This window comes from Geodermatophilus sp. SYSU D00703, from assembly GCF_054050155.1.
This window is the reverse complement of the sequence record NZ_JBJGYU010000001.1, coordinates 1-112,794: the sequence shown is the minus strand read 5'-3', so window position 1 is coordinate 112,794 and position 112,794 is coordinate 1. Positions and strand designations below refer to the sequence as shown.

General features: G+C 75.9%; 116 protein-coding genes, 1 tRNA gene and 2 riboswitches. Of the genes, 56 read left to right on the top strand and 61 right to left on the bottom strand.

The features are described from left to right. Window positions 1-20 precede the first annotated feature (20 nt). Together ACI782_RS00585 and ACI782_RS00580 are read left to right on the top strand one after the other, a co-directional pair. Complete coding sequence (locus ACI782_RS00585; protein ID WP_456905012.1) at window positions 21-449, top strand: hypothetical protein; 429 nt, start codon at window positions 21-23, stop codon at window positions 447-449. Continuing rightward, window positions 446-787: a winged helix-turn-helix domain-containing protein gene (locus ACI782_RS00580; protein WP_456905010.1), complete on the top strand. Its 342-nt coding sequence runs from the start codon at window positions 446-448 to the stop codon at window positions 785-787. Before ACI782_RS00585 ends, ACI782_RS00580 begins: the two co-directional genes overlap by 4 nt. Window positions 788-844: 57 nt before the next feature. On the opposite strand, the gene ACI782_RS00575 is transcribed toward ACI782_RS00580, so the two are convergent. From ACI782_RS00575 to ACI782_RS00555, 5 genes are all read right to left on the bottom strand, one after another. Continuing rightward, window positions 845-1,615 (bottom strand): class I SAM-dependent methyltransferase, encoded by a 771-nt coding sequence (locus tag ACI782_RS00575; RefSeq protein WP_456905008.1) that lies wholly within the window; start codon window positions 1,613-1,615, stop codon window positions 845-847. Window positions 1,616-1,620: 5 nt separating this feature from the next. Beyond that, on the bottom strand, window positions 1,621-4,491 hold the full coding sequence (gene topA / locus ACI782_RS00570; protein ID WP_456905006.1) for a type I DNA topoisomerase: 2,871 nt from the start codon (window positions 4,489-4,491) through the stop codon (window positions 1,621-1,623). A 197-nt stretch (window positions 4,492-4,688) separates the two neighbouring features. Then, on the bottom strand, window positions 4,689-6,221 hold the full coding sequence (locus tag ACI782_RS00565) for an alpha/beta hydrolase (protein ID WP_456905004.1): 1,533 nt from the start codon (window positions 6,219-6,221) through the stop codon (window positions 4,689-4,691). Beyond that, window positions 6,218-6,535, bottom strand: coding sequence for a hypothetical protein (locus ACI782_RS00560; RefSeq protein WP_456905002.1), 318 nt, complete (start codon window positions 6,533-6,535; stop codon window positions 6,218-6,220). The genes ACI782_RS00565 and ACI782_RS00560 overlap by 4 nt, the downstream gene beginning before the upstream one ends. A gap of 170 nt (window positions 6,536-6,705) precedes the next feature. Beyond that, entirely contained in the window at window positions 6,706-8,964 is a 2,259-nt protein-coding gene (locus ACI782_RS00555; RefSeq protein ID WP_456905000.1) for a sodium-translocating pyrophosphatase, read from the bottom strand. Between the two features lie 206 nt (window positions 8,965-9,170). Between ACI782_RS00555 and ACI782_RS00550 the strand changes: the two genes are divergently transcribed. Beyond that, window positions 9,171-11,732: a DEAD/DEAH box helicase gene (locus tag ACI782_RS00550; RefSeq protein WP_456904998.1), complete on the top strand. Its 2,562-nt coding sequence runs from the start codon at window positions 9,171-9,173 to the stop codon at window positions 11,730-11,732. Between the two features lie 17 nt (window positions 11,733-11,749). On the opposite strand, the gene ACI782_RS00545 is transcribed toward ACI782_RS00550, so the two are convergent. The 7 genes from ACI782_RS00545 to ssd all read right to left on the bottom strand — a co-directional run bounded on the left by ACI782_RS00545 (window position 11,750) and on the right by ssd (window position 16,764). Beyond that, window positions 11,750-12,124, bottom strand: coding sequence for an Rv3654c family TadE-like protein (locus tag ACI782_RS00545; RefSeq protein WP_456904995.1), 375 nt, complete (start codon window positions 12,122-12,124; stop codon window positions 11,750-11,752). After that, window positions 12,121-12,468, bottom strand: coding sequence for a TadE family type IV pilus minor pilin (locus ACI782_RS00540; protein ID WP_456906099.1), 348 nt, complete (start codon window positions 12,466-12,468; stop codon window positions 12,121-12,123). Before ACI782_RS00540 ends, ACI782_RS00545 begins: the two co-directional genes overlap by 4 nt. Window positions 12,469-12,560: 92 nt before the next feature. Continuing rightward, on the bottom strand, window positions 12,561-12,854 hold the full coding sequence (locus tag ACI782_RS00535; protein ID WP_456904993.1) for a DUF4244 domain-containing protein: 294 nt from the start codon (window positions 12,852-12,854) through the stop codon (window positions 12,561-12,563). A gap of 127 nt (window positions 12,855-12,981) precedes the next feature. After that, window positions 12,982-13,704 (bottom strand): type II secretion system F family protein, encoded by a 723-nt coding sequence (locus ACI782_RS00530; protein ID WP_456904991.1) that lies wholly within the window; start codon window positions 13,702-13,704, stop codon window positions 12,982-12,984. Next, window positions 13,701-14,483 (bottom strand): type II secretion system F family protein, encoded by a 783-nt coding sequence (locus ACI782_RS00525; protein ID WP_456904989.1) that lies wholly within the window; start codon window positions 14,481-14,483, stop codon window positions 13,701-13,703. The genes ACI782_RS00530 and ACI782_RS00525 overlap by 4 nt, the downstream gene beginning before the upstream one ends. Continuing rightward, window positions 14,480-15,628, bottom strand: a complete 1,149-nt coding sequence (locus ACI782_RS00520; protein WP_456904987.1) for a TadA family conjugal transfer-associated ATPase — start codon at window positions 15,626-15,628, stop codon at window positions 14,480-14,482. The genes ACI782_RS00525 and ACI782_RS00520 overlap by 4 nt, the downstream gene beginning before the upstream one ends. Then, the gene (gene ssd / locus ACI782_RS00515) at window positions 15,625-16,764 is read right to left on the bottom strand and encodes a septum site-determining protein Ssd (RefSeq protein ID WP_456904985.1); all 1,140 of its coding nucleotides are present in this window, start codon (window positions 16,762-16,764) and stop codon (window positions 15,625-15,627) included. The genes ACI782_RS00520 and ssd overlap by 4 nt, the downstream gene beginning before the upstream one ends. Before the next feature lie 125 nt (window positions 16,765-16,889). Between ssd and ACI782_RS00510 the strand changes: the two genes are divergently transcribed. Next, a complete protein-coding gene (locus ACI782_RS00510) occupies window positions 16,890-17,732 on the top strand; it encodes an HAD-IB family hydrolase (protein ID WP_456904983.1) in 843 nt (280 codons plus the stop codon). A 16-nt stretch (window positions 17,733-17,748) separates the two neighbouring features. Here the strand turns inward: ACI782_RS00510 and ACI782_RS00505 are convergent, their stop codons facing one another. Together ACI782_RS00505 and ACI782_RS00500 are read right to left on the bottom strand one after the other, a co-directional pair. Further along, window positions 17,749-18,717 (bottom strand): aldo/keto reductase, encoded by a 969-nt coding sequence (locus ACI782_RS00505; RefSeq protein ID WP_456904981.1) that lies wholly within the window; start codon window positions 18,715-18,717, stop codon window positions 17,749-17,751. 18 nt (window positions 18,718-18,735) lie between these two features. Continuing rightward, window positions 18,736-19,524, bottom strand: coding sequence for an oxidoreductase (locus ACI782_RS00500; RefSeq protein ID WP_456904979.1), 789 nt, complete (start codon window positions 19,522-19,524; stop codon window positions 18,736-18,738). Between the two features lie 63 nt (window positions 19,525-19,587). Between ACI782_RS00500 and ACI782_RS00495 the strand changes: the two genes are divergently transcribed. The 3 genes from ACI782_RS00495 to ACI782_RS00485 are packed head-to-tail and all read left to right on the top strand — an operon-like array spanning window position 19,588 to window position 21,441. Then, the gene (locus tag ACI782_RS00495; RefSeq protein WP_456904977.1) at window positions 19,588-20,139 is read left to right on the top strand and encodes a histidine phosphatase family protein; all 552 of its coding nucleotides are present in this window, start codon (window positions 19,588-19,590) and stop codon (window positions 20,137-20,139) included. A gap of 28 nt (window positions 20,140-20,167) precedes the next feature. Then, window positions 20,168-20,689: a bifunctional adenosylcobinamide kinase/adenosylcobinamide-phosphate guanylyltransferase gene (gene cobU / locus ACI782_RS00490; protein WP_456904975.1), complete on the top strand. Its 522-nt coding sequence runs from the start codon at window positions 20,168-20,170 to the stop codon at window positions 20,687-20,689. Between the two features lie 14 nt (window positions 20,690-20,703). Further along, window positions 20,704-21,441 (top strand): adenosylcobinamide-GDP ribazoletransferase, encoded by a 738-nt coding sequence (locus ACI782_RS00485; RefSeq protein ID WP_456904973.1) that lies wholly within the window; start codon window positions 20,704-20,706, stop codon window positions 21,439-21,441. A 110-nt stretch (window positions 21,442-21,551) separates the two neighbouring features. On the opposite strand, the gene ACI782_RS00480 is transcribed toward ACI782_RS00485, so the two are convergent. Both ACI782_RS00480 and cobN read right to left on the bottom strand, forming a co-directional pair. Next, window positions 21,552-21,824, bottom strand: a complete 273-nt coding sequence (locus tag ACI782_RS00480) for a hypothetical protein (RefSeq protein WP_456904971.1) — start codon at window positions 21,822-21,824, stop codon at window positions 21,552-21,554. A 124-nt stretch (window positions 21,825-21,948) separates the two neighbouring features. After that, window positions 21,949-25,554 carry a cobaltochelatase subunit CobN gene (gene cobN / locus ACI782_RS00475; RefSeq protein ID WP_456904969.1) on the bottom strand — a complete coding sequence of 1,202 codons (3,606 nt, stop codon included), beginning with the start codon at window positions 25,552-25,554 and terminating at the stop codon, window positions 21,949-21,951. Between the two features lie 54 nt (window positions 25,555-25,608). Further along, window positions 25,609-25,672: riboswitch (cobalamin riboswitch) on the bottom strand. Window positions 25,673-25,797: 125 nt separating this feature from the next. Here cobN and ACI782_RS00470 point away from each other — a divergent pair. Then, the gene (locus ACI782_RS00470) at window positions 25,798-26,505 is read left to right on the top strand and encodes a methyltransferase domain-containing protein (RefSeq protein WP_456904967.1); all 708 of its coding nucleotides are present in this window, start codon (window positions 25,798-25,800) and stop codon (window positions 26,503-26,505) included. Between the two features lie 106 nt (window positions 26,506-26,611). Next, window positions 26,612-27,394 carry a PIG-L deacetylase family protein gene (locus tag ACI782_RS00465; RefSeq protein ID WP_456904965.1) on the top strand — a complete coding sequence of 261 codons (783 nt, stop codon included), beginning with the start codon at window positions 26,612-26,614 and terminating at the stop codon, window positions 27,392-27,394. Here the strand turns inward: ACI782_RS00465 and ACI782_RS00460 are convergent. Both ACI782_RS00460 and ACI782_RS00455 read right to left on the bottom strand, forming a co-directional pair. Further along, complete coding sequence (locus ACI782_RS00460; RefSeq protein ID WP_456904963.1) at window positions 27,333-27,776, bottom strand: YunG family protein; 444 nt, start codon at window positions 27,774-27,776, stop codon at window positions 27,333-27,335. The two genes, ACI782_RS00465 and ACI782_RS00460, sit on opposite strands and share 62 nt — an antisense overlap. Before the next feature lie 74 nt (window positions 27,777-27,850). Continuing rightward, window positions 27,851-28,180, bottom strand: a complete 330-nt coding sequence (locus tag ACI782_RS00455) for a tetratricopeptide repeat protein (protein ID WP_456904961.1) — start codon at window positions 28,178-28,180, stop codon at window positions 27,851-27,853. A 129-nt stretch (window positions 28,181-28,309) separates the two neighbouring features. Between ACI782_RS00455 and ACI782_RS00450 the strand changes: the two genes are divergently transcribed. From ACI782_RS00450 to ACI782_RS00425, 6 genes are all read left to right on the top strand, one after another. Next, complete coding sequence (locus tag ACI782_RS00450) at window positions 28,310-29,011, top strand: DUF4383 domain-containing protein (RefSeq protein WP_456904959.1); 702 nt, start codon at window positions 28,310-28,312, stop codon at window positions 29,009-29,011. 38 nt (window positions 29,012-29,049) lie between these two features. Then, the gene (gene cobG, locus ACI782_RS00445; protein ID WP_456904957.1) at window positions 29,050-30,261 is read left to right on the top strand and encodes a precorrin-3B synthase; all 1,212 of its coding nucleotides are present in this window, start codon (window positions 29,050-29,052) and stop codon (window positions 30,259-30,261) included. Continuing rightward, entirely contained in the window at window positions 30,261-30,881 is a 621-nt protein-coding gene (locus ACI782_RS00440; protein WP_456904954.1) for a precorrin-8X methylmutase, read from the top strand. The genes cobG and ACI782_RS00440 overlap by 1 nt, the downstream gene beginning before the upstream one ends. A 37-nt stretch (window positions 30,882-30,918) precedes the next feature. Beyond that, window positions 30,919-32,424: a precorrin-2 C(20)-methyltransferase gene (locus ACI782_RS00435; protein WP_456904952.1), complete on the top strand. Its 1,506-nt coding sequence runs from the start codon at window positions 30,919-30,921 to the stop codon at window positions 32,422-32,424. Window positions 32,425-32,582: 158 nt separating this feature from the next. After that, window positions 32,583-33,752, top strand: coding sequence for a pre-mycofactocin synthase MftD (gene mftD / locus ACI782_RS00430; RefSeq protein ID WP_456904950.1), 1,170 nt, complete (start codon window positions 32,583-32,585; stop codon window positions 33,750-33,752). Between the two features lie 53 nt (window positions 33,753-33,805). Further along, window positions 33,806-35,038, top strand: coding sequence for an MFS transporter (locus ACI782_RS00425; RefSeq protein ID WP_456904948.1), 1,233 nt, complete (start codon window positions 33,806-33,808; stop codon window positions 35,036-35,038). 84 nt (window positions 35,039-35,122) lie between these two features. Here ACI782_RS00425 and ACI782_RS00420 read toward each other — a convergent pair whose 3' ends face one another. Both ACI782_RS00420 and ACI782_RS00415 read right to left on the bottom strand, forming a co-directional pair. Then, on the bottom strand, window positions 35,123-35,614 hold the full coding sequence (locus tag ACI782_RS00420; RefSeq protein ID WP_456904946.1) for an FBP domain-containing protein: 492 nt from the start codon (window positions 35,612-35,614) through the stop codon (window positions 35,123-35,125). Between the two features lie 66 nt (window positions 35,615-35,680). Further along, window positions 35,681-36,331, bottom strand: coding sequence for an HAD hydrolase-like protein (locus ACI782_RS00415; protein WP_456904944.1), 651 nt, complete (start codon window positions 36,329-36,331; stop codon window positions 35,681-35,683). Window positions 36,332-36,448: 117 nt separating this feature from the next. Here ACI782_RS00415 and ACI782_RS00410 point away from each other — a divergent pair, with 117 nt between their 5' ends. Next, entirely contained in the window at window positions 36,449-36,841 is a 393-nt protein-coding gene (locus ACI782_RS00410) for a hypothetical protein (RefSeq protein WP_456904942.1), read from the top strand. A gap of 3 nt (window positions 36,842-36,844) precedes the next feature. Here ACI782_RS00410 and ACI782_RS00405 read toward each other — a convergent pair whose 3' ends face one another. Then, on the bottom strand, window positions 36,845-37,570 hold the full coding sequence (locus tag ACI782_RS00405) for a cobalt-precorrin-6A reductase (protein WP_456904940.1): 726 nt from the start codon (window positions 37,568-37,570) through the stop codon (window positions 36,845-36,847). Between the two features lie 26 nt (window positions 37,571-37,596). Here ACI782_RS00405 and ACI782_RS00400 point away from each other — a divergent pair, with 26 nt between their 5' ends. After that, the gene (locus ACI782_RS00400; RefSeq protein ID WP_456904938.1) at window positions 37,597-38,691 is read left to right on the top strand and encodes a cobalt-precorrin-5B (C(1))-methyltransferase; all 1,095 of its coding nucleotides are present in this window, start codon (window positions 37,597-37,599) and stop codon (window positions 38,689-38,691) included. Window positions 38,692-38,732: 41 nt separating this feature from the next. Here the strand turns inward: ACI782_RS00400 and cobM are convergent, their stop codons facing one another. The 3 genes from cobM to def are packed head-to-tail and all read right to left on the bottom strand — an operon-like array spanning window position 38,733 to window position 41,247. Beyond that, entirely contained in the window at window positions 38,733-39,473 is a 741-nt protein-coding gene (cobM, locus tag ACI782_RS00395) for a precorrin-4 C(11)-methyltransferase (RefSeq protein ID WP_456904936.1), read from the bottom strand. Beyond that, the gene (gene cbiE, locus ACI782_RS00390) at window positions 39,470-40,693 is read right to left on the bottom strand and encodes a precorrin-6y C5,15-methyltransferase (decarboxylating) subunit CbiE (protein WP_456904934.1); all 1,224 of its coding nucleotides are present in this window, start codon (window positions 40,691-40,693) and stop codon (window positions 39,470-39,472) included. Before cbiE ends, cobM begins: the two co-directional genes overlap by 4 nt. Then, window positions 40,690-41,247, bottom strand: coding sequence for a peptide deformylase (gene def / locus ACI782_RS00385; protein ID WP_456904932.1), 558 nt, complete (start codon window positions 41,245-41,247; stop codon window positions 40,690-40,692). The genes cbiE and def overlap by 4 nt, the downstream gene beginning before the upstream one ends. Before the next feature lie 89 nt (window positions 41,248-41,336). Here def and ACI782_RS00380 point away from each other — a divergent pair, with 89 nt between their 5' ends. Further along, window positions 41,337-42,308 carry a cobalamin biosynthesis protein gene (locus tag ACI782_RS00380; RefSeq protein ID WP_456904930.1) on the top strand — a complete coding sequence of 324 codons (972 nt, stop codon included), beginning with the start codon at window positions 41,337-41,339 and terminating at the stop codon, window positions 42,306-42,308. A 34-nt stretch (window positions 42,309-42,342) separates the two neighbouring features. Here the strand turns inward: ACI782_RS00380 and ACI782_RS00375 are convergent, their stop codons facing one another. The 8 genes from ACI782_RS00375 to ACI782_RS00340 form a co-directional block, all read right to left on the bottom strand. Further along, window positions 42,343-43,032 (bottom strand): PIG-L deacetylase family protein, encoded by a 690-nt coding sequence (locus tag ACI782_RS00375; protein ID WP_456904928.1) that lies wholly within the window; start codon window positions 43,030-43,032, stop codon window positions 42,343-42,345. Then, window positions 43,025-43,594 (bottom strand): hypothetical protein, encoded by a 570-nt coding sequence (locus tag ACI782_RS00370; protein WP_456904926.1) that lies wholly within the window; start codon window positions 43,592-43,594, stop codon window positions 43,025-43,027. The genes ACI782_RS00375 and ACI782_RS00370 overlap by 8 nt, the downstream gene beginning before the upstream one ends. 203 nt (window positions 43,595-43,797) lie before the next feature. Continuing rightward, window positions 43,798-44,535: an HAD family hydrolase gene (locus tag ACI782_RS00365; protein WP_456904923.1), complete on the bottom strand. Its 738-nt coding sequence runs from the start codon at window positions 44,533-44,535 to the stop codon at window positions 43,798-43,800. Continuing rightward, complete coding sequence (gene wecB, locus ACI782_RS00360; protein ID WP_456904921.1) at window positions 44,532-45,692, bottom strand: non-hydrolyzing UDP-N-acetylglucosamine 2-epimerase; 1,161 nt, start codon at window positions 45,690-45,692, stop codon at window positions 44,532-44,534. Before wecB ends, ACI782_RS00365 begins: the two co-directional genes overlap by 4 nt. Continuing rightward, on the bottom strand, window positions 45,689-46,756 hold the full coding sequence (locus ACI782_RS00355; protein WP_456904919.1) for an ATP-grasp domain-containing protein: 1,068 nt from the start codon (window positions 46,754-46,756) through the stop codon (window positions 45,689-45,691). Before ACI782_RS00355 ends, wecB begins: the two co-directional genes overlap by 4 nt. Next, complete coding sequence (locus ACI782_RS00350) at window positions 46,753-47,961, bottom strand: hypothetical protein (RefSeq protein ID WP_456904917.1); 1,209 nt, start codon at window positions 47,959-47,961, stop codon at window positions 46,753-46,755. Before ACI782_RS00350 ends, ACI782_RS00355 begins: the two co-directional genes overlap by 4 nt. Next, window positions 47,958-49,481: a glycosyltransferase gene (locus ACI782_RS00345; protein ID WP_456904915.1), complete on the bottom strand. Its 1,524-nt coding sequence runs from the start codon at window positions 49,479-49,481 to the stop codon at window positions 47,958-47,960. The genes ACI782_RS00350 and ACI782_RS00345 overlap by 4 nt, the downstream gene beginning before the upstream one ends. A gap of 94 nt (window positions 49,482-49,575) precedes the next feature. Next, complete coding sequence (locus ACI782_RS00340; RefSeq protein WP_456904913.1) at window positions 49,576-49,896, bottom strand: hypothetical protein; 321 nt, start codon at window positions 49,894-49,896, stop codon at window positions 49,576-49,578. A gap of 61 nt (window positions 49,897-49,957) precedes the next feature. On the opposite strand from ACI782_RS00340, the gene yczR reads away from it, so the two are divergent. The 4 genes from yczR (at window position 49,958) to ACI782_RS00320 (ending at window position 54,674) form a co-directional block, all read left to right on the top strand. Then, complete coding sequence (yczR, locus tag ACI782_RS00335) at window positions 49,958-51,409, top strand: MocR-like transcription factor YczR (RefSeq protein WP_456904911.1); 1,452 nt, start codon at window positions 49,958-49,960, stop codon at window positions 51,407-51,409. A gap of 405 nt (window positions 51,410-51,814) precedes the next feature. Beyond that, a complete protein-coding gene (locus tag ACI782_RS00330; protein ID WP_456904909.1) occupies window positions 51,815-52,399 on the top strand; it encodes an ANTAR domain-containing protein in 585 nt (194 codons plus the stop codon). Window positions 52,400-52,503: 104 nt separating this feature from the next. Further along, the gene (locus ACI782_RS00325; RefSeq protein ID WP_456904907.1) at window positions 52,504-53,169 is read left to right on the top strand and encodes a lysophospholipid acyltransferase family protein; all 666 of its coding nucleotides are present in this window, start codon (window positions 52,504-52,506) and stop codon (window positions 53,167-53,169) included. Beyond that, the gene (locus ACI782_RS00320) at window positions 53,166-54,674 is read left to right on the top strand and encodes a cobyric acid synthase (RefSeq protein ID WP_456904905.1); all 1,509 of its coding nucleotides are present in this window, start codon (window positions 53,166-53,168) and stop codon (window positions 54,672-54,674) included. The genes ACI782_RS00325 and ACI782_RS00320 overlap by 4 nt, the downstream gene beginning before the upstream one ends. Here the strand turns inward: ACI782_RS00320 and ACI782_RS00315 are convergent. Continuing rightward, the gene (locus ACI782_RS00315; protein ID WP_456904903.1) at window positions 54,671-54,799 is read right to left on the bottom strand and encodes a hypothetical protein; all 129 of its coding nucleotides are present in this window, start codon (window positions 54,797-54,799) and stop codon (window positions 54,671-54,673) included. The two genes, ACI782_RS00320 and ACI782_RS00315, sit on opposite strands and share 4 nt — an antisense overlap. Window positions 54,800-55,001: 202 nt before the next feature. On the opposite strand from ACI782_RS00315, the gene ACI782_RS00310 reads away from it, so the two are divergent. Beyond that, window positions 55,002-55,289 (top strand): antibiotic biosynthesis monooxygenase, encoded by a 288-nt coding sequence (locus ACI782_RS00310; RefSeq protein WP_456904901.1) that lies wholly within the window; start codon window positions 55,002-55,004, stop codon window positions 55,287-55,289. Between the two features lie 12 nt (window positions 55,290-55,301). On the opposite strand, the gene ACI782_RS00305 is transcribed toward ACI782_RS00310, so the two are convergent. After that, on the bottom strand, window positions 55,302-55,691 hold the full coding sequence (locus tag ACI782_RS00305; protein ID WP_456904899.1) for an acyl-CoA thioesterase: 390 nt from the start codon (window positions 55,689-55,691) through the stop codon (window positions 55,302-55,304). Window positions 55,692-55,725: 34 nt separating this feature from the next. Between ACI782_RS00305 and ACI782_RS00300 the strand changes: the two genes are divergently transcribed. Then, window positions 55,726-56,316 (top strand): MSMEG_1061 family FMN-dependent PPOX-type flavoprotein, encoded by a 591-nt coding sequence (locus tag ACI782_RS00300; RefSeq protein WP_456904897.1) that lies wholly within the window; start codon window positions 55,726-55,728, stop codon window positions 56,314-56,316. Between the two features lie 29 nt (window positions 56,317-56,345). Beyond that, the gene (locus ACI782_RS00295; RefSeq protein WP_456904895.1) at window positions 56,346-56,771 is read left to right on the top strand and encodes a VOC family protein; all 426 of its coding nucleotides are present in this window, start codon (window positions 56,346-56,348) and stop codon (window positions 56,769-56,771) included. Window positions 56,772-56,828: 57 nt separating this feature from the next. On the opposite strand, the gene ACI782_RS00290 is transcribed toward ACI782_RS00295, so the two are convergent. After that, on the bottom strand, window positions 56,829-56,981 hold the full coding sequence (locus ACI782_RS00290; protein WP_456904893.1) for a hypothetical protein: 153 nt from the start codon (window positions 56,979-56,981) through the stop codon (window positions 56,829-56,831). Window positions 56,982-57,195: 214 nt separating this feature from the next. On the opposite strand from ACI782_RS00290, the gene ACI782_RS00285 reads away from it, so the two are divergent. Together ACI782_RS00285 and ACI782_RS00280 are read left to right on the top strand one after the other, a co-directional pair. Beyond that, complete coding sequence (locus ACI782_RS00285) at window positions 57,196-57,744, top strand: type II toxin-antitoxin system PemK/MazF family toxin (protein WP_456904891.1); 549 nt, start codon at window positions 57,196-57,198, stop codon at window positions 57,742-57,744. An 11-nt stretch (window positions 57,745-57,755) separates the two neighbouring features. Further along, window positions 57,756-58,487 (top strand): class I SAM-dependent methyltransferase, encoded by a 732-nt coding sequence (locus ACI782_RS00280; RefSeq protein ID WP_456904889.1) that lies wholly within the window; start codon window positions 57,756-57,758, stop codon window positions 58,485-58,487. A 4-nt stretch (window positions 58,488-58,491) separates the two neighbouring features. Here ACI782_RS00280 and ACI782_RS00275 read toward each other — a convergent pair whose 3' ends face one another. The 5 genes from ACI782_RS00275 to ACI782_RS00255 form a co-directional block, all read right to left on the bottom strand. After that, window positions 58,492-58,743: a hypothetical protein gene (locus ACI782_RS00275; protein WP_456904887.1), complete on the bottom strand. Its 252-nt coding sequence runs from the start codon at window positions 58,741-58,743 to the stop codon at window positions 58,492-58,494. A 64-nt stretch (window positions 58,744-58,807) separates the two neighbouring features. After that, window positions 58,808-59,854, bottom strand: a complete 1,047-nt coding sequence (locus ACI782_RS00270) for an LLM class flavin-dependent oxidoreductase (RefSeq protein ID WP_456904885.1) — start codon at window positions 59,852-59,854, stop codon at window positions 58,808-58,810. Between the two features lie 27 nt (window positions 59,855-59,881). Further along, window positions 59,882-60,973 (bottom strand): AbrB family transcriptional regulator, encoded by a 1,092-nt coding sequence (locus ACI782_RS00265; RefSeq protein WP_456904883.1) that lies wholly within the window; start codon window positions 60,971-60,973, stop codon window positions 59,882-59,884. A gap of 62 nt (window positions 60,974-61,035) precedes the next feature. Beyond that, window positions 61,036-61,329, bottom strand: coding sequence for a transcriptional regulator (locus tag ACI782_RS00260; protein ID WP_456904881.1), 294 nt, complete (start codon window positions 61,327-61,329; stop codon window positions 61,036-61,038). Next, window positions 61,326-61,772 (bottom strand): hypothetical protein, encoded by a 447-nt coding sequence (locus ACI782_RS00255; protein WP_456904879.1) that lies wholly within the window; start codon window positions 61,770-61,772, stop codon window positions 61,326-61,328. The genes ACI782_RS00260 and ACI782_RS00255 overlap by 4 nt, the downstream gene beginning before the upstream one ends. Before the next feature lie 105 nt (window positions 61,773-61,877). Beyond that, window positions 61,878-62,004: riboswitch (cobalamin riboswitch) on the top strand. A 56-nt stretch (window positions 62,005-62,060) separates the two neighbouring features. Between ACI782_RS00255 and ACI782_RS00250 the strand changes: the two genes are divergently transcribed. From ACI782_RS00250 to ACI782_RS00210, 9 genes are all read left to right on the top strand, one after another. Next, a complete protein-coding gene (locus ACI782_RS00250; RefSeq protein ID WP_456904877.1) occupies window positions 62,061-64,043 on the top strand; it encodes a putative cobaltochelatase in 1,983 nt (660 codons plus the stop codon). Window position 64,044: 1 nt separating this feature from the next. Further along, window positions 64,045-64,659, top strand: coding sequence for a cob(I)yrinic acid a,c-diamide adenosyltransferase (cobO, locus tag ACI782_RS00245; protein ID WP_456904875.1), 615 nt, complete (start codon window positions 64,045-64,047; stop codon window positions 64,657-64,659). 106 nt (window positions 64,660-64,765) lie between these two features. Beyond that, the gene (locus ACI782_RS00240) at window positions 64,766-66,145 is read left to right on the top strand and encodes a cobyrinate a,c-diamide synthase (protein WP_456904873.1); all 1,380 of its coding nucleotides are present in this window, start codon (window positions 64,766-64,768) and stop codon (window positions 66,143-66,145) included. Continuing rightward, complete coding sequence (locus ACI782_RS00235; protein ID WP_456904872.1) at window positions 66,142-66,489, top strand: cobalamin biosynthesis protein; 348 nt, start codon at window positions 66,142-66,144, stop codon at window positions 66,487-66,489. The genes ACI782_RS00240 and ACI782_RS00235 overlap by 4 nt, the downstream gene beginning before the upstream one ends. Continuing rightward, complete coding sequence (gene cobC / locus ACI782_RS00230) at window positions 66,482-67,561, top strand: Rv2231c family pyridoxal phosphate-dependent protein CobC (protein ID WP_456904871.1); 1,080 nt, start codon at window positions 66,482-66,484, stop codon at window positions 67,559-67,561. Before ACI782_RS00235 ends, cobC begins: the two co-directional genes overlap by 8 nt. Beyond that, window positions 67,558-68,658 carry a nicotinate-nucleotide--dimethylbenzimidazole phosphoribosyltransferase gene (cobT, locus tag ACI782_RS00225; protein WP_456906098.1) on the top strand — a complete coding sequence of 367 codons (1,101 nt, stop codon included), beginning with the start codon at window positions 67,558-67,560 and terminating at the stop codon, window positions 68,656-68,658. Before cobC ends, cobT begins: the two co-directional genes overlap by 4 nt. A 73-nt stretch (window positions 68,659-68,731) precedes the next feature. Beyond that, window positions 68,732-69,991: a uroporphyrinogen-III C-methyltransferase gene (gene cobA, locus ACI782_RS00220; protein ID WP_456904870.1), complete on the top strand. Its 1,260-nt coding sequence runs from the start codon at window positions 68,732-68,734 to the stop codon at window positions 69,989-69,991. Window positions 69,992-70,138: 147 nt separating this feature from the next. Beyond that, window positions 70,139-70,672: an ABC transporter permease gene (locus ACI782_RS00215; protein ID WP_456904869.1), complete on the top strand. Its 534-nt coding sequence runs from the start codon at window positions 70,139-70,141 to the stop codon at window positions 70,670-70,672. Beyond that, window positions 70,669-70,935 (top strand): helix-turn-helix transcriptional regulator, encoded by a 267-nt coding sequence (locus ACI782_RS00210; protein WP_456904868.1) that lies wholly within the window; start codon window positions 70,669-70,671, stop codon window positions 70,933-70,935. The genes ACI782_RS00215 and ACI782_RS00210 overlap by 4 nt, the downstream gene beginning before the upstream one ends. A gap of 2 nt (window positions 70,936-70,937) precedes the next feature. Here ACI782_RS00210 and ygiD read toward each other — a convergent pair whose 3' ends face one another. Both ygiD and soxR read right to left on the bottom strand, forming a co-directional pair. After that, on the bottom strand, window positions 70,938-71,789 hold the full coding sequence (gene ygiD, locus ACI782_RS00205; RefSeq protein WP_456904866.1) for a 4,5-DOPA-extradiol-dioxygenase: 852 nt from the start codon (window positions 71,787-71,789) through the stop codon (window positions 70,938-70,940). A 72-nt stretch (window positions 71,790-71,861) separates the two neighbouring features. After that, window positions 71,862-72,332 carry a redox-sensitive transcriptional activator SoxR gene (gene soxR, locus ACI782_RS00200; protein WP_456904864.1) on the bottom strand — a complete coding sequence of 157 codons (471 nt, stop codon included), beginning with the start codon at window positions 72,330-72,332 and terminating at the stop codon, window positions 71,862-71,864. A gap of 72 nt (window positions 72,333-72,404) precedes the next feature. Between soxR and ACI782_RS00195 the strand changes: the two genes are divergently transcribed. The 5 genes from ACI782_RS00195 (at window position 72,405) to ACI782_RS00175 (ending at window position 77,947) form a co-directional block, all read left to right on the top strand. Then, entirely contained in the window at window positions 72,405-73,157 is a 753-nt protein-coding gene (locus ACI782_RS00195) for an SDR family NAD(P)-dependent oxidoreductase (protein ID WP_456904863.1), read from the top strand. Next, on the top strand, window positions 73,154-74,173 hold the full coding sequence (locus ACI782_RS00190) for an S-adenosylmethionine:tRNA ribosyltransferase-isomerase (RefSeq protein ID WP_456904861.1): 1,020 nt from the start codon (window positions 73,154-73,156) through the stop codon (window positions 74,171-74,173). The genes ACI782_RS00195 and ACI782_RS00190 overlap by 4 nt, the downstream gene beginning before the upstream one ends. A 196-nt stretch (window positions 74,174-74,369) precedes the next feature. After that, window positions 74,370-76,319, top strand: coding sequence for an acetate--CoA ligase (gene acs / locus ACI782_RS00185; RefSeq protein WP_456904859.1), 1,950 nt, complete (start codon window positions 74,370-74,372; stop codon window positions 76,317-76,319). 169 nt (window positions 76,320-76,488) lie between these two features. Then, entirely contained in the window at window positions 76,489-76,992 is a 504-nt protein-coding gene (locus ACI782_RS00180; protein WP_456904857.1) for a phage holin family protein, read from the top strand. Between the two features lie 28 nt (window positions 76,993-77,020). Further along, complete coding sequence (locus ACI782_RS00175) at window positions 77,021-77,947, top strand: alpha/beta fold hydrolase (protein ID WP_456904855.1); 927 nt, start codon at window positions 77,021-77,023, stop codon at window positions 77,945-77,947. A 112-nt stretch (window positions 77,948-78,059) separates the two neighbouring features. Here the strand turns inward: ACI782_RS00175 and ACI782_RS00170 are convergent, their stop codons facing one another. The 5 genes from ACI782_RS00170 to nth form a co-directional block, all read right to left on the bottom strand. Continuing rightward, a complete protein-coding gene (locus ACI782_RS00170) occupies window positions 78,060-79,241 on the bottom strand; it encodes a MarP family serine protease (RefSeq protein ID WP_456904853.1) in 1,182 nt (393 codons plus the stop codon). A gap of 3 nt (window positions 79,242-79,244) precedes the next feature. Beyond that, window positions 79,245-79,667, bottom strand: a complete 423-nt coding sequence (locus tag ACI782_RS00165) for a plastocyanin/azurin family copper-binding protein (RefSeq protein ID WP_456904851.1) — start codon at window positions 79,665-79,667, stop codon at window positions 79,245-79,247. Window positions 79,668-79,735: 68 nt separating this feature from the next. Continuing rightward, window positions 79,736-80,491 carry an NUDIX hydrolase gene (locus ACI782_RS00160; protein ID WP_456904849.1) on the bottom strand — a complete coding sequence of 252 codons (756 nt, stop codon included), beginning with the start codon at window positions 80,489-80,491 and terminating at the stop codon, window positions 79,736-79,738. Beyond that, complete coding sequence (locus ACI782_RS00155; protein ID WP_456904847.1) at window positions 80,488-81,069, bottom strand: TlpA family protein disulfide reductase; 582 nt, start codon at window positions 81,067-81,069, stop codon at window positions 80,488-80,490. Before ACI782_RS00155 ends, ACI782_RS00160 begins: the two co-directional genes overlap by 4 nt. Continuing rightward, window positions 81,066-81,851 carry an endonuclease III gene (gene nth, locus ACI782_RS00150; RefSeq protein WP_456904845.1) on the bottom strand — a complete coding sequence of 262 codons (786 nt, stop codon included), beginning with the start codon at window positions 81,849-81,851 and terminating at the stop codon, window positions 81,066-81,068. Before nth ends, ACI782_RS00155 begins: the two co-directional genes overlap by 4 nt. 149 nt (window positions 81,852-82,000) lie before the next feature. Between nth and ACI782_RS00145 the strand changes: the two genes are divergently transcribed. Together ACI782_RS00145 and ACI782_RS00140 are read left to right on the top strand one after the other, a co-directional pair. Further along, window positions 82,001-82,243 carry a hypothetical protein gene (locus ACI782_RS00145; protein WP_456904843.1) on the top strand — a complete coding sequence of 81 codons (243 nt, stop codon included), beginning with the start codon at window positions 82,001-82,003 and terminating at the stop codon, window positions 82,241-82,243. A 177-nt stretch (window positions 82,244-82,420) separates the two neighbouring features. Then, the gene (locus tag ACI782_RS00140; protein WP_456904841.1) at window positions 82,421-83,095 is read left to right on the top strand and encodes a Crp/Fnr family transcriptional regulator; all 675 of its coding nucleotides are present in this window, start codon (window positions 82,421-82,423) and stop codon (window positions 83,093-83,095) included. A gap of 183 nt (window positions 83,096-83,278) precedes the next feature. On the opposite strand, the gene ACI782_RS00135 is transcribed toward ACI782_RS00140, so the two are convergent. The 3 genes from ACI782_RS00135 to ACI782_RS00125 form a co-directional block, all read right to left on the bottom strand. After that, window positions 83,279-84,070: an NUDIX hydrolase gene (locus tag ACI782_RS00135; protein ID WP_456904839.1), complete on the bottom strand. Its 792-nt coding sequence runs from the start codon at window positions 84,068-84,070 to the stop codon at window positions 83,279-83,281. A gap of 130 nt (window positions 84,071-84,200) precedes the next feature. Next, entirely contained in the window at window positions 84,201-84,674 is a 474-nt protein-coding gene (locus ACI782_RS00130; RefSeq protein ID WP_456904837.1) for a RidA family protein, read from the bottom strand. A gap of 7 nt (window positions 84,675-84,681) precedes the next feature. Further along, entirely contained in the window at window positions 84,682-84,855 is a 174-nt protein-coding gene (locus ACI782_RS00125; RefSeq protein WP_456904835.1) for a hypothetical protein, read from the bottom strand. 155 nt (window positions 84,856-85,010) lie between these two features. Between ACI782_RS00125 and ACI782_RS00120 the strand changes: the two genes are divergently transcribed. From ACI782_RS00120 to ACI782_RS00110, 3 genes are read left to right on the top strand one after another with little or no spacing between them, the layout of a single operon-like run. Then, entirely contained in the window at window positions 85,011-86,003 is a 993-nt protein-coding gene (locus ACI782_RS00120; RefSeq protein ID WP_456904833.1) for an ArsA-related P-loop ATPase, read from the top strand. Beyond that, window positions 86,000-87,268, top strand: a complete 1,269-nt coding sequence (locus tag ACI782_RS00115; RefSeq protein ID WP_456904832.1) for an ArsA family ATPase — start codon at window positions 86,000-86,002, stop codon at window positions 87,266-87,268. Before ACI782_RS00120 ends, ACI782_RS00115 begins: the two co-directional genes overlap by 4 nt. 41 nt (window positions 87,269-87,309) lie before the next feature. Further along, window positions 87,310-89,655: a transglycosylase domain-containing protein gene (locus ACI782_RS00110; protein WP_456904830.1), complete on the top strand. Its 2,346-nt coding sequence runs from the start codon at window positions 87,310-87,312 to the stop codon at window positions 89,653-89,655. A gap of 59 nt (window positions 89,656-89,714) precedes the next feature. On the opposite strand, the gene ACI782_RS00105 is transcribed toward ACI782_RS00110, so the two are convergent. After that, window positions 89,715-90,167: a GatB/YqeY domain-containing protein gene (locus tag ACI782_RS00105; protein ID WP_456904828.1), complete on the bottom strand. Its 453-nt coding sequence runs from the start codon at window positions 90,165-90,167 to the stop codon at window positions 89,715-89,717. A 54-nt stretch (window positions 90,168-90,221) separates the two neighbouring features. Between ACI782_RS00105 and ACI782_RS00100 the strand changes: the two genes are divergently transcribed. The 5 genes from ACI782_RS00100 (at window position 90,222) to ACI782_RS00080 (ending at window position 95,702) form a co-directional block, all read left to right on the top strand. After that, window positions 90,222-91,130, top strand: coding sequence for a metallophosphoesterase (locus ACI782_RS00100; protein ID WP_456904826.1), 909 nt, complete (start codon window positions 90,222-90,224; stop codon window positions 91,128-91,130). Between the two features lie 31 nt (window positions 91,131-91,161). Continuing rightward, a tRNA-Pro gene (locus ACI782_RS00095) sits at window positions 91,162-91,238 on the top strand. Window positions 91,239-91,320: 82 nt separating this feature from the next. Beyond that, window positions 91,321-92,637 (top strand): hemolysin family protein, encoded by a 1,317-nt coding sequence (locus tag ACI782_RS00090; RefSeq protein WP_456904825.1) that lies wholly within the window; start codon window positions 91,321-91,323, stop codon window positions 92,635-92,637. 73 nt (window positions 92,638-92,710) lie between these two features. Next, a complete protein-coding gene (locus ACI782_RS00085; RefSeq protein WP_456904823.1) occupies window positions 92,711-93,790 on the top strand; it encodes a hemolysin family protein in 1,080 nt (359 codons plus the stop codon). A gap of 4 nt (window positions 93,791-93,794) precedes the next feature. Next, window positions 93,795-95,702 (top strand): prolyl oligopeptidase family serine peptidase, encoded by a 1,908-nt coding sequence (locus tag ACI782_RS00080; RefSeq protein ID WP_456904821.1) that lies wholly within the window; start codon window positions 93,795-93,797, stop codon window positions 95,700-95,702. Between the two features lie 42 nt (window positions 95,703-95,744). Here the strand turns inward: ACI782_RS00080 and ACI782_RS00075 are convergent, their stop codons facing one another. Both ACI782_RS00075 and ACI782_RS00070 read right to left on the bottom strand, forming a co-directional pair. After that, window positions 95,745-96,812, bottom strand: coding sequence for an aspartate-semialdehyde dehydrogenase (locus ACI782_RS00075; protein WP_456904819.1), 1,068 nt, complete (start codon window positions 96,810-96,812; stop codon window positions 95,745-95,747). Next, complete coding sequence (locus ACI782_RS00070) at window positions 96,809-98,077, bottom strand: aspartate kinase (RefSeq protein ID WP_456904817.1); 1,269 nt, start codon at window positions 98,075-98,077, stop codon at window positions 96,809-96,811. Before ACI782_RS00070 ends, ACI782_RS00075 begins: the two co-directional genes overlap by 4 nt. 74 nt (window positions 98,078-98,151) lie before the next feature. On the opposite strand from ACI782_RS00070, the gene ACI782_RS00065 reads away from it, so the two are divergent. The 4 genes from ACI782_RS00065 to ACI782_RS00050 all read left to right on the top strand — a co-directional run bounded on the left by ACI782_RS00065 (window position 98,152) and on the right by ACI782_RS00050 (window position 103,367). Then, window positions 98,152-99,744, top strand: a complete 1,593-nt coding sequence (locus ACI782_RS00065) for a phospholipase D family protein (RefSeq protein WP_456904815.1) — start codon at window positions 98,152-98,154, stop codon at window positions 99,742-99,744. 288 nt (window positions 99,745-100,032) lie between these two features. Beyond that, window positions 100,033-100,665: a helix-turn-helix domain-containing protein gene (locus ACI782_RS00060; RefSeq protein ID WP_456904813.1), complete on the top strand. Its 633-nt coding sequence runs from the start codon at window positions 100,033-100,035 to the stop codon at window positions 100,663-100,665. Between the two features lie 163 nt (window positions 100,666-100,828). Then, window positions 100,829-102,568 (top strand): 2-isopropylmalate synthase, encoded by a 1,740-nt coding sequence (leuA, locus tag ACI782_RS00055; protein ID WP_456904811.1) that lies wholly within the window; start codon window positions 100,829-100,831, stop codon window positions 102,566-102,568. 58 nt (window positions 102,569-102,626) lie between these two features. Further along, the gene (locus tag ACI782_RS00050; protein ID WP_456904809.1) at window positions 102,627-103,367 is read left to right on the top strand and encodes a VOC family protein; all 741 of its coding nucleotides are present in this window, start codon (window positions 102,627-102,629) and stop codon (window positions 103,365-103,367) included. Window positions 103,368-103,371: 4 nt separating this feature from the next. On the opposite strand, the gene mnhG is transcribed toward ACI782_RS00050, so the two are convergent. The 8 genes from mnhG to ACI782_RS00010 all read right to left on the bottom strand — a co-directional run bounded on the left by mnhG (window position 103,372) and on the right by ACI782_RS00010 (window position 111,689). Beyond that, entirely contained in the window at window positions 103,372-103,770 is a 399-nt protein-coding gene (mnhG, locus tag ACI782_RS00045; RefSeq protein ID WP_456904807.1) for a monovalent cation/H(+) antiporter subunit G, read from the bottom strand. Next, a complete protein-coding gene (locus ACI782_RS00040; protein ID WP_456904805.1) occupies window positions 103,767-104,102 on the bottom strand; it encodes a monovalent cation/H+ antiporter complex subunit F in 336 nt (111 codons plus the stop codon). Before ACI782_RS00040 ends, mnhG begins: the two co-directional genes overlap by 4 nt. Beyond that, on the bottom strand, window positions 104,099-104,683 hold the full coding sequence (locus ACI782_RS00035; protein ID WP_456904803.1) for a Na+/H+ antiporter subunit E: 585 nt from the start codon (window positions 104,681-104,683) through the stop codon (window positions 104,099-104,101). Before ACI782_RS00035 ends, ACI782_RS00040 begins: the two co-directional genes overlap by 4 nt. Then, window positions 104,680-106,422, bottom strand: coding sequence for a Na+/H+ antiporter subunit D (locus ACI782_RS00030; protein ID WP_456904802.1), 1,743 nt, complete (start codon window positions 106,420-106,422; stop codon window positions 104,680-104,682). The genes ACI782_RS00035 and ACI782_RS00030 overlap by 4 nt, the downstream gene beginning before the upstream one ends. Continuing rightward, complete coding sequence (locus ACI782_RS00025; protein WP_456904800.1) at window positions 106,419-106,907, bottom strand: Na(+)/H(+) antiporter subunit C; 489 nt, start codon at window positions 106,905-106,907, stop codon at window positions 106,419-106,421. Before ACI782_RS00025 ends, ACI782_RS00030 begins: the two co-directional genes overlap by 4 nt. Further along, on the bottom strand, window positions 106,904-109,780 hold the full coding sequence (locus tag ACI782_RS00020) for a Na+/H+ antiporter subunit A (RefSeq protein WP_456904798.1): 2,877 nt from the start codon (window positions 109,778-109,780) through the stop codon (window positions 106,904-106,906). The genes ACI782_RS00025 and ACI782_RS00020 overlap by 4 nt, the downstream gene beginning before the upstream one ends. Window positions 109,781-109,854: 74 nt before the next feature. Continuing rightward, window positions 109,855-110,514 carry a response regulator gene (locus ACI782_RS00015; protein ID WP_456904796.1) on the bottom strand — a complete coding sequence of 220 codons (660 nt, stop codon included), beginning with the start codon at window positions 110,512-110,514 and terminating at the stop codon, window positions 109,855-109,857. Continuing rightward, entirely contained in the window at window positions 110,511-111,689 is a 1,179-nt protein-coding gene (locus tag ACI782_RS00010) for a sensor histidine kinase (protein WP_456904794.1), read from the bottom strand. The genes ACI782_RS00015 and ACI782_RS00010 overlap by 4 nt, the downstream gene beginning before the upstream one ends. Before the next feature lie 186 nt (window positions 111,690-111,875). Here ACI782_RS00010 and ACI782_RS00005 point away from each other — a divergent pair, with 186 nt between their 5' ends. Continuing rightward, window positions 111,876-112,574 (top strand): hypothetical protein, encoded by a 699-nt coding sequence (locus ACI782_RS00005; protein WP_456904792.1) that lies wholly within the window; start codon window positions 111,876-111,878, stop codon window positions 112,572-112,574. Window positions 112,575-112,794 lie beyond the last annotated feature (220 nt).

Genomic DNA, 112,794 nt, shown 5'->3' with positions numbered 1-112,794 from the left:
CCCGGCAGAGAGGGAGACCGATGTCCGTCCCCACGCCCCAGTCCGCTGCCGCCCTGCTCGCCGAGGCCGAGGCCGCCGACGCCCGGGTCGCCCGGGCGGCCGGCGCCGCCCCGTCGGGGTTCCTCACCACGCTCGGCTTCGCCAGCGCCGGCTTCTTCCTGGCCCAGCCGATGGCCGACGGCGACCGCGCGGTCCTCGCGACCGCCGTCGTCTTCGTGCCGGCCGTCCTCGGCGCGGCCCTCGCCCTGCTCACCGGGCTGCAGGCGACCCGGCACGGCTTCTCCCAGCGGTTCGGCCTCGCCATGGGGGCGTGGGGAGCGGTCCTGGCCGTCGGGCTGGCCGTGGGTCTCGCACCGGGAGCCGGACGTAGCTGGGTCTTCTGGGCGCCGCTGGCCGTGCTCGTCGCGGCCCCCTGCCTGGTCGGCGCCTGGCGCGAGTCGCCGCGGTGACCGGGCCTGGCTCCCCCGCGGGCGAGCACCCGCGGCACGGGTTGGACGAGGTCATCCACGCACCCGTGCGCTTCTCGGTGATGGCGACGCTCGCCTCGGCCGAGGAGGCGGAGTTCGGCTTCGTGCGGGACGGCGTCCAGGTGAGCGACTCGCTGCTGTCGAAGACGGTGAGCGCGCTGGAGAAGGCCGGCTACGTCGAGGTGCGCAAGGGATACGTGGGCAAGCGGCCGCGGACCTGGCTCCGGCTGAGCGGGCGGGGGCGGGAGGCCTTCGACGCGCACGTGGCCGCGCTGCGGGCGATCGCCGACGGCGCGCTGCCCCCGGTCGGCCGGACCTGAGCGCGGGCTCCCGGCCGGATGTGGGCCCGGGCTCCCCGCCGGGCGGCGCGGCGAGCGTCAGCGAGCGGCCGGGGTCAGCCGGTAGGCGTCGGTGCGGTACGGCAGCTCGACCGTCTCGCGCCCCCGGGTGTCCGGGTGGGTGTCGAGCACCGCGCGGACCTCCGCCAGGAACGCCGCGCGCCGTGCATCGTCCATCGTCGCGACGTAGCTGCGCGTGGCGACCCCGTCGACGACCTGCTGCGGCACGATGCGCTGCACGATGCCGGACCGGAACGGCTCCACGCGGGCTCCGAGCTCGCGCGCGAACTCCTCGACGACCCGCTGGTCGGCCTCGTGGTCCCGGGACTCCGCGGCCAGCACCGCGCCGAGCGCGCCGACCCAGGGCACCTGCTCGTCCCGCGTGTTCCAGACCAGGCCCACGACCCCGCCGGGACGCAGCACCCGCCGCATCTGTTCGGCCGCGGCCGCGGGCCGGAACCAGTGCGCGGCCTGCCCGGCGACGACGGCGTCCACGTCCGCGTCGGGCAGCGGCACCGCCTCGGCGTCCCCGACCAGCGCCTCGACCTCCGGATGGCGGGTGCGCAGCTCGGCCAGCATCCCCTCGGCCGGGTCGACGGCCACCACCTCGTGGCCGGCGGCGAGCAGGCCGCCGGTCAGCAGCCCCGTGCCCGCACCGAGGTCGAGCACCCGGCGCGGCCGCTCCCCGAGGAGGAAGGCGACCGCGTCGGCCGGATAGGTCGGCCGCAGCGCCGCGTAGCCGGCCGCGACGGAGCCGAAGGAGCTCCGCCGGGCCTGCCAGACCGCCGGGTCGAGGTCTCCGGTGGGCACGGGCCTCAGCCGGCGGGGACCGCGTCGGTGCCGGCGGCCGTCGTCTTCGAGGCGGCCTTCTTCGCCGTCGTCTTCTTCGCCGCGGTGGTCTTCGTACCCGTCGTCTTCTTCGCCGCCGCCTTCTTCTTCGTGGCCTTCTTGGTGGTCGGCCGGGCGCGCCGGTCGGCGAGCAGCTCGGCGGCGCGCTCGAGGGTGATGCTCTCGACGTCGTCGCCCTTGCGCAGGCTCGCGTTGGTCTCGCCGTCGGTCACGTAGGGCCCGAAACGGCCCTCGCGGACGGTGATCGCGCCCTGGCTGACCGGGTCGGGACCCAGCTCCTTCAGCGGGGCCGCGGCGGCCCGGCGCCCGCGCTGCTTGGGCTGCGCGAAGATCGCCAGCGCCTCGTCGAGGGTGACGGTGAACAGCCGCTCCTCGGACTCCAGCGAGCGGGAGTCGCCGCCCTTCTTCAGGTAGGGCCCGTAGCGGCCGTTGAGCGCCTGGATCTCCTCGCCGTCCGGCGCCGAGCCGACCGTGCGCGGCAGGGTCAGCAGCTTCAGCGCGTCGTCGATCGTCACCGTCTCCGGCGACATCGAGTTGAACAGGCTCGCCGTCTGCGGCACCTCCTTGCTGCCCTCCGGGACGACCGTCGTGACGTAGGGCCCGTACCGGCCGGCCTTGACCACGATGGGCAGGCCGGACTCCGGGTCGGTCCCCAGCTCGCGGTCGCCGGAGGGGGCCGCGAGCAGCTCCTCGACCTTGTCCTGAGTGAGCTCGTCCGGCGGGAGGTCCTCGGGCAGGCTCACCCGGGGCCCGTCCTCGCCGCCGACCTGCAGGTAGGGGCCGTAGCGGCCGACGCGGACCACGACCGGTCCCCCGTCCGGCCCGGTGGCGCGCAGCGGGATGGAGTTCACCCCCCGGGCGTCGATCTCCTCCAGCCGCTGGCCGATGACCTGCTTGAGGCCGCCGGACTTCGCGATCGCCCCGGCGTGCCGGCCCTCGCCGCCGAAGTAGAACTCGGTCAGCCAGTCGACCCGGCGCAGGTTGCCACCGGCGATCTCGTCGAGCTCCTCCTCCAGGGAGGCGGTGAAGTCGTAGTCGACGAGCTGGGCGAAGTGCTGCTCGAGCAGGTTGACCACGGCGAAGGCGATGAACGACGGGACGAGGGCGTTGCCCTTCTTCCACACGTACCCGCGGTCCTGGATCGTCTGCATGATCGACGCGTAGGTCGACGGCCGGCCGATGCCGAGCTCCTCCAGCCGGGCGACCAGGCTGGGCTCGGTGTAGCGGGACGGCGGCGAGGTGGTGTGCCCCTTGGCCTCCAGCTCGCGGGTGTCGAGCTGCTGGCCGCGCTCCAGGCGGGGCAGTCGCCGCTCGGCGTCGTCACTGCCGTGGTCGTCGTCACCGGCGGCGCCCTCGTCGCGGGACTCCACGTAGGCGCGGAGGAACCCGGGGAAGGTGATGGTGCGGCCGCTGGCGGTGAACTCGACCGCCTCGTCGGTGCTGCTGCGCCCGGCCAGCCGGATGCTGACGGTCTGGCCCACGGCGTCGGCCATCTGCGAGGCGACGGTGCGCTGCCAGATCAGCTCGTAGAGCCGGAACTCGTCCCGAGCGAGCTGCCCGGCGAGCTGACCGGGGGTGCGGAAACTGTCACCCGCGGGACGGATCGCCTCGTGCGCCTCCTGGGCCCCCTTCGCCTTCTTCGCGTAGCGGCGCGGCTCGGCCGGGACGAAGGCGTCGCCGTAGAGCTGCCGCGCCTGGGTGCGGGCGGCGTTGATCGCCTCGTTGGAGAGGTTGGTCGAGTCGGTCCGCATGTAGGTGATGTGACCGTTCTCGTACAGCCGCTGCGCCACCCGCATGACCTGCGCCGAGGACCAGCCGAGCTTGCGCCCGGCCTCCATCTGCAGCGTCGAGGTGGTGAAGGGCGCGTACGGACGCCGCCGGTACGGCTTCTCGTCGACCCGGCTGACGGTGACCTGGCGGCCCTCGAGCCGGGCGGCCAGGCCGCGGGCGCCGGCCTCGTCGAGGTGGACGACGTCACCGGTGACCCGTCCGGTGGCGGGGTCGAAGTCGCGACCGGTGGCGACCCGGCTGTCGTCGACGCTGACCAGCTTCGCCCGCAGTGTCGTGGGCTCGCCCTCGTCGGCACCGGCCCTGCGGTCGGGAACCGCGAAGGTGCCCTCCAGCGACCAGTAGTCAGCCGCGTGGAAGGCCATCCGCTCCCGCTCGCGCTCGACAACTATCCGTGTGGCGACCGACTGGACGCGGCCGGCCGACAGCTTGGGCAGGACCTTCTTCCACAGCACCGGGCTGACCTCGTAGCCGTAGAGGCGGTCGAGGATCCGGCGGGTCTCCTGGGCGTCGACCAGGGCGGTGTCGAGTTCGCGGGGGTTGGCGACGGCGCGGGCGATCGCCTCCGGGGTGATCTCGTGGAACACCATGCGGCGCACCGGCACCCGCGGCTTGAGCGTGTCGACCAGGTGCCACGCGATGGCCTCGCCCTCGCGGTCCTCATCGGTGGCGAGGTAGACCTCGCTGGCGTCCTTGACCAGCTGCTTGAGCCGGCTGACCTGCTGCCTGCGGTCGGGGCTGACCACGTAGAGTGGCTCGAAGGCGTTGTCGACGTCCACGCCGAGGCGGGCCCAGGAAGCCCCCTTGTGCTCGGCGGGCACGTCGGCGGCGTTCCGCGGGAGGTCCCGGATGTGGCCGACGCTGGCCTCGACGACGTAGCCGTTGCCGAGGTAGCCCGCGATCTTCCCCGCCTTGGTGGGGGACTCCACGATGACCAGCGGCCGTCCGCCGCCGGCCGCCGCGGTCCGCCGGCGGGCAGGCGTGCTCGTGCCACCGGCCGTGCGGCCGGCGGTCTGGCTGCCGTTGTTCGCGGTCTTCGTGGGGGCCACGGTGCTCCTGTCGGTGCTGCTCGGTGCAGGCGCCGACGGTTCGGCGCCGGGCGACGCGGTTGCTGCGCGTACACCCTCGGCGACGCCACGGTAGGCCACGACCCCGACGCGGAGCCGCTCGGCGACCTGCCGTGGGCGTGCCGTCCCCCGCTCCAATGGCCGGGGACCCCTGCGTGTTCCCGGGCCCGCCGTGTCGCTCACCCCGGTTCCCTTGTCCCCGCGACCACCTCGCCGATCGCCGCCACGGTCGGGCGGTCGCCGTTGTAGTACTCGGTGTGCCAGGTGTCCCAGTCGGTGGGCAGCTCCGTGGCGCCGAAGCCGGGGCCGTCGGTCTGCCAGCCGTGGACGTCCATGAGCCAGGGAACGGGATCGAGAGCCGACGATGCCTCGAAGACCTCGCGGACCTCCAGGTCGGCGGCCCGGTTGTCCATGCCGGGGCTGGCGACGAGGACGACTGTGTCGGCGGCGAGCCGGCCCGGCGCGTCGACGGCCCGGTCGATGACGACGTTGCCGTAGCTGTGCCCGATGACCGTGGTGCGCGGCTGGTCACCTCCCGCGTGGGCACGGAAGGCGGCGAGCCCGTCGAGGGTCCGGTCCAGCGCCGGGCCGCCCGTGTTGGCGTAGCTCGTGGACACGGCCGCGCCCAGGTTCGGTGGCGTCCGGTACGCCATCCAGGCGATCGTCGCGACCGACGCCGCGGGGGCAGCGGCCGTAGCGGCGTCAGCGACGGCCTCGGCGTCCTCGGCCAGGCCGTCCAGGTCCTCGGCGGGCTCGTTGCCCGTTCCCGGCACCAGCACGGCCACCGAGTCGGCGGTGTCCACGTCCCCCAGGCCCAGCGCCACCAGCCCCTGCTGCGGCTGGAACTGGAGCAGCTGCACCGTCTCGCCGGCCGCCTCCCGCCCGGCGATCTCGGCGGTAACGGACACCGCGACGTCGCGTCCCGCCGCGGCCGGGTCGGCGAGGACCTCGTCGAGGAATCGGCGGTTGGCCTCGTCGCGTGCCCAGGCCGGCAGGCCGTCGAGCGAGCCGATCAGCACGGGCGTCCGGGCGATGGCCTGCTCGCGCTCGGCCGTCGAGAGCCCTGCCCACCACGCGGCCGCTTCCTGCGGGGAGGCGGACAGCAGGAGCGTCGGGGGCGGCAGCGGGGGCGGCGGCACGGTGGGCGTCTCGACCCGGACCAGCCAGGACAGGTCCTCGAAGGTCGCCGGGGAGAGGCCGCCGCCGATGCCGAGTCCGGCGAGGGCGTCGGCCGCCTCGGCCGCCGAGAGGTCGGCGCGCCGGCCGGCCTCGACGGCGTCGACCCCGAGGGCCTCGGCCCGCCGGGCGGCGGCGGTGACCCCCGCGTCCGTGCCGTGGTCCACGGGCAACGGACCGGTCAGCCGTCCGGCGTCGTCGAGCGTGACCGGGACGGCAGCAGCGGAGGCCAGCGCCTGCTCGGCCAGGTCCTGTGCCGTGTCGGCTGCGGCGAGCAGCAGCCGGGCCTGCGTCCGGGACTCCTCGAGGGCGGTCGTCACCGCGGTGGTGACCGAGGAGACCTCGACCAGCGCACCGGCGGCCGCCTGGGCCGCCGGCCCGTACCAGCAGTCGGCGTCGCCGAGACCACGGCCGACGGCCTCCATGCGGGCCCGCCAGGCCGGCAGCCGTTCGGCCACCGCGTCGAGGGTGAACACCGCGCCACGCAGGAGCGGGAGGTCCCAGCCGGCGAGCGAGGTCAGCGACGGGGCGCTCACCGCGGCGCCGTGCCCTGGCGACGCACGAGCAGCCGGTCGGCCAACGTCGCGTCGGTCAGCCGGTAGGAGTCGACCGCCGCCCGGAGGGTGCCCGCCAGGGCGCCGGTGTGCTGGGCGAGCAGGTCCAGGAGGGTGGCCCAGCCCGTTCCGGCTGCACCCGCCCGTTCACCGGCCTCCCCGCTGAGCGCCGTCCCGAGGGACACGGCGGTGGACCGGCACAGCAGGCCGTCGTCGCCCAGCTCGGTGGCCAGGCCGGCCAGCTCGTCGGCGAGGGCGTCGATGGCGTCGAGTTGGGCGGTGATGGGTGCGGACAACGCGGACCTCCCGGCGGTCGGTCCGGTCCACCTGCGGGACCGGCGCGGCCGCACGTTAGGGAGGACCAGGGACCCGCAGCCGCCGCCTGTCCACAGCCGCCCCGGTGTCCACAGAACGCGCCGGGATCCTCCGGCCGGCGCTCGGTCGGCCGGAGGATCCCGGCGTGCGATCAGGGGGCGGTGGTGGTGAGGGTGCTGTCCGTCGGGGTCTCCGCGGCGCCCCCGACGACCACCGAGCGCCGCTTGGAGACGACGACGGCGCCGACGATGATCGCGGCCGCCACGAGGGCGATCACCACGCGCAGGGCGGTGTTCGCGTCCGGGCCGACCGACATGCCGACCACGGCCGGGGCGATGATCAGCGCCACCAGGTTCATGACCTTGATCAGCGGGTTGATCGCCGGGCCGGCCGTGTCCTTGAACGGGTCGCCGACGGTGTCGCCGATGACCGTCGCGGCGTGTGCCTCGCTGCCCTTCCCGCCGAACGCGCCGTCCTCGACCATCTTCTTGGCGTTGTCCCAAGCGCCGCCGGAGTTGGCGAGGAACACGGCCATGAGCGTGCCCGCGGCGATCGCGCCGACCAGGTACGCCGCCAGCGGACCGAAGCCGAGCCCGAAGCCCACCGCGACCGGCGCGAGCACCGCGAGCAGGCCGGGGGTGGCCAGCTCGCGCAGCGAGTCCTTGGTGCAGATGTCGACGACCGCGCTGTAGTCGGGCCGCTCGGTGTAGTCCATGATCCCGGGGCGCGTCCGGAACTGTTCGCGGACCTCGAAGACCACCCGGCCGGCCGCCCGCGAGACGGCGTTGATCGCCAGCCCGGAGAACAGGAACACGACCGCCGCGCCCAGCACCGCGCCGACGACGTTGTCCGGCTCCACGAGGCTGAACGCCTGCCCGAGGTCGACCCCCTCGAGCGCCGCGCGCACCTGCTCGTTGTACGAACCGAACAGCGCGGTGGCGGCCAGCACGGCCGTCGCGATCGCGATGCCCTTGGTGATCGCCTTGGTGGTGTTGCCGACGGCGTCGAGGTCGGTGAGCACCCGCGCGCCGTCCTCGTCGATGTCGCCGGACATCTCCGCGATCCCCTGGGCGTTGTCGCTGACCGGCCCGAAGGTGTCCATGGAGACGATGACCCCGGCGGTCGTCAGCAGGCCGCAGCCTGCCAGTGCGACCGCGTAGAGGGCGGCGCCGCCACCGACCAGGAACGCGCCGTACACCGCACCGCCGATCAGCAGCGCCGCGTAGACCGCCGACTCCAGGCCCAGCGAGATGCCGGAGAGGACGACGGTCGCCGGCCCGGTCAGCGAGCTTCGGCCGACGTCGCGCACCGGCTTGCGGCTGGTCTCGGTGAAGTAGCCGGTGAGCAACTGGATGGCCGCGGCGAGCACGATGCCCACCAGCACCGCGACGAAGCCGAGGACCTGCGGGCTCACCACCGTGTCCGGGACGTCGGCGACGCTGGGCAGCACGGTGAACGACGCGGCGGCCACGAGCACGAGCGAGACCACCGCGGAGGTGAAGAAGCCGCGGTTGATCGGCGCCAGGCCGCTGGCGTCGCCCTTGCCCGGGTTGCTGGCGAGGATCCCGACGACCGAGGCGATGACCCCGATCGCGGCGACGGTGAGCGGGAAGACCATCCCCACCGCCCCGAAGAAGACCTGGCCGAGGATGAGCGCGGCGACCAGGGTGACCGCGTAGGACTCGAACAGGTCGGCGGCCATGCCCGCGCAGTCACCCACGTTGTCCCCGACGTTGTCGGCGATGGTGGCCGCGTTGCGCGGGTCGTCCTCGGGGATGCCCGCCTCGACCTTGCCGACGAGGTCGGCGCCGACGTCGGCGGCCTTGGTGAAGATGCCGCCGCCGACGCGCATGAACATCGCCAGCAGCGCGCCGCCGAACCCGAAGCCCTCGAGGACGACGGGTGCGGTCTCGTCGAACAGCAGCAGCGCCAGGGCGGCGCCGAAGAGGCCGAGGCCGACGGTGATCATCCCGCAGACACCGCCGGTGCGGTACGCGATGCGGAAGGCCGGCCGGTAGCCCCCGGTGCGCGCGGCCGCGGCCACGCGGACGTTCCCGCGGGTGGCCAGGGTCATCCCGATGAACCCGACCATGGCCGAGAACAACGCCCCGACCAAGAAGAACAGCGCCCGGCCGATGCGGGTCCCCCACCCGCCGTCGTGCACGGGGAGGACGAGGAGCAGCAGGAAGACGATGACGGCGAAGACGCCCAGCGTGCGGAACTGTCTGCGCAGGTACGCCGCCGCACCCTCCTGCACCGCCCTCGCGATGTCGCGCATCGTCGGCGTGCCCTGGTCGGCGGCCATGACGGCGCGCACCAGGTAGGCGGCGAAGGCGAGGGCGGCGATGGCTATGGCGAGGACGATCGTCACGAGGACGATGTCTCCGCCGGAGAGTGCACTGTCCGGCATGTGTTTCCTCCAAGCGGTCGGCTGCCCCCGGGGCCCCCCTGCGCTCCGGTCGGCGGAGGTCCACGTCCAGGCGTACGGAGGTCCGCACGCCTGCGCGCCGCGTGAGTGTAAGGGAGATCACACGCGGTACCGAGGGCTCGACGATCCGTCCGCGATGTCGCTGCCGGAGAGCGGCCGGGGTTGCCGACAGGTGTGACAGTTGAGGGGTGACCACGCTCCACCCGGTCCGGTCGGCTCCCCCTCCCGGCACGGACCCTCTTCCTGGTGGGGTCCTCCCCGGCGCTGACCTGCTGGCCGCCCTGCTGGCCGGGACGCCGGAGGAGGAGCAGCCCGTCACCCACGTCCACCGGGTGCCGGTGCGGGAGAGCAGCACCCGCCCCTGGCCGGACTGGGTGAGCCCGCAGTTGCGCGAACGGCTGGAGGCCCAGGGGCTGCGCGCGCCCTGGCGCCACCAGGTGGAGGCCGCACAGCTCGCCCGCGACGGCCGGCACGTGGTGGTCGCCACCGGCACGGCGTCGGGCAAGTCGCTGGCCTACCAGCTGCCGGCGCTGACCCGGCTGGCCGAGGACCCCCGCGCCTGCGTCCTCTACCTCGCGCCGACCAAGGCGCTGGCCCGTGACCAGCTGTCCTCGGTCGCCGCCCTGGCCGACCCCTCGGTGCGCCCGGCGGCCTACGACGGCGACACGCCGATGGAGGAGCGGGAGTGGGTCCGGCGGCACTCGCGCTGGATCGTCACGAACCCGGACATGCTGCACCGCGGCGTGCTGCCGGCCCACCAGCGGTGGTCGAGCACGCTGCGCCGGCTGGCCTACGTGGTGGTGGACGAGTGCCACTCCTACCGGGGGGTCTTCGGCTCGCACGTCGGTCACGTCCTGCGGCGGCTGCGGCGGATCTGCCGTCGCTACGGCACCGACCCGGTCTTCCTGCTGGCCTCGGCCACCGTCGCCGAGCCGGCCGCGGCCGCCGCCCGGCTGGTCGGCGCCCCGGTCGTCGCCGTCACCGAGGACGGCTCGCCCCGGCCGGGGTCCACGTTCGCGCTGTGGGAGCCGCCGCTGACCGAGCGCACCGGCGAGCACGGCGCCCCGCTGCGCCGGTCAGCTGTGGCGGACGCCGCCACGCTGCTGGGCGACCTCGTCGAGCGGGGCGCGCGGACGCTGGCGTTCGTCCGCTCCCGCCGTAGCGCCGAGTCGGTCGCCGAGCAGGCCAGGCGGGTGCTCGCCGACCGCGGCCGGGGAGACCTGGCCCGCCGCGTGGACTCCTACCGCGGCGGCTACCTGCCCGAGGAGCGGCGGGAGCTGGAGCGGGCGCTGTCGGCCGGGGACCTGCTCGGGGTGGCCACGACCAACGCCCTCGAGCTCGGCATCGACATCGCCGGGCTCGACGCCGTCGTCCTGGCCGGCTACCCCGGGACGCTGGCGTCGCTGTGGCAGCAGGCGGGTCGGGCCGGCCGGGCGCAGCGCGAGTCGCTGGTCGTCTTCGTCGCCCGGGACGACCCGCTGGACCACTACCTGGCCCACCACCCGCGGGCGGTCTTCGGACGGCCGGTGGAGGCGACGGTCACCGACCCCTCCAACCCCTACGTGCTGGGCCCGCAGCTGTGCTGCGCCGCCGCCGAACTCCCCCTCCGCCCGGAGGACCTCGCCGAGTTCGGCGGTGCCGCGGCCCAGGCCCGCGTCGAGGAACTCGTCGCCGAGGGGCTGCTGCGGCGGCGTCCGACCGGCTGGTACTGGGCCGGCCGCGGGCGCCCCGACGTCGACATCCGGGGCAGCGGGCTGGAGCCGGTCACGATCATCGAGGGCGACACGGGACGGCTGCTGGGCACCGTGGACGGCGACGCCGCGCACGCGACCGTGCACACCGGAGCCGTGTACGTGCACCGCGGCGAGAGCTACGTCGTCAACGAGTTCTCCGTCGACGAGGCCGTCGCGGTCGTCCACGCGGAGAGCCCGGAGTGGACGACGGTGGCCCGGGACGTCACCGACCTGTCGATCGTCTCGACCGACCGCTCCCGGCGCCTGGGCACCGTGACGGCACACACCGGCGTGGTCGACGTGGTCAACCAGGTGGTGGCCTACCAGCGGCGGCGGCTGGGCACTGGCGAGGTCCTCGCGGAGTTCCCCCTCGACCTGCCGCCCCGGCAGCTGCGCACCCGCGCCGTCTGGCTGACCCTCGACGAGCAGGCCGTGACGCGCGCCGAGGTCGACGACGCGGCCCTGCCCGGCTCCCTGCACGCCGCCGAGCACGCCGCGATCGGCATCCTGCCGCTGCTGGCGACCTGCGACCGGTGGGACCTCGGGGGAGTCTCCACCGCGCTGCACCCTGACACCGGCGCGGCGACCGTCTTCGTCTACGACGGCCACCCCGGTGGTGCGGGCTTCGCCGAGCGCGGGTTCGGCGCGTTGCGTCGTTGGCTGCAGGCCACGCGGGCCACGGTCGCCAGCTGTGAGTGCGAGAGCGGCTGCCCCTCCTGCGTGCAGTCGCCGAAGTGCGGCAACGGCAACGAGCCACTGGACAAGGACGGCGCGGTCCGGGTGCTCGACGTCGTCCTGGACGAACTGGTCACCGCCGAGGACACCGACGCGGTCGCCGTCGAGGAGGAGGACGCGGCCGTCGCTGGGCCTGGACCCGGCGACGCCGGGGAGGAGGCGACAGACGCCGGGCCCGGACCCGGCGACGCGGGCCGTCCGCCGACGGCCGCGGCGGCCGGCCCGCCTCGCGCGCCCGGTGGGGACACCGGCGAGCTCGACGAGGACGACCTCGTCTTCTGATCGTCCGACGCCCGCGGTCACGGCTGGGGGAGCACCGGGCCGGCCCGGGCGCGGGCGGTGGCCGAGCCGGTACCCAGCGGGCCGAGGCGGACGCGGACCTCGACGGCGACGTCCACGACCGCGCCCGCGGCCACCGTGCAGTCGGTCAGCCGGGCGCCGTTGGCCCCGGCCACCCGCTCCGCCACCACGCAGACGTCGGACCGCCCCCGCACCGCGGACTCGGCGCCGGCCAGCGCGGCGAGGTCGGCGGCGCCCGTCGCCCGGTGGCGACCGACCACCGCCGACCCGACGAGCACCACGGCCATCCCGATGGCGGCGAGCACGCCGGACAGCGCGACGACCCAGACCGTGGCCGACCCGCGCTCCCCGGCGAGCCCCCGTCGGGCGGTCACCCCGTCCCCGCCGGCTCGCCGGTCCCCGGCTCCCGCTGGGCGACTGCGGTGGCCGAGACCCGGAGGCGCAGCGGCAGCGGCCCGAGCGGGGCCACCTCCGCGGTGACGGTCACCGTCACCGCCGTCCCGTCCTCGGCCACCGTCGTGACCGCGCCGTCCGGTGCGGCCCGGCCGGCGAGGTCGACCACCAGCGCGGTCGCCTCGCCACGGGCCGCGGCCCGGGCGCCTTCCCGGGCGGCGTCGACGCAGCGCATCTGGGCCGCCACGACGGTCACCGCCGCCACCGCCCCGGCGAGGACGAGCAGCAGCACGGGCAGCACGACCGCGGTCTCGGCGGTCACCATCCCCGCCTCGCGGCCGGCGGGGGACCGCAGCCCTGCAAGGCGCGGCCGCAGCCCGCCGAGGCGGCACCTCAGCCTCCGCACCGGGGACACGGTCAGGACAGCGTGGCCAGCGCAGAGGCGACCAGCTCCCCGAGCGCGTCGACGACCGAACCGCCGGTGACCACGCGGTAGAGGACCGCCGCGAAGGCGCACGCGGCCACGGTGCCGACCGCGTACTCGGCGGTGCTCATGCCGGCCTCGCCCGTGGCGCGGACCCTCGCCCAGCGCGCCCGCAGCGAGTCTCCGGTCGGACGGACGCCGTCCGTCTGGTCCTGGACGTCGTCGCCGGCGGCCGGGTCGAGCTCCGGCTCCTCGGGGACGAGGTGCGGGGTCGGGGGAACGGTCATGGGTGCTCCTCGGTCTCGGGCCCGCCGTCCGGGCCGCTGCTCCGACCCTGGCGGCGGCCGGGCACGGATCGGTGGGACGCGAGCGATCTGTGGAGGGGGCCGGACCCTGTGGACGGCCACGCCGGCATCAGCCGAAGACGTCGGCGGCGATGCCGAGGACCAGGGGCACGACACCGAGGCAGAGGAAGGCGGGCAGGAAGCAGGCGCCGAGAGGAGCCAGCACCCACACGCCGGCCCTGCGGACGGCGGCGTCCCTGCGTCCCCGCTCCTCGGCACGGGTGTCCCCGGCCAGCGTCTGGAGCGAGAGCACGACCGCCGATCCGGACTCCCCCGCCCGGACCAGCACCCGCCCGAGACCCGCCAGCTCGGGCGGGACGGCGTCCCACGCCCGGCGAGGTGGCGCGCCCAGCCGGTACAGCCCGGCGACCGTGGCCAGCTCCGGACCGAGAGGCGCCGGCAGGGCACCTGCCACGGCGGCGAGGGCACGGCCGACGGGCAGGCCGGCCGAGAGGCACACCGCGAGCAGGTCGCAGGCCACCGGCAGGTCGGCGCTCAGCGGCGGCGCCTGCGACCCAACTCCCCCGTCCCGCCTCCGCAGCAGCCGCTCGCCGACGACGCCGACCAGCACGGCCGTGCAGAGGCCCAGCACGCCGCCGACGAGGAGTCCGCCGGCCAGCCCCGCTGCGCCGGCCAGGAACCACCGCCGACGCGGCCCGGGAGGCGCCGGTGCGCCGGACGCCTCGGCCGGCGACGGTGCGGCCAGGGAGCGCGCGCGGGCGGCGACGACCGAGCGGCCCGGCGACCAGACGACCAGCGCGGCCGCCAGGAGCAGGACCACGGCGGCACTCACCGCACGGCCCGGCGGGCGAGGCGGGACGTCCAGGCCAGTCCCGCGCCCTCGAGCGCCACCCCGACGACGAGCAGCACCTGGCCGGTGGGCGTCGTGGTGAGCACGTGCCACGGATCCGCGCCGATCCCGCTGCCCATCGCGAGGGCGAGGACGGGCAGCGCGGCCAGCAGCAGCGCACTGGCCCGGGACCCCGCCGTGGCCGAACGCAGGTCCGACCGCTGGCGGCGGCGGGCGCGCAGGTCGTCCTCGACGGCCGCGAGGACCGCGGCCAGGGAGCACCCGGTCCGCTGACTCAGCACCGCAGCCGCGGTCACCCGACGCAGCGCCTCCCCCAACTCCCCGGGGACGGCTCCCTCGGCGGCCGCCGGGCTCCGCACAGCCCGGACCAGGGCTCGTCCGCTCTCCTCGTCGGCGCAGGTGCTGGCGGCCGCCGCGGCCGCGGCCTCCAGGGTCCGGCCGGCGCGCAGCTCCGCGGCGAGCGCGGACAGCGCCTCGGCCAGAGCCGACACGCGAGCCTCCTCGCGCACCGCGGCCCGGCGCCGCGCCTCCGAGCGGGCGAGGAGGGCCGCGGCCGCCCCCGCCAGCACTGCCACCAGCCACGTGCTCGCCAGCACCCCGACCCCGACTGCGGCACCACCCCAGACGAGCGGCAGCGGCAGCGGAGGAGATCCCCGGGTCGGCCGCCGTCCGGTCAGCCCGGCCCACCGCGCCCGGCGGACCGCCCGCGCGTCCGGCCACAGCAGCAGGGCGGCGCCGAGCAGCACCAACGGACCGGTCACCGGAGCGGGCTCTCCGGTTCGAGGAGGTCGGCCAGCCGGTCCGCACCCGGGCACGGTCTCCCGTCGGCGCGCCAGCCGGGCTCCACCACCACGAGGTCACCGGCGCGGCGGACCACGCCGATCTCCTCGACCCGGCGCCCGGTCGGGGTGCGCCGCAGGTGCACGACCAGGGCCAGCGCGGCCGCCGCCTGGCTGTGCACCGCGAGCCGGTCCAGCCCCGCGGCCACACCGAGGGCCTCCAGCCGCGCCGGCACCTCGGCCGGCCGGTTGGCGTGCAGCGTGCCGCACCCGCCGTCGTGGCCGGTGTTGAGGGCGGCGAGCAGGTCGGTGACCTCGGCTCCACGCACCTCACCGACCACGAGCCGGTCCGGCCTCATGCGCAGCGCCTGGCGGACGAGGTCGCGCAGGGTCACCTCACCGACCGCCTCCACGTTCGGTGGCCGGGTGGCGAGGCGGACCACGTGCGGGTGTGCCGGCGCCAGCTCCGGAGCGTCCTCGCACAGCACCAACCGCTCCCCGGGCGGGACCAGGCCGAGCAGCGCCGACAGCAGCGTCGTCTTGCCCGACCCGGTGCCGCCGGTGACCAGGAAAGCCAGCCGGCGGGCGACCACGGCCGCGAGCAGGTCCGCCGACCGGCCGGGCAACGCGCCGCGGGCGGCCAGGTCGGCCAGCGGCATCGACGCGCGGCGGAGCACCCGCAGGGACAGGCACGTGCCGCTGCCCGACACCGGCGGGAGCACTGCGTGCAACCGCGTTCCGTCGGGCAGGCCGATGTCCACCCACGGGGCGGCGTCGTCCAGCCGGCGTCCGGCCGCGGCAGCCAGCCGGACGGCGAGCCGGCGGACGGCCTCCTCGTCGGGGAACCGCACCGGCGTGCGCTCCAGGCCCGCGCCCCGGTCGACCCACACCTCGTCGGCGCCGTTGACCAGCACGTCGCTCACGCCGGGCTGCCGCAGCAGCGGCTCGAGCGGCCCCGCGCCGGCCAGCTCGTCCACCGCCTCGCGGACCGCACGCAGCACCTCCTCGTCGGCCAGCAGGCCGCCGGACTCCTCCCGCACCACCGTGGCGACCGCAGCCCGCGTGGGGGCCTCCGGCTCGAGGGCCAGGCGCGCCCGGACCCGGTCGACCAGCGCTCCCCCGCTCACGCCGCGACCCCGGTGACCGGGGGCAGCTCCGCCAGCACGCGCCGGGCCAGCGAGCCCAGCGGGGAGCGGAGGCCGAGCTGCGGGGGCTCACCGCGCTCGCCACGGGCCACCGCGCTGCGGTCGTGCCCCAGCTCGGCGAGCACGGGGCGGCCGACGACGTCGGCGACCTCGTCCGCGGACAGCCCGCCGGGGACCGGCCGCACGACGAGGCGGGCCGCGGCCCAGGCCCCCGGCGACCCGTCGGCGCGCGCCTCGACCAGCGCGCGCGCCGCCGACGCCGCGCGCAGCCGGCCCGGGACGACCAGCACCGCCAGCTCGGCGTCGGCGAGGACCAGGTCGGCCACCTCCGCGCCGGCGGTGCGCGGGAGGTCGACGACGACCGGCCAGCCGCCCGCGCGGGCCGCCTCGACCACCGCGCCGACCGCCGGGGCCGGGATCTCCCCCGGCGACGAGCGGGAGGCGGCCAGCACGGACACCCCGGCCACGTCCGGCAGCGCCGCCATCAGCGCGTCGCCGGCCACGCGGCCGCGCAGGCCGGCCAGTTCCGGCCAGCGCACCCCCTCGGCGCGCTCGGCACCCAGCAACAGGTCCAGGCCACCCCCGAAGCCGTCGGTGTCGACGAGCAGGACGCCGTCGGCCCCGGGCGCCGCGGTGAGGGCGACCGCGGCCGCGAGCGTGCTGGCGCCCGCGCCGCCACAGCTCCCGCCGACCACCAGCAGCCGGCCGCGATCGACCGGCCGGCGCAGCGCCGAGGTCACCCGGGACAGCAGCCACTGCTCGTCGTGGGGCAGCACGACCACGCGTTCCGCGCCGAGCTCCACCGCGGCGGCCCAGGCCGGCGCGGGCAGTTCTGTCGGGGCCACGACCACGACGCCGGGCCTCCGGGGCAGCCCGCGCACGGAGCCGGTGGCGAGCACGTCGGCACCCAGCAGGACCAGGGGCGCCTCGCGGTGGGCCCGGCGCAGCGCCGGGCCGCCCGTGGCCACCTCCGGTTCGGCGCCGGCGGCGGCCAGCACCCGCAGGAGGTCGTCGAGGAGGTCCTCGTCGCTGCTGGCGAGGAGGGGGCGGGCAGGCGTCCGGGGGGCAGGCGTCCGGGGGGCAGGCGTCCGGGGGGCAGGCGTCCGGGGGGCAGGCACGCGTCCAGCCCAGTGCGAGCAGATCCGGGACGGGAGGGGCGCGCGGGATCTGTGGATGACCCGATGGGGTGTGGACACCGCGCGATCCGCGTCACCGTCAGCCGGTCCACTTACAGTCATGAACCGTGACCCGCGCAGCGGCGTTCTTCGACCTGGACAAGACGGTCATCGCCAAGTCGAGCACGCTCGCCTTCGGCCGGCCGTTCTTCCAGGGTGGACTGATCAACCGCCGCGCCGTCCTCAAGGGCGCCTACGCGCAGTTCGTGTTCTCCCTGTCCGGCGCGGACGCGCAGCAGATGGAGCGGATGCGGGCGCAGATCACGCAGATGTGCACGGGCTGGGACGTCGCCACGGTGCACGACATCGTGCGGGAGACGCTGCACGACATCGTGGACCCGCTGGTCTACGCGGAGGCCGCCGACCTCATCGAGGAGCACCGGGCGGCCGGGCGCGAGATCGTGATCGTCTCGAGCAGCGGCGCCGAGATGGTGGAGCCGATCGGCGAGATGCTGGGCGCCGACCGGGTGGTGGCCACCCGCATGGTGACCGTCGACGGCCGCTACACCGGCGAGATCGAGTTCTACGCCTACGGGGAGAACAAGGCGGTCGCGGTCCGCGAGGTGGCCGCCGAGAGCGGCTACGACCTGGCCGACTGCTTCGCCTACAGCGACTCGGTCACCGATCTCCCGATGCTCTCGGTGGTGGGGCACCCCACCGCGGTCAACCCCGACCGGGCACTGCGCCGGGCCGCGGCCGAGCGGGGCTGGCCGGTGCTGGAGTTCAGCCGCCCCGTGTCGATGCGGTCCCGCTTCCCGGTCCCGACCGCCCCGGTGGTGACCGGCGCCGCCATGGGCGTGGGCGCCGCGGTGGTGGGCCTGGCCTGGTACGCCCGCCGGCGGACGCTGCGCGAGGGAGCGCTCGGCCCGTCGGCCCCGTCGAGCGGTCGACGGCGCCGCCGAGGCGCCTGACGGAGATCCCGCCGGCTCAGCCGGGCAGGTGCTCGCGCAGGCGGTCCACCAGGGTGCGCACCGCCGACACGGGCCGGAACGCACGCCCCGCAGCGGTGAGCGCCGCCTGCTCGTCCGGGCGGAGCGGAATCTCCGCGGCGGCGGCGTTGGCCTCGACCTGGGCGACGCTCGACGCCCCCGGGATCACCACCACGCGCGGCAGGGAGACCAGCCAGGCCAGCGCGACCTGGGCCGGGGTGACGTCGTGGGCGGCGGCGACCTCCCGCAGCACGTCGAGCAGCGGCTGCGCCCGTCGGAGGTTCTCCGTGCCGAACAGCGGGTTGGCCGCCCGCACGCCACCGGGCCGGTTGTCCACGCCGTACCGGCCGCCCAGCAGTCCCTGGGCCAGCGGGCTGTAGGCCATGACCATCCGGTTCTCCCGCTCGGCGAAGGGCACCAGGTCCTCCAGCGGCCCGGGCGCGGCGAGCGAGAAGTGCACCTGGTTGCTGACCACCGGCCGGCCCAGCGCGGCGTCGGCGGCCTCCCAGCGGTGGAGGGAGTAGTTCGAGACGCCGACGGCGCCGATGCGACCGGCGTCGAGCAGGTCGCGCATGCCGGGCATGATCACCGAGTCCGGGACCAGCGGGTTGGGCTGGTGGACCTGGTAGAGCGGGATCCGGTGCAGGCCCAGCCGGCGGGCACTGCCGGCCAGGCGGTTGCGCACCACCGGCGGGAACGGGGCGACCGGGAAGACCTTCGTCGCGACCACCACGCCGGCCCGCTCCGGGCCCAGCGCGTCGCCGAGGATCCGCTCGCTGCGACCGAAGCCGTAGACCTCCGCGGTGTCGAAGAGGGTGATGCCCAGGTCCCGCGCCCGGCGGACGATGCGGCCCGCTTCCCCGGAGGCGTAGGCGTCGCCGTACCCCCACTCGCGCGAGCCGAACTGCCAGGTGCCCAGGCCGACCCGGCTGACCGCACCGAGCCCGTCGACGTCGAGAGTGCGCACGTCGCCCAGTCTGCCCGCTCAGCCGCGGAGGACGGCCTCGGCGATCGCCAGTCCCTCCAGCGCCCCGTGCTCGGTGGCCCGGCAGCAGTGCACGAGCCACGCCGCCACGCCCTCGGGCTCGCCGGTGGCGTACCCGGCCAGCGTGCGCGCGTACTCCTCCCGGCCGAGCTCCACGAACCCGACCTCGGGTACCGAGACCGCCTTCGGGTCCAGACCCCGGGCGATGCCGGTCAGCCGGGCGGCCGCCCGCGCCACGACACCGTCCGCCGTCCCGAACGGCGCCAGGGCGGCCAGCTCCCCGTGGACCAGCGCTGCCACCAGCACGGCGGGCACCGTGCTCGCACCGGTCACCACGGCGAACAGCCCGCTCAGCCGGGGGCCGGCGTGCGGTTCGGGGCGGCCCAGGTCGGCCCGGTCGGCGAGGTCGGCCGCAGCCAGCACGTGCAAGCGGGCGAGGACCTGGCCCGGCGCCCGCGACCACGTCTCGACCATCGACCCGAGGGCGACCGACGTGCGCAGTGCTCCCTGCACGACCGGGTCCTCCACCCGACCGGCGCGCAGGTCGGGCAGCGGGAGGTCGACCCCCTCGAGGGCGGCGGACGCGCGGGCGCCGCGCAGCGCCGACTCGGTGCTGACCTCGGCCGACCGGTTCCGCATGAGCCGGTGGCGCAGCAGCCGGTCGATGGCGGCCCGGGCGCCGTCGGCCGCCTCCTGCACGCCGGGCAACCCCAGGAGCGGGGCGAGCGGATCAGGACCGCTCGGGCGGGGAGCGGGCCGGGCGGCGCCGGGTCGCACGGGGATGCTCACGGCGACGACGGTACGAGGGAAGAGTCGGGAGCCGGCGCCGGGCTGGCTACGCTGCCTCCCACCATGGCCCAGCCGCTGACCCTCCTCCTCGTCCGTCACGGGCAGAGCGAGTGGAACGCCGCGGGCCTGATGCAGGGCCAGACCGCCCACGTGCCGCTCACCGGGCTCGGGCACACCCAGGCGGCCGAGGCCGCCGGCGAGCTGGCCGCCCTGCGGCCCGGTGCGTTGGTGTCCAGCGACCTGCGCCGGGCGGTGCAGACCGCCGAGCACTGCGCCGCGGCGACCGGCCTGCCGTTCACCACCACCCCGGCGCTGCGCGAGCAGGGCTACGGCGTGCTCGAGGGGCGCCTGTCACGGGAGCTGTGGGACGTCGTCGACTGGACCGATCCGCACTGGGCGGCCGAGGGCGGCGAGAGCCTGGCCGAGCTGTACGGGCGGGTCGCGGCCTACCTCAAGCACCTGTGCGCCGAACCCCCCGCCGACGTGATCGCCCTGGTCACCCACGGTGACACCATCCGGGCCGCGCAGGCGGTCGCCGCCGGGCTGGGCGCCGACGCGCTGCCGGCCGTCACGCCGCCCAACGGGACCGTCACCCGGCTGGAGCTCGTGCTGTGACAGTCGTCCCGTGACCGGGGGTGCTCCTGTGAGCAAGGTGCTCGTACTGGGCGGCTCCCGGTCGGGCAAGTCGGGGTACGCCGAGCACCTGATGGCGGCCGCCGACGCCGTCACCTACCTGGCCACGTCCCCCCCGGCGCCGGGCGACGCCGAGTGGGCCGCCCGCGTGGCGGCGCACCGGGCCCGGCGCCCGGCCTCCTGGACGACGGTGGAGACCACCGCCCCCAGCGACCTGCTGCGCCGGGGCACGGTGCTGGTCGACAGCGTCACCACCTGGGTCGCGGCACTCATGGACGAGACCGGCGTGTGGACCGACGCGCCCGGTGCCGCGGCCCGGCTGGCCGCCCGCTGCGACGCCCTGGTCGACGCCTGGACCACGACCCCCGCGCACGTGGTGGCCGTCTCCGACGAGGTGGGGCTCGGGGTGGTGCCGGAGACGCGGTCGGGCCGGTTGTTCCGGGACACCCTGGGCGCGGTCAACCAGCGGCTGGCCGGCACCGCCGACGAGGTGTGGTTCGTGATCGCCGGGCTCCCCCAGCGGCTGCGATGAGGTGGACCGGCCCGTTGGAGTCCGCCGCGCTGCTCACCGTCCTACGGGTCCCGGCGCGCGCGACGGCCTCCACCAGGGGCGTGCTCCCGTGGGCCCCGCTGGTGGGGCTGGTGCTGGGCGGGGTCGCCGTCGGGGTCGCCGTGGCCGGCGCCCGGCTGGTCTCCCCGCTGGTCGGAGCCGTGCTGGGCATCGCCGTCCTGGCCGTGCTGACCCGCGGGCTGCACCTGGACGGGCTGGCCGACACCGCCGACGGGCTGGGCCCGCTGCGGGGCCGCGAGCGGGCTCTGCAGGTCATGCACCAGGGCGACGTCGGCCCGTTCGGCGTGGTGACGGTGCTGCTGACCGTCCTGCTGCAGGTGGCGTCCGCGGCGACGCTGCTGGCCACGGACACCGGCTGGGCGGCGCTCTGGCTGACCCCCGTCGTCGCCCGGCTGGCGATGGCCCGCACCGGGCTGCCCGGCGTCCCGACGGCCGAGGGCTCGGCGCTGGGCCGGTCCGTCGCGGGCACGGTGTCGGCGTCGTGGCTGGCCGCGTGCCTCCTCGCCACGGCCGCCCTGCTGGTCGCCGCCGCGGGGGGTGACCTCGTACGCGCCGGTCAGCTCGCGGTCAGCGCGGTCGCCGGCCTGGTCGCGGCCGAGGTCCTGCTGCGCCGGGCCCGCGCCCGGCTGGGCGGCGTCACCGGCGACGTCATGGGGGCGATGGGAGAGACCGCGGCGGCGGCCACCCTGCTGGTAGCCGCCGCGCTGGGCTGAGTGCGGCCCCGTCCAGAGGCTCGCCGTGGCCCCGTCCCGGGACCCGCCCCGAGCTCGCGAAGGGTGGGGAGGACGGGGTCCTTCGCCGGTGAGGGGGACGGGGCCCTCCCTCAGTGGCGGTGGAGCAGGCCGCCCACGAGCCCCCTCAGCCCGCCGGAGGCGGCGGTCGTCGGCCGGCCCCTGCCCGTGGCCATCGTCCCCCGGCCCATGCCCCGGCCCGTGGCCGTCGCCTTGCGACCCATGCCGCGGCCGGTGGCCGTCGCCTTGCGCCCGAAGCCGCGGCCGGTGTCCATCGTCTTCCGGCCCATGCCGCGGCCGGTGGCCGTGGCCTTGCGGCCCATGCCGCGGCCGGTCGCCGTCCCGCGGCCGGTGGACCGTGCCATCCCCCGTCCCGTGGCGCGACCGCCGCGGGTCGCGGAGCGCGCAGTGTTCTCTGCCCTGCCCATCAGTCGTCCGAGGATGCTCATGCCGGAGGGGTACCCCGTCGCCACCCGGCGATGCACGCGATCAGCCTCCGGCGCCCTGCTGGGCCGGGGTCTCGCCGCCCTCGAGATCTCCCTCGGTGTCGAGGTAGGCCTGCTGCAGCTCGGCCAGCAGGGCGGGGTCCGGCGCGGCCCACATCCTCCGGTCGACCGCCTCCAGCAGCCGCTCCGCGATGCCGTGCAGGGCCCACGGGTTGGACCGCTCGAGGAACTCCCGGTTCTCCGGGTCCAGCACGTAGGCCTGCGCGAGACCCTCGTACATCCAGTCGGCGACCACGCCGGTGGTGGCGTCGTAGCCGAACAGGTAGTCCACGGTCGCGGCCAGCTCGAAGGCGCCCTTGTAGCCGTGCCGGCGCATCGCCTCCAGCCACCTCGGGTTGACCACCCGGGCGCGGAACACCCGGGCGGTCTCCTCGGTGAGCGACCGGGTGCGCACCGACTCCGGTCGCGTGGAGTCGCCGATGTAGGCCCGGGGCGACGAACCGGTCAGCGCCCGCACCGTGGCCACCATCCCGCCGTGGTACTGGAAGTAGTCGTCGGAGTCGGCGATGTCGTGCTCGCGGGTGTCGACGTTCTTCGCCGCGACCGCGATCCGCCGGTAGGCCGCCTCCATGTCCGGCCGGGCGGCCACGCCGTCGAGCCCGCGCCCGTAGGCGTAGCCGCCCCAGACGGCGTAGACCTCGGCCAGGTCGGCGTCCCCGCGCCAGTCGCGGGAGTCGATCAGCGGCAGCAGACCGGCCCCGTAGGCGCCGGGCTTGGACCCGAACACCCGCGTCGTCGCCCGGCGCCGGTCGCCGTGCTCCGCCACGTCCGCCTCGACGTGCGCCCGCACGAAGTTGTCGGACGGCGGCTCGTCCAACGACGCCGCCAGCGTCACGGCGTCGTCGAGCATGGTCACCACGTGCGGGAAGGCGTCGCGGAAGAAGCCGGAGATCCGCACGGTGACGTCGATCCGCGGCCGCCCCAGCTCGTCGAGGGGCACCGGTTCGAGCCCGGTCACCCGCCGCGACGCGTCGTCCCACACCGGGCGGACGCCGAGCAGCGCGAGCACCTCCGCGACGTCGTCCCCCGAGGTCCGCATGGCCGACGTCCCCCACACGGACAGACCGACGGACGGCGGGTACGTGCCGGTGTCGGCCAGGTAGCGCGACAGCAGCGACTCGGCCATCGCCTGGCCGGTCTCCCACGCCAACCGCGACGGGACCGCGCGCGGGTCGACCGAGTAGAAGTTCCGCCCGGTCGGCAGCACGTTGACCAGCCCGCGCAGCGGCGACCCGGACGGGCCTGCGGGCACGTAGCCGCCGTCGAGGGCGTGCAGGACGGCGTCCACCTCGTCGGTGGTGCGCTCCAGCCGCGGGACCACCTCGTCGACGGCGAACCGGAGCACCGCCTCGACCGGCTCCGACGGCCCACCCAGGACGGCGGCCACCACCGAGGGCACCGCCCCCGGCGCCCAGCCGGCGGCCTCCATGCCCGACACCAGCGCGGCCGCGAGCGACTCCACCGCGTCGGTGTCCGTGCGGGACGCGCCGTCGGCCAGCCCCAGCGCCTCCCGGAGACCGGGCAGCGCCACCGCACCGCCCCAGATCTGCCGCGCGCGGAGCATCGCCAGCACCAGGTCCACGCGGTCGGCACCGGTCGGGGGCACGCCCAGCACGTGCAGGCCGTCGCGGATCTGCGAGTCCTTGATCTCACAGAGCCAGCCGTCGACGTGCAGGATCATCTCGTCGAAGTGCTCGTCCGCCGGGCGCTCGTCCAGCCCGAGGTCGTGGTCCAGCCGGGCCGCCTGCAGCAGCGTCCAGATCTGCGCCCGGACGGCGGGCAGCTTCGCCGGGTCCATCGCCGCGACGTTGGCGTGCTCGTCGAGCAGCTGCTCCAGCCGGGCGATGTCGCCGTAGGAGTCGGCGCGGGCCATCGGCGGCACCATGTGGTCGACCAGCGTGGCGTGCGCCCGGCGCTTGGCCTGCGAGCCCTCCCCCGGGTCGTTGACCAGGAACGGGTAGACCAGCGGCAGGTCGCCGATCGCGGCGTCCGGCGCGCACGAGGCCGACAGCCCGACCGTCTTGCCCGGCAGCCACTCCAGGTTGCCGTGCTTGCCGACGTGCACCAGCGCGTGCGCCCCGAACTCCGACCGCAGCCACCAGTAGGCGGCCAGGTAGTGGTGGGACGGCGGCAGGTCCGGGTCGTGGTAGATCGCGATCGGGTTCTCCCCGAAGCCGCGCGGGGGCTGCACCATCACCACGACGTTGCCCGCCCGCAGCGCGGCGAAGACGATGTCGCCGCCGTCCACGAACAGCGAGCCCGGCGGCTCCCCCCAGTGCTCGACCACCGCCGACCGCAGGTCCTCGGGCAGCGTGTCGAAGAACGCGCGGTAGGACGCGGCCGGGATGCGCACCGGGTTGCCCGACAGCTGCTCGTCGGTCAGCCAGTCGGCGTCCTGCCCGCCGGCGGCGATGAGCGCGTGCACCAGGGCGTCGCCGTCGAGGTCCGCGACGCCCGGCAGCGCGCCGGGCCCGTCGAACGGGCCGATGTCGTAGCCGGCGCCGGACATGGCGGCCAGCAGGCGGACGACGGAGGCCGGGGTGTCCAGCCCGACGGCGTTGCCGATGCGGGCGTGCTTGGTCGGGTAGGCCGAGAGCATGACGACGACCCGGCGGTCGGCGGGGGCCGTGTGCCGCAGCCGGGCGTGCGCGACCGCGGTCCCGGCGACCCGGGCGGCCCGCTCGGGGTCGGCGACGTAGCTGGTCAGCCCGTCGACGTCGGTCTCCTTGAACGAGAACGGCACGCTGACCAGCCGGCCGTCGAACTCCGGGATCGCCACCTGGTTGCCGACGTCCAGCGGCGAGAGCCCGTCGTCGTCGGCCAGCCACTCCTCGCGGGAGCGGGTCAGGCACAGCCCCTGCAGCACCGGCACGTCGAGGGTGGCCAGCGCGCCGACGTCCCACGCGCCGTCGTCCCCACCGGCCTGCGCGGCGGCCGGGCGCGAGCCGCCGGCCGCCAGCACGGTGACCACCAGCGCGTCGGCGGCGCGCAGCGTCTCCAGCAGGGCGGGGTCGACGGCGCGCAGCGTCGAGGTGAACACCGGCAGGGCCCGCCCCCCGGCGTCCTCGATCGCGGCGCACAGCGACTCGACGAACGCGGTGTTCCCCGCCAGGTGGTGCGCCCGGTAGTAGAGGACGGCGACGGTCGGACCGCCCCCGGCGGACGCCCGCTCCAGCACGCCCCAGTCCGGCGCCACCGCCGGCGGCTCGAACCCCTCGCCGGTGAGCAGCACGGTGTCGGACAGGAAGCGGTGCAGCTGGACCAGGTTGCCCGGCCCGCCCTGCGCCAGGTAGCCGTGCGCCTCGGTCGCCACGCCCATCGGCACGGTGGACAGCGCCATCAGCTCGGCGTCGGGGAGCTGCTCCCCGCCGAGGACGACGACCGGCGCCGGCCCGGCCAGCAGCGGCGCGAGCAGCTCCTCGAACTGCCGCCGCACCCCCAGCAGCCGGACGACGACCAGGTGCGCGCCGTCGACGAGGGCGGCGATCCCGTCGGGGTCGAGCCGGGCGGGGTTGCCCAGCCGCCAGTCGGCGCCGCTCGCGCGGGCGGAGAGCAGGTCGGTGTCGCTGGTGGACAGCAGCACGAACACGGGCAGGTCCTCACTCGGGGTCCGCGCCCCGGGTCGTCGGGCACGGCAGCCGGCGTGTCTGGCTTCGCCCGGGAGGGGCTCACAGTGGCGGGACCGCGCCGGGTTCGCACCGGCTTCCGCGCGCACTGCCGTGATGGGCCGGAACGCTACCGCCGGCCGCCGTCCCTCATCGCAGCAGCAGGCGTCCGCCCCCGGCCGGCGGGGGTGGCCGCCGGCGGGGTGGGTCGGGCAGGCTCGGCCGGCGTGGTGGACCCCGCGCTGCGCCCCGGGGCGCGCGACATCGGGGCGTACCTGGTCAGCGCCCGGTCCTTCGCGGAGTACCGGGCGATGTTCGCCCTCTCCGACGCCGACCTCGCCGGTCGCGTCCTGGACTGCCCCGGTGGCGGCGCCGGCTTCAGCGCGGTCGCCCGGGCCCGCGGGATCGACGCGGTCGCCGTCGACCCGGTCTACGCGACCGCACCCGAGGCGCTCGAGGCCCGGCTCGCCGAGGAGCTGGAGCGCGGCCGGGCCTGGGCCGGGGCGCACGCCGACCGCTACGTCTGGGACTTCCACGGCGACCTCGCCGGCCACACCCGGGTCCGGGCGGAGGCGGCGCGGGCCTTCGCCGCCGACCGCGCCGCCGCGCCCGGCCGGTACCTCTGCGCGGCCCTGCCCGCGCTGCCGTTCCGCGACGGCGCGTTCGACCTCGTCCTCTCCTCCCACCTGCTGTTCACCTACGCCGACCGGCTCGACCGCGCGTTCCACCGGGCGGCGCTGCTGGAGCTCGCGCGGGTCAGCCGCGGTCCGGTGCGGGTCTACCCGCTGGTCGACCAGGCCGGCTACCCGCTGCCCGACCTGGTCGCCGGGCTGGTCGCGGACCTCGCCGCGGCCGGGGTCGCGGCGGAGGTCCGGGACGTCGGGTACGAGTTCCAGCGCGGCGCGCGGTCGATGCTGCAGCTCACGCGGGGCTGACGCCGTCCACCCGGGCGGCTCCTCCCGGTGGCGACGCTCCGCCGGTGCCGGCGGTCCTCGCCGCGGACCGGCCGCGGGCGTCCGGCCCGGCCCTACCCTCCCGCGCATGGGTCCGCCCCCGGTGGCGCCGTTCCCCGCGGATGCCTTCTCCCGAGTCCTGTGCGTGGTCGCCCACCCCGACGACGTCGAGTACGGCACGTCCTCGGCCGTCGCCGCCTGGACCGCGCGGGGGATCGACGTCGCCTACCTGCTGCTCACCCGGGGTGAGGCGGGCATGGACGCGCTCCGGCCGGAGGAGACGGCGCGGCTGCGGACGGCGGAGCAGATGGCGGCGGCCGACGTCGTCGGCGTCACCGACGTGCGGTTCCTCGACCACCCCGACGGCGTCCTGGAGTACGGGCTGGACCTGCGCCGCGACATCGCGCGGGTCATCCGTGGGTACCGGCCCGACGCGCTGCTCATCGGGTCGTGGGAGGTCGAGTTCGTCGCCGGCCTCAACCAGGCCGACCACCGGGTGGCCGGGCTGGCGGCAGTGGACGCGCTGCGGGACGCCGGCAACCGCTGGGTCTTCCCCGAGCTGCTGGACGAGGGGCTCGAGCCCTGGCCGGTGCGGTGGCTGCTGGTGGGCGGCTCCGAGCGGCCCACCCACGGCGTCGACGTGACCGGCGAGCCGCTGGCGCGCGGCGTGGCCTCGCTGGAGGCGCACGGCCAGTACCTGGCGGGCATCCCCGGGCACCCGCCGCCGCGGGCGATGATCCCCGGGATCACCGCGCTGCAGGGCCCGGCCCTGGGGGTCCAGCACGCGGTCCTGTTCCGGGCGTTCGACTTCACCGCCCCGCCGCCGATCGCCCTGGAGGCGATGCGGGCGGCTGCCGAGCAGGTCGGCTGACCCACCCCGCGAGCGCGGCGCTGACCCGGGCCCGCAGCCGCAGGTACTGCTCGGCGCAGCGGCGCGGCGGGCCCGGCGGCCGCTCGACGACCAGCGGTGCCTGGACCACCTCGTGCGGCGCGAACTGCTCGCGGGTGAGGTCGACCTCGGTGCCGTCGGGCAGCCGGTTCCACCAGTGGACGCCCTGCCGGGAGCCGTCCGGCCGGAGCACGTCGGCCAGCAGCAGCTCCCCGCCGAGCAGGTCGTGCACCGTCAGCGCGGTGGCACCGCACTGGCCGCGGGCCGGGTTCGCCGGGGTCCAGTCCGCCAGGTCCACGTCGTCGCAGGTCTCGCGGCACCAGGCCGCCCGCACGGCGGCGGTGACGTCGTCCAGGGTGGGCACGCCGGCAGGGTGCCAGCCGCTGCCGACAGGCCGGTCGGCCGGCGCCGAGGGCGGTCACCCGGCGCCGAGGGCGGTCACTCCGCGCCGAGGGCGTCGGCCACCCGGTGGTGCGGAGCGGCCTCGTCGGCCCGGCTCTGCCGCTCCAGCGTGCGGGCCAGGGCGCGTCGCGCCCACCCGTTGGCCGGGGCGAGCTCGACCAGCCGGGTCAGCGTCTCCTCGGCGCGGGCGAGCTGGGCGGAGCCGAAGTAGGCGCGGGCGAGCAGCTCGAGCGCGGCCTGGTTGCCGGGCTCGGCCTCGACGACGACCGCGAGCACCTTCGCCGCCTCGATCGGCTGGCCCATCGCGAGGAACAGGTCCGCACGGAGGAACTCCGAGTGCAGGTCGGTCTCGAACGGCTGGGTCATGTCCCGGTCAACAGCAGCGAGAGCTCCGCCCTTCCCTGCACTCCGGCCGGGAAACCGTTCCCCCGACCGCATCCCGGAGCCCTCCGAGGGCGAAGAATGGGCACCGTCCCACTCCTCAGGGGAGTCGTCATGGCACTTCGACTGCACCTCCCGCACCGCACCACACCGCGCCCCACGGCCGAGGAGAGGCACCTGGGCGCCCGCGTGTTCGCGGTCCAACGCACCGGCGCCATCGCGGTTGCGGTGTTCCTCCTGGTCTTCGGCCTGCTCGGCTTCGCCGGCGGCCTGGACTACTTCTCCACCGACGGCCAGCGCATCCTCGGCCTGTCGTCCAACGGCCTGCTGTCGACCATCTCGGTCGTCGTGGCGGTCGTGCTCCTCGTCGCCGCCGCGCGCAGCCCGCGCACCGCCTCGACGGTGATGATCGTCGTCGGCGTCCTGTTCCTGCTCTCCGCCCTGGTCAACCTGGCGGTGCTGCGGACGTCGTTCAACCTCCTGGCGTTCGAGTTCAGGAACGTCGTCTTCTCCGTCGTCGTCGGCCTGCTCCTGCTCGTGCTCGGCGCCTACGGCCGGATCGGCGGGCACCTGCCCGAGGACAGCCCGTACGCGCACCCGCACGCGGCCGAGGCCGAGGACGACGACGAGTTCCCGTCCACCCCGGCGGAGGTCGCCGCCGAGCGGGCGATGCGCGAGGCCGAGGTCGCCGTGGTCCAGCACCTGGCGACCGAGGACCAGCGACGCCGGGTCGAGGCGATGTCCCGGGTGCACGCGCGGGCCGACCGCCGCCGGGTGTGGATGTCGTTCGACGACAGCGAGCGCGAGCTGCGCTGACGGTCCCGGCGCGGGCGGGACGTACCCTCGCCTGCGCCATGACCGCCACCGCCCGTCTCCGCAGCGACGCCTGCCCCGGCGCGCTGCAGACCCACGCCGCGGCCGACGGGTCGCTGGCCCGGGTGCGGGTGCCCGGCGGCCTGCTGCCCGCCCGGCGGCTACGGGTCCTCGCCGGCGCGGCGCGCGACCTCGGGGACGGCGCGCTGGAACTGACCAGCCGGGGCAACGTGCAGCTGCGCGGCCTGGCGCCCGGGACGGAGGCCGAGCTCGGCGACCGCCTCGCCGCGGCCGGCCTGCTGCCCAGCGCCGCGCACGAGCGGGTGCGCAACGTGCTGGCCAGCGCGCTGACCGGCCGGGCCGGCGGTCGCCTCGACGTCCGCCCCTGGGTGGCCGCGCTCGACGCCGGGCTGTGCGCGGAGCCGGCGTTCGCCGAGCTGCCGGGCCGGTTCCTGGTGACCCTGGACGACGGCCGCGGCGACGTCGCCGGGCTCGGTGGGGACGTCGGGCTGCGCGCGCTGTCCCCGGCCACCGTCGCGCTGACCCTCGCCGGCGCCGACACCGGCCTGCGCGTGGCCCCCGAGGACGCGGTGCCCCTCGCCCTCGCCGCGGCCCGGGCCTTCCTCGACGAGCGCGCCGCGCAGGGGTCGGGCGCCTGGCGGGTCGCCGAGCTCGACGGCGGCCCCGCGCGCGTCGCCGCCCGGCTCCTCACGACCGTGTCGCCCGACGCGCGGGGAACCGGAGGTCTCCCCGAGGAGGGTGGGCAGCGGCTCCGCGGCGCCGGGGAACGGCACCTGGCCGCGGTGTCGTCCGGCGGACGACCGTGTGGCCGCCTCCGCCAGGACGACGGGCGGGTCGCGCTGGTCGCCGTCGTCCCGCTGGGCCGGCTGACCGCCGACCAGGCCGAGCTGCTCGCCGCCACGGCCGACGACCTCCAGCTCACGCCGTGGCGCAGCGTCGTCCTGCCCGACCTGCCCGACGACGCGGCGGCGCCCGCGCTCACCGCGGCCGGTCTCGTGCTCGACGCGGACAGCGCCTGGCTGCGGGTCACCGCCTGCACCGGGCAGCCGGGCTGCGCGAAGAGCCGCGCCGACGTCCGCGCGGACGCCGAGCACGCCGTCACGACCGGCGTCCTGCCCGCGGGCGGCGCCCGCCAGCACTGGGCCGGGTGCGAGCGCCGCTGCGGGCGTCCGCGGGGCGAGGTCGTGGACGTGGTGGCGACGGGGACCGGATACCGGATCGGGAAGGCGTGATGTTCGAGTACGTGAAGGACGGCGCGGAGATCTACCGGCGCTCGTTCGCGACCATCCGCGCCGAGGCCGATCTCGCCGGGCTGCCCGACGACGTCGCCCGCGTGGCGGTGCGGATGATCCACGCCTGCGGGCAGGTCGATCTCGTCGAGGACCTCGCCTTCTCCCCCGGCGTCGTCGCGCGGGCCCGGGAGGCGCTCGACGCCGGCGCCCCGGTGCTCTGCGACGCCCGGATGGTGGCCTCGGGCATCACCCGCCGCCGGCTGCCGGAGGACAACGACGTCGTCTGCACCCTGGACGACCCGCGCACGCCCGGCCTCGCCGCGGAGCTGGGCACGACCCGCACCGCGGCGGCGCTGGAGCTCTGGCGCGACCGGCTCGGCGGCGCGGTCGTGGCCATCGGCAACGCGCCCACCGCGCTGTTCCACCTGCTGGAGATGCTCGCCGCGGGCGCGCCCCGGCCGGCCGCGGTCGTCGGCGTCCCGGTCGGCTTCATCGGCGCGGCGGAGTCCAAGGACGCGCTGGCCGCCGGCGACCTGGAGTTCCTCGTCGTGCGGGGCCGGCGCGGGGGCAGTGCGATGACCGCGGCCGCGGTGAACGCGATCGCGAGCGACGTCGAGTGAGGGCAGAGATGGCCATCTCTGCCCGGGAGGGCGGGCGGTGACGGGGAAGCTGTACGGGGTCGGGCTGGGCCCCGGCGACCCGGAACTGGTCACCGTCAAGGCCGCGCGGCTGATCGGCGCCGCCGACGTCGTCGCCTTCCACGCCGCGCAGCACGGCCGGTCGGTGGCCCGCGCCCTGGCCGCGCCCTACCTGCGCGACGGGCAGGTCGAGGAGCTGCTGGTCTACCCGGTCACCACCGAGACCACCGACCACCCCGGCGGCTACCAGGGCGCCATCGACGCGTTCTACGAGGCGGCCGCCGCCCGGCTGGCCGCCCACCTCGACGCCGGGCGCGACGTCGTCGTCCTGGCCGAGGGGGACCCGTTCTTCTACGGGTCCTACATGCACATGCACAAGCGGCTGGCGCACCGCTACCCCACCGAGGTCGTGCCCGGCGTGACCAGCGTGAGCGGGGCGTCGGCGGCGGTGGGCCGGCCGCTGGTGGCGCGCGACGAGGTGCTCACCGTGCTGCCCGGCACGCTCGGCGCCGACCGCCTGGCCGAGGAGCTGGCCACCACCGACTCGGCCGCGGTGCTCAAGCTGGGCCGCACGTTCCCGCAGGTGCGGGAGGCGTTCGACCGTGCCGGCGTCCTCGACCGCGCGCTGTACGTCGAGCGGGCCACCACCGGCCGCCAGCGCTGCCTGCCGCTGGCCGACGTCGACCCCGCGACCGTCCCCTACTTCTCCCTCGCCCTCCTGCCCAGCCCCCTGACCGGCCCGGTCCCGGTGCCCGAGCAGCACGACGAGCACGCACCGCGCACCGGCGAGGTGGTCGTGGTCGGCCTCGGCCCGGGCCGCCGCTCGTGGACCACGCCGGAGGCCGCCGAGGCGCTCGCCGCCGCCGACGACCTGGTCGGCTACGGCCCCTACCTCGACCGCGTGCCGGTCAACCCGCGGCAGACCCGGTACCCGAGCGACAACCGGGTGGAGGCCGAGCGGGCGGCGCACGCCCTCGAGCTGGCGCGGGGCGGACGCCTGGTCGCGGTGGTCTCCAGCGGCGACCCCGGCGTCTTCGCGATGGCCGCGGCGGTGCTCGAGGTGGCCGCCCGGCCGGAGTTCAGCGGCGTCCCGGTGCGGGTGCTGCCCGGGCTCACCGCCGCCCAGGCCGTCGCCGCGCGCGTGGGCGCCCCGCTGGGGCACGACTTCGCCGTCCTCAGCCTGTCCGACGTCCGCAAGCCGTGGGACGTCGTCGTCGACCGGCTGCGCCACGCCGCCGCGGCCGACCTGGTGATCGCCCTCTACAACCCGCGCTCGACGGCCCGGCCGCACCAGCTGGGCCGGGCGCGGGACGTGCTCCTGGAGGTGCGGGACCCGGGGACCGTCGTCGTGGTCGGCCGGGACGTCGGCGGGCCGGAGGAGCGGGTCACCGTCACCACGCTGGGCGAGCTCGACCCGGAGACGGTCGACATGCGCTGCCTGGTCCTCGTCGGCTCCTCGCAGACCCGGGTCAGCCCGACCGGCGCCGTCTACAGCCCCCGCTCGCACCCGTCCTCCCGAGACTAGAAGGACCCCCTCCTCCCCACCCCTCGCACGCTCGGGGCGGGCCCCGGGAGGGAGCCACGTGACACTCAGTGCCACGGCCTGGCACCATGTCGCCCGACGTGGCAGGCGTCACCCCGGGACGCCGACGCCGGACGACCGCTGAGTGCAGAGGAGCTCTCATGGCGAGCACCAAGGACTGGTTCGAGACCGTCGAGGAGGCCCAGCACCGCGCGAGGAAGCGGCTGCCCCGGTCGGTCTACCTGGCGCTGGTGGCCGGCACCGAGAAGGGGCTGACCGCCAACGACAACGTCGCCGCCTTCGACGAGATCACCTGGCGGCCGCACGTCGCCGACCTCTCGGCCAAGCGCGAGACGGCGACGACGGTCATGGGCCAGCAGGTGTCCATGCCGGTGCTCATCTCCCCCACCGGCGTGCAGGCGGTGCACCCCGACGGCGAGGTCGCCGTCGCCCGCGCCGCCAAGAACGAGGACGTCGCGATGGGGCTGTCCTCCTTCGCCAGCAAGCCGGTCGAGGAGGTCGGCGCCGCCAACGACAAGCTGTTCTTCCAGATGTACTGGGTCGGCTCGCGCGAGACGATCCTCGCCCGCGCCGAGCGCGCCCGAGCCGCCGGCGCCAAGGGCCTGATCATGACCCTGGACTGGTCGTTCGCCTCCCGCCGCGACTGGGGCAGCCCGCCGATCCCCGAGAAGATCGACGTCAAGAACGCGCTCAAGTTCGCCCCCGAGGTGGTGCGCAAGCCGCGCTGGCTGGCCACCTACCTGCGCTCCGGGTCGATCCCCGAGCTCAGCGTGCCCAACCTGGCCCTCGAGGGTCAGCAGCCGCCGAACTTCTTCGGCGCCTACGGCGAGTGGATGGGCACGGCGCTGCCGCGCTGGGAGGACGTCGCGTGGCTCCGCGAGCAGTGGGGCGGGCCGTTCATGCTCAAGGGCGTCACCCGGGTCGACGACGCCCGCCGCGCGGTGGACGCCGGCGTGACCGCCATCTCCGTCTCCACGCACGGCGGCAACAACCTCGACAGCACCCCCGGCGCCGTCCGCTCGCTGCCGGCGATCGTCGACGCCGTCGGCGGTCAGGTCGAGGTCGTCATGGACGGCGGCGTCCGGCGCGGCGCCGACGTGGTGAAGGCGATGGCCCTGGGCGCCAAGGCCGTGATGATCGGCCGCGCCTACCTGTGGGGGATGGCCGCGGGCGGCGAGCGCGGCGTGCAGAACGTGCTGTCGATCATCCGGCAGGGCATCGACGAGGCGCTGCTCGGCCTGGGCAAGTCGTCGGTGCACGACCTCACCCGCGAGGACGTCGTCCTGCCGGCGGACTTCGAGCGGCGCTGACCCGGGGCGATCCGCCGCCCGCGGGAATGCGGTCGCGGCGGGAGGGCTTGCTGGTGGTCGTGCCCTCCCGCCGCCTGCCGCCCAGAGCCGCCTTCTGGTCGGCCGCGACGTTGCTCGTCCTGGTGCTCGCCGCCTCCGGCGTCCCGTCGCCGCTCTACCGCGTCTACCAGGAGCGGTTCGGGTTCTCGGCCGGCGTGCTGACGACGGTCTTCGGCATCTACGCGATCGCGCTGCTCGGCGCCCTGCTGGTGGTGGGCCGGCTCTCCGACCACGTCGGGCGGCGGCCGGTGATCGCCGTCGGCCTGTTGCTGCAGGTCGGCGCGAGCGTGCTGTTCCTCGCGGCGGACGGCGTGGGCTGGCTGCTGGCCGCGCGGGTCGTGCAGGGCCTGTCCGTCGGTGCCCTGACCGGCACGCTCGGGGCGGTGCTGCTGGACCTGCAGCGCCGCGACCGGCCCCTGGCGCCGATGCTCAACAGCGCGTCGCCCACGGTCGGGCTGTCCCTCGGCGCGGTGGGCGCCGGCGTGCTGGTCGAGTACGCCGCCGAGCCGACCCGCTGGGTCTTCGCCCCGCTCGCGGTCGCCTTCCTGCTCGCCACCGCGGTCGTGGCGGCGCTCCCGGAGACCTCGCCGCGGACGCCGGGCGCGCTCGCGTCGCTGCGCCCGCAGTTGCGGGTGCCCCGCGCGCACCGCACGGCCTTCCTCGTCGCACTGCCCTGCATGGTCGCCATGTGGGCGCTGGGCGGGCTCTACCTCTCCCTCGGCCCGTCGCTGGCGGTCGAGGTCTTCGGGGTCGACGACCACCTCGTCGGCAGCCTGCTCATCCTCGCCATGCAGGGCACCGGCGCACTCGCCTCGATCACCATGTGGCAGGTGCGCCCGCACCGGTCGATGCTCTCCGGCGCGCTGCTGTTCGCCGCCGGGGTCAGCGTCGCCATCGCCGCGCTGGTCACCGGCTCGCTGACGCTGTTCTTCATCGCCTCGGTGGTGTCCGGGTTCGGCTTCGGCTCGGCATTCCTGGGCGCGATGGGCACCATCACCGCGGGCGTCGCGCCCGGCGACCGCGCGGGGCTGCTCTCCAGCGTCTACGTGGTCGGGTACCTCGCCTTCAGCGTGCCGGCGATCGTCGCGGGGGTCGTCGTCGGCGCGGTCGGGCTGCGGCCGACCGCCGAGGGCTACGCCGCGGTGCTCGTCGTCCTCACGGCGATCGCGGTGGCCGGCCTGCTGCGCCGCCGCCGCACCCTGCGCCGGGCGGCGCCGGTCGAGCAGGCCGAGCCGGTCGCCGCCTGAAAGAGGACCCCGTCCTCCCCACCCCTCGCAGGCTCGGGGCGGGCCCCGGACGGGGCCGGATCGGGCGCTCGGCCGGCGTCTGGGTCACCGGCGGACGGCGGCGAGGAAGCTGAGCACGCGCCGGCGCAGCTCACCGGCCCGCTCGGTCACGACCTCCGCCGGGTCGCGGTCCTGCAGCCACGGCGGGATCTCCGTCCGGACCCGGTGCGAGCAGGCGAGGTCGGCGCAGATGTAGGAGCCGACGGTGTTGCCGTTGCGCCCGGCCGCGCCCACCCGCCTCGCGGTGAACAGCGAGACGCCGTCCCCGGGCTGCGCCGTCTGGCAGAGCAGGCACATGGCCGCCGTCCGGCTGGACATGCGGCTGTCGGCGGCACGGACGGCGACGCCGACGGGCTGCTCGTCGACCTCCAGGACCAGGTAGCCGCGCAGCGGCGCCTTCGGGTCCCGCCAGCCCAGCACCTCCAGCTCGGCCCAGTCCAGTTCGCCGAAGCCCGCCGGCAGCACCAGGCTGTCGGCCTCCCCCCGGGAGCAGTTGACGAACGAGCGGCGTACCTGCCGTTCCGTCAGCGCGTGCACCGTGCTCGTTCCTCTCCTCGTCCGGCGATGACCGGCGGACATCATGCACGGACGGCCGCCGATCGCTCAGCCGAGTTCCCGGTCCAGCGCCGTCAGGACCTCCGCGGGGGTGGCGGCGACGACCGCCGCACCGGCGTCCTCCAGTTCGCCGTCCGGCGCGGGGCCCCAGCCGGCGCCGATGCAGGGCAGCCCGTGCGCCGCGGCGCCCAGCACGTCGTGGGCCCGGTCACCGACCAGCACCGGGTCACGGCCCCCGGGGTGCGCGGCCAGCGCGGCGGCCACGACCTGGTCCTTGTGCCGGACGGCGCCGTCGAGGGTCGCCCCGTGCACGCCCGCGAACGCGGCGAGCAGCCCGGTGTGCGCCAGCACGCGGACGGCGAAGGTCTCCGGCTTGCTCGTGGCCACCGCGAGCGTGGCGCCGGCGGCGCGCAGGCCGGCCAGGAGTTCCGGGATGCCGTCGTGGACGCTCACGTCGAGCAGCGCGCCCGCGGCGTAGTGCGCCCGGTAGGCGGCCACCGCGCGCGGGACGTCGTCCGGCGGCACCCCGAGCACGAGGGCGAAGCCGTCCTGCAGGGGCGGGCCGACCATCCCCCGCAGCTGCTCCGGGGTGGGCTCGGACCGGCCCAGTGCGGCCGCGGCCACCCGCACCGACGCCCAGATCCCCGGGGTCGAGTCGACGAGGGTGCCGTCGAGGTCGAACAGGACCAGCCTGGTCACCGGGCGGGCACCCCCCGGTTCGGGGATCGACCGATCGGGGGCCCGCACTGGCGTGGCGTCGTCGGATGGTGCTCCAATCTTCAAACACCTCCCCCCGACCCTGCACCGGAGGACCCGATGACCCGGACCCGTGACACCGCCGTCGCCGCGCCCACGTCCACGATCCGGCCGGTGCAGGCCGCGGCCGTGCTGTCGGTGCTGGTGCTGCTCTGGCAGTTCTCCACCGCCGGGCAGGTGATGACCGGCGCGGCCGGCACCGGCGGGCACGGCGCGGGGGCGATCGCCCTGCACGTGGCCACCGGCCTCCTCTTGCTGACCACCGCCCTGCACGGACGGCGCACCCGGGTGTGGTGGCCGGCCGCCCTGAGCGGCGTCACGTTCCTGCTCACCTTCCTCCAGGCCTGGCTCGGCAGCTCCGGCCAGATCGCGGCGCACGTCCCGGTCGCCCTGGTCGTCACCATCGGCGTCGTGTGGGTGACGGCCTGGGCGTTCTGGCCCTCGAACTCGTAGTCCTCACCGGGCGCGCACCCAGGCCAGCGCCTCCTCCACCGTGGCCACGACGGGCACGCCCGGGGGCACCGGCGGCCGGCGGACGACGACCACCGGCAGCCGCAGCTCGCGGGCCGCGGTGAGCTTGGCGGCGGTCATCCCGCCCCCGCTGTCCTTGGTGACCACCACCTCGACGGCGTGCTCGCGCATCAGCGCCCGCTCCTCCTCGACGGTGAACGGACCGCGGGCGAGCACGACGGTCGTCCGCGCGGGCAGGGGCGGGGACGGCGGGTCGACCGCCCGGACCAGGCAGCGGCCGCGCAGGCCGGCGAAGGCGGCCAGCCCCTGCCGGCCGGTGGTGAGGAACACCGATCCCGAGCCGGCCACCGCCGCGGCGGCCGCCTCCAGCGAGTCGACCCAGCACCAGTCGTCGCCGGGTCCGGGGGTCCAGCCCGGCCGCTGCAGCCGCAGCAGCGGCGTGCCCGTGGCGGCGGCGGCCGCGGCCGCGTTCGCCGTCATCGTCGCCGCGAACGGGTGCGTGGCGTCGACCAGGACGGCGACACCATCCAGCGCCGCGGCCAGGCCCGCCACGCCTCCGAACCCGCCCACCCGCACAGCGCCGGGTGGCAGCACCGGGTCGGCGACCCGCCCGGCCAGCGAGCTGAGCACGTCCACGCCCTCGTCGACCAGCCGCTCGGCCAGCCGACGGGCCTCCCCCGTGCCGCCGAGGACCAGCACCCGGCCGGTCACCGCCGCGCCCCGTGCATGCTGATCCCGTGACGGAGGCCGGGCGCGAGCGCACCTCGGGGCTGCGCCACGGCTGGACGACCGGCGCCTGCGCGACTGCCGCGGCCACCGCCGCCTACACCGCCCTGCTCACCGGCGAGTTCCCCGACCCGGTGGGCATCGACCTCCCGCGCGGTCTGCGGCCCACCTTCGCCCTGGCCACCGAGGCGTTGTCGCCGGGGGTCGAGGCCTGCGCCGGCGTGGTGAAGGACGCCGGCGACGACCCCGACGTCACCCACGGCGCCCTGGTGTCGGCCCGGGTCACGCACGGCGAGCCGGGCAGCGGCGTCGTCTTCCGCGCCGGACCCGGTGTCGGCACGGTCACCAAGCCCGGCCTGCCGCTGCCGGTCGGCGAGCCGGCGATCAACCCGATGCCGCGGCAGTTCATCCGCGAGCACGTCGCCGCGGTCGCGGCCCGCCAGGGTGGCAGCGGGGACGTCGTCGTCGAGGTCGCGGTGGCGGGCGGCGAGCAGCTGGCCCGCAGGACGTGGAACCCGCGGCTGGGGATCGTCGGCGGGCTGTCGATCCTGGGCACGACCGGCGTCGTCGTCCCGTACTCGTGCTCGTCGTGGATCGACTCGATCCGGCGCGGCATCGACGTGGCCCGCGCGTCGGGGCGCACGCACGTGGCCGGCTGCACCGGGTCGACCAGCGAGCGGGTGGTCACCCAGCTGTACGGGCTGCCCGAGGACGCGCTGCTCGACATGGGTGACTTCGCCGGCGCCGTCCTCAAGTACCTGCGGCGCCACCCGGTGCCGCGGCTGACCGTCGCCGGGGGCATCGGCAAGCTGTCCAAGCTCGCCGACGGCCACCTCGACCTGCACTCCGGCCGCTCCCAGGTGTCCACCGAGTCGCTGGCGGCGATGGTGCGGGACGCCGGCGGCGCGCCGGGGCTGGTCGAGCGGGTGCGGCGGGCCAACACCGCGCTCGACGCGCTGCAGCAGTGCCAGGCGGCGGGGCTGCCGCTGGGCGACCTGGTGGCCGCCGGCGCCCGCAGGACGGCGGTCGGGGTGCTGCGCGGCGCGCCGGTGGCGGTCGACGTCGTGGTGATCGACCGCGGCGGCGCAGTGGTCGGCCGCGCTTGAGCGGAGTGGGACGGCGCGGGAAGTGCGCCCCTCCCGCTCCACTATCGGGCCCGGGCCGTCGAGTAGAGGTGGCTGTCGGGGAACTGCTCCGCGGTCAGCACCGGGCCGACGACCACGACCGCTGTCCGCGTCACCCCGGCCGCCGCGACCTGGCCGGCGATGTCGGCCAGCGTGCCGCGCAGCACCAGCTCGTCGTCCCGGCTGGCACGGGCCACGACGGCGACCGGGCCGTCGGCGCCGTAGTGCTCGGCCAGCTGCGGCGCCAGCTCGGCGATCCGCTGCACCGCCAGGTGGAGCACCAGGGTCGCGCCCGTGGCGGCGTAGGCGGCCAGCTCCTCCCCGGCCGGCATGGGGGTGGAGCGGGCCGACGTCCGGGTGAGGACGACGGTCTGCCCCACCCCCGGCACGGTGAGCTCCCGCTTGAGCGAGGCGGCCGCCGCGGCGAACGCGGGCACCCCGGGCACGACCTCGTAGGGCACGCCGGCGGCGTCCAGCCGCCGCATCTGCTCGGCCATCGCGCTGTAGACCGACGGGTCGCCCGAGTGCAGCCGGGCGACGTCGAGGCCGGCCTCGTGCGCCGCGACCAGCTCGGCGGTGATCCGGTCGAGGTCGAGGTCGGCGGTGTCGACCAGCCGGGCCCCGGGCGGCGCCGTGTCGAGGAGCTCGCGCGGCACCAGCGCGCCGGCGTAGAGGCACACCGGGCAGGTGGCGATCAGCCGCGCCGCGCGGAGGGTGACCAGGTCGGCTGCTCCGGGCCCCGCCCCGATGAAGTACACCGTCATGGCTTCGCCGTGCTGAAGATCGTCACGGGCATCGCGGGCCTCCAGCCGGTGAACGAGCCCACCGGCTCGGCCCGCTGGACGGCCACCCGCACCAGCTCCCCGCCCGCGCGGGCGTGCCAGCCGGCCAGCACCGCCTCGCTCTCCACCGTGACCGCGTTGGCCACCAGCCGCCCTCCGGGCGCCAGCGCGTCCCAGCAGGTCTCCAGGAGCAGCGGCGTGCTGACGCCGCCGCCGACGAACACCGCGTCGGGCGCGGCCAGCCGGGACAGCACCTCGGGGGCGGTCCCGTGGACGACGCGCAGGTACGGGACGCCGAGCCGGGTGGCGTTGCGGGCGATCCGCTCGGCCCGCTCGGCGGAGGCCTCCACGGCCACGGCGCGGCAGGTGGGGTGCGCCCGCATCCACTCGATGCCGATCGAGCCCGCGCCCGCGCCGACGTCCCAGAGCAGCTGCCCCGGCACCGCGGCGAGGCGGGCCAGCGTGACGGCCCGCACCTCGGACTTGGTGAGCTGGCCGTCGTGCTCGTAGGCGGCGTCGGGCAGCCCCGGGGTGGTGGGCAGCGGCGCGGTCCCGCGGTCGGCCCGGCACTCGACGGCGGTGACCACCAGCGGCGGCGCCGGCTCCGACCACGTGGCCGCGGTACCGGTGCGCACCACCTCCTCCGGTCCGCCGAGCCCGCCGAGCACGGTGACCACGCTCGGCCCGTACCCACGCGCGGTGAGCAGCTCGGCCACCTGCGCCGGCGTGCGCCCGTCGGACCCGAGGACCAGCAGCCGCCGTCCGGGCTGCACGTGCGGGTGCAGCAGCTCGACCGGGCGGCCGACCAGGGTGACCACCTCGGTCTCCTCCACCGCCCAGCCCAGGCGCGCGCAGGCCAGCGACACCGAGGACGGCGCCGGCAGCACCCGCACCCGGTCGGAGCCGAGCAGCCGAGTGAGCGTGGTGCCGATGCCCGACAGCATCGGGTCGCCGCTGGCCAGGACGACGACCGCGCGGCCGGCGTGCTCCTCGAGCACCCCGGGCAGCGCCTCGCTCAGCCGCGAGGGCCAGGGCACCCGCCGCGCCCCCACCGAGGGCGGGACGAGGTCGAGCTGGCGGGCGCTGCCCAGCAGCACCTCGGCGCGCTCGACCTCGGCGCGCGACGCCGGCGCCAGCCCGGCCCAGCCGTCGGCGCCGATGCCGACGACCACCAGCGGCGCCGTCGTCACCGCCCCGCTCACGCCGGCAGCTCCCCGCCCGGCCCGGCCGCCTCCGCCAGCAGCCGCTCGCGCAGCTCCGCGGGGAGCCGGTCGACGTAGACGGTCCCGTCCAGGTGGTCGACCTCGTGCTGCAGGCAGCGCGCGGCCATCCCGGTGGCCTCGATCGACACCGGGTACCCCGCCGCGTCGACGCCGTCCACCCGGGCCCGGAAGGCCCGCGGCAGCTCGGCGTAGGGACCGGGCACCGACAGGCAGCCCTCCTCGGTGACCTCCTCGGCCGGCTCGCCCTCGTGCGGCTCGGGGACGGTCAGCACGGGGTTGACCACGTAGCCGACGACGTCCTCCCCGTCCGCGTCCGGGCAGTCGATGACGAAGACCCGCGCGTCCACGCCGATCTGGTTGGCCGCCAGGCCCACCCCGTCGGCGGCCTCCATCGAGGCGAACATGTCGAGGACGAGGCGGCGCAGGTCCTTGCCGAACTCGGTGACCGGCGCGCAGGGGCGGTGCAGCACCGGGTCGCTGCCGTAGGTGACGATCGGCCGGGCTGTGCCGGAGTACCGGCCGGGCAGGCGCATGGACGCCGATCCTAGGGACCGTCCCGCGCGACGAGCCCCGCACGCGGGCGCCGGCTCCCTCCCGGCATGCTCGTGCCCTGCCCAGCGGAGTGGGCAGAGCTCGAGCACACCCGGAGGAGCACCTGCTGACCACGCCCACCGCCGCCGGCCTGGCCCTGGGCGCCGCCGCCGACCTCCTGCTGGCCGACCCGCGGCGCGGCCACCCGGTCGCGGGCTTCGGCCGGGCCGCCGGGGCGCTGGAGCGCCGGGTCTGGCGGGACTCCCGCGCCGCCGGTGCCGGGTACGCCGCCGTGCTGGTCGCGGCGACGGCGGGTCTGGGCGTCGTCGTCGACCGGGCCACCCGCGGCCGTCCCGTCTCCCGCGCCCTGGCCACGGCCACCGCCACCTGGGCGGTGCTCGGCGGCACCTCCCTGGGCCGGGCCGCGACCGCGATGGCAGCGCAGCTCGACGCCGGGGACCTGCCCGCCGCCCGCGCGCTGCTGCCCACCCTCGCCGGGCGGGACCCGCGCTCCCTCGACGAGGGCGAGCTGGCACGGGCCACCGTCGAGTCGGTCGCCGAGAACACCGCCGACGCCGCCGTCGCCCCGCTGTTCTGGGGCGCGGTCGCCGGCGTGCCCGGTCTCCTGGCGTACCGGGCGGTGAACACCCTCGACGCGATGGTCGGCCACCGGTCCCCGCGGTACGCGCGGTTCGGCTGGGCGGCCGCCCGCGCGGACGACGTCGCCAACTGGCTGCCCGCGCGGATCACCGCGGCGCTCACCGTGGCCGTCGCCCCGTGGGCCGGTGGCTCGGCGCGCGGGGCCTGGACCGCCTGGCGCCGCGACGGGGCCGCCCACCCCAGTCCCAACGCCGGGCGCTGCGAGGCCGCGGCGGCCGGTGCGCTGGGACTGCGGCTGGGCGGCCGCAACGTCTACGGCAGCCGGGTGGAGGACCGGCCGGCGCTGGGCAGCGGGCGCGCGCCGGCGCCCGCGGACGTCCCGCGCGCCGTGCGGCTCTCCCGCGCCGTGTGGATCGCGGCGGCGGCCCTCGCCGCAACGGCGTGCGGCCGCCGCCGCGAGTGACACCCGGACGGCGGCCGCACGCTCGCGAGGCGGGTCAGCCCAGGACGCCCGCCAGCGGGAGCCGGTAGGCGGCCGGGACGTCGTCCAGCGTCCGCCGCGGCGAGGGCACCAGGTCCATGACCACGCGGGTCGGGGCGAAGGCCTCGGCGTAGCCGATCCGGGCCTGGGCGCCCCAGTGCCGGGCCGAGGCCACGACGGCGTCCGGCTCGACCATCGCGGACATCTCGACCTGCGAGGCGTGCGCCTTGAGCGCGGCCAGCTTGCCGGAGATGTACGCGGTGACGTCGACGTAGACCGACGGCGAGAAGCTCAGGGTCGACGGGCTCTGGTAGTGCAGCACCCGCGACAGCCGGCGGGCGGCCGACAGCGTGACGGCGGCGACCGCGCGGTGGTCCTGGTGGCTGTCGTCGGGAGCGTGCACGTAGACGAGGTCGGCCTCGATCTCGTTGACCACGCGCTCGACGATGCCGACGGTGGCCGCGTCCGCGGTCACCAGGCAGTCGGTCAGGCCGCCCCAGCGCAGCTGGGCGCCCAGCGAGCGCGCGGCCCGCTCCTGCTCGGCCCGGCGGCCCACGACCTGGCGGCTGTCCCCCGGCCCGTTCTCCCCGCCGGTCATCACCAGCATGGTGACCGAGTCGCCGGCGGCCGCGTGGGCCAGCAGCGTCGCGCCGCAGCCCAGCTCGATGTCGTCGGGGTGCGCCCCGACGGCGAGGACCTTACGCACCGGTGGCCTCCGCCTCGGTCGGCTCGGTCGTCGCGGCGGCGCGCCGGCGGGAGCGGGCCACAGCGACGGCACCGACGATGCCGGCCGCTGCGAGGGCGATGACCGGCCCGGAGCCGTTGCCGTCGGCCGGCATCTGGGTCGAGGACGGGCAGACGGTGGCGTAGCTGACCATCGAGTTGTACTGCAGGACGGTCCCGTCGAGCTCCCAGCGCGCGTTGGCCCACAGGTCGGCGTTGGTGATCCGGACCGTGAAGGCGGCGTGGTGGGTGCCCGGCTGGAGGACGGTCGGCTGCGCCCCCTGCAGCCGCGTCGGGTACGTCTGGTTCGCGGGACCCAGCGGAAGGGTGACGGGGCTCGCGTAGCTGCTCCTGTACCCCACCACCACGGTGTAGCTGCCGTCGAGGTTGTCCGTGTAGCAGGACACGATGCCGGTCACACCGCCCGCGGCGGAGGCGGTGCCGGGCGCGGCGACCAGCGCCACGGCGGTCACCCCCAGGGCCAGGATTACCCGCGCGGTGCGCGTGGTGGTCCGCGCGCGCGCCTTCCGTGTGGTGCCTTCCATGGCGATGTCCTCGGTCTCCAGGGCGGCGGTCCCGCCCTACCTCCCCTACGTCGGCAGGAGGCGGGCGTCGACGGAGCCCCGGACGGAGCGGGTCACCCGGAGGGGGGAGGGGCCGCGGGCAGACGTCGCGATGCCATCGGTCCCGGGCGACCGGGACTGCAGGCCCGGCCGCGCGGGACCACCCGATCGGGGACCGCCGTCGCTCAGACGGGCGAGGGCACCCCGGCACGGGTGAGCACGGCGAGGGCCAGCGCGGCGGCGGCCGGGAAGTCGTCGGTCACCGCCCACGTCCCGGGCCGGTCGGGCGCCGCGGCGTGCTCGCCCTGCCGGACGCGCACCGCCCGTGCCCCGACGGCCGCGGCGACCGCGACGTCCTTCGCCGGGCGGTCCCCGATCACCAGCAGCCGGTCCGCCGGCACCCGCATCCGGCCGGCCAGCTCGAGCAGCCCACCCGGGGCGGGCTTGCGGGCCGCCCGCCCGCCGTGCGCGTCGGTCACCACCACCGCGGGCAGCAGCCGGTCCAGCCCGGTCGCCGCGAGCTTGGCCACTTGGATGACCGGGTTGCCGTCGGTGAGGCACCCGAGCGGGGCGGCGGCGGCCAGCGCCCGCAGCGCCTCCTCCACCCCCGGGTAGGGCGACAACCGGGCCGGCCGGTGGCCGGTGAAGGCCGCGACCAGCGCGGGCACGTGGTCGCCGACCCGGCCGGCGGGGACGCCGGCCGCCAGCAGGGCCCGGTCGATCGTCCCGCCGGTGTCCGAGCCCGCGGCCAGCTCCGCGGCGAGCGCGGCGTGCACCGCGTCGCCGTCCAGCCCCCGCTCCCCCGCGGCGCGGCCGACGGCCGCCGCGGCGCCGGCGAGGTATCGCGCCTGCGGGAACAGCGTGTCGTCGAGGTCGACCACCACCCCCAGCGGCGGCGGCCCGGACCACGGCGGTGGGGTCACCACGGCAGCCGGCCGTCGGTGTGGTCGGGCTCCTCGAGGGTGAGGAGGGCGTCGGTGTGCGGGTCTGCCAGGACCGCCGCGACCCGCCGCCCGGTGGTCCCGTCGCCGTACGGGCAGGACAGCGACGCGGCCCGCGCCTGGCCCTCGGGGCTGGTGTGCGCCGCGGCCGCGTCGAGGACGGCGGCAGCCGCGCGGTCGTCGGTGAGCCCGGCGAGGGTCGTCGTCCCCGCCTCCACGCCCTCCCAGCGCGGGGTGGAGCGGCGCAGCACCACGACCGGGACGCCGAGGTAGGCGGCCTCCTCCTGGATCCCCCCGGAGTCGGTGACCGCGAGCCGGGCCCGGCCGAGGGCCGCGAGCAGGTCGTCGTAGCCGACGGGGCCGCTCAGCGTGATCGCCGGGTGGTCCAGCTCCCCGGTCAGCCCGGCCGCCTCGAGCCGGGCCGCCGTCCGGGGGTGCACCGGGAAGGTGACCGGCCCGACCCGGTCGGCCAGCGCCCGGACGACGCCCACCAGCCGGGTCAGCCGCACCGGGTCGTCCACGTTGGTCGGCCGGTGCGCGGTCACCAGCACGCCGCGGCGCGCGGCGACCGGCACGCGCGGCACCCCACGGGCGACGAGGGTGTCGACGACCGGGTTGCCGACGACGAACACCCGCTCGGCCGGCACCCCCTCGGCGGCGAGGAAGGCCGCCGCGCGCTCGGTCGGGGCGAAGTGGAGCGCGGCGACCGCCGCTGCGACCCGCCGGTTGACCTCCTCCACGCTGCGCCCGTTGAAGCTGCGCAGCCCGGCCTCCACGTGGGCGAAGGGCACGCCGGCGGCCCGGGCGGCCAGCGCGTACGCCGGCACGGTGTTGGTGTCCCCGAGGGCCAGGACGACGTCCGGGCTGCACTTGGCGACGGCGCGGGCGGCGTCGGCGTGCAGCGCGCCGATGCGCTCCGCCGGGTCGGTGGTGGGCAGCTCGAAGCGCAGCGTGGGCGTCAGTCCCAGCGCCTCCTGCAACTGCGTGCTGAGCGCCGGGTCGGTGTGCTGCCCGGTGTCGACCACGTCCACCCGGTGGCCGGCGGCGGTCAGTGCGGCCACGACCGGCGCGAGCTTGACCACCTCCGGCCGGGTGCCGAAGGGCACCAGCACGCTCCGCTGACGCGGCCCGCCGCTCATGCCCGCACCGCCGCGGGGGCGCAGGGGTCGGCGACCGGGCTGCCGTCGTCGCTGCTGTAGGTCTCCGCGAAGTAGCGGCTCATCCGGACGCCGGGCCGGAACCAGAGCAGCGGCAGCTCCGCGCCCGGGTCGCGGACGCCGGTGAGGTAGGCGCCCACCACGTCGGCGCCGGCGGCGAGGGTCAGCGGCAGCCCCCCCGAGAAGCGCGGGTTGATCTCGACCACGGTGGCCGTCCCGTCGTCGGCCAGGAAACCCTGCACGTTGGCCGGGCCGGTGAGCCCCACGGCGGCGAGCGCGTCGGCGACCACGGTCGTGACGGCCTCGGAGTCGAACGTGCAGCCCTTCACCGAGATGCCGGCCTTGGTCTCCGACCGCCAGCGCGGCACCACCGTCCGCAGCTCGCCGTCGCGGCCGACGAGGGTGTCGGCGGTCCACTCCCGGCCGCTCAGCCGGGTCTGCGCGACCAGGTCCGGGTCGGCGCCGAGTGCGGCCACCACGTCCCGCAGGCCGTCCAGCAGGCGCACGCCGCGGCTGCCCCGGCCGGACCGCGGCTTGACCACCCAGGGGCCCGGGACGCCGGGCAGGTCCTCGAGCCGGTCCGTGGTCACCGGGTGGGGCACCCCGGCGGCGTGCATGCGCTCGGCGAAGCGGGCCTTGTCGCAGCACAGCTCGACGGCGGCGGGCTCGGGCAGCCAGGTGGCCACCCCGGCGGCGGCCAGCCGGTCGGCCCCGGCGGCGAGGGCCGGCAGCTCCTCGGCGACCGTCCCGACGAGCGCGTCCACCCCGTAGGCGCGGGCCACGCCGAGCAGCGCGTCGACGAAGCGGGGGTGGTCGGCGTGCGGGACGGTGACCGCCTCGTGCGCCAGGGCGCGGCCGGCCGCCGTCCAGTCGGCGTCGGCGGCGACCACCCGGTGCCCGAGGGCGACCAGCCGGCGGATCACCGCGATCCCGGCCGGGCCGCCGGCCCCGGTGACGAGCACGGCGGGCGGAGCCCCCGGATCGGCTGCGGGGCGGGCGGCGGGCAGGTCCCCGGCTGGGGTGGGGCGGGGCAGCGAACGGGTCACCGGGCATCCTCGAGGCGGCTGGGCGGGGCGGGGCGGGCGTAGGAGACGGGGCGGGCGGTGCGGTCGCGGTGCCGGCCGGGCGACGGCGCGGGGACCCGGGCCGCGGCGGGCACCACGGGCGGGCGGCCCGGGACGGCGATCAGCGGGGCGGGGAGCGTGGGCAGCACGCCGGTGACCGGCTCCGCGGGGACCGGGGCCGCGCCGGGGCGGGCGAGCAGCCAGCCGCGCGCCCACAGGCGCAGTGCGTCCACCCGCGGCCCGGTGACCGGCTCCCACTGCCGGGCGGCGACCGCCTCGGCCAGGGCGTCGAGGACCACCGGGGCCTCGTCGTGGGCCGCCGCCGCGAGCAGCGTGGCGGTGTGGACGCCGAGGCCGTCGGCGACCAGCTCGCGCAGCCGCTCGGCCCGCTCGTCGGCGGGGAGGTGCCCGATCCGGTAGTCGATCCGGCCGGCCTCGCGCCGCGCGGACAGCTGGCGGGAGGCCCACCGGGGCAGCACGTAGCGGTGCAGGAGCCCGGTGACCGTCGTCCGCCGGCGGCCCGGTCCGCCCCCGACCTCGGAGGTGCGGTAGCCGAGCCCGGGGCTGGCCCAGCTGTCGGGCCGGCGGGCCGTGTGCCGGCCGGCGACGTCCTGCTCGGCCCGCTCCCGGGTCGGCAGCGTCACGTAGACCATGAGCAGGAACCCGCCGAGGGTGGCGGCCATGTTCCAGACGGCGCCGACCCAGTCGTGGAAGAGCAGGAGTGCGCCCTGGCCCCACCACAGCCCCGCGAGGGTCGACAGCACGAGCCGGACATGGTTGAGCAGCACCACCAGGACGACGGACACCAGCAGCCCGGCCAGGGCGTGCAGCTTGCGGCTGCGCAGCACGACCGCGGTCAGCGCGGTGAGTCCGAGGACGGACAGGACCGACGAGCAGGACGCCGTGACGACGGCGTTGATGATCTCGACGTTCGCGCCCTCGCCGCGGAAGACCAGGACGTGCTGCGGCACGACCCCGGACACGTCCTCGATCCCGGCCAGCTGGAGGACGCCGACCACGCCGAGCGCCTCGACGGTCTGCAGGACGGGGGCCAGGTAGCGGAAGCCCAGCACGCAGATGGCCCCGGCCAGCACGAGGTCGAGCGCCACCGGCAGCATGCGGCGGGTGCTGCCGCGGGACCGGCGCCGGCGCAGGGGCAGGGTGGCCCCGGAGGCGGTCGCGGTCACCGCCCGCCGTCCCCAGCGGTCACCGGCCGGACCGAGAACGACCGAGGCCGCCCAGCACCCGGGAACGCCGGCACGGGGACGGACGGCGGGGTCGCCGCGGCGGCCGTAGGGACGACCGGCAGGGCGCTCGGCGGCTCTCTGCGCACGGTCGAGGTGGCTCCGGACCGCGAGGTCTTCACCCAGCTGTACGGCCGGCCGAGCATGCCGTCGAGGTAGGCCCGCGACGTGATCCAGATGGAGAGCGCGAACGCGGGCAGGAAGCCCATCAACCGCCAGGCCGACCGACGCTCGACCCGGCCGATCAGCAGCCCCACGGAGAGCTCGGCGAGCGGGCCGACGAAGAGCAGCATCGAGAGCGGCAGCAGCCCGACGACCGGCAGGTCGCCGATGCCGAAGGCGCGCAGGACGATGAGCACCAGGCCCAGGCCGCTGATCATCGGCATGTGGTAGCCGAGCAGGAACAGCGTCGTCTCGACCTTCTCCACCAGGGACAGGTGCGGCGAGCGCATGAGCGGACGCCAGTAGTCGCGCAGGCACTTCTGGTGTCCGCGCGCCCAGCGGTAGCGCTGCATCCAGAAGCGCCGGGCGCTGAGCACGCCCTCCTCGAAGTCGACGGCGGAGATGTCGTACCGGACGCGCTGGCCGGCCAGCAGGACCCGCAGGGTGAGGTCGGTGTCCTCGGTGACGGTCTCCGTGTTCCAGCCGCCCAGGGCCCGCAGGGTCGACATCCGCACCGCGCAGTTGGCGCCGCCGTAGGCGGGGAGCTCGAACAGCGCCTGCCGGCCGTACTCGTTGACGAGGTAACCGGAGAGGAAGTCGACGAACACGATCCCGGCCATCGCCGAGTCCTTGCCGTTGCGGATGACGCAGCGGCCCATCACCGCACTGACGACCGGGTCCCGGAAGTGCCGCACCAGGCGGCGCAGCGCCATGGGCTCGGGCTCGTGGTCGGCGTCGAACACGAGCACGACCTCGGCGTCGACGAGGTCGAGGGCGTCGTTCAGGGCGCCGGACTTGCCGCCGCCGGCACCCGGCGGTCGGTGGAGGACCCGCAGCCGCGGCTCGACCGCGGCCCAGGCGTCGAGCTTCGGGCCGGTGGCGTCGTCGGACCCGTCGTCGACGACCACCAGGGTCAGCCGGTCGGCCGGGTAGTCCAGCGCCAGGAGCGCGGTGACCATGCCGTCGACGACCAGCTCCTCGTTCTTGCAGCCGACGAGGACGGCCACGCTGGGCGTGAACGACCCGAGCCCGACGTCGGCGGCCAGCAGGTCGCGCTCGGCCCAGCGCGCGGCGGCGACGGCGAAGGCCAGGTGACGGCAGAAGTAGATGCCGAAGACGACGTTCAGCACACCCGCGAGGACGCCGAGGGTCGGGTCGACCCCGAACGCGAGGATCGCCGAGGTGAGGCCGAGGACGTAGACGAGCAGCACCGCCCTCCGGCCATCGGGACGCGAGCCGTGCGCCGGGGCCGAGCCGGCCGCGGGAGGGGACCGGTCGACGACTACCGCTCCTGCGGTCACGCCTCCCCCTCCTGCCGGGCCCGGACGGTGGACCGGGTCCACCGTTCGGGTCATCGGCAGCGGCCGGGCGGACCTACAGCGCAATCCGGCCGCGTCACCAGGAGCGCGTCGCCCCCGAGCCTGCACCGGGCAACGGAGCGGGGGCCCGGCGCGGTCGGGGCCCCCCGCGGAGGGTCGCCGCGAGCCCGGCGCCGCGGCCGGCCGGTCCGCGGGACGGCCGCGGCTGTGCCGGGTGCCGTGGCAGCACCCCCCGCGGCTCGGGCAGGACGGGGAAGCCGGCCGGGTCGGTGCGGGCGTGGCTGGCCGGGGGATCGGCCGGACCGCGCCCGCCGCGGACGGCGACGACGAGGGTGGTCACCGACAGGGCGACCAACCCGATGAGGATGAGCAAGACGACGACACCACCTGAGGTCATGCCCTGAGATTGGCATTGCCAAGACTGGCATGGAGCAGTCCACTCCGGCATGGTGGACCGCATGCCATCCGGGATCGGTCAGTCCACTTCGGCGTCCGAGCTGGCCACGCTCGTCGAGCCGCTGGAGGCCCTCCCCGGCCCCCGGTACGTGGCGCTGGCCCGGCGCGTCCGCGAGCTGGTCACCACCGGGGCACTGCCGGTGGGCACCCGGCTGCCCGCGGAGCGGGAGCTCGCCGCGGCGCTCGGGACCAGCCGGGTCACCATCGCCTCGGCCTACCGGCTGCTGCGCGCGGAGGGGTTCGCGGACACCCGGCACGGCTCGGGCACGGTGACCGAGCTGCCGACGGCCAGCAGCGGCTGGCGGGCGCCGAGCACCGACCCGGAGGTGCTCGACCTGGCCCACGCCGCACCCGAGGCGGTGCCCGAGGTGCTGGCCGCCTACGAGCGGGCGGTCGCGGCGCTGCCGGGGTACACCGCCGGGCACGGCTACGCGCCCAGCGGCCTGCCCGAGCTGCGCGCCGCGATCGCCGACCGGTTCACCGCCCGCGGCCTGCCCACCGACCCCGACCAGGTGGTGGTCACCGCCGGCACCGGGGACGCCACGGCGATCGCCGTCCAGACACTGCTGCAGCCCGGCGACCGGGTGCTGGTCGAGCACCCCACCTACCCCGGCGCCATCGGCATGGTGGGCGCCGCCGGCGGCCGCTGCGTCCCCGCGCCCGTCGACGCCGCCGACCCCGACGCCCTGGTGGGCGGCGCGGCGATCGTCGCCCGGCAGAGCGGCCCGCGGATGGCCTATCTCATGCCCGACTTCTCCAACCCCTCCGGGGCGCGGCTGTCCGCCGCCGGACGGCGCCGGCTGTCGGCGACCCTGTGGCAGCACGGCGTCCTGGCCGTCGTCGACGAGGTGACCGCCGAGCTGTACCTGGACGACGGGCCGCTGCCCCCGTTCGCCGCCGGGCTGCCGGACGCGGCGACGGTCACCGTGGGCGGTCTGGCCAAGGCCGTCTGGGGCGGGCTGCGCATCGGCTGGCTCCGGACCGACGCCGCCCTCGCCGACCAGCTCGGTGCCGCCCTGGGACGTCGGCAGCTCTCGGTCGGCGTCGTGGACCAGCTGGCCGCCACGGCCGTCGTCCGGCAGCTCGACGGGATCCTCGAGCGGCGCCGGGAGGTCCTGCGGGAGCGACGGGACGTGCTGCTCGCCGAGCTGGCCCGGCGGCTGCCCGACTGGTCCGCGCCGCGGCCGGCCGGCGGGCTGTCGGTGTGGTGCCGGCTGCCGGCGGGCACCAGCTCCGCCGCGCTCACCGCGGCCGCGGCGGCGCACGGCCTGCTGCTGGCGGAGGGGCGCGCGTTCGGCACCGGGCACGCCTTCGACGACCACCTGCGGCTGCCGTTCACCCTGTCCCCCGACCGGCTGCGGGCCGCGGTGCGGGTGCTCGCCGAGGTGGTCGCGGGCCTGCCCGCGCGGTCGCCGGGGGACCGCTCGCCCGCCCGCCCGGCCACGGTCGCCTGAAGGAGGACCCCGTCCTCCCCACCGCTCGCAGGGTCCGACTGCGGACAGCCCGTGGCGACGCGGCGCGGCGTGCGATCGGGCGGTCGCTGCGCGTGCGGACCGCTCCGTCCCGTCGTACCGTCCGGGTGCAACGGAGCGGCCGGTGGTCCCCCATCGGCGTACCGCGGTGGTCGAGCCCACGGCCGGCGGCGCCCCGGCACCGGGCTGTGCCCGGTGGCACCCCGTGGAGTCGACATGACAGCGACGCCTTCCCCCACCCTCAGCCGCAGCCGGCCCGTCGCGGAGCACCCCACGCCGGCCGCCCGTCCGGGGACGCCGGCGTCACGGCCGGGGCCGGCGCCCCGCAGGCTCGCGGGGCGGTTCCGTCACGACCGGCGCACCGGCACCTGGGCGTGGTCGCCGGAGATGGCCAGGCTGCTCGGCCTCCCGCGCGGTGGAGCGCACCCCTGCACCGAGCTCCTGGTGCGGTCCCTGCACCCGGGCGACCGGTCGCGCGCGTCGGAGGCGATCACCGCCGCCTGCGCCGACGGGCTGCCCTTCTCGGTGCGCGTCCGGCTCGGCAGCCGCAGCGGGCCCGGGACACCCGCCGTCCTCGTCGGGGAGCCGGTCGTGGACCCGACCGGCACGGTGGAGGCGCTGGAGGGGCTGCTGGTCTGCGTGCCCGAGGCGGCCGACGGCGAGGCGCCGTCGTGCCCCCACGGGTCCGAGGAGGACCGGGTCCAGGCGCTGGAGACCGAGGTGACCCAGCTGCGCACCGCCATGGCCAGCCGGGCGGCGATCGAGCAGGCCAAGGGCATCCTGATGCTGCTCACGAGCTGCGGTGACCAGGTGGCCTTCGACCTGCTGGCGCACATCTCCAGCAACTGCCACCGGAAGGTCCGCGAGGTGGCCGTGGCCATCGCCGAGTCCGCCGCCGGCCGGTCGTCGCTGCCGGAGGACGTGCGGGCCCTGATCCGGGACGTCTGCCCGCCCACGCCGCGCATGCACTGAGCCGTCCTGCGCCCCTGCGACCACCCGGCCCGGGCGGCACGGGAGAATGCCCGCTGTCGCCGGCACCCGCCGGCGGCTCCCCGAGCCGAGAGGGGAAGCGCGGCGTGCTCTACCTCGTCGCCCGGTTCCTGCTGCGTCCGCTGTTCCACGCGGTGTTCCGCATGCGCGTGACCGGGCGGGAGAACGTCCCGCCCACCGGGCCGGTGATCCTGGCCAGCAACCACCTGTCGTTCATCGACAGCATGGTGATCCCGCTGTCCGCACCGCGGCGGGTGCACTACCTGGCCAAGGCGGAGTACTTCACCGGGCCCGGGATCGGCGGGTGGCTGTCCAAGCAGCTGTTCACCGCGCTCGGTGCCATGCCGGTCCAGCGGCAGACCTCCCGCGCCGCGCAGGAGGCGCTGGACACCGCGCTCGGGGTCCTCCGCCGCGACGAGGGCTTCGGCATCTACCCCGAGGGCACCCGCTCGCGCGACGGCCGGCTGGCCCGCGGCAAGACCGGGGTCGCCTGGCTGGCGCTGACCGCCGACTGCCCCGTCGTCCCGGTCGCGGTGGCCGGCACCGACGAGGTGCAGCCGGTGGACTCCCGGTGGCCCCGGCCGCACAAGGTGTCGGTGACCTTCGGCGAGCCGCTCACCTTCCCCGAGTACCGGGGCATGGCCGGCAACGGCCGCGCCCGCCGGGCGGTGACCGACGAGATCATGGAGGCGATCGCCGAGCTGTCGGGCCAGGAGAAGGCCGGGTGGGGCACGCCCCGCGAGGTGGCGTGACCCGCCCACGCCCCGGCGCGCTGCTCGTCGCGGGGACGACGTCGGACGCCGGCAAGTCCGTCGTCACGGCCGGCATCTGCCGCTGGCTGGTGCGCCAGGGGGTCTCGGTGGCCCCGTTCAAGGCGCAGAACATGAGCAACAACTCGATGGTCACCGCCGACGGCGCGGAGATCGGCCGAGCCCAGGTCGTGCAGGCCGCGGCCGCCCGTGTCGAGCCGGAGGCGGCGATGAACCCGGTGCTGCTCAAGCCCGGCGGCGAGGACTCCAGCCAGGTCGTCGTCCTCGGCCGGCCGGTCGCCGAGGTGACCGCGCTGTCCTACCGGCCGATGAAGGCGGCGCTGCTCGAGCAGGTGCTGGCCAGCCTCGCCGACCTGCGCGCCCGGTTCGACGTGGTGGTGTGCGAGGGCGCGGGCTCCCCCACCGAGATCAACCTGCGCGCCGACGACATCGCCAACATGGGCCTGGCCACCGCCGCGGGGCTGCCGGTGGTCGTCGTCGGCGACATCGACCGGGGCGGGGTGTTCCCCGCCCTCTACGGGACGGTCGCGCTCATGCCCCCGGCCGACCAGCGGCTGGTCGCGGGCTTCCTGGTGAACAAGTTCCGTGGCGACGTCCGCCTGCTGCGCCCGGGGCTGGACGCGCTGACCGGGTTGACCGGCCGGCCCTCGCTCGGCGTGCTGCCCTGGCGCGACGGCCTCGACCTCGACGTCGAGGACTCCCTCGGCCTCGGGGCGGCCCGGGCCGCGGCCGGCCCGCCGCACGGGGAGGACGTGCTGCGGGTGGCCGTCGCGCGGCTGCCGCGGCTGTCCAACTCCACCGACGTGGACGCGCTGGCCGCCGAGCCGGGGGTGCTGGTCCGCTACGCCACCACCCCGCAGGAGGTGGCCGACGCCGACCTGGTCGTCCTCCCCGGTACCCGCGCCACCGTCGCCGACCTGGGCTGGCTGCGCGCCACCGGCCTGGCCGACGCCGTGTCGCGGCGGGCCGCGGAGGGCCGGCCGGTGCTCGGCATCTGCGGCGGCCACCAGATGCTGGCGCGGACCATCACCGACGACGTCGAGTCGCGGGCCGGCGCCGTCCCCGGCCTCGGGCTGCTGCCGGCCGACGTCCGCTTCGCCCGCGAGAAGACCCTGGGCCGGCCGGTGGGGACGGCGTTCGGCGAGCCGGTGCGCGGCTACGAGATCCACCACGGCGTGGTCGCCGTCGACGACGACGCCGAGCCGTTCCTCGACGGGGCGCGGGCCGGCGCGGTGTGGGGCACCACCTGGCACGGGGCGCTGGAGAACGACGCCTTCCGCCGCGCCTTCCTCACCGAGGTGGCGCGAGTGGCCGGCCGCCGGTTCGTGCCGGCGCCGGACACCGACTTCGCCGCCGTCCGGGAGCGCCGGCTCGACGCCCTGGGCGACCTGGTCGCCGAGCACGCCGACACCGACGCGCTGTGGCGGCTGGTCGAGGAGGGCGTCCCGGACGGGCTGCCGCTGCTGCCGCCGGGCGCCGGGCGTTAGACGGCCCACCCGGCGGGCGCGCCGAGCCGCGCCGTCCGGCGACCGAGCACCCGGTCGGTCAGTCCGACGGTGAGCAGCGGGAGCAGCGCGATGGTGACGAAGACCGCGGCCCCCGCGGCGGCCACGCCGAGCCACCGGAGGACGCCGAACCGAGGGCCCGGTACGGGCACCCGTCCGGGTCGTGCGTGCGCGACGAGGGACGACGCGCGGGCCGGACCCCGCGGGGGCGGGCCCGTGTCCCCGGGTCCCGTACCGGGTGCACCCCACCGCGGGACCATCGCCCGACCGGCCCGGGCAGGCGCGCCCGGCACCTCGCAGGAGGTCCCGATGACGATCGCGGTCCACGTGGTGAACACGCCGAAGCCCGACGCCCGGCAGGCGTACGAGGCGGCGTGGCGGCGCATCGACGAGCAGGGCCTGCGGCACCCCGCGGGCCGGCAGAGCCACACCGCGTGGATGACCGGCGACGTGCTGCACGTGGTCGACGTCTGGGACTCCCCCGAGGCCATGGAGGAGTGGATGGCCACCCTCGCCCCGATCCTCGAGGAGTTCGGGATGCGCCTCGACGGCCGGCCGGAGGTCGGCGAGGTCCTCCAGGTGGTCCGGCCCGGCTGACCGGCGTGCCGGTCAGCCCGCGGAGAGCCGCTCGCGGACGTCGTCCGGCCAGGCCGCGGCGACGCCGTCGGTCACGCACACGTACGTCGTCCGGACGACGCAGCAGACCCGCTCCCCCACGTGCACGGTGAACCGCGCGGTCACGCTGGTGCGGCCCACCTGCTCGGTCTCGGCGTCCACGGTGACGGTGTCGCCCCAGCGGGCCGGGGACGACCACTCCAGGGTGCTCGCCTTGACCAGCGGGTCGATGCGGCGCTCGGTCAGCTCCGCCCAGGACAGCCCCATCGACGCCCACCACCCGTTCGAGGCCTCGTCGGCCCAGGTCAGGTAGTGGGCGTTGAACACCACACCCTGCTGGTCGCACTCGACGTACCGGACGGGGGCACTCCACTGCGCGGGCACGGGGTCGAACGCTAGCCCCGTACCGTCTGCCCCCATGGACGACGTGCTGGCCCGGTACCGCAGCCCCTCCCAGCTGGTGCACGACAAGGTGATCGACCACCTCGACCGCCACTGCGCGGCCTTCATCGGGCTCGCCCCGTTCGCGACGCTGTCCACGGCGTCGGCCGACGGCTGGCCGGACGTCTCGCCGCGCGGCGGCGACGCCGGGTTCGTCGAGGTGCTCGACGAGCACCGGCTGGCCCTCCCCGACCGGCCGGGCAACAACCGGGTGGACAGCCTGCGCAACGTGGTCGCCAACCCGCGGGTCGCCCTGCTGTTCCTGGTGCCGGGCATCGAGGAGACCCTCCGCGTGTACGGGACCGCCGAGCTGACCGCGCCCGAGGAGCTGGACGTGGACCTCACCGAGTTCGGCCGGGCCCCGCGCTCGGTGCTGGTGGTGACGGTGGCGCGGGCGTACTTCCAGTGCGCCAAGTCGGTGATGCGCTCGGGCCTGTGGGACCCGGAGCGGAAGGTGGAGCGCTCGGCGTTCGCCCCGATGCGCGAGGTCTTCGGCGACCACTGCAGGCTCACCACCCCGCTGCCCGACGACGCTGTGATGCGGGCGGGGCTGGCGCAGGAGCTCTGAGCGTCGGTACCCGCCCCTACGGTGCGGCCATGGCGACCGACGTGCAGATCGTGATCGACAGCGCCGACCCGCACCCGCTGGCCGACTGGTGGGCGGAGGCCCTGGGCTGGCAGGTGGAGGCCCAGGACGAGGCGTTCATCCGGGGGCTGGTGGAGTCCGGCGCGGCGTCGGACGCGGACACCACCACCCACCGCGGCGCGCTGGTGTGGCGGGTCGGGGCGGCGCTGCGGTCGCCGGACCCGGGCCGGCCGCGGGTGCTGTTCCAGCTCGTCCCCGAGGCCAAGACGGTCAAGAACCGCGTGCACCTGGACCTGCACGTGGGCGACGAACGGCGAGAGGGAGAGGTCGCCCGCCTGGTCGGGATGGGGGCGACCGAGCTCTACCGCCGGTCGCAGGGCCCCTTCACGTGGGCGACCCTGGCCGACCCGGAGGGCAACGAGTTCTGCGTCGCCTGAGGGAGGCCCGTCCTCTCCATCCCTGGCAGGCCCGGGGCGGGCCCCCGGACGGAGCCGTCAGCTGGCGGGCAGGTCCCGGGCGAGCTTGCGGTAGGCGACGGTGCGCTCGGCGATCGCGCGGCGGCGGCCCCGTCTGGTGCGGCGGTCGTGGCCACCGAGGTAGCGGGCGTCCTCCACGAGCTGGAAGGCCGCGAGGACGCTGGCCTTCACCTCCCGCGATCGTGGTGCGGCCGGAGGGACCGGCTGGGCCGAGGTCATCGAGGACCCCCCTCTCCCGGAGGGCCACCTCTGACCACCCCGTGCGCTCATGGTGCCCCTGTATCGGCAGGTCCAACCGCGAACGTGACCGATTGGTACCGGAGTGTCACGTGTGACACACGAGGTTCGCGTCACACCGGTCGGCAGGGGTCCGTACGGTGCCGTCATGGCGCGTACCGGGATCGTCCGACGGCTCGCCGGCGTGCTGCGCGCGGTCGCGCAGCCGGCCACCCGAGCGGCACGGGGCACGCGGCGCGCTCGCAGCCGGGTGCCCGCGTCCCCGCGGGCGGGCGGCTCCGGCGTCCGGGACCTCGACGGCGGGCTCACCGGCGTCGACCTGGACTACCGCCCCCGCCCCGACGACCGGCCCGACCCCGGTGAGGTGGTCTGGGCGTGGGTGCCCTTCGACGAGGGCGACGGCCGCGGCAAGGACCGTCCGGTGCTCGTCGTCGGTCGGCGGGGCGCGGACCTCCTGGTCGGGCTGATGCTCTCCAGCCGGGACCACGACGTCGACGCGGCCGACGAGGCCCGCCACGGCCGGTACTGGCTCGACGTCGGCCGGGGCGCCTGGGATCCGCAGGGCCGGCCCAGCGAGGCGCGGCTGGACCGCCTGCTGGAGGTGCCGGCCGCGGCCGCCCGCCGCATGGGCGCCGCGCTGGACCGGGCGCGCTTCGACGCGGTGGTCGCCGCCGTCCGTGAGTTCCACGGCGCCTGAGGAGGCCGGGGGTGGACGCCGCCGAGGTCTTCTGGGCCCTCCACCGGGACCTGCCCCGCGAGGGCGTGGGCTCCGACGCCACCACCCGCACCCTGCTGCACCTCGCCGGGCCGTTGCCGCCCGACCCCCGCGCCCTCGACATCGGCTGCGGGCCCGGCCGGGCGTCGCTCGTGCTCGCGGCGGCCGGGGCCCGGGTGACCGCCGTCGACCTGCACGAGCCGTTCCTCCGCCGGGCTCGGCAGGCCGCCGCGGGTGCGGGGCAGGCCGGCTGGATCGGCGTCGTCCGGGCGTCCATGACCGCCCTCCCGCACGCCGACGGCGCGTTCGACCTGCTCTGGTGCGAGGGCGCGGCCTACCTGATGGGCGTGGACGCGGCGCTGCGCGACTGGCGGCGGCTGCTCCGCCCCGGCGGCGTGCTGGTGCTGACCGACGCCGTCTGGACCACCGGGCACCCCTCGCCCGACACCCGTGCGTTCTGGGCCGCGTACCCGGCGATGCGGGACGCCGCGGGGACGGAGGCCGCGGCACGGTCGGCCGGGTGGGACGTCGTCGCCACCCATCTGCTGCCCGACTCCGACTGGGAGGACGAGTACCACCACCCGCTCGAGGCGGCGATCGCGGCCTGGCCGGACCCCGACGAGGCAACCGCCGCGGCCCTGGCCGAGGCCCGGCGCGAGATCGACCTGCGGCGGGCGCGCGGCGGCGAGTACGGCTACGCGGGGTTCGTGCTGCGGCGCCGGTGAGCGGTCAGTCCGCGACCGACTCGTCGCGCACGGTCTGGCGCGGCCGGACGGTGTAGACCCCCGCGGTGTCGGTGAGCGCGGTCAGGTCGTAGCGGTGCACGACCTTCGGGCCGCCGTGGAGGTGGACGTGGGTGATCGTCGGCAGCGGCTGCCCGTGCCGTGCCTCCCGGATCTCCACCCGCCCGTCGAGCGGGCCACCGACGAACAGCAGCACGGCGTCCTCCGTGCCCGTCGTGTCCTCAGCCAGCGTCCTCACCTCCCGAGCGTCCGGGTCGAGGGTAGGCGCGTCCGGCGGCGCGGGGGCTCCCCGGGAGGGGTGATCAGACCGACGCCGCCGTCCGGGAGGCGAGCTCGGCGCGCACGATCGGGGCGACCTCGGTGCCGAGCAGCTCGATCGAGCGCAGCACCTCGCGGTGCGGCGCGGCGCCCAGCGAGGACTGCACCAGGAAGCGGTCGTGCCCGAAGACCTCGTGCTGGAAGAGGATCTTCTCGGCCACCTGCTGCGGGCTGCCGACGACGACCGCGCCGTGCAGCCCGGCCAGGGCGTCGAAGTCGGGGCGGGTCATCGGACCCCAGCCGCGCTCGCGGCCCAGCCGGGTCATGACCTCGGCGTAGGTGTCGTAGAAGCCGTCGGCCGCCGCCTGGGAGGTGTCGGCCACGAAGCCGTGGGAGTTGATCGAGACCGGCAGCGGCCCGTGCCCGTACCGGGCGGCCGCCCGGCGGTGCAGCTGGGCCAGCGGCGCGAACCTGGCCGGCTCGCCGCCGATGATGGCCAGCGCCAGCGGCAGGCCCAGCGCCCCGGCGCGGACGACGGACTGCGGGTTGCCGCCCACGGCCACCCACACCGGCAGCGGGTCCTGCACCGTGCGCGGGAAGACCGGCTGGTCGACCAGCGCCGCGCGGTGCCGGCCGGACCAGGTGACCCGCGGCGAGTCGCGCAGCTGCAGCAGGAGGTCGAGCTTCTCGGCGAAGAGCTCGTCGTAGTCGTCGAGGTCGTACCCGAACAGCGGGAAGGACTCGATGAACGACCCGCGCCCGGCCATGACCTCCGCCCGGCCGTGCGAGAGCAGGTCGACGGTGGCGAACTGCTGGAACACCCGCACCGGGTCCTCGGAGGAGAGCACGGTGACCGCGCTGGTCAGCCTGATGCGCGTCGTCCGGACGGCGGCCGCGGCGAGCACGGTGGACGGCGAGCTGACTGCGTAGTCCGGGCGGTGGTGCTCGCCGACGCCGAAGACGTCGAGCCCGACCTGGTCGGCGAGCTCGATCTCCTCCAGCAGGTCCGCCAGCCGCTGCTCGGGGCTGGTCGTCGTGCCGGTGCACGGGTCGCGCAGGACGTCGCCGAACGTGTAGACCCCGAGCTCCACTGCCACTCCCTGCCGTCGGTTGAACGGTCAACCACCCGGGACGACCCCGGATTCCCCTCCGCCGGCACGGCGCAGCCACCGGGCGAGCAGCGGCGCGGTCAGCAGCATCACGAACAGCCGGAGCACCTGGACGGCGAGCACGAAGGTGGCGTCGGCGCCGCCGTCCTGGGCCGTGGCCAGCACCGCGTAGAGCCCGCCGGGCGTGGTGGCGAGGTAGGCGTCGAGCGCGCTGGCGCCCGTGGTGACGGTGAGGACCGCACCCAGGCCGGCGCAGGCGGCGATCAGGCCGAGGATGATCGCCAGGGCCAGCGGCAGCGCCCGCCCGATGGTGCGCAGGCTGTCACGGGTGAAGTTGAGCCCCACGGTCAGGCCGATCAGCAGGAACGCCGCCAGCTCCAGGGGCACCGGGACCTCCGCGCCCCGCGACAGGCCGCTCAGGTCCAGGGCGGCCGCCACGAGCATCGGCCCGAGCAGCGCCGGGACGGGGATCCGCAGCACCCGCGCCAGCGGGATGCCTGCCAGCAGGCAGACCGCGGAGAACAGCAGGTCGACCGGCCACCCGGGGCCGGCGTCGTCGACCACCGGGCCGCCGGCGCCGGGGGCGGCGCCGAACACCGCCGTCGCGGCCACCGGCATGAGCACGACGATGATCAGCACCCGCAGGTACTGGAGGACGGCGACCATCCGGTCGTCGGCGCCCAGCTCGCGGGACATCGCGGTGATGCCCGACGCGCCCCCGGCGATCATCGCGAAGGCGCCGGTCACCGGGCTGATGCCGGGCTGCAGCCGCATGAGCAGCCCTGCCAGCAGCGTCAGCACGAGCGTGCCGACCGTGACGGAGAGGACCGGCAGCCAGTCGCGGCCGATCGCGGCGAGGGTCTCCAGGTCGACCAGCGCGCCGATGGAGACCCCGATCAGGCCCTGCGCGGCGACCATCCCCGGGCGCGGGACCACCAGCCGCCGCCGTCCGGCCAGGCCCCGGACCAGGCCGGCGACCAGGCCGCCGAACAGCGAGGGCGAGGGCAGGTCGAGGGCGTCGAACAGGACGGTGGCCACGACCGCGGCGGCGAGCACGAGCGCCGCGTCCGCCAGCCGGGCGATGCGCCCCGTACCCCCCACGGTGCCCACTCTGCCGCCCCGGGGTGGCCCCTCTGCAGGGGCCCGCCGCGGGCCTGCGCGGTTCAGCCGCCGGTGATCCGCCGCAGCTCGGCGACGTGGGCGTCGAAGGCCACGCGGCCGGGCCTGGTGAGCGCGAGGCTGGTGCGCTGGCGCGAGGCGATGGTGGCCTTCTGCACCTTCACGTAGCCGGCCTCCTCCAACTGCTTCACGTGCTTGGAGAGCACCGAGTCGCTGACCCCCACGGCGTCGCGGACGGCGGCGAACTCCATGGTGTCCACCGCGGCGAGCAGGCCGCAGATCTGCAGTCGGGGCGGCGGGTGGATGACGGTGTCGAAGCGCGCAGCGACCGTGGTCACAGCGACTCCCGCATCTCGGCGACGAGCGCTCGGCCCCAGTGCCGGCTGAGCAGTGCCGCGGCGAGGCCGAGCACGGCGCCGGCCACCACCATCGCCCACCGCTGGTCGAGGCCCTCCGCCAGCACGAAGGCGGCGACCAGGACGGGGAGCACGATGGCGCACCACACCGCCATGGCGCGCCGGCCGGCGTTCACCCACACCCCGGTGATGTGCCGGTACGCCGGGACCAGGGCGCCCAGACCGCCCATGAAGACGATCACGGCCGGGAAGGTCACCCACAGCGAGTCGAAGGCGTAGGAGGACAGGAAGCCGAAGAGCAGCAGGCCCAGCGCGACGTCGCACCACCACGGCTGCAGCACCCGGTCGGCCAGCGCGGTCCGGTCCGCCCGGAGCGCGGCGAGCTGGGCGGCGGCGGTGTCCCGGTCGATCGGGTCGCTTTCCATGTCGGAAAGTATGGATCGTGGCTTTCCGATCCGTCAAGAGACGGGCGGGCTGTCGGCGAGCCGTGGCGGCGTGGTTGCATGACCGGGCCACAGCGACGGCAGTGGAGGAAGCCCGGTGCGATTCCGGCGCGGTCCCGCCACTGTGACCGGGGAGTACGCCCCCACGCTCGGCCACTGTCCCTCCGGGGGCGGGAAGGTCGGGGGCGGACGACGATCCGGCAGCCAGGAGACTCCCGCCGTCGTCCCTGCTCCCTCCGGGCGTGGACACCCGGGGAGGAAGGACCCCGGGTGACGTATCCCTTCGGCGCCGTCGTCGGCATGGACGACATGCGCCTGGCCCTGCTGCTCAACGCCGTCTCCCCTGCGGTCGGGGGCGTGCTCGTCCGCGGCGAGAAGGGGACGGCGAAGTCGACGACGGTGCGCGCGCTGGCCGCCGTCCTGCCGCCGGTGGACGTCGTGACCGGCTGCCGCTTCGCCTGCGACCCCGCCGCCCCGGACCCGGCCTGCCCCGACGGCCCGCACGACGCGGACGCCCCCGGGCAGACGCGGCCGGCCCGGCTGGTCGAGCTGCCGGTCGGCGCCTCGGAGGACCGCGTCGTCGGCTCGCTGGACCTCGAGCGGGCGCTCACCGAGGGCGTGAAGGCCTTCGAGCCGGGGCTGCTCGCCGCCGCGCACCGCGGCGTGCTCTACGTCGACGAGGTCAACCTGCTGCACGACCACCTGGTCGACCTGCTGCTGGACGCCGCGGCGCTGGGCACCGCCTACGTCGAGCGCGAGGGCGTCTCGGTGCGGCACGCGGCCCGGTTCCTGCTGGTCGGGACGATGAACCCCGAGGAGGGCGAGCTGCGCCCGCAGCTGCTGGACCGCTTCGGCCTGACCGTCGAGGTGGCCGCCCCGCGGGACCCGGCCGAGCGGGCCGAGGTGGTGCGCCGCCGGTTCGCCCACGACGCCGACCCGGCCGGCTTCACCGCGGCGTGGGCGGCCGAGGAGGCGGTGCTGGCCGCGCGGATCGCCGACGCCCGCGCCCGGCTGCCGCACGTCGTCCTCTCCGACGACGCGCTGCGCCAGGTGACCGCGGTCTGCGCCGCCTTCGACGTCGACGGGCTGCGCGCGGACCTGGTCACCGCCCGGGCCGCGATCGCGCACGCCGCCTGGTGCGGCCGGGACGCGGTGACCGAGGAGGACGTGCGGGTGGCCGCGCGGCTGGCGCTGCCCCACCGCCGCCGGCGCAACCCCTTCGACGCGCCCGGCCTGGACGAGCAGACCCTCGACCAGGCGCTCGAGGACGCCCGGCCCGAGGACGACGGCCCCGACGACGACGGCGGTGGCGGGTCGCCGCCACCCGGTGTCGGAAGCGATCCCGGCGGTTCGGGCGCCGATCCGGCGGTAGAGCCTCCGACACCGCCGCAGGAGGGCGGTGGTCCCGGACCGGCGCCGGAGCGGGCGGCCGTGGCGCCGTCCGAGCCGTTCCGCACCCGCCGGTTGGAGGTCCCAGGCGTCGGCACCGGCGCGGCCGGACGGCGCTCCCGGGCCCGCGCCGAGCGGGGCCGCGTCGTCGGCTCGACCCGCCCGAGCGGCACGGTGACCAGGCTGCACCTGCCCGACACCGTGCTCGCCGCCGCGCCCCACCAGGCGGCCCGCGGCCGCACCGGGCGGGGGCTGCTCCTCGCGCGCGGCGACCTGCGCCAGGCCACGCTGGAGGGCCGCGAGGGCAACCTCGTCCTCTTCGTCGTCGACGCCAGCGGCTCGATGGGGTCGCGGTCGCGGATGGGCGCGGTGAAGGGCGCCGTCCTGTCGCTGCTGCTCGACGCCTACCAGCGACGGGACAAGGTCGGACTGGTCACCTTCCGCGGCACCGGCGCGGACCTCGCACTGCCGCCCACCTGGTCGGTCGAGGCCGCCGCGGCGCGGCTGCGCGACCTGCCGAGCGGCGGACGCACCCCCCTGGCCGCCGGCCTGCTGCGCGCGCACGAGACGCTCCGGGTGGAGCGGGTCCGCGACCCGCAGCGCCGTCCGCTGCTGGTGGTCGTCACCGACGGCCGCGCGACGGGCGCCCGCGGCAGCACCGCGGTGGCCGACGCGCACGCCGCGGCCGGCCTGGTCGCCGCCACCGGCGTCGCGAGCGTCGTCGTCGACTGCGAGTCCGGGCCGGTGCGGCTCGGGTTGGCCGGCGCGCTCGGCGCCGCTCTCGGCGCGCACACGTTGCGCCTGGAGGAGCTGGCCGCCGAGTCGCTGGCGGCGACCGTCCGCAGCGCCCGCGAGGCGGCCTGACGTGCCGAAGGGGCAGGTCCCCTCGGTCCCCGACGACGGGCTGACCACGAGGGCGCGGCGCAACCGGCCGATCCTCGCCGTCCACACCGGGGAGATGAAGGGCAAGTCGACCGCCGCGTTCGGCATGGCGATGCGGGCCTGGAACCAGGGCTGGCCGATCGCGGTCTACCAGTTCGTCAAGAGCGCGAAGTGGCGGGTCGGCGAGGAGAACGCGCTGACCGCGCTGGGCCGGCTGCACGAGCAGACCGGCGAGGGTGCGCCCGTGGTCTGGCACAAGATGGGGTCGGGCTGGAGCTGGTCGCGCCGGCAGGGCACCGAGGTCGACCACGCCGCCGACGCCGCCGAGGGCTGGGCGCAGATCAAGCGCGACCTCGCCGCCGAGGCGTACCGGTTCTACGTGCTCGACGAGTTCACCTACCCGCTCACCTGGGGCTGGGTGGACGTCGACGACGTCGTGCGCACGCTGCTGGACCGCCCCGGCAGCCAGCACGTCGTCGTGACCGGCCGCGACGCCCCGCCGGCGCTGGTCGAGGCCGCCGACCTGGTCGTGGAGATGACCAAGGTCAAGCACCCGATGGACGCCGGCCAGAAGGGCCAGCGGGGGATCGAGTGGTGACCGGCCGGCACGTGTCTGCTCACCCGGCGAGATCGGCGATCTCGCACGGGTTCGTGGCCCAGAGCGTGCGAGATCGCCGATCTCGTCGCGACCCAGGGCGATCGTCGTGACCACCGCAGTCCCGCGCGTGGTGATCGCGGCGCCGGCGAGCAACGCGGGCAAGACGTCGGTCACCACCGGACTGGTCGCCGCCCTCACCGCCCGCGGGCTGACCGTCTCCCCGCACAAGGTCGGCCCCGACTACATCGACCCCGGCTACGCGGGCCTCGCCGCCGGGCGGCCGGGGCGCAACCTCGACCCGGTCCTCGTGGGCGAGGAGCGCGTGGTCCCGCTGTTCCTGCACGGGGCGCGGGACGCCGACGTCGCGGTGGTCGAGGGGGTCATGGGCCTGTTCGACGGCGCCACCTCCCCCGCCGTCGAGCCGGGGTTCGCCTCGACCGCGCACGTCGCCCGGCTGCTTCGCGCGCCGGTGGTGCTCGTCGTCGACGCCTCCGCGCAGGCGCAGAGCGTCGCGGCCCTCGTGCACGGCTTCGCCACGTTCGACCCGACGGTGCGGATGGGCGGCGTCGTCCTCAACCGGGTCGGCAGCGACCGCCACGAGGAGATCCTGCGGCACGCCCTCGGCGGGTCGGGGGTGCCGGTCCTCGGCGCGGTCCAGCGGCTCGACGAGCTGGGCACCCCGTCCCGGCACCTCGGGCTGGTGCCCGCCGCCGAGCGGTCGGCCGAGGCGCTGGCCACGGTGCGGCGGCTCGGCGAGGTGGTCGCCGGCGCGCTCGACCTGGACGCCGTGCTGCGGCTGGCCCGCTCCGCCCCCGGCCTGGACGCCGTCCCGTGGGACCCTGCCGCCGAGGTGCGCAGGGTCGAGGGCCGGCCGCGGATCGCCGTCGCCGGGGGTGCGGCGTTCACCTTCGGCTACGCGGAGAACACCGAGCTGCTCGCGGCCGCGGGCGCCGACGTGGTGACCGTCGACCCGCTGCGCGACGAGCACCTGCCCGCGGGCACGGCCGGGCTGGTGGTCGGCGGCGGGTTCCCCGAGGTGCACGCCGCGGAGCTGTCGGCCAACGCCGTGCTGCGGGCGGACGTCGTCGCGCTGGCCGAGCGCGGGGCCCCGGTCGCCGCCGAGTGCGCCGGACTGCTGTACCTCACCCGCAGCCTGGACGGCGTCCCGATGTGCGGCGTCCTGGACGCCGACGCGGCCATGTCGGCTGGTCTCACGCTCGGCTACCGGGAGGCGGTCGCCCTCGCCGACTCGGCGCTCGCCCCGGCCGGCACCCGGGTGCGCGGGCACGAGTTCCACCGCACCGTCGTGACCCCCGCTGCCGGGACGCGCCCGGCCTGGCGCTGGGCGGGCTCGGCACCCGAGGGCTTCGTCGCCGGGGGGGTCCACGCGAGCTACCTGCACCTGAACTGGGCCGGCTCCCCGGCCCTCGCCGAGCGGTTCGTGGCTGCCTGCGCGGTCCCGGCCGGGGCGGGGGTGGCGCCGTGATCGTCGTCGGCGTGGGCGCGCGCCCCGGGGTCGACGCCGCGGAGGTCCTGGCCGCGGTGGACGCCGTCCTGGCCAGCGGCATTGACGTCGTTCGGCTGGCGACCCTCGACGCCCGCGCCGCGGAACCAGGCCTGCGGGCGGCCGCGGCGGCCCGCGGGTGGGCGTTGTCGGGCCACCCGGCCGCAGCGCTGGCCGCCGTCCCGGTGCCGCAGCCGTCGGCCCGGGTGGCCGCCGCGGTCGGGACGCCCTCGGTCGCCGAGGCGGCCGCGCTGCTCGGCGGCGGCACGCTGCTGGTCGGCCGGACGGTGGTCGGGCGGGTCACCGTGGCGGTGGCCGGTGAGTGAGCCCGATCTCGACCACCACGGGGACGCCGAGCTGGCCCCCGGCCTGGTCGACCTCGCGGTCAACGTCCGCCCCGGGACCCCGCCCCCGTGGCTCCGGGCGGTGCTGCACGAGGCGATCGACGCCAGCGCCGCCTACCCCGACGCCGGGCCGGCCCGCGCCGCGGTCGCCGCCGCGCAGGGCCGCCCAGCGGAGGAGGTGCTGCTCACCGCGGGCGCCGCCGAGGCGTTCACCCTGGTCGCGCGGGCCCTGAGGCCGCGCCGGGCGGTCGTCGTCCACCCGTCGTTCACCGAGCCGGAGGCCGCACTGCGCGCCGCCGGGCACCCGGTCGAGCGGCTCCTGCTGACGGCTCCCGGGTACCGGCTGGACCCGGCCGCCGTGCCCGAGGACGCCGACCTGATCGTCCTCGGCAACCCGACCAACCCGACCTCGGTGCTGCACCCGCAGCGGGACGTCGCCGTGCTGGCTCGGCCGGGCCGGGTGCTCGTGGTCGACGAGGCCTTCGCCGACACCGTGCCCGGCGAGCCGGAGTCCCTCGCCGGCCGCCGCGACCTGCCCGGGCTGCTCGTGGTGCGCAGCCTGACCAAGACGTGGGGCCTGGCCGGGCTGCGGGTCGGCTACTGCCTCGGCCCGGCGGACCTGCTCGCGGCCCTCGGCGCGGCCCAGCCGCACTGGCCGCTGGCCACCCCGGCCCTGGCCGCCCTCGTCGCGTGCACCCGGGACGAGGCCCGCGCCGAGGCCACCGCCGCGGCCCACCACCTCATCGACCACCGGGAGGTGCTGGTCTCGGCCCTGCCGCCGCAGGTCGAGGTCCTCGCCGAGCCCCGCTCGTCGTTCGTGCTGCTGCGGGTGCCGGACGGCGAGCAGGTCCGGGCGGAGCTGCGCGCGCGGGGCTGGGCGGTGCGGCGCGGCGACACGTTCCCCGGCCTCGACAGCGACCACCTGCGGGTCGCCGTCCGCGCTCCCGCGACCTCGCGTGCGTTCGCCGCCGCCCTGACTGCGATCCTGGAGGGGATCCCTCCCGCGCCGCCGACGCCGCGGACCGCGCCCCGCCTGCCCGAGGAGATCCGCTGAGCACCGACCCGGCCCCGTTCACGGGGACCCTGCTGGGCGACACGATCGCCGCGATCGCCCCGCGCGACGAGGCGGCCGAGCGCGCCGCCCGCGACCGGCTGGACCGGATGACCAAGCCGCCGGGCTCCCTCGGCGTCCTGGAGGACGTCGCCGCGCAGCTGGCCGGCACGGCGGGCGCCTGCCCGCCGCCTCTGCCCGCGCCGGCTGCGGTCGCGGTCTTCGCCGGCGACCACGGCGTGCACGCGCAGGGCGTGACGCCCTGGCCGCAGGAGGTCACCGCGCAGATGGTCGCCAATCTCGTCCGCGGCGGCGCGGTGGTGAACGCCTTCGCCGCGCAGCTCGGCGCCGACGTCGTCGTGGTGGACGTCGGGGTGGCGACCCCGTACGCGGTCGAGCCCGGCTCCGCGCTGCTCCCCTGCAAGGTGCGCTCCGGCACCGCCGACCTCGCCGTCGGCCCGGCGATGACCGTCGAGGAGGCCCGGCGGGCGGTCGAGGTGGGCATCGACGTGGCGACGGCTCTGGCCGCCGACCACGGCTGCCTCGTCACCGGCGACATGGGCATCACGAACACCACCGCGTCCGCAGCGCTGGTCTGCGCGTTCACCGGCGCGCTCCCGGCCGAGGCGACCGGCCGCGGCACCGGCGTCGACGACCCCACGCTGGCCCGCAAGGTCCGGGTCGTCGGTCGCGCGGTGGCCCGCGTGCCCGACCGGCCGACGACCCCGCAGGCGGCGCTGGCCGTCCTGGCCGAGGTGGGTGGCCTGGAGCACGCCGCGCTCGCCGGGTTCGTGCTCGGTGCGGCGGCCGCCCGGGTGCCGGTGCTGTTGGACGGCGTCATCGCCGGCTCGGCCGCGCTGGTCGCCGCCGCACTGTGCCCGACCGCGCTGGAGCACGCGCTGGCCGGGCACACGTCCGCCGAGCCCGGGCACGCCCTCGCGCTGCGCGCCCTCGGCCTGCGGCCGCTGCTCGGGCTGGACCTGCGCCTGGGCGAGGGCACCGGCGCCCTCCTGGCGCTGCCGCTCGTCGCGAGCGCGGCGCGGGCGCTGCGCGACGTGGCCACCTTCGACTCCGCCGGCGTGACGGAGAAGGCCCCGTGAGCGGGCTCGCGAGCTCCCGCACGGGCGCAGCGACGCCGGTTCCGCTCGTGGCGGGCGCCGGCGAGGAGCGGGCGTGAACGCGACACCGGTCGACCCCGCCTCGGGGGTGGTCTACCCCGTGGGGCTGCGGTTGCTCGACCGGAAGGTCGTGGTCGTGGGTGGTGGCCAGGTCGCCCACCGCCGGGTCGCCGGCCTGCTCGAGGCGCGGGCCCGGGTCACCGTGGTCAGCCCCGAGGTCACCCCCGCCCTGGAGGCGTTGGTCGGCCCCGGCGAGGTCACCTGGCTGCGGCGCGGCTACCGGCCCGGCGACCTCGACGGCGCCTGGTACGCGGTGGCCGCCACCGACGACCCCGCGGTCAACGCCGCGGTCGCCGAGGAGGCCGAGCGGGCGCGGGTGTTCTGCGCCCGCGCCGACGACCGGTCGGCGTCCAGTGTCTGGACCCCCGCCGTCGGGCGGCAGGGCGACCTCGTCGTGGGCGTCCACGGCGGCGGCGACCCGCAGCGGGCCGTCGGCGTCCGGGACGCGGTCGTCGCCGGGCTCACCGACGGCAGCATCCGCGACCGGGCGGCCCGTGCGACCCCGGAGGGGCGGCCGGGCACCGTCGTCCTCGTGGGCGGCGGCCCCGGCGACCCGGGGCTGATCACCGTGCGCGGGCAGCAGGCGGTGTCGCAGGCCGACGTCGTGATCGCCGACCACCTCGCGCCGCAGTCGGTCCTGGCGTCGCTGCCGCCCGACGTCGAGGTGATCGACGCGTCCAAGCTGCCGCGCGGCCGGTACATGGCCCAGGAGCAGATCAACGCCCTGCTGGTCGAGCACGCCCAGGCCGGCAAGCGGGTGGTGCGGCTCAAGGGCGGCGACCCGTTCGTGTTCGGCCGCGGCATGGAGGAGCTGGCGGCGTGCGCGGCCGCCGGCGTCCCGGTCGAGGTGGTCCCCGGCGTGACCAGCGCGATCGGCGTCCCCGGGCTGGCCGGCATCCCCGTCACCCACCGCGGGCTCACCCACGAGTTCGTCGTCGTCTCCGGGCACGTGCCGCCCGGCCACCCGCAGTCGCTGGTCGACTGGCCGGCCCTGGCGCGGCTGAGGGGCACGCTCGTGGTCCTCATGGGGGTGGACAGCGCTCCGGCGATCGCCGCGGCGCTCGTCGAGCACGGCCGGGACCCGGAGACGCCGGTCGCCGTCGTCGCCGACGGCTCGACGCCCACGCAGCGCACGGTCCGCACGACCCTGGCCGGGCTGGGCAAGACGCTGGCCGAGGAGGGCATCCGGCCACCCGCGGTGTGGGTCGTGGGCGAGGTTGTGCGGCTCGCCGCGGAGCTCGGCCCACCTCGCTGAGCGCACGCCCGGCGTTCCCGCGGAACGTCCCCGGACCGTCTCCTGGCGCGACTCTCACGCCCGCGGCCGCCGGCCGCCCGGTTATCTCGGCTGCGAGCCGTCGTTCAGCGACCACCGGCGTCCCCGCGGGAACGCTCGGGGCCGGCGATGCGGTCGCGCAGCAGCCGGACCGCCCTGCTGCCGATGCTGCTGGTCATCCTCGTGCCCAGCGCCCTGCTCTTCCACGACGCGATGCCGCACGACGCGACCGGGTGGCTGACCGTCGCCTGGGTGCTGGTCCTCGGCCTGCTCGCCACGCTGCCGCTCGGGATGATCCTGGGCGCGGTGGTGCCGGGGACGCAGAAGGTCGGCACGTGGGGGATGTTGCCGGTCACCGTCGTCACGGTGATCTCCGGGATCTTCTTCCCGGTGCAGGCCCTGTGGGGGTGGGTGCAGGCGGTCGCCCAGGTGTTCCCCACCTACTGGATCGGCCTGGGCATGCGCTCGGCGTTCCTGCCCGACGCCGCGGCCGCGGTCGAGCTGGGCGGCTCGTGGCGGACCGGCCAGGTCGTCCTGGAGCTGGCCGCCTGGGCGGTCGCCGGGCTGCTGGTGATCCCGGTGGTGCTGCGGCGGATGGCGCGACGGCAGTCCGGCTCGCAGGTGGCGGCGGCCCGCGACGCGTCGCTGCAGTGGGTGCGGTGAGCGGGGAGCGCACGGGGGACGCCGTCCACAACCGGATCGCGCTGCTGCGGGCCGAGCAGGGCGTCAGCCGGCGGGAGCTGGCCGACGCCCTCGGCGTGCACTACCAGACCGTCGGCTACCTGGAGCGCGGCGAGTACAACCCGAGCCTGCACCTGGCGCTGCGCATCGCGGAGTTCTCCGGCGTCCCGGTGGAGGTCGTCTTCTCCACGCGACCGTTCCCGCGGATCAGCGACACGGCGCGGCCGACGTCGGAGGCCGGCTGACCTCAGATGTTGGCGCCGTCCGGCGGCGGGTCCTCCGGCAGCGGCGCGGCGAACCCGCTGCCCTCCGCGGACAGCGGGGTCATGCCGACCGTGTAGGCGGTCATCGACAGCGAGCCGTAGGCGTAGCCGTCGACCAGGACGTCCGCGGTCGTGCCGGTCGCCCCCGCCACCCCGGCGACGTAGAGCAGCGGCAGGAAGTGATCCGGCGTCGGGACGGCGAGGTCGTAGTCGCGGTGCCCGTCGAGGCGGACGACCTCGGTCGGCTCGAGCTGCATGAGCTCCTGCACCTGCTCGTCGAACCGGCGGGCCCAGTCGAAGCCGGCGTCCGGCATCGCCCGGCTGACCCCGCCGAGGTTGTGGACGACGTTCCCGCTGCCGATCACCAGGACGCCGTCCTCCCGCAGCGGCGCGAGGGAGGCGCCGAGCTGCAGGTGGTAGTCGAACGGCTTGAGCGCGTTGATCGACAGCTGCACGACCGGGATGTCGGCGTCGGGGAAGGCGTGCCGCAGCACCGACCAGGTGCCGTGGTCGATGCCCCAGCTGTCCAGGTCGGCGCCCACCCAGGTCGGGTGGACGATGTCCGCGACCTCCTCGTAGAGCTCCGGCAGGCCCGGCGCGTCGTAGCTGACCTGGAACAGCTCACGAGGAAAGCCGAAGAAGTCGTGGATGGTGCGCGGCTGAGGCATCGCCGTCACGGCCGTGGCGTGCACGTACCAGTGCGCCGAGACGACGAGGATCGCCCGCGGCCGGGGCACCGCATCCCCGAACGCCCGCCAGGCCTCGGTGTAGCGGTTCTTCTCCAGGGCGTTCATCGGGTTGCCGTGGCCGAAGAACGCGGCGGGCATGACGGACATGCGACCTCCCCCTCCCGACGGCGGTCGGTCGATCATCTCCCGCACCCGGCTCCCATGCGAGATCGGCGGCCGTCACCCCGCGTTGGAGGTCGGCGGCACCCGCCGCAGCGCCGGGGACAGCCAGCGCGCCCCCGGGCCCTCGCCCGCGGCGACGTCGCCGGGGTTGGACAGCGCGCACCGCGTCAGGGACAGGCAGCCGCAGCCGATGCACGAGGTCAGCCCGTCGCGCAGCTGCACCAGCGCCGCGATCTGCTCGTCGAGCCGGTCCCGCCAGCCCTGCGACAGCCGCGCCCAGTCCCGTGCGGACGGCGTCCGGCCCTCGGGCAGCGTCGCCAGCGCCGTCCGGATCTCCGGCAGGGTCAGCCCCACGTTCTGCGCGGCCCGGATGAACGCCAGCCGGCGCAGCACGCTGCGCGGGAAGCGGCGGGCGCCCCCGGCCGTCCGGGACGCCGCGATGAGCCCCTGGGCCTCGTAGTACCGCAGCGCGGACGCCGCGATCCCGGCCCGCTCGGCCACCTGCCCGATGGTCAGCTCGTCGGCCACGACGACCTCCTGGCAATTGAAGTCGACTTTCAGTATTGACCTCAAGTCGACTTCAGGTACCACCGTGGCGACATGACTCGCACCGCACTCGTCACCGGAGCGTCCCGCGGCCTCGGCGCCGCCCTCACCCAGGCCCTCGCCCGGCGCGGCTGGCGCCTGGTCGTCGACGGCCGCGACCCCGACCGCCTCGCGACGGCGGTCGCCGCCCTGCCCCGCCCCGACCTGGTCACCGCGGTCCCCGGCGACGTCGCCGACCCCACGCACCGGGCCGCCCTCGCCGCGGCCGTCGGCGACCGCCTGGACCTGCTGGTCAACAACGCCAGCGAGCTCGGCCCCACCCCGCTCCCCCGGCTCGCCGACCTGCCGCCGGCAGCGCTGGAACGCGTGCTCGCCGTGAACACCGTCGCCCCGCTCGCCCTGCTGCAGGCGGTGCTGCCCGCGCTGGAACGGGCCGGCGGCACGGTGCTCGACGTCAGCAGCGACGCCGCGGTCGAGGCCTACGAGGGTTGGGGCGGGTACGGCGCGAGCAAGGCCGCCCTCGACCAGCTGACCGCCGTCCTCGCCGTCGAGCACCCCGCACTGCACGTCTACGCCGTCGATCCCGGCGACATGGCCACCGACATGCACCGCGCCGCCGACCCCGACGCGACCGGGCTGCCGGCCCCGGACACCGTCGTCCCCGCTCTGCTGCGGCTGGTGGATGCGGCCTCCCTGCAGGGTCCCACCGCGAGCCTGCGAGCGGCGGGGGGCAGCGAGGTCCTCCAACTGCCCAGCGGGCGCTACCGGGCCGCCGAGCTGGCCGCGCCCGCGGAGGCCGGCCGGTGAGCGCCGTCGCCATGGGCGCCGAGGCCACCGCGCCGCCCGAGCACCGCGGCCTGGCCCGCGACGAGGTGCGGCTGCTCGTCGTCCGGCCCGGGGACCTTCGCGACGCCGTCTTCCGCGACCTGCCCGAGCACCTCGAGCCCGGCGACCTGGTGGTTGTCAACACCTCGGCGACGCTGCCGGCACGGCTCGACGTCCGCCGGGCCGACGGCACGACCGTCCCGCTGCACGTCTCCACGGAGCTCGACGGCGGTGACTGGGTGGTCGAGGTCCGCCGCCCGGACGGCGACGGGCCCGACCGCGGCGTGGAGCCGGGCACCGCGCTCGACCTCCCCGGCGGGGTGCGGCTCCGACTGCTCGCCGCGTTCCCGGACCCGGCCCGGCCCTCGCGGCTGTGGCGGGCCCGCCCCGAGCCGCACGTCGACCGGGTGGCGCACCTGCGGCGGCACGGGCAGCCGATCCGCTACGGCTACCTCCGCACCGCCCCGACCCTCGCCGAGGCGCAGAACGTCTACGCGACCGAGCCGGGCAGCGCGGAGAACGCCAGCGCCGGGCGGCCGCTCACCGACCGGCTGCTCGTGCGGCTCATGGCCCGCGGCGTGCCGGTCGTCCCGGTCGTGCTGCACGCCGGGGTCTCCAGCCCCGAGCTGCACGAGCCGCCGGCGCCCGAGCGCTTCGGCGTCCCGGGGGTCACCGCGCGGCTGGTCACCGCCACCCGGGCGGCCGGGCGGCGGGTCGTCGCCGTCGGCACGACCGTCACCCGGGCCCTGGAGACCGCGACCGGCGAGGACGGCGTCACCCGGGCCGCGTCCGGCTGGACCGACCTCGTGCTCGGCCCCGACCGCCCCGCCCGCGCGGTCACCGGCCTGGTCACCGGGCTGCACGCGCCCGACGCCAGCCACCTGCTGCTGCTCGAGGCGGTCGCCGGGCGGGGACTCGTCGAGCGGGCCTACGCGCACGCCGCCGCCGGCCGCTACCTGTGGCACGAGTACGGCGACACGATGCTCTTCCTGCCGTGAGCGGAGGGCGGCGACGCAGGAGATCTGCGCCGCCACCCTCCGGTGCGCGTCGGCGCGGCCGCCCGGCTCACGTCCGTGGCGCCCGGCGCCGTGCCGCAGCCACGGTGCACGGGGCAGACGCGGGGCGGCCCCGGACCATACGGTGTGGTGGGGAGCACGTCGCGCCGTCGCGGCGTCGGACACGCAGGAGGTAGTCGTGAGCGAGACGACCGAGGTGGAGGGCCGCCGGTTCCCGGTGCCCGAGCAGCTGGCCGCCCAGGCCAACGTGGGTCCCGACGTCTACGAGGAGGCGTCACGCGACCGGCTGGCGTTCTGGGCGAAGCAGGCCGAGCGGCTGACCTGGGCGCAGAAGTGGGACGAGGTCCTCGACTGGAGCAACCCGCCCTTCGCCAAGTGGTTCGTCGGCGGCAAGCTGAACGTCGCGTACAACTGCGTCGACCGGCACGTCGAGGCCGGCCACGGGGACCAGGTCGCCTACCACTGGGAGGGCGAGCCCGGCGACACCCGGACGATCACCTACGCCCAGCTGAAGGACGAGGTCTGCAAGGCCGCCAACGCGCTGACCGAGCTGGGCGTCCAGGCCGGCGACCGGGTCGCCATCTACATGCCGATGATCCCCGAGACGGTGTTCGCGATGCTCGCCTGCGCCCGCATCGGCGCGGTGCACATGGTCGTCTTCGGCGGGTTCTCCCCCGACGCCCTGGCCAGCCGGATCACCGACGCCGGGGCGCAGGTGGTCGTGACCGCCGACGGCGGTTACCGCCGCGGGGCGCCGAGCGCGCTCAAGCCCAACGTCGACGAGGCGCTGACCAGGACCGAGGGCGTGCGCAGCGTCGTCGTCGTCCGGCGGACCGAGCAGGACGTCGAGATGACCGAGGGCCGCGACGTGTGGTGGCACGACCTCGTCGACCGGCAGTCCACGGAGCACACGCCCGAGGCGTTCGACGCCGAGCACCCGCTCTACATCATGTACACGTCGGGGACGACGGCGAAGCCGAAGGGCATCCTGCACACCAGCGGCGGCTACCTGACCCAGGTCAGCTTCACGCACTGGGCCAGCTTCGACCTCAAGGCCGACACCGACGTGTTCTGGACGGCCGCGGACGTCGGCTGGGTGACCGGCCACAGCTACATCGTCTACGGGCCGCTCTCCAACCGGGCCACGAGCGTCATGTACGAGGGGACGCCGGAGACCCCCCACCGCGGCCGCTGGTTCGAGCTCATCGAGAAGTACCGGGTCTCGATCCTCTACACGGCCCCCACGGTGATCCGGACCTTCATGAAGTGGGGCGAGGACATCCCCGCCGGCTTCGACCTGACCAGCCTGCGGCTGCTGGGCTCGGTCGGTGAGCCGATCAACCCCGAGGCCTGGCTCTGGTACCACCAGAACATCGGCGGCGGCCGCTGCCCGATCGTGGACACCTGGTGGCAGACCGAGACCGGCGCGCACATGGTCAACCCGCTGCCCGGGGTCACGAACCTCAAGCCCGGCTCGGCCCAGACGCCGTTCCCGGGCATCTCGGCCAAGGTCGTCGACGACGAGGGCCACGAGCTCGGCGACGACACCACCGGCCTGCTCGTGCTCACCGAGCCGTGGCCGTCGATGCTGCGCACCATCTGGGGCGACGACGACCGCTACGTCGACACCTACTGGTCGCGGTTCGGCAAGGACGTCTACTTCGCCGGGGACGGCGCCAAGAAGGACGCCGACGGCGACATCTGGCTGCTGGGCCGGGTGGACGACGTCATGAACGTCTCCGGCCACCGCATCTCCACCACCGAGGTCGAGTCCTCCCTGGTCGCCCACCCGGCGGTGGCCGAGGCCGCGGTCGTGGGCGCCAGCGACCCGACCACCGGGCAGGGCATCGTCGCCTTCGTGATCCTCCGCGGCAGCGCGGAGGACTCCGGTGAGGACCTGGTGAAGGAGCTGCGCCTGCACGTGCGCAAGGACATCGGCCCGATCGCCAGCCCGCGCCAGATCATGGTCGTGCAGGAGCTGCCCAAGACCCGGTCGGGCAAGATCATGCGCCGCCTGCTGCGCGACGTCGCCGAGAACCGGGAGCTGGGTGACGTCACCACGCTCACCGACTCGTCGGTGATGAACCTGATCAAGGAGAAGCTGCCGGCCTCGTCCTCCGACGACTGAGATCGGCGGGGGCCCTGCAGGGGGCCGCGCCGGGGAGGGTCTCCCCCTCCCCGGCGCCCCGGTCGGGGGACTCGGGGACGCGCGCCCGGTGATCATGGGGCACCATTCCCCCAGGTGGACTGCCCGCCGGGCGGCCCCACAGTCGCCATCGACCCCAGGAGGTGCCCCCGTGGCCCACAGCGCACCGTCGACCCCGTCCCTGGGCCGGCCCGCCGGCGCGGAGGAGCCCTCCATCGGCGTGCTGGTGCAGAGCGCCATGGCGGACGTGTCGACGCTGATCCGCAGCGAGATCGAGCTGGCCAAGGCCGAGGTCGGGCGGTCGGCGAAGAAGGCCGGCGTCGGCGCGGGCGCGTTCGGCGCCGCCGGCGTCCTGCTGGGCGTCTCGACGGTCTTCCTCTTCATCACGATCGCCGAGTTCCTCACCTGGCTGGGCCTCCAGCGCTGGATCTCCTACCTGATCGTCTGGGCGTTCTTCGTCCTGCTGGCCGCGATCGCCGCCGTGGTCGGCCGCGGGCAGATGAAGAAGATCGAGAAGCCGGAGCGGACGATCGAGACGCTGCGCGAGCTGCCGGCGGTCGTGCACCGCGAGGCCCCCGGCGAGCGCCGCCGCGACGTGCCCACGGTGAGCAACGGCCGCGTGCAGCTGCGCGGCAGCGACAACTACCGCGTCTGACCGGGGCCCGCGCCCGGCGCACCCATCGGTGAGCGCCCCGGAGGAGGAGCCGCCCGACGCCACCAGCGTCCTGCTGCCCGGTCCCTGGACGCACCGCGACCTGTCGGCCAACGGCGTCCGGCTGCACGTCGCCGAGGCCGGCGAGGGGCCGCTGGTCCTGCTGCTGCACGGCTTCCCCGAGTTCTGGTGGTCCTGGCGGGCCCAGCTGCCCGCGCTGGCCGCGGCCGGTTTCCGCGCCGTCGCCCCGGACCTGCGCGGCTACGGGGGCAGCGACAAGCCGCCCCGCGGCTACGACCTGCCGACCGCGGCCGCCGACGTCGCCGCCCTGGTGCGCGCCCTCGGTGAGCGGGACGCCGTCGTCGTGGGGCACGACTGGGGCGGCCTGGTGGCCTGGACGGTGGCCGCCCTGCACCCGCGCAGCGTCCGCCGGCTGGCCGTGCTGTCCATGGCCCACCCGCGGATGCTGCGTGCCGCGCTGCGCGACCGCACCCAGCGCCGGGCGCTGCGGCACATCGTGGGCTTCCAGCTGCCCCGGCTGCCCGAGCGGCGGCTGACCCGCGCCGACGACGACCCCGTGGCCGAGCTGATGCGCCGCTGGGCCGGGCCGGGCTGGACGTCGACCGCCGACTTCGCTGAGGCGGTGACCCGCTACCGGTCGGCGGCGCGCATCCCGCAGGCCGCGTACGGCTCGATGGAGTACTTCCGCTGGGCCGGCCGCTCCCAGGTGCGCCCCGACGGGCTGCGCTACGCCCGCCGGATGGCCGCGCCGGTGACCGCCCCGACGCTGCAGCTGCACGGGGCCCTCGACGCGTACGTGCTGCCGTCGTCGGCGCGCGGCTCCGGCCGCTACGTCGCCGGCGCCTACGAGTGGCGGGAGCTGCCCGGCGTCGGCCACTTCCCGCACGAGGAGGCCCCGGCCGCGGTCAGCGCCGCCCTGGCCGACTGGGCCCGCTGAAGAAGGACCCCCGGAAGGACCCCGTCCTCCTCACCGCTCGCAGGCTCGCGGCGAGCCTCCGGACGGGCCACGAGCCCTCGCAGGCCCGGGGCGGTGCCCTGGACGGGGCCGCCTACTCACACGGACCGGTGGCGACCTCGGCGGTGGCCGTCGTCCCGGCCGTGACCGCCTCGGCGACCTGCTCGTTGGTCAGGGCGTAGCCGGTCTCCGGGTCGTCGATCGCCGAGGCGAACACGACGCCGAGCACGTGGCCCTGGTCGTCGAACAGCGGCCCACCCGAGTTGCCGGCCCGCACCTCGCCGAACAGCTGGTAGACGTCACGGACCACGGTCTGGCTGTCCCGGAAGTCCGGCCCGCTGATGTCCCGGCGGTCGCGGATGCGGGCCGGGCCGACGAACAGGTCGCCGCCGCCGGGGTAGCCCATGATGATCGCGTTCGCGCCGGTGCCGACGGGCGCGGGCGCGAAGGTCAGCGGCACCTGCGGCAGCCCGGGGACGGCGAGCACCGCGACGTCGGTCTCCTCGTCGACGTAGACCGGGGTGGCGCCGTACTCCTCGCCCTCCGCGGTGACCACCGGGTCGGTCACGCCGGCGAGCACGTGGGCGTTGGTGAGCACCCGCTCCCGGGCGTAGACGAACCCGGAGCCGTCGATCTGCCGCGCGCAGGACGACGCGACGCCGCTGATCTGCACCACCGAGCCCTGCACCGAGGCCACCACCGGGCTCCCCTGCAGCGCCTGGTCCGGCGCCGCGACCTCCGGGGCCTCGGTGGGCGTCAGCGGGTCGAGGACGTCGGGCAGCCCCGGCCGGTCGATCGCCTCCCGCAGCGACTCGTAGACGTTCCGGACGCCGTCGGGCACCGTGCGGTCGACCGCCTGCACCAGCGACGACTGCCGCACCTGGCCCGCCACCTCGGGGAACGGCGCGCTGGCCAGCGGGCTGGCGACCATCCAGGCGACGAGCAGCACCGCCGCGGCCGAGAGCACCGCACCGGCGATCGAGTCGACCACCTTGGCCGGCTCCCAGGTCACCCGGCGGCGGACCGCCCGGCCGACCGCCCCGGCGAGCAGCTGCCCCAGCAACGCGCCCACGAGGACCACGACCAGGGCGGCGAACACGCGGGTCACCGGGGACCCGTCGACCCGGTCGGCGACCGTCCCGGACAGCTGCGCGCCGAGCACCGCGCCGCCGAAGAACCCGAAGAACGAGGCGGCGGAGACGATGAGGCCCTGCCGGAAGCCGGAGAAGGCGAACGCCAGCGCGAGGGCGATGATGACCAGGTCCACGAACGACATCGCCTAACCGCTCACCGTCATGGTCCCGACCTGTCCGAGCTGGGTGTGGAAGCTGCACTCGAAGCCGTAGTCGCCGGGTGTGGTCACGGTGAACTCGATGGTGCGGGACTCCCCCGGCGCCAGCAGCGGGATCTCGGGGTCGATCTCGGCCGGCCCGGCACCGGGCGTGAAGCGGAAGTTGTGGGTCAGCTGCTCGGCGACGTTCACCACCGTCAGCCGCACCTGCCCGGGCACGACGGTGAACCGGTCCGGCGTGAACACGTAGTCGTCCTGCGTCTGCAGGGTGACCTCCTGGACGCCGTCGGGCGCGGTCGTCACCGTCCCGGCCGCGGTCCCGGCGGCGGACGACGACGCCGGCGGCGCCGCGGCACTCCCGCCGTCCCCACCGCCGCACCCGGCGAGCAGGACCACTCCGGCAGCGACCACGGCGGCCTTCCTGCAGGGGCCCGCCGCGAGCCTGCCATCGGTACGGGGCAAGGAGGTCCTTCTGCCGCTCATCGCGGGGGAACCGTACGCGTCGCGGGCCCGTCGGGCGCGGGATCGGCGACCGTCGGCGCGGCGTCGTCCTCCTCGGCGGGCTCGAACGTCCCGGGCAGCTGCGGCCGCCGCGCGCCGAGGACCGGCAGCGGGCGGACGTCGGAGGCGTCCCACGGCCGGGCGAGGCCCGCGGCCTCGAGGATCGCGTCGAGCAGCGCCGCGGTGAACCCCCAGACGACCATGCCCGCGACCCCGAACGCGGGGCCGACGAAGCCGGAGGAGTGCCGGGTGCGGAATCGGTTGGCCGGGTCGACCAGGTCGGCCAGCGGCACCCGCGCCACCCGGGCCACCTCGCGCGGGTCGCCGACGGTCACCTCGCGCGGGTCGTCCCACCAGCCGACGACGGGGACGACGAGGTTGTCGGACCGCCCGAGGAACAGCTCCGGCAGCGTGGCCAGCACGCGGACGCCGTCCGGGTCGATGCCGGCCTCCTCCTCGGCCTCCCGCAGTGCGGTGCCCACCGGGTAGTCGTCGCCGGGGTCGGCGCCGCCGCCCGGGAACGCCGGCTGGCCGGCGTGCGTGCGCAGGTGCGCGGCCTTCTCGATCAGCAGGACGTCGGCGCCGCGCGGGCCCTCGCCGAACAGGATCAGCACCGCCGAGCGCCGGGCGGTCGCCGTCGGCCGGGGCATCCGGTGGCGCAGCGGCAGGTCCTCGGCGGACTCCAGCAGCCGGCGCAGGTAGCCGGGCAGCTCGCTGTCCTCGGCGGCGCTCACAGCTGCACCCCCAGGTGCTCGGCCACGAGCCCCTCGAGCTCCGCCAGCGAGGTGACCGGCCGCAGCTGCAGGTGCGCCACCGACCCGTCGGCCCGCAGGAGGTAGGTGTAGGGCAGCCCCCGCAGCCCCTGCTCGATCGCGAGGTCGCCGTCGGCGTCGACGCCCGTGGGCATGCTGATGCCGGCGTCGGCGGCGAACGAGCGCCCGTTGCTCGCGGGGTCCTGGCTGACCAGGCCGACCACCTTGACCCGGTCGCCGGCCTCGTCGGCCAGCTGCTGCACCAGCGGCAGCTCCTCCCGGCAGGGGCCGCACCAGCTGGCCCAGAGGTTGACCACCGTCGGCAGGCCCTGGGCGCGGCCGAAGGCCAGCTCGCCGCCACCGAGGCAGTCGACGGTCACGTCGGCGAGCACCTCGCCCCCGGACGCCGGCTGGTCGGGCTGCTCGGGACACGGCGCGGTGGTGTTCTCGACCGGGGGCTCGGTCGGCGCCGCGGTGGCGTCCGGTTCGTCGGCGGTGCAGCCACCGAGCGCCGCCGCGAGCAGCAGCGCGGCGGCCGCTCCCCTGCCCCGGCCGCTCATTCGGTGTCGGAGGCGGCCGGCGTCTTCACCAGCTTCACCGCCACCTCCGGGTCGGTCGGACCGATGCCGTAGGACGGGCACCAGCGGGCGAGGCCGCAGGCGCCGCAGGCCGCCTTCTTGGCGTGACAGACCCGGCGGCCGTGGAAGATCACCCGGTGGGAGAACATCGTCCACTCCCGCTTGGGGATCAACTCCGCGACCTCGGTCTCGACCTTGACCGGATCGTCCTCCGCCGTCCAGCCGAACCTCCGGACCAGCCGGCCGAAGTGGGTGTCGACGGTCAGCCCGGGGACGTCGAATGCGTTGCCCAGGACGACGTTGGCCGTCTTCCGGCCGACGCCGGGCAGGGTCACCAGGTCCGCCATCCGGCCCGGGACCTCGCCGTCGAACCGCTCGACCAGCGCCTGGGCCAGGCCGAGCACCGAGTTGGCCTTGGCGCGGAAGAAGCCGGTGGGCTTGAGGACGTCCTCCAGGTCGGCGCGGTCGGCGCCGGCCAGGGCCACCGCGTCGGGGTACTTCGCGAACAGCGTCGGCGTGACGCGGTTGACCGTCTTGTCCGTCGTCTGCGCCGACAGCACGGTGGCCACGAGCAGCTCGAAGGCGTTGGTGAAGTCGAGCTCGCAGTGCGCGTCCGGGTGGATCAGCGCCAGCTCGCGAGCCATCCGCCGGGCCCGCCGGGTGCGCGCCAGCGGCGTCTCCTGGGGGTCGAACGGTGTGCCACCGCGCGCGGCGGCGCGCCGCGCGCGCGGGGGGACGGGGCGGGCGTAGGCGGGCGAGGACACGCGGTCGAGGGTAGGCGGATCCGCTGACGACTCCGGGTCCGTGCCATCATCGCAGCCGCCGCGGGCGGGCATCGGGTCCCGCGGGGCGGGGTACACAGGAGTGGCTGCGGGCGCCGGTCCGCCCCCGACGAGGACAGAGGAGGTACCCGGTGGTCGCCCTCATCGTCATCCTCTTCCCGCCGCTGCTCATCGCCTTCCTGCTGGTCATGGAGCGCGTGGAGGAACCGCTGCGGCGGCCGACCGGTCCGCGTGAGGTCGCGGAGTTCCTCAACACCGCCAGCCCCGGCGAGGTCGACACGCTGGCCACCTCGGGGATCCGCCGCGCGATGGCCCGGTGGCGCCGGCGCCGCGCGAGCCGCGTCCGCCGCGGGGCCGAACCGCCCGTCGTCTGAGAGACGACGTCGCTCGACGTGCGGTCGTCACCCCTCCGGGGTGCTGGCCTCCCCACTGATCGGGTGACTACGCGCACAGCCCCCTAGACTCACTGCGGACAGCGCCGCCGGCAGGCGCGCGCTCTCCGGGAGGCGCCGGTTGTCGGCGTTCCCACTGGTCGTGCGAGAGGACGCGTAGTGGACGAGGTGCTGGCCCAGTCCGGGCTCTTCCAGGGGCTGTCGGAAGAGGCGGTGGACCCGGTCGCCAGCCGGCTGGAGACCGTGACGCTGCCCCGGGGCCGCGTGGTGTTCAACGAGGGCGAGCCAGGCGACAGCCTCTACATCGTGATGTCCGGCAAGATCAAGCTGTCCCGGCGCTCGCCGGACGGACGCGAGAACGTGCTGGCCGTCATGGGCCCGTCGGACCAGTTCGGCGAGCTGTCGGTCTTCGACCCGGGGCCCCGGACGGCGACGGCGACGGCCGTCACCGACGTCAAGCTCGCCCGGATGCCGCAGTCGATGCTCCGGACGTGGATCGAGGCGCACCCCGAGGTGGCCGAGCGGCTGATGCACGTGCTGGCCCGCCGCCTGCGGCGCACCAACGACTCGGTGGCCGACCTCATCTTCACCGACGTCCCCGGCCGGGTGGCCAAGGCGCTGCTGCAGATGGCCGACCGGTTCGGCAGCCGTGAGGGCGAGGGGCTGCGGGTCAAGCACGACCTCACCCAGGAGGAGCTGGCCCAGCTGGTCGGCGCCTCCCGCGAGACGGTGAACAAGGCGCTGGCCGACTTCGTGCACCGCGGCTGGATCCAGCTGCAGGGCAAGTCGGTCGTCGTCCTCGACGAGGAGCGCCTGCGCCGCCGCGCCCGCTGAGAACCGAGTGCGACGAGGCCCCGCTCCACGCCGGAGCGGGGCCTCGTTGCGTACGGAGGTCGCCCTGCGAGGCGCTGCGACGAGTGGGGGCCGGAGGCCTCCGCGAGGAGGAGCGGGCAGGGCTCCGTGCGGGTGGGGACGGCACCTGGCCGCGGTGTCGTGCCCGGTGGCGGGCCCGGAGGGTCACGAGGGCAATGGCACGACCAGCCGGATCCGCGTGCCGTCGGGCAGCACGGCCCAGCGACCGTCGGGCTCGTCCTCGAAGGTGGGGCTGATCGGGTGCAGCGGCTCGGGCGGTGAGCCGGCCAGCGCAGCGGCCACGTCCCGGAACGGCGTCAGCTGGCCGAGGGTGTGGACGGTCGGCGGGAGCATCGGCCGGGTGCCCGCCGACAGCTCCGCCAGCGCGGCGGCCGGCGTCAGCCAGCTGGCCTCGTCGGCCTCGCCGGTGACGTGCCGGGCCTCCTGCCCGACCGGCAGCGCGGCGGCGAAGAACTTGGTGTCGTAGCGGCGCGGCTCCACCGGCGGGGTGACCCAGTGCGCGAAGGGCCGCAGCAGGTCCGAGCGCAGCGCCAGGCCGCGAGCGGCCAGCAGCTCCGCCAGGGACAGGTCCCGGTCCAGGAGCGCCTGGCGCTGGGCCTCCCAGTCGTCGCCGGAGACGTCGGGCACGACGTCGGTGCCGTCGGCCGAGCCGGCCAGCAGGACCCCGGCCTCCTCGAACGTCTCCCGGACGGCGGCACACACCAGCTCGCGGGCGATCCGCTCGTCGCAGCCGAACGCCTGCGCCCACTGTGCGGGCGAGGGACCGGCCCACGCCGTCTCCACGTCGCCGTCCCGCGGGTCGACCCCACCCCCCGGGTAGGCGGTCATCCCGCCGGCGAAGGGCATGCCTCGGGTGCGGCGCAGCAGGTACACCTCCAGCCCGGCCGTGCCGTCGCGCAGGAGCAGCACCGTGGCCGCCTGCCGGAGAGGAGACATCACGCTCGCCGCCCTGCGAGGTCGTGGCCCCGGTGTGGGGGCCGGAGACCTCCCGCCGGGACCACGAGGACACGCTCACGGCTATCGGGGAACGGCATCTGGCCGCGGTTGGAGCCCGGTAGGGCGACCATCAGCGCAGCTCGACGGTGAGCTCGACCTCGACCGGCGCACCCAGCGGGAGCTCGGCCACCCCGACGGCGCTGCGGGCGTGCCGGCCGGCCTCCCCGAACACGCGCCCCAGCAGCTCGCTGGCCCCGTTGATGACCCGCGGCTGGCCGGTGAAGCCCTCGGCGCTGGCCACGTAGCCCACCACGCGGACGACCCGGGACACCGAGTCCAGCCCCACCAGCTCGTCGATCGCCGCCAGCGCGTTGAGGCAGGCCACCTTCGCGTCGTGCGCGGCGTCCTCCGGGTCGACCGATCCACCGACCTTGCCGGTGCGGCGCAGTCCGCCGTCGACGAACGGCAGCTGGCCGGAGGTGTACACCAGCGAGCCACTGCGGACGGCGGGGACGTAGGCGGCCACCGGGGCGGCGACGGCCGGCAGCCGGATGCCCAGCTCGGCCAGCCGGGCGTGCCAGCTCTGGGTCTGCGGCGTCGTCATCGGGCGATCAGCCCGCCGGGCGCTTGAGGTACGCGACCGGCTGCTCGGGGCCGCCCGGGCCGGGGAGCACGGTGACCAGCTCCCACCCGTCGACGCCCCAGGAGTCGAGGATCGCCTTGGTGTTGTGGATCAGCAGCGGGATGGTGGCGTACTCCCACCGCACGCGGGCCGGTTCGCTCATGGACGCGACGCTAGCGCAGCCGCCCGCCCCGTCCCCGGCCCTCCCGCAGGGTCCCGCCGCGGCCGGCGTCCCGGGGCGCGTCCGGAGCCTGCGGGGGTCGGGAGGACGAGGTCCTCCTCCGGCGGGGGGTGGGGAGGTCCTCTTAGGCTGCTCCCGTGAGTTCCGAACCCTTCCCCGTGCGCTGTCACGTCGTGACCGGGAAGGGCGGGACGGGCAAGACCACCGTCGCCGCCGCCCTCGCGCTGGCACTGGCCGCCGACGGCCGCCACGTGCTGCTGGTCGAGACCGAGGGGCGGCAGGGCATCGCGCAGCTGTTCGACACCCCGCCGCTGCCCTACGAGGAGCGGCGGGTGGCGGTCGCCCGCGGCGGCGGCGAGGTGAAGGCCCTGGCGATCGACGTCGAGGAGGCCCTCCTCGAGTACCTGGAGATGTTCTACAACCTCAAGCGGGCCGGCCGGGCGCTGCGCAAGATGGGTGCCATCGACTTCGCCACCACCATCGCGCCGGGCCTCCGGGACGTGCTGCTCACCGGGAAGGTCAAGGAGGCGGTCACCCGCCGCCGCGACGGCCGGCGGGTGTACGACGCCGTCGTCGTCGACGCGCCGCCGACCGGCCGCATCACCCGGTTCCTCAACGTGACCGGGGAGATGGCCGGCCTGGCCCGCTCCGGTCCCATCAAGACCCAGAGCGACGGCGTCATGGCCGTCCTCAAGTCGCCGCAGACGGCGGTGCACCTGGTGACCCTGCTCGAGGACATGCCGGTCCAGGAGACCGCGGACGCGATCGCCGAGCTCACCGCCAGCGGGCTGCCCGTCGGGTCGGTGATCGTCAACATGGCCACCGAGCCGCTGCTGCCCGAGGACGACCTGCTCCGCGCCGCCGAGGGCCGGCTCACCGGTGCCGAGATCGCCCCCGCCCTCGCCGCCGCCCACGTGCACGACGGCCCCGGGGTGGCCGACGCGCTCGCCGCCCAGGCGATCGAGCACGCGCAGCGCTGGGCCGCCCAGGACGAGTTGCGCGACGAGGTGGAGGCGCTGGACCGGCCCACCGTGGAGCTCCCGCTGCTGCCCGGCCCGATCGACCTCGGCGCCCTGTTCGAGCTCGCCGAGCGGCTCGAGGACCACCTGCGGGCGGAGGTGGCGGCATGAGCGAGGCGACGGCGGCCGGGACCGCGCCGACGACCGAGCGCCACCACCGGCACCCGCGCCCGGCCCCGCACCCCACGCCGCAGGCCCTGCCCCTCGATCTCGAGGAGCTGATCGAGGACCGGGACACCCGCATCGTCGTCTGCTGCGGTGCCGGTGGCGTGGGCAAGACGACGACGTCGGCGGCCCTGGCCCTGGCCGCAGCGGAGGCCGGGCGCACCGTCGTCGTCCTGACCATCGACCCGGCGCGCCGGCTGGCCCAGTCCCTCGGCCTGGTGGAGCTGGACAACGAGCCCCGGCGGGTCGACGTCCCGGGGGCCAAGGGCGAGCTGCACGCGATGATGCTCGACATGAAGCGCACGTTCGACGACGTCGTGTGCGCGCACTCGACGCCCGAACGGGCCGAGCAGATCCTGGCCAACCCCTTCTACCAGGCACTCTCGTCCTCCTTCGCCGGGACCCAGGAGTACATGGCGATGGAGAAGCTGGGGCAGCTGCGCGCCGGCGAGCAGTGGGACCTCATCGTCGTCGACACCCCGCCGTCGCGGTCGGCGCTGGACTTCCTCGACGCGCCCAACCGGATGAGCCGCTTCCTCGACGGCACGATGATCCGGCTGCTGACCGCGCCGGCCCGCGCTGGCGGCCGGGCCGGGATGCGCCTGGTGGGCGCCGGGTTCCTCGTGTTCAGCCGGATCATCAGCAAGGTGCTCGGCGGGCAGCTGCTGCGCGACATCTCCGCGTTCGTCTCGGCGCTGGACACGATGTTCGGCGGGTTCCGCGAGCGCGCCACGGCCACCTACGAGCTGCTGCGCCGGCCGGGCACCTGGTTCGTCGTCGTCGCGACGCCGGAGCCGGACGCGCTGCGCGAGGCGTCCTACTTCGTCGACCGGCTGTCGGCCGAGCAGATGCCGCTGGCCGGGCTGGTGCTCAACCGCACCCACCCGCCGGCGACGACGGTGCTGACCGCGACCCGCGCCGACGGCGCCGCCGAGGAGGTCCTGGAGGCCGGCGGGGACGGCGCGGCGCTGGCCGCCGGCGCGCTGCGCGTGCACGCCGACCGGATGGCCGCCGCCTCCCGCGAGCAGCGGCTGGCCGACCGGTTCACCAGCGCCCACCCGGAGGTCGCCGTCCGCACCGTGCCCGCCGCCGCCGGCGACGTGCACGACCTGGACGGGCTCCGCGAGATGGCCGACGCCCTCACCGGACCGGACGGCGACACGCCGACGGGGGTGCCCCGGACCCGCATCCTCCCCGCGCGCCGTCGCTGACGGCGACGTCAGGAGCGCGCAGCACCGTACATTGGCCCGCGATGTCTCCCGCCGCCTCCTCCCGCGCCCGGGTCCTCGCGAAGCTCGCCGCGACGATCGTGCTCGCCGGTGCCCTGGTCGCCGGCATGCTGCTGCCCTTCGTCGGCGGCAGCGGCCTGGTCGCCCGCAACTCCGCCTCGCTGCTGGACGCACTGCCCGTCGAGCTGACCGACGAGGCCCCCGCGGGCAACACCCGCGTGCTGGGCGCCGACGGCTCGCTGATCACCTACTTCTACCGGGACAACCGCACGCCGGTGGCGTCCGACCAGATCGCCGACGTCATGAAGCAGGCACTGGTCGACATCGAGGACTCACGCTTCTACCAGCACAACGGCCTCGACGTGCAGGGCACGCTGCGGGCCCTGGCGACCAACCTGGCGGCGGGCGCGGTGCGCGAGGGCGGCTCGACGCTGACGCAGCAGCTGGTCAAGCAGACCCTGGTGCAGACCGCCACCACGCCCGAGGACCGCACGGCGGCCACGGAGGAGAGCGTGGGCCGCAAGCTCAAGGAGGCGCGGCTGGCCCTGGCGCTGGAGGAGGAGTACTCGAAGGACGAGATCCTCACCCGCTACCTCAACATCGTGTACTTCGGGCAGGGCGCCTACGGCATCCAGGCCGCCGCCCAGAAGTACTTCAGCGTGAACGCCGCCGACCTCACCCTGCCGCAGGCGGCGATGCTGGCCGGCCTCGTGCAGAGCCCGACCAACGACGACCCGATCACCAACCCGGAGAACGCGCAGGTCCGCCGCAACCAGGTGCTGCAGCGGATGCTCGACCTCGGCCACATCGAGCAGCAGGAGTTCGACGAGATCTCCGCCACGCCGGTCGAGGTCCACGAGGGTGTCTCCCCGCCCAACGGGTGCATCGACGCCGCCGTCGGCGCGTTCTTCTGCGACTACCTCTACGGCTACCTGCGGGGGACGCTGGGGCTCAGCGAGGACGAGATCAAGAACGGCGGCTGGACGATCCAGACGACGCTGCGGCCGGACATGCAGGTCGCCGGCGACCAGGCCGTGCTCAACACCCTGGCGATGGGTGACCAGCTGGTCGGCACCTACACGGCGGTGGAGCCGGGCACCGGCCACGTGCTGGCGATGGCGAACAACCGCCGCTACGGCTGCAACGACCCCGAGTGCGAGTCGGTGAACTTCAACGTGGTGCCGAGCAAGGGCTCGGGCTCGACGTTCAAGGTGTTCACCGCCGCGGCGGCGCTGGAGCAGGGCTTCTCGAAGTACTACACGATCACCACCGGCGACCGGTACGTCTCGCGGGTCTACCGGGACGGCGCCGGCTCCTACGACATCGGCAACGCCGGTCGCTACCCCGCGACGCTGGACATGACCAAGGCCCTGTACATGTCCTCCAACACCTACTTCCTGGCGCTGGAGGACCGGCTCGGCTCCGTCGAGGGCCCGGTGCGGATGGCCGAGCGGATGGGCATGCACTTCGACGCCGCGAACCAGTGGCCGGCCGACACGATCATCGAGGAGAACCGGGGGTCGTTCACCTTCGGCACCGACGCGGTCAGCCCCCTCGACCTGGCCAGCGCCTACTCCACGCTGGCCGCGAGCGGCACGCAGTGCGACCCGACCCCGGTGACCCAGATCCTCGACGTGGACGGGGAACCGCTCACCGGCGACGACGGCGAGCCGGTCGTCAAGGACGACAACTGCACCCCGGAGGCCATCCCGCCGGGCGTGGCCGACACGCTCAACCAGATGCTCCGCGGGGACGTCGAGCCGGGTCACCCGGGCCAGACCGCCTCGCGCGCCTACATCCCGGGCCACCAGATCGCCGGCAAGACCGGGACGATCAACAACAACGCCTCGGTGACCTTCGTCGGCTACACGCCCGAGTACACGGCCAGCGTGATGGTGTTCAACTCGGTCGCCGACCGCAGCGTCGGCGGGTTCGGTGGCGGCAAGGGCGCCACGATCTGGCACGACGCGATGCTGCCGATCCTGAGCAACCAGCCGCCGGCGGCGTTCCCGCCGGAGGACCCGGTGGTGGCCAACGGCAACACCCGCCAGGTCCCCTCCTGCACGTCGGTGAGCGCCTGCCGCTCGGCGCTGCAGGCGGCCGGGCTGCGCGCCACCGTCACCGAGGTGGACAGCGCGGAGCCGGAGGGCGCCGTCGTGGGCACCGACCCCGGCGCCGGCGGCCGGGTCACCAAGGGCGAGACCGTCGCCATCCTGGTCAGCAACGGCTCGCAGGTCGCCGCGCCGGAGTCCGACGAGCCGGCCGACGAGGACGACGGCGACGGCGGGGACGAGGGTGACGCCGCCGCCGACCGGTCCGACCGCGGCAACGACCGCAACAACGGCAGAGGCAACGACGGGGACGACTGACCCCCACCGCGGCCCCGGTGACCGGACACCCGGTTCCCGGGGTCGTCTGCTGTCCGGGGTCAGCCGAGCTGGCGGCGGACCTCGGCGGCGACCCGGCCTCCCTCGGCGCGGCCGGCGACCTCGGCCTGCACCGCGCCCATGACCCGGCCCATGTCCTTCATGCCGCTGGCCCCGGTGCGGGTGACCACGTCGGCGACCAGCGCGGCGAGGTCGGCGTCGTCCAGCTGGGCGGGCAGGTAGGCGGCGACGACGTCCCCCTCGGCGCGCTCCCGGTCGGCCTGCTCCCCGCGCCCGGCGGTGGCGAAGGCCTCGGCCGCCTCGCGGCGCTTCTTGGCCTCCCGGCGGAGCACCGCCTGCACCTCGTCGTCGCTGAGCTCGCGGGCCTCCTTGCCGGCCACCTCCTCCGCGCTGACGGCGGCGAGCACCATCCGCAGCGTCGCGGTGCGCAGCTCGTCGCGGTTCTTCATCGCGGTGGTCAGGTCGGCGCGGAGCTGTTGCTTGAGGGCGGACACCCGTCCACCCTGGCACGTCGGAGCGCGGTCCGGCGCTGCGTACCCTGGGCTGCCGTGCGCGCGACTCCCGTCCTGGCCTCCCTCGCCGCCTCCGGCGCCGCGGGCCTCGCCTACGCCTCCCTCTACGAGCGCAACCGGTGGACCCTGCGCCGCTTCGACGTCCCGGTGCTGGCGCCGGGCTCGGCGCCCCTGCGGGTGCTGCACCTCTCGGACCTGCACATGACCGCGCCCCAGCGGTCCAAGCAGGAGTGGGTCGCCTCGCTGGCCGCGCTCGAGCCGGACCTGGTCATCGACACCGGGGACAACCTGGCCGGCTTCGACGCCGTCCCGGGGACGCTGCGCGCGCTGGAGCCGCTGCTGGACCGGCCGGGCGCGTTCGTGCTCGGCAGCAACGACTACTACGCCCCGAGGCCGAAGAACCCGCTGAAGTACTTCAAGCGCCACCACAAGCGGGTGCACGGGGACGAACTGCCCTGGCGGGACCTGCGCGACGCCCTGGCCGGCCGCGGGTGGCTGGACCTCACCAACGCCCGGGGCGAGCTGACCGTCGGCGGACGGCGGATCGCCCTCGCCGGCGTGGACGACTCGCACATCCGGCGAGACCGCTACGACCGCGTCGCCGGGACCGCCGACGCGGCCGCCGACCTGCGCATCGGGCTGGCCCACTCCCCCGAGCCGCGGGTGCTCCACCGGTTCGCGGCGGACGGCTACGACCTGCTGCTGTGCGGCCACACCCACGGCGGACAGCTGCGGGTGCCCTTCTACGGCGCGCTGGTGACCAACTGCGGCATCGACCGCGACCGCGTCCGGTGGCTGCACCGCTGGGCGCAGCCCTCGGCCGCGCACCCGCACGGGACCTGGCTGCACGTGTCCGCGGGCCTGGGCACGAGCCCCTACGCGCCGGTCCGGTTCGCCTGCCCGCCGGAAGCGACGCTCCTCACCCTGACCGCCCGTCAGAGCTGAGTCGAGCGTCGGTTAGACTCGACGCGTACCTCGGGGTGTGGCGCAGCTTGGTAGCGCGCGTCGTTCGGGACGACGAGGTCGCAGGTTCAAATCCTGTCACCCCGACCAGTGCTCAGGGGCCGCCGCGAGGCGGCCCCTGAGTCGTTCCCGGCGGGGTTGACCTGCCGGTGCCGCGGGCACCGGGGTCGCGATGACCGAGTTGCTGCTCCTGCTCGCCGCCGTGGCGCTGACCGCGCTCACCGGCTTCTTCGTGGCCGCCGAGTTCTCCCTCACCACGGTCGACCGCGGCCGCGCCGAGGAGGCGGCCCGCGCCGGGGACCGCCGCGCCAGGGGCGTGGTGGCGGCCCTGCGGTCGCTGTCCACCCAGCTCTCGGCCGCCCAGCTGGGCATCACGATCACCACGCTCGTGGTCGGCTACCTCGCCGAGCCGGCGCTCGGCCACCTGCTGCGCGCCCCGCTGGAGGCCCTGGGGCTGCCCGGCGGCGTCGTCACCGGGCTCTCCTACGGCCTGGCGCTGGCGCTGGCCACCACGCTGCAGATGCTGCTCGGCGAGCTGGGCCCGAAGAACCTGGCGATCGCCGAGCCGATGGCCGTCGCCGCTGCGGTCGCCCCCGGCATGCGGGCGTTCACGCGGGTCTCCGGCGTCGTGGTGAACGGGCTGCAGCGGCTCGCCAACGCGATCGTGCGGCGGCTGGGCATCGAGCCGCGGGAGGAGCTGGACTCCGCGCGCGGCGCCGAGGAGCTGGCTGCGGTGGCCCGCCGCTCCGCCGAGGAGGGCGACCTCTCCCCCGTCGCGGCCCGCCTCCTGCAGCGGTCGCTGGCCCTGCGGCAGGGGTACGCCACCGACGTCATGACGCCACGCACGCGGCTGTGGAGCCTCCCGGCCGGCGCCACGGCGGACGACGTCATCGCGACCGCCGTCGAGTCGGGCAACTCCCGCTTCCCGGTGTACGGCGCCGACCTCGACGACGTGACCGGCGTGGTGCACGTCAAGCACGCGGTCGCCGTCACGGAGGCCGAGCGCGGCACCCGGACCGCCGGCGAGCTGGCCACCCCGGCGTTCGCCGTCCCCTCGTCGGTGCAGCTGGAGCGGCTGCTGGACCTGCTGCGCGAGCAGGGCCTGCAGATGGCCGTCGTCGTCGACGAGTGGGGCGCCACGCACGGCGTGGTGACCCTCGAGGACATCGTCGAGGAGCTGGTCGGGGAGATCGCCGACGAGACCGACCGGTCGCTGCGCAGCGTCCGCCGCCTGGACGACGACACCTGGCTGGTCTCCGGGCTGCTGCGTCCGGACGAGGTGCGCGAGCGCACCGGGCTGCCGGTGCCCGAGGGCCGCTACGAGACGGTGGCCGGCTTCCTCGCCGAGCGGCTGCAGCGGCTGCCGGAGATCGGGGACACCGTTGACCTGGAGGGCGCCCGGCTCACCGTGGAGGCCCTCGACGGACGGCGGGTGGCGCGGGTGCGCGCCGAGCGGGTCGTCGTCCCGGCCGAGGAGGTGGCTGCGTGAGCGAGCTCGCGAGCTCACCCGTGGGCACAGCAGCGCCGCGAAGGCGGACGACGAGCGCCGGCGAGGAGTCCGCGTGAGCGACGTGGTCAGCCTGGTCGTCCTGATCGCGCTGCTGCTGGGCAACGCCTTCTTCGTGGCCGCGGAGTTCGCGCTGGTGTCAGCGCGGGTCGACCAGATCGAGCCGCGGGCCGAGGATGGCTCGGCACGGGCCCGCCGGACGCTGGCCGCGATGCGCAACGTCTCGCAGATGATGGCCGGCGCGCAGCTGGGGATCACGCTGTGCTCACTGGGCCTGGGCGCGGTCGGCGAGCCGGCCGTGGCGCACCTGATCGAGGCGCCGATGGCGGCCCTCGGCGTCCCCGAGGGGCTGCTGCACCCGATCGCGCTGGTGATCGCCCTGGCGATCGTGACCGTGCTGCACATGGTGCTCGGCGAGATGGTGCCCAAGAACGTGACGATCGCCGGCCCCGACCGCGCCGCCCTGGCGCTCGGGCCCTCGCTGGCCACCTTCGTGCGCGTGCTGCGGCCGGTGATCTGGTTCTTCAACACCGTGGCCAACGCCTTCGTCCGGCTCTTCGGCGTGCAGCCCACCGACGAGGTGGCCGCCAGCTTCGACGAGGCGGAGATCCGCTCGATGGTCACCCAGAGCCGCCGGGAGGGGCTGCTCGGCAACGAGGTGAGCGAGCTCGCCGCCGGGGCGCTCACCTTCGAGCAGCACGCCGTCGAGTCGGTGCTGCTGCCGCTGGGGCAGGTGGTGACCGTGCCGCGGTCGGTGACGCCGCGGCAGCTGGAGGCAGTGGTCGCCGAGCACGGGTTCAGCCGCTACCCGGTGTGCGGGGAGGACGGCGCGCTGCTCGGCTACGTGCACGTGATGGACGTGCTCGGCCTCGACGCGGCCGCCCGTGACCGGCCGGTCGCCGACCGGCACGTCACCCCGCTGGTGCCCCTGGCGCCCGGCACGGCGCTGCCCGACGTGCTCTCCGAGATGCGCGTGCAGGGCGCGCACCTGGGCCGGGTGGAGCGGGACGGCGCGACGGTGGGCGTGGTCGCGCTCGAGGACGTCCTGGAGCAGCTCATCGGCGACGTCCGGGACGCCACCGTCGAGCACCCCGGGGTCGGCGCGGGGGCCGGTGCGGGCGCCGGGGGAAGATGAGCCGGTGAGTGCCGAGCCCGCCGCGACACCCGACCCCACCGCGACACCCGACCCCACCGGGACACCCGGGTCCACCGACCCCCGGCCGGGCGTCCTGACCCCGGAGACCCCGACGCCCTACGCCGCGGCGCTCCCGCCCGAGGTGACCGCCCGCTGGCAGGCCCGCTTCCGCGCGCCGCGGGTGAGCCTGCCCGACTGGGCCCGCGACGCCCCGCACCGCTGCCTGTACTCCTCCGACGTCAGCGGCGTCGTCGAGCAGTACGCCTGGGACCGGACGACCGACGCGCACCGGCAGGCCACCGACCGGGCCAACGGGACGCTCATCGGCACGATCAGCCCGGACGGCGAGACCATCTGGTGGTTCGCCGACACCGACGGCGACGAGTTCGGCGTCTGGATGGTGCAGCCCTTCGCCGGCGGGGACGACCGGGTCGCCGTCCCCGAGGTCGGTCCGGCCTACCCCGCGGGGCTGGAGGTCGGCCGCGCCGTGGTCGCGCTCGGCCGGTCCACCGACGACGGCTCCGAGCTGTGGCTCGCGGCCGCCGGCGGTCCCCCGCGGGTGGTCTACCGGCACGAGGACCCGGCCTCGGTCGACGCCCTCACCCACGACGAGGACCTGCTGGTCATCTCGCACTCCGAGCACGGCGATCCCCGCTACCCGGCACTGCGGGTGCTGCGGACGGCCGACACCACCGAGGAGGCGCCCGCCGTCGTCGCCGAGAAGTGGGACGGCGAGGGCCGCGGGCTGCACGCCCTGGCGTTCGCGCCGCTGCCCGGCGACCGGCGGCTGCTGGTCGGCCACGAGCGCCGCGGCCGCGAGGAGCTGCTCCTCTGGGACGTCGGCAGCGACACCGAGACCGAGATCGTGCTGGACCTGCCCGGCGACGTGACCGCCGGCTGGTACCCCGACGGCTCGGCGCTGCTCGTCGGGCACGACCTCGCCGCCCGCAGCGAGCTGTACCGCTACGACCTGGCCACCGGGGCCCTCGAGCGGCTGGACACCCCGACCGGCGTCGTCCGCGGGGCCACCGCCCGCCCGGACGGCACCGTGGAGCTGGCCTGGTCCAACGCGGAGTTGCCGCCGGTGATCCGGCGGGCCGACGGTCCTGTCGTGCTGGCCGCGCCCGGTGAGGCGCCGCCGGCGGCCTACCCGGTGGAGGACCGCTGGGTGCCCGGCCCGGGTGGGGACGTCCACGCCCTGGTGGTGCGGCCGGCCGGACCGGCCCCGTACGCCACGGCGTTCCTGGTGCACGGCGGCCCCGAGGCGGCCGACGACGACTCCTACCGGGCCCGCCGGGCGGCCTACGTGGACGCCGGGTACGCCGTCGTGCACGTCAACTACCGCGGGTCCACCGGGTACGGCAGCGCCTGGCGGGACGCGCTCACCGGCCGGCCCGGGCTGACCGAGCTCGAGGACGTCGCCGCGGTGTACGACGCGCTCGTCGAGGAGGGCTTCGTCGACCCGGCCCGCGCGCTGTTGACCGGCGGCTCGTGGGGCGGCTTCCTCACCCTGCTCGGGCTCGGCACCCAGCCGGAGCGCTGGGCGGCTGGCATCGCCGAGGTGCCGGTGGCCGACTACCTGGCCGCCTACGAGGACGAGATGGAGGGCCTGCGGGCCTACGACCGGGCGCTCTTCGGCGGGTCACCGGACGAGGTGCACGACGTGTTCGTGCGCTCGTCGCCGATCACGTACGTGGACGCGGTCCGCGCGCCGGTGCTCGTGGTGGCCGGCGCGAACGACCCCCGCTGCCCGATCCGCCAGATCGAGAACTACCTCGGTGCGCTGGAGCGACTGGGGAAGCGGCACGAGGTGTACCGCTTCGACGCCGGGCACGGGTCGCTGGTCATCGAGGAGACCATCCGCCAGGTCGAGATCGCCCTGTCGTTCGCGTTGAGGAACGTGCAGCCGTGAGTGGAGGGTGGGAGCCAGGTAACCTGCGCTCCCACCCTCCACTCAGCGGGACCGGGCGATCAGTTCCGCGATCTGGACGGTGTTGAGGGCGGCGCCCTTGCGCAGGTTGTCGTTGCTCACGAAGAGCGCCAGCCCGCGGCCGTCGTCGACGCCCGGGTCCTGGCGGATGCGGCCGACGTAGCTCGGGTCCTGCCCGGCCGCCTGCTGCGGCGTCGGCACGGTGGTCAGCTCGACCCCGGGCGCGCCGGTCAGCAGCTCGGTGGCCCGCTCGACCGACAGCGGGCGGGCGAACTCGACGTTGAGCGACAGCGAGTGCCCGGTGAAGACCGGCACCCGCACGCAGGTGCCCGACACCCGCAGCTCCGGGATCTCGAGGATCTTGCGGCTCTCGTTGCGGAGCTTCTGCTCCTCGTCGGTCTCGGCCGAGCCGTCGTCCACCAGCGAGCCGGCCATCGGCAGCACGTTGAACGCGATCGGCCGCACGTACTTGACCGGCTCCGGGAAGGTCACCGCCGCGCCGTCGTGGGTCAGCTCGGCGGCCTTGTCGACGACCGCCTTGACCTGGGTGTCGAGCTCCTCGACGCCGGCCAGCCCGCTGCCGGACACCGCCTGGTAGGTGCTGGCCACGATGCGCACCAGCTGCGCCTCGTCGTGCAGCGGCTTGAGCACCGGCATCGCGGCCATCGTGGTGCAGTTCGGGTTGGCGATGATGCCCTTGCGCATCTCGGCCACGGCGTGCGGGTTGACCTCGGCGACGATCAGCGGGACGTCGGGGTCGCGCCGCCACGCGGAGCTGTTGTCGATGACGGTGACGCCGGCCTCGGCGAACCGCGGCGCCTGCACCCGCGAGGTGGACGCGCCCGCGGAGAACAGCGCGACGTCCAGCCCGGTGGGGTCGGCGGTCGCGGCGTCCTCGACGGTGATCTCGCCGTCGCCCCACGGCAGGGGGCTGCCGGCGGAGCGGGCGGAGGCGAAGAACCGCAGCTCGCTGATCGGGAGGTCCCGCTCGGCGAGGATCTGGCGCATGACGCCGCCCACCTGGCCGGTGGCGCCGACGACGCCGACCCGCAGGCCGTCCTTCGTGCCATGCCCACCCGACAACGCGCTCATCGCCCGGTCCCTCCGTAGACGACCGCCTGGGCCTCGTCCGTGCCGAGGTCGAACGCGTCGTGGACAGCGCGGACGGCGACGTCCACGTCGGTGTCGCGGCACACGACGGAGATGCGGATCTCCGAGGTGCTGATCAGCTCGAGGTTGACGCCGGCGTCGGCGAGCGCGCCGAAGAACCGCGCCGAGACACCGGGGTGCGACCGCATGCCGGCCCCGACCAGCGACACCTTGCCGATGTGCTGGTCGAACCGGATGTCGGTGTAGCCGACGGTGTGCTTGACCTTCTCCAGCGCCGCGAGCGCGGCCGGGCCGTCGCTCTTGGGCAGCGTGAAGGAGATGTCGGCGAGCTTGCTGGCCTCGGCCGACACGTTCTGCACGATCATGTCGATGTTGATCTCGGCGTCGGCGAGCACCCGGAAGATCTGCGCGGCCTCGCCCGGCCGGTCGGGCACACCGTAGACGGTGATCTTGCCCTCGGACCGGTCGTGCGCGACGCCGGTGATGATGGCCTGTTCCACGCTGAGGTCCTCCATCGAGCCGGTCACGACGGTGCCGGGGAGCTGGGAGTAGGAGCTTCGGACGTGCACCGGGATGCCGTAGCGGCGGGCGTACTCGACGCAGCGGAGCATGAGCACCTTCGCCCCGGAGGCGGCGAGCTCGAGCATCTCCTCGTACGTCACGGTGTCCAGCCGCCTGGCGTTCGGGACGATCCGCGGGTCGGCGGAGAAGACCCCGTCGACGTCGGTGTAGATCTCGCACACGTCGGCCCGCAGCGCGGCGGCCACGGCCACGGCGGTGGTGTCGGACCCGCCGCGGCCGAGGGTCGTCACGTCCTTGGTGTCCTGGCTGACGCCCTGGAACCCGGCCACGATGACGATCGACCCCTCGTCGAGGGCCTCGCGCAGCCGGCCGGGCGTGACGTCGATGATCCGCGCCTTGCCGTGGGTGGAGGTGGTGATGACCCCCGCCTGCGAGCCGGTGAACGACCGCGCCTCGTACCCGTGGGTGTTGATCGCGATGGCCAGCAGGGCCATGGAGATGCGCTCACCCGCGGTGAGCAGCATGTCCAGCTCGCGACCGGGCGGGTCGTCGGTGATCTGCGCTGCCTGGTCGAGCAGCTCGTCGGTCGTGTCGCCCATGGCGGAGACCACGACGACGACGTCGTTGCCGTCCTTCTTGGCCGCCACGATGCGCTCGGCGACGCGCTTGATGTGCGCGGCGGAGGCGACGGAGGAGCCGCCGTACTTCTGGACGACGAGGGCCACGGGTCCACAGGCTACCGAGGGGTCCCGCGCCGCCCGTGGTTGCGTCCCCCTTGGCGGGACGATGTGATCACCAGGTGGACGATCCGGAGCGCTGGCTGCTGACCGCCGAGGAGCGCGGGAACCCGGCCACGCGCCTGCCCGCCTACACCGCTGGAAACCTCGCCGTGCCCCTCGTGCACGGCGCCACCTACTTCGACCGGCTGGTCGAGTGCGTGGAGCGCCTCGACGCGGGCGACCACCTGTTCTTCACCGACTGGCGGGGCGACCCCGACGAGCAGCTGCGCCCGGGCGGCCCGACCGTCGCCGGGTTGTTCACCGAGGCCGTGCGCCGCGGGGTCTGCGTGCGCGGGCTGGTCTGGCGCTCGCACATGGACCGGCTGTCGTTCAGCAAGGAGGAGAACCGGGCGCTCGACGCGGAGGTCGAGCACGGCGGCGGCGAGGTGATCCTCGACCAGCGGGTGCGCCGCGGCGGCAGCCACCACCAGAAGTTCGTCGTCCTCCGGCACGACCAGGACCCGACGCAGGACGTCGCGTTCATCGGCGGCATCGACCTGTGCCACGGCCGCCGGGACGACGCCACGCACGCCGGCGATCCGCAGTCGCTGCCCATGGCCGCGGCGTACGGCCCGCGCCCGCCGTGGCACGACGTCCAGCTGATGCTGCGCGGGCCGGCCGTGGGCGTGCTCGACACGGTGTTCCGGGAGCGCTGGGAGGACCCGACCAACGCCGACGTCGACCACCCGATCGCCTGGGTGCGCGACAAGCTGCACCACGCCCGGCTGCAGGGCGACCCGCTCCCCCCGCAGCTGCCGGCGCCTCCGCCGTGCGGGCCGGCGTACGTGCAGAACCTGCGCACCTATCCCGCGATCCGGCCGCCCTACGACTTCGCACCGGAGGGCGAGCGGTCGGTGGCGCGCGGCTACTCCAAGGCGATCAAGCGGGCGCGGCGGCTGGTCTACCTCGAGGACCAGTACATGTGGTCGGCCGACATCGCCCGGCTGTTCGCCGATGCGCTGGCCGAGCACCCGAGGCTGCACCTGGTCGTGGTGGTGCCGCGCGTGCCCGACCAGGACGGCGCGGTCGCGCAGCGGTCGCAGTACGTCGGCCGGTGGCAGGCGCTGGAGATGTGCCGGAAGGCCGGCCGCAACCGGGTGCACGTGTTCGACGTGGAGAACCACGAGGGCACGCCGGTCTACGTGCACGCCAAGGTGTGCGTGGTCGACGACGTGTGGGCCAGCGTCGGCAGCGACAACTTCAACCGCCGGTCCTGGACCCACGACAGCGAGCTGTCCTCCGCCGTCCTCGACGCCAGGCGCGACCCGCGGGAGCCGCGCGACCCGGCCGGCACCGGCGACGGCGCGCGGACCTTTGCCCGCGACCTCCGCCTCGAACTGGCCCGCGAGCACCTGGACCGCGCACCCGACGGCAGCGAGGACGCCGACCTGCTCGACCCCGACGCGTTCGTGGCGGCGCTGGAGTCCTCGGCTGCGGCCCTGGACGCCTGGCACGAGGGCGGCCGGCGCGGCCCCCGCCCCCCGGGGCGGCTGCGTCAGCACCGCACCGAGCGGCTCTCACCGCTGGCCCGGCTGTGGGCGACGCCCGTCTACCGCGTGGTCGACGACCCCGACGGCCGCCCCTGGCGCATGCGCCTGAGACGCCGCTTCTAGGCCCGTTCGCCGGTCACCTGCCGGAGTGTCTTAGCCCCCGCCCGACCTCGTGCCCGTCGCCCGAAGCCCCGTCGAAGCCCTCCCGAGTGGACCTCCGCTGCCCGGCCGACGACGTGTGCCCGCGCATGCTCGTGCTCTGCCCACCCTGGTGGGCAGAGCACGAAGTGCGGGCCCCAAGAGGGCCTCTGGGGTGCTCGTGCTCTGCCCATGGCTGTGGGCAGAGCACGAGCTTCCACAGGTGCAGGTGTCCGCCCCCGGCCGGAGCGGGCTCGCCCCAGCCTGGGACCCGTGGAGAACACCCTCGTCGGCCTGCTGCGCCGGATCCGCCGTGCGGCCGACCTCTCCCAACGTGAGCTGGCAGCGCGGATCGGTGTCTCGAAGTCCGCGATCGCCGCGGCGGAGAGCGGACGTGCCGGTCTGGACGTCCGGGCGTTCATCCGAGCCGCCGCGGTGGCGGAGCTGCGGCTGGCGCTCGTGGACGCCCAGGGCCACGAGGTGCCGGGCATGGACCCCCAGGCCGTCCGCGACTCGGCCGGCCGGCTGTACCCGGCCCATCTCGACACGCGGTACTCCGACGAGGGCTGGTGGCACGACGAGCACCGCTACAGCCGCCATCGGGTCTGGTACACGTTCGACCGCGACCGACGCCGGCGCGACGCCGTCCGACGCCACACCGGCACGCCCGACGACCACCAGCTCCCCCGGGCGGGCGATGCGCCGTGGGACCGCGCCGCGGCGCGCCGTCTGGCGCGGTGGCGGGAGCGGGAGGACGAGCGGCAGCGGAGGTTCCTCGCCGGCGAGCTGAGCGGCATCGACCTGCAGTTCGACTGCACCTGCCCGCCGCGGTGCGACGAGCTGGACGACGGCGTCGGATCGCCGGTGCACGCGCCGGAGTGCCCGTGTGGCTGCGACCTCGCCTGACGCGCTGCTACCGTGGGGGCGTGCGCGGCAGCCTCCTGCTTACCCGCCGCGGCGAGGCCCTCTCCTAGGTCGGCCCCCTCGCCGCGGAGTCCGCGCGTCCCCGGCGCCTGCTGACCGCCCCACCGGAGCTGAGTCCAGCCCGCGCCCAGAGGAGCGAACCCCCGTGAGCAGGAACGAGAACCACCCGCACGTCCGGAACCCCCAGCAGCCGTCCGGCATGCCGATCCACCGCTACGCGCCCTTCACCCCGATCGTGCTGCCCGACCGCACCTGGCCGGACACGGTCACCACGAAGGCCCCGCGCTGGTGCGCCGTCGACCTGCGGGACGGCAACCAGGCGCTGATCGACCCGATGACCCCCGACCGCAAGCGGCGGATGTTCGAGCTGCTCGTCCGGATGGGCTACAAGGAGATCGAGGTCGGCTTCCCGGCGGCCAGCCAGACCGACTTCGACTTCGTCCGCCAGCTCATCGAGGACGACCTGGTACCCGACGACGTCACCATCCAGGTGCTGACCCAGGCCCGCGACGAGCTGATCGAGCGCACCTACGAGTCCCTGCGCGGCGCCAAGCAGGCGATCGTGCACCTGTACAACTCGACCTCCACCCTGCAGCGCCGCGTCGTCTTCAACTCCGACCGCGCCGGCATCGTCGACATCGCCGTCCACGGCGCGCAGCTGGTCCGCAAGCTGGCCGAGCAGCTGGCGGGCACGGAGGTCTTCTTCGAGTACTCCCCCGAGTCCTTCACCGGCACCGAGCTGGACTTCGCCGTCGAGGTCTGCAACGCGGTCACCGACGTGTGGGAGCCGACGCCCGACCGGCCGACGATCATCAACCTGCCGGCCACCGTCGAGATGGCCGAGCCGACCGTCTACGCCGACCAGATCGAGTGGATGCACCGCAACCTGGGCCGGCGCGACGCGGTCGTCCTGAGCCTGCACCCGCACAACGACCGCGGCACCGCCGTCGCCGCTGCCGAGCTGGGCTACCGCGCCGGCGCGGACCGCATCGAGGGCTGCCTGTTCGGCAACGGCGAGCGGACCGGCAACGTCGACCTGGTCACCTTGGGCCTGAATCTGTTCAGCCAGGGCATCGACCCGCAGATCAACTTCTCCGACATCGACGAGATCCGCCGCACCGTCGAGTACTGCAACCAGATCGGCGTGCACGAGCGGCACCCCTACGGCGGCGACCTGGTCTACACCGCCTTCTCCGGCTCCCACCAGGACGCGATCAACAAGGGCTTCAAGGCCCTGGAGGCCGACGCCCGGGCGGCCGAGAAGCCGGTCGACGAGATGCCCTGGGCGGTCCCGTACCTGCCGATCGACCCCCGGGACGTCGGCCGCAGCTACGAGGCCGTGATCCGGGTGAACAGCCAGTCCGGCAAGGGCGGCGTCGCCTACGTCATGAAGACCGAGAACCACCTGGACCTGCCCCGCCGGCTGCAGATCGAGTTCAGCGCGGTCATCCAGCGGCACACCGACGACGAGGGCGGCGAGGTCACCGCCGCGCAGATGTGGTCGGCGTTCTCCAGCGAGTACCTGCCCGACCCGGACGCCCCCTGGGGCCGCTTCTCGCTGGCCGGCCACACCCACCGGGCGCACGGTGCGCACCTGGACGAGATGTCGGTCGAGCTGGTCGACAACGGCGTCCCGGTCACGGTCGAAGGCCGGGGCAACGGGCCGATCGCGGCGTTCGTCGACGCGCTGAAGAGCCTGGACGTCGACGTCCGGGTGCTCGACTACGCCGAGCACGCCATGAGCGCCGGCGGTGACGCGCAGGCCGCCGCCTACGTCGAGTGCGCCGTCGGCGACCGGGTGCTGTGGGGCGTGGGCATCGACCCGAACATCGTCAGCGCGTCGCTGCGCGCGGTCGTCTCTGCGGTGAACCGGGCTCAGCGGTAGGAAGTCGGGTGCGGGTGCCGTCGTGGCACCCGCACCCGAGCCACGGGAGGCCGGCCCGATGACGCAGCTCACCCCCTACCTCGTCGTCCGTGACGCGCGCGCGGCGATGAACTGGTACGCCGACGCGTTCGGCGCCCGCGTCGTCGGGGACCCGTACGTCTCCGACGACGACCGCATCGGCCACGCCGAGCTCGACGTCGGCGGGTGCACCGTGTACCTCGCCGACGAGCACCCGGAGCTGGGGCTCACCGCGCCGGACGAGGGCCGGGTCAGCGTGTCCCTGCACCTGGCCGTCGGGGACGTCGACACCGCCGTGGCGCGCGCCGCCGCGGTCGGGGGCACGGTCGAGCGCGAGCCGACCGACGCCCCGTACGGCCGCACCGGCGTCGTCGTGGACCCGTTCGGGCACCGCTGGATGCTGCAGACCCCCACCGGGGCGCCGGCCGCCTCCCGGCCCCCGGTCCGCTGCGGGGACACGGTGTACCTCACCCTGCGCGTCCCGGACGGCGCCCGCGCCCGCGACTTCTACGGGGCGGTGCTCGACTGGTCGATGAGTCCGGGACGGGTGGAGGACGGCTGGGAGGACCAGTCCGTGACCCCCATGGTCGGCATCGCCGGCGGGGCGACGCACGACCTCGGTGCGGTGCCGATGTACGCGGTGGACGACATCGAGGTCGCCGTCGCCGCGGTGCGCACCGCGGGCGGGCAGGCCGGGGAGATCGAGCGGCAGCCCTTCGGCCTGTCCGCGTACTGCCGGGACGACCAGGGGCTGCCGTTCTGGCTCGGCCAGCTGACCTGACCGGTCACCCGCCGGGGACGGACTCCGGGGGCGCGTCCCCGGGCTCGTCGCCGCGGTACAGCCGGTCCTGGTGGCCGGCGGCGCCGAGCTCGTCGACCAGCAGCAGGTCGCGACGGACGTGCCGCCGCCGGTAGGCCACCCGGCTGATCATGTGCGCGCTGACCGGCGCGGTGATCAGCTGGAACGCCGCGACCAGCAGCAGCATCCAGGTCGCCGTCCAGCCCGACAGCCGGATGGCGGCGCCCACCATGACCAGCAGTACGCCGAGCACCTGGGGCTTCGTGCCGGCGTGCATCCGGGTGAGGACGTCGGGGAAGCGCAGCAGGCCCAGGCCCGCGGTCAGGCACAGGAACGCGCCCGACACCAGGCAGGCCATCGCCACGACGTCCGCCACCGTGCTCATCGCTCGACTCCGGACTCGTTGCGCTCCTCGGCCGCGACCGGCAGCCCGACGTCCCGGCCGTCGTCGGTGCGGGCCCGCACGAGCATGCCGCCGACGTACCGGGCGATCGACACCGTGCCGACGAAGGCCAGCAGCGACACCACGACCAGCACCGGGACGACGCTCGCGTTCCGCTCCAGCGCGGCGTAGACGGCCAGGCCGGCCGAGACGATCACCAGCAGGGTGTCGGTGGCCACCACGCGGTCGAGCAGCGACGGCCCCAGTGCCAGCCGCACCAGGGTGAGCACCGCACCGGCGCCGATCAGGCCGTAGAGCAGGTGGTCGACGATCACGGCGTCCTCCTCCCGGCCGGGCGGCGCTCGGGCTGGTCGGGTGCGGCGTCCAGGGCGGCGACCTCGGCCGGCGAGCCGAACGCCCGGACGAGGCGGTCCTCGGTGGCCAGCACGCTCTCCTTCTCCCGCGCCACGGCGGCGAGGTCGGGCACACCGAGGAGGTGCACGGTGATCAACTTCTCCTCCCGGTCGAGGTCGAGGACGAGCGACCCGGGCACCAGGGACACCGCCTCGGCGACCATCGTCAGCAGCAGGTCGGAGTCGGTGCGCAACTGGACCTGCACGATCGCCGACCTGCCCGCGCCGCCGGGCCGCAGCGTCAGCCAGGCGACCTGGGCGGCGGACACCACCAGGTCGGCGGCGAAGCGGACGAGGAAGGCCAACGTCGGCAGCGGCCGCAGCCGGTTGCCGCCGACCACGTGCGGCAGCGGCAGCAGCACGGTGACCACCAGGGCCACGACGACGCCCGAGACGACGTTGGCCCAGGACCAGGTGCCCCACAGCAGGATCCAGACCAGCACCAGCCAGACCAGCAGCGGGATCTGGTGCCGCAGCCGGGTGACGGTCGGCTCGACGGTCACGGCTGCTCCCCCTGGCCGGCGGTCGCGGGGTCGAAGACCGCGGAGATGTAGGGCGTGCGCTCCAGCAGGTCGACCGACGCCCGATCGGTGACGCCGTACAGCGGCCCGGCCAGGCCGGTGAGCGCGACGGTGACCGCGACCAGGGCCGCGGTCGCCGCCACCATCGTCGCCGGCAGCGGGCGCAGCGCCCGGACACCCGCGGCCGGTGGGGGCAGGTCGGGCTCGGCCGCCGTCGCGACCGCGGTGTGCCGCCGCCACGCGTCCTGCAGCGCCGTGCGCGGCTGGCCGTCCGGGCTGCCCCCGTCCTGCCGGTGCCCGTTCGAGGCCGTCCAGTCGGGCCCGCCGTCCCGAGAGGGTGCGACGCCGTCCGGACCCGCCGCGGCGGCCGCCGCGGCGGCGGTCTCGTCGGCCGGCGACTGCGTGGGCGAGCGCCAGAACGCGCGGGTCCACACACGGGCGATGGCGAGCAGGGTCAGCAGGCTGGTGACCACCCCGCCGACGACGAGGGTCAGCGCGAGGCCCCCGCCCTCGGCGACGCCGGCCTGGAGCAGCCCGAGCTTGCCGATGAAGCCCGACAGCGGGGGGATCCCGGCCAGGTTCATCGCCGGCACGAAGAACAGCACCGCCAGCAGCGGGGAGCGCCGGGCCAGCCCGCCGAGCCTGTTCACCGACGTCGTCCCGCCCTGCCGCTCGACCAGCCCGGCCACGAGGAACAGCGTCGTCTGGATGGCGATGTGGTGGGCGACGTAGAAGATCGCGCCGGCCAGCCCGGCCGCCGTCCCCAGGGCGATGCCGAACACCATGTACCCGATGTGGCTGACCAGGGTGAACGACAGCAGCCGCCGCAGGTCGGTCTGCGCGACCGCACCGAGGATGCCGATCAGCATGGTGGCCAGGGCCGCCCACATCAGCAGGTCGTCGAGGGCCCCGTCGGGGAACAGCAGGGTCTGGGTGCGGATGATCGCGTACACGCCGACCTTGGTCAGCAGGCCGGCGAAGACCGCGGTGACCGGCGCGGGAGCGGTCGGGTAGCTGTCGGGCAGCCAGGCCGACAGGGGGAAGACCGCGGCCTTGATGCAGAACGCGATGAGCAGCATCGACTGGAGCAGCACCTGGGTGCCCTCCGGCAGCTCGCCGAGGCGCAGCGCGAGGTCGGCCATGTTGACCGTGCCCGTGGCGGCGTAGACCAGCCCGATGGCGGCCAGGAACACCAGCGAGCTGGTCAGGCTGACGATCACGTAGGTGATGCCGCCGCGGATCCTCGGGGCGGTGCCGCCGAGGGTCAGCAGCACGTAGGACGCCATGAGCAGGATCTCGAAGCCGACGTAGAGGTTGAACAGGTCGCCGGCGAGGAAGGCGTTGCTCACGCCCGCGACGAGCACGAGGAACGTCGGGTGGAAGATCGACAGCGGCGTCTCCTCCGACCCGTCGGCCGCGCCCTGGCCGACGGCGAACACGAGCACGCCGAGCGCGACGGTGGAGGCGACGACCAGCATCAGCGCCGAGAGCCGGTCGACGACGAGCACGATGCCCAGCGGGACCGGCCAGCCCCCGACTGCGACCGAGGTGGCGCCCTCGGCGTCCGCCACGACCAGCAGGGTCACCGAGACGGCGAGCACCGCGGTCAGGACGGCGAGGCTGACCGTCCGCTGGAACCGCGGGTGCCGGGCGACGAGCAGCGTGGTGGCGGCCCCGAGCAGCGGCAGCAGGACCGGCAGCGGCGCGAGGACGCGGGTCACCGCGCCCCCGCCGGCAGGTCGACGTCGTCGGCGGGGCGGCCGAGCGGCTCGTCGTGCAGGCTGTCCGCGTGCCCGGCGATGCGGTCGTCGGGGGCGAGGTCGTCGGGGTCGAGCTCGTCGGCGTCGGTGCCCGACCGCGCGGCGACCCGGCGGTCCTCCTCGTCGGTCCCCACGACCTCCTGGTGCACCAGCCGCCAGGACCGGTGGATCATCGCGAGCACGAACGCCGATACGCCGAAGGTGATCACGATGGCGGTGAGGATGAGCGCCTGCGGCAGCGGGTCGTTCATGTCCTCGGGGTCGGAGTAGCCCAGGATCGGCGCGAGCCCCGCCGGGCCGCCGGTGGACAGCAGCAGCAGGTTCGTGGCGTTGCCGAGCAGCAGGAAGCCCAGCAGGACGCGGGTGAGGCTGCGGTCGAGCAGCAGGTACACGCCTGCGGCGTAGAGGCCGCCGATGATCACCGGCAGCACGATCGTCGGGGTCATCGGACCACCACCTCTCCGGGGTTGAGCTCGATCGGGTCGTCCTCGTCCTCCTGGCGGTCCAGCTCCGCGCCCAGGCTGCGCAGCACGTCGAGGACCAGCCCGACGACGATCAGGTAGACGCCGGTGTCGAAGAACAGCGAGGTCACCAGCTTCACGTGGCCCAGCACCGGCAGGTCGAACTCCAGGATCGCCGTCTGGAGGACCTCGGCGCCGAGCACCAGCCCCGCGGCACCGGTGCCCGCGGCGAGCAGCAGGCCGGTGCCCAGCAGCAGGCCGGGGGCGACCGGCGCGGCCTCGCCCAGCTCGTAGCGCCCGCCGGCCAGGTACCGCAGGACCAGGGCCAGCCCGGCGACCAGTCCGCCGGCGAATCCCCCGCCGGGCTCGTTGTGGCCGGAGAAGAGCAGGTAGACCGAGAAGACCGTGATCGTGTGGAACAGGATCCGGGTCACGACCTCCAGCACCACCGAGCGGCGGGCCGGGTCGAGGGTGGCTGTGGCGGCCAGCCAGCGGTTGCGGGGCGCCCGGCGACCGGTCGGACGGCGCCGCGCCAGCGCGTCGCGGTCGATCCGCTCGACCCCGCCGGCGCGGCCGCGCAGGAACACCAGGCTGGCCACGCCGGTGGCGGCGACGACCAGCAGCGATATCTCGCCGAGGGTGTCCCAGGCGCGGATGTCGACCAGGGTCACGTTCACGACGTTCTTGCCGCCGCCGAACTCGAAGGCCTGCTCCGGGTAGCCGGCCGACACCGGCGTCGCGGTGCGCACGGCCAGCGCGACGCCGCCGACCACGGCCATGAACGCCCCGACCGCCACCGCGATCACCCCGCGGACGGCGCGCTCCCGCGGCCGGTGGCGCTCGGTGATGTCCTTGGGCAGCTTGCGCAGCACGAGGACGAAGACGACGAGGGTGAGCGTCTCCACGAGGAACTGGGTGAGGGCCAGGTCGGGGGCGCCCTGCAGCGCGAAGAGGACGGCGACGCCGTAGCCGGTGACCCCGACGACGAGCACCGCCGACAGCCGCTGGCGGATGCGCAGCGCCAGCACCGCCGCGGTGACGACGACGACGCCGACCATCGCCTGCACCGGGGTGTCCCAGGCTCGCCACTCGCCCGGCCACGGCGCCCGGGTGAGCAGGACCGTGCCCGGCAGCGCGAGCACGGCGACGAGGATCGTCCCGAGGTAGGCGGGCAGCGAGCCGCGCTGGGTGGTGCCGGTGACCAGCACCGACAGCCGGTCCAGCCCCTGGATGACGTTCCAGTAGCCCTCGTCCGCCGAGGCCCCGACCGCCAGCCGCCGCTGCAGCCGGACCAGCGGAGCGCGGGCGGCGAACAGCGCCGCGCCGCCGAGCAGGGTGACCGCCGACAGCGCCAGCGCCGGCTGCAGGCCGTGCCAGAGCGCCAGCTCCTCGTACTCGGGCCCCATCAGCGGCAACGTCTCCGCGTAGCCGGTGACCAGGGGCGCGAGCAGCGGGCTGGCCGGCCCGGCGACCAGCCCGGCCAGGCCCAGCAGCACCGGGGCCGCGAGGAACAGCGGGCCGGGCGGGTGCGCGACCTCGGTGTCGGCGACCCCGGGCTTGCGGGCGAAGGCGCCCCACAGGAAGCGGAGGGTGTAGGCGGCGGTGAGGACGGAGCCGAGGACGAGGCCGGCCAGCTCGAACGCGGCCACGGTCCGCGAGGGCAGCCCGCCCTCCCACAGCGCGGCGAACGCCGCCTCCTTGCCGACGAAGCCGAACATCGGCGGCACGCCCGCCATCGAGGCCCCCGCGAGCAGGCCGGTGCCGGCGAGCACGGGCAGCCGCCGGCCCAGGCCGGACAGCTCCCGGAGGTCGCGGGTCCCGGTCGAGTGGTCGACGACCCCGACGGTGAGGAACAGCGTGGACTTGAACAGCGCGTGGGCGACGGTCATCGCCAGCCCCGCAGCGGCCAGCTCGCGGCTGCCCCCGCCCACCAGGACCAGCAGGAAGCCCAGCTGGCTGACCGTGCCGAAGGCCAGGAGCAGCTTGAGGTCGTTCTGCCGCAGCGCCCGGTAGCCGCCGACGAGCATCGTGGCCAGGCCGAGCCCGAGCACGACCGGCCGCCACCCCGGGATGTCGGCGAAGCCGGGCGCGAGCCGGGCGACCAGGTAGATCCCGGCCTTCACCATCGCGGCGGCGTGCAGGTAGGCGCTGACCGGCGTGGGCGCCTCCATGGCCGCGGGTAGCCAGAAGTGGAACGGGACCATCGCCGACTTGGTCACCGCGCCGGCGAGCACCAGCGCCGTCCCGGCGACCATGGCCGGGCCGGTGCCCGGGGCGGCGACGACCTCCGAGAGGAGGAACGAGCCGCTGGCCTGCCCGACGAGGATCAACCCGACGAGCATGGCCAGGCCGCCGGCGGTGGTCAGGATCAGCGCCTGCGACGCGGCCCGTCGTGCGGCCAGCCGCCGTCCCGACCCGCCGATCAGCAGGAACGAGAAGACGGTGGTGAGCTCCCAGAACACGTAGAGGAGCAGCAGGTCGTCGGCGAGGACCAGGCCCAGCATGGACCCGGCGAACGCGGTGAGGCACGCGGCGAACCGGCCGGTGCCCTCGTCGTCCGGGCCGAAGTATCGGGCGCAGTAGAGGAGCACCAGCGCCCCGACCCCGGTGACCAGCCCGGCGAAGGTCAGCGCGAGCGGGTCGAGCCGCAGCGCGATCTGGAGGTCGAGGGCCGGGATCCACGGCACCGTCTCGCGCACCTCGTCGCCGGCCAGGACGGCGCGCAGTTGCAGCACCGTCCAGACGAACGCGGTCGCGGGGACCAGCGCGAGGACGAGGAAGGCCTGCCTCCCCCACCACCGCACGAGGACGGGCGCCAGCAGCGCAGCCAGCAGGTGGAGGAGGAGCAGTGCGAGCATGTGTCTCCGGGAGTCGAGGGCGGCTCGGGGACACCAGTGACGTCGGTCGACGACGGCCGGCGGTAAGGATCAGCTTACCTGCCGGGCGTGACCAGGCCGCTCTCGTAGGCGAAGGCGACGGCCTGCACCCGGTCGCGCAGGCCCAGCTTGAGCAGTACCCGGCTCACGTGCGTCTTGACCGTCGCCTCGCCGAGGTACAGCCGCGCGGCGATCTCGGCGTTGGACAGCCCGGCCGCGACCAGGGCGAGGACGTCGGTCTCCCGCTCGGTCAGCTGCGCCAGCGCCCCGACCCGCGTCGGGTCGGGGGCCGGCGCCGCGGCGAAGGACTCGATCACCCGCAGGGTCACGGCCGGGTCGAGCAGCCCCTGCCCCGCGGCGACGGTCCGGACGGCGGCGACGAGGTCCTCGGGCGGGGCCACCTTGAGCAGGAAGCCGCTGACCCCGGCCCGCAGCGCGGCGGCGACGTACTCGTCCTCGTCGAAGGTCGTCAGGACGACGACCCGCGTCGGCAGGTCCGCCGCGACGATCCGGCGGGCGGCCTCGAGCCCGTCCATTCCGGGCATCCGCACGTCGAGCAGGACGACGTCCGGCCGCGCCTGCGTGACCACCTGCACCCCGGCCGCTCCGTCGGCCGCCTCCCCGACCACCGCGATGTCCGGCTCGGCGGCCAGCACCATGCGCAGCCCGGTGCGCACCATCGCCTGGTCGTCGACCACCACCACCCGGATCGTCACGCCGGGACCCCCGCCGGTGCCGGCCGCTCGGCGGCGGGGAGCGGGAAGGACGCGCGGACCCGGTAGCCGCCGCCACGGACCGGGCCCACCTCGAGCCGGCCGCCGACGACGGAGACCCGCTCCCGCATGTGCAGCTGGCCGTGCCCGCCGGCGCCCGGGGCCGACGGGGGTGTCGCCTCCCGGGCCCGTCCGTCGTCGGTCACGGTCACGGTGACCCGGTCGGCCGCGTGCTCGACGGTCACCCGGGTGGCCGCGGCCCCGGCGTGCCGGACGACGTTGGACAGCGCCTCCTGCACCACCCGGACGGCGGAGACGTCGACCAGCGGGGGCAGCTCCACCGGGTCGCCGGTGACCACGAGCTCGATCGGCATGCCACCGGTCCGCAGCTCGTCGAGGACCGCGTCGAGCCGGGACAGCGAGGGCAGCGGTGCGGGTTCGCCGTCCGACTGCTCGCGCAGGATGCCGACGACGCGGCGCATCTCGTCGACCGAGTCGCGGCCGAGCTCCTCCAGGCCCCGCAGCACCTCCTGGGCCTCGGGGTGGTCGGGCAGCAGCCGGCGCAGTCCACCCATCTGCAGCACCATCACGCTCACCGCGTGGGCCACCGAGTCGTGCACCTCGCGGGCGATCCGGGCCCGCTCGGCTGTGGTGGCCGCCGCGGCGATCGTCTCCTGCTGCTCGGCGAGCCGGGCGGCGAGGACCTGCAGCTCGTGCGCGCGCCGCCGGGACTGGGCCACCAGCACGCCCACGACCGCCGCGGCACCGAGCACGAGCACGTAGAAGACCGACTCCCACGGGTTGGGGGCGAACAGCGACCCGAACGCGGTGACCAGCACGATCGAGGCCCCGGCCGCGACGGCGCCCCGACGCGGCGGCAGTGCCGCCACGGCGTGCCCGACGAGCAGGCCCATGCCGATCAGCTGCGCACCCCCGGGGCCCGGCGCTCCGCCGGCGACGTTGAAGGCCACCGTCAGCACGCCCAGGACGGGTGCGACCGCCGGGAGCCGCGGGCTCACGGCCAGGAGTGCCCCGACCAGGAGACCGGGCGCGAGGAACAGCCAGTCCTGCCGGGTGACGTCGTCGAGGAGCCACTCGAACACCGACATCGCGCCCAGCAGCGCACCCACGGCCGGCCAGAGGAGGCGACGGACGCGGGCGGGCGGGGACCACGGCATGGCCTGCACGCTAGGGGCCGCGCGGCGCCGCGGGGATCCCCCGCGCGGCCGAACGCGGGTGTGCCGGGGTCCGCCTCACGACGGAGGCAGGTCGGCGCTCCACGACGGACGCGCAGCCCAGGGCCCGGTTCCTAACTTTCTCGTCGACACCGCACCGAGGCGGTGCACCCGATTCGACGAGGAACGATGACCACCGACGTCCGCACCTCCCCCGTCCCGACGACCCCCGATGCCACCCGCAGCGCCGGCTCGCTGCTGCTGCCGATCGCCGGTGGGGCACTGATCGCCGGCTCGCTGCTCTACGTGACCGGCATGGCCACCTCGCCGCCGCAGGACTCCATGGCCGACGCCGACTACATCGCCGCGCTGGCCCGCGACGAGGGGCGGACGACGCTCTCGGCGATGCTGCTGCACTACGGCAACACGGCCCTGGCACTGGCATGGCTGGCCGCCCCGGCGCTGGTGCGTGGTCGTCGCGGCCGCGTCCCGACGATCGTCGGGGCGCTGATGTCGGCCATCGGCCTGGTCACGGTGGCCGGTTTCGTGCTCTACGACTACTGGACGGGCGCGATCGGCCGGGAGCTGGACCCGGCCACGGCCCTGGCCCTGTACGAGAGCGTGGGCAGCAACGCCGCGGTCGGCGTCGTCGGCATGCTGACGCTGTTCGGCCTGGTCGGACCGCTGGTGGTCTACCTCGGCCTGGCCCGCGCCGGCGTGACCGGCTGGTGGCTGCTCGGCCCCGCGGTGGTCAGCATCGCCGCCTCGATGGCGGTCGCCTTCTCGCCGCTGCCGCACGCCGGGTTCGCGCTCGTCGGGGCCGTCCCGACGGTCGTCGTCGGCCTGCGGATGATCGCCCGCCGCCGCGCCGAGCGGTCCGCCGCCTGACGCGGCTCCCGGGTGCCCACACCCTCCGGACCCACGGCTCTGAGTGCAGGTGCACCCAGAGTCGTGGGTCTCCCGGCACCCACCGCCCGGCCGGGGATCCCCTCCAGGCAGGGGGGGGGGGGGGGGGGGGGGGGGGGGGGGGGGGGGGGGGGGGGGGGGGGGGGGGGGGGGGGGGGGGGGGGGGGGGGGGGGGGGGGCGGGGGGGGGGGGGGGGGGGGGG

Bases quoted from the DNA above. Each gene is read 5' to 3' on its own strand.
- ACI782_RS00295 (WP_456904895.1), top strand. From the start codon at position 56,346: ATGGCGACCGACGTGCAGATCGTGATCGACAGCGCCGACCCGCACCCG.
- ACI782_RS00005 (WP_456904792.1), top strand. From the start codon at position 111,876: ATGACCACCGACGTCCGCACCTCCCCCGTCCCGACGACCCCCGATGCC.
- ACI782_RS00300 (WP_456904897.1), top strand. From the start codon at position 55,726: ATGGACGACGTGCTGGCCCGGTACCGCAGCCCCTCCCAGCTGGTGCAC.
- ACI782_RS00130 (WP_456904837.1), bottom strand. From the start codon at position 84,674: ATGACGACGCCGCAGACCCAGAGCTGGCACGCCCGGCTGGCCGAGCTG.
- cobM (WP_456904936.1), bottom strand. From the start codon at position 39,473: ATGACGGTGTACTTCATCGGGGCGGGGCCCGGAGCAGCCGACCTGGTC.
- ACI782_RS00020 (WP_456904798.1), bottom strand. From the start codon at position 109,780: ATGCTCGCACTGCTCCTCCTCCACCTGCTGGCTGCGCTGCTGGCGCCC.
- ACI782_RS00025 (WP_456904800.1), bottom strand. From the start codon at position 106,907: ATGACCCCGACGATCGTGCTGCCGGTGATCATCGGCGGCCTCTACGCC.
- ACI782_RS00255 (WP_456904879.1), bottom strand. From the start codon at position 61,772: ATGGAAAGCGACCCGATCGACCGGGACACCGCCGCCGCCCAGCTCGCC.
- ACI782_RS00455 (WP_456904961.1), bottom strand. From the start codon at position 28,180: ATGACCCAGCCGTTCGAGACCGACCTGCACTCGGAGTTCCTCCGTGCG.
- ACI782_RS00370 (WP_456904926.1), bottom strand. From the start codon at position 43,594: ATGGAAGGCACCACACGGAAGGCGCGCGCGCGGACCACCACGCGCACC.
- ACI782_RS00010 (WP_456904794.1), bottom strand. From the start codon at position 111,689: ATGCCGTGGTCCCCGCCCGCCCGCGTCCGTCGCCTCCTCTGGCCGGCC.
- ACI782_RS00050 (WP_456904809.1), top strand. From the start codon at position 102,627: ATGACGCAGCTCACCCCCTACCTCGTCGTCCGTGACGCGCGCGCGGCG.
- ACI782_RS00450 (WP_456904959.1), top strand. From the start codon at position 28,310: ATGGCACTTCGACTGCACCTCCCGCACCGCACCACACCGCGCCCCACG.
- def (WP_456904932.1), bottom strand. From the start codon at position 41,247: ATGCGCCTGCCCGGCCGGTACTCCGGCACAGCCCGGCCGATCGTCACC.
- wecB (WP_456904921.1), bottom strand. From the start codon at position 45,692: ATGAGCGGCGGGCCGCGTCAGCGGAGCGTGCTGGTGCCCTTCGGCACC.
- ACI782_RS00340 (WP_456904913.1), bottom strand. From the start codon at position 49,896: ATGACCTCAGGTGGTGTCGTCGTCTTGCTCATCCTCATCGGGTTGGTC.
- ACI782_RS00115 (WP_456904832.1), top strand. From the start codon at position 86,000: ATGAGCGAGGCGACGGCGGCCGGGACCGCGCCGACGACCGAGCGCCAC.
- ACI782_RS00125 (WP_456904835.1), bottom strand. From the start codon at position 84,855: ATGAGCGAACCGGCCCGCGTGCGGTGGGAGTACGCCACCATCCCGCTG.
- ygiD (WP_456904866.1), bottom strand. From the start codon at position 71,789: ATGTCCGTCATGCCCGCCGCGTTCTTCGGCCACGGCAACCCGATGAAC.
- ACI782_RS00135 (WP_456904839.1), bottom strand. From the start codon at position 84,070: ATGTCTCCTCTCCGGCAGGCGGCCACGGTGCTGCTCCTGCGCGACGGC.
- cobG (WP_456904957.1), top strand. From the start codon at position 29,050: ATGACCGCCACCGCCCGTCTCCGCAGCGACGCCTGCCCCGGCGCGCTG.
- ACI782_RS00215 (WP_456904869.1), top strand. From the start codon at position 70,139: ATGCGGTCGCGCAGCAGCCGGACCGCCCTGCTGCCGATGCTGCTGGTC.
- mftD (WP_456904950.1), top strand. From the start codon at position 32,583: ATGGCGAGCACCAAGGACTGGTTCGAGACCGTCGAGGAGGCCCAGCAC.
- ACI782_RS00195 (WP_456904863.1), top strand. From the start codon at position 72,405: ATGACTCGCACCGCACTCGTCACCGGAGCGTCCCGCGGCCTCGGCGCC.
- yczR (WP_456904911.1), top strand. From the start codon at position 49,958: ATGCCATCCGGGATCGGTCAGTCCACTTCGGCGTCCGAGCTGGCCACG.
- mnhG (WP_456904807.1), bottom strand. From the start codon at position 103,770: ATGAGCACGGTGGCGGACGTCGTGGCGATGGCCTGCCTGGTGTCGGGC.
- ACI782_RS00170 (WP_456904853.1), bottom strand. From the start codon at position 79,241: ATGTCGTTCGTGGACCTGGTCATCATCGCCCTCGCGCTGGCGTTCGCC.
- ACI782_RS00090 (WP_456904825.1), top strand. From the start codon at position 91,321: ATGACCGAGTTGCTGCTCCTGCTCGCCGCCGTGGCGCTGACCGCGCTC.
- ACI782_RS00480 (WP_456904971.1), bottom strand. From the start codon at position 21,824: ATGGCACGGTCCACCGGCCGCGGGACGGCGACCGGCCGCGGCATGGGC.
- ACI782_RS00585 (WP_456905012.1), top strand. From the start codon at position 21: ATGTCCGTCCCCACGCCCCAGTCCGCTGCCGCCCTGCTCGCCGAGGCC.
- ACI782_RS00110 (WP_456904830.1), top strand. From the start codon at position 87,310: ATGTCTCCCGCCGCCTCCTCCCGCGCCCGGGTCCTCGCGAAGCTCGCC.
- ACI782_RS00310 (WP_456904901.1), top strand. From the start codon at position 55,002: ATGACGATCGCGGTCCACGTGGTGAACACGCCGAAGCCCGACGCCCGG.
- ACI782_RS00540 (WP_456906099.1), bottom strand. From the start codon at position 12,468: ATGGTGACCGCCGAGACCGCGGTCGTGCTGCCCGTGCTGCTGCTCGTC.
- ACI782_RS00075 (WP_456904819.1), bottom strand. From the start codon at position 96,812: ATGAGCGCGTTGTCGGGTGGGCATGGCACGAAGGACGGCCTGCGGGTC.
- ACI782_RS00440 (WP_456904954.1), top strand. From the start codon at position 30,261: ATGTTCGAGTACGTGAAGGACGGCGCGGAGATCTACCGGCGCTCGTTC.
- ACI782_RS00535 (WP_456904993.1), bottom strand. From the start codon at position 12,854: ATGACCGTTCCCCCGACCCCGCACCTCGTCCCCGAGGAGCCGGAGCTC.
- ACI782_RS00330 (WP_456904909.1), top strand. From the start codon at position 51,815: ATGGCCAGGCTGCTCGGCCTCCCGCGCGGTGGAGCGCACCCCTGCACC.
- ACI782_RS00465 (WP_456904965.1), top strand. From the start codon at position 26,612: ATGGGTCCGCCCCCGGTGGCGCCGTTCCCCGCGGATGCCTTCTCCCGA.
- ACI782_RS00155 (WP_456904847.1), bottom strand. From the start codon at position 81,069: ATGAGCGGCCGGGGCAGGGGAGCGGCCGCCGCGCTGCTGCTCGCGGCG.
- ACI782_RS00555 (WP_456905000.1), bottom strand. From the start codon at position 8,964: ATGCCGGACAGTGCACTCTCCGGCGGAGACATCGTCCTCGTGACGATC.
- ACI782_RS00495 (WP_456904977.1), top strand. From the start codon at position 19,588: ATGGCCCAGCCGCTGACCCTCCTCCTCGTCCGTCACGGGCAGAGCGAG.
- ACI782_RS00410 (WP_456904942.1), top strand. From the start codon at position 36,449: ATGACCCGGACCCGTGACACCGCCGTCGCCGCGCCCACGTCCACGATC.
- ACI782_RS00285 (WP_456904891.1), top strand. From the start codon at position 57,196: ATGGCGCGTACCGGGATCGTCCGACGGCTCGCCGGCGTGCTGCGCGCG.